Source organism: Rhodococcus sp. HM1 (assembly GCF_023218075.1).
Lineage (GTDB): Bacteria > Actinomycetota > Actinomycetes > Mycobacteriales > Mycobacteriaceae > Rhodococcus.
The window spans coordinates 1-115343 of the sequence record NZ_JALPTB010000001.1; the positions used below are offsets into that span (position 1 = coordinate 1).

Sequence of the window (115343 nt, forward strand, 5' to 3'; positions counted from 1 at the left end):
GTTGCGGGCCGGACCTGCACGGTCGAGCCGGGCGTTGCCGGGGTCGCGGCGGTCGCGGCGGGGTGGGTTCTTTCCGCGGGTGCGCTCACCGGCGTGGTGGTCGGCTGGTCCGGCGTGGTGGGCGCGCCGGTCGCGACCTCGGTCGGCGCGGACTCGGCGCCGGCCTCGCCGGTGCTTGCCGTCAGCGTGCCGACCGCGAGTCCGCCGCCGGTGATGACCACGATTGCGGCGGCGGCGGCGCCGATCAGCGCGAACCTGCGGGCCTTGGATCGCAGCGGTTGGACGGGCTCCCGCGGTGCGACCGCCGGGCGGGTGAACGCGGCGGGCGGGACCACCACGGACAGTTCTGTCGTGGACGCATCGTCGGCCGGGCGGATCGGCTCCGGTGTGGCGGCAGCCGGGTCCGCCAGCCTGTGCGCCGCGTCGAGCGCCGCACCGGTCGCCGCGGTGTCGGCGGGCTGGGGCGCGACCGTGACCGGCAGGCCGAGTTCGAACGAAATCGATTCGGCGACAAGGGGTATGGAGGATCCGCCACCGACGAGCAGAACGCGGCTCACATCGGACGGGTCGATGTCGGCGCCGCGCAGCGCCTCGGAGATCAGCGGCAGCGAATCTCGCACCGGACCCCGCGCGAGTTCCTCGACCTCGTCACGTACCAGCCGCACATCGCGTCGGACACCCGGCAGATCGACCGCGACGACGGCGTCGGTATCCGCCGACAACTCCTCCTTCGCCGCGCGGCACCGGGCCCGCAGCTCGGTGAGCGCCTCCACGGTGGCCGGCTCGAACAGGTCGAGGTCGACGTCGCCGACGGCGTCGAGCACATGGGTGGTCACGAGGTGATCGAGCACGTCGCCGCTCACCTCGTCGGTCGACAGCGGGCGGCCCAGCACCTCGGGTTCGGCGCCGGTGCGGAGCACCGCGACGTCGAGGGTGTGCGCACCCAGGTCGTAGACCACGACGACCTCGTCGCCGAGCGGACCGTGCGCCGACCGGAGCCAGTGCACCGCAGCCACCGGTTCGGGCATCAGCGTCGCCCAGTGCAGACCCGCGCGGTCGAGTGCCCCGCGCAGCGCGTCGACGGTGTGCTCGGGCCACGTGGCCGGGTAGGTCACCGTCGCAGCCCCGTGCGGCGGAGACGCGTGGAGCAGGCAGGACACCGCGGTCGCGGTGAGGTCCTCGCCGGTGACCGAGGTGCCGTCCTCGGACAGGATGCCGACAGGGTCTCCGACTCTGTGCACGAAGTCGGTGAAGACCCGCGTGCCCGTCTCGTGGCCCAGTTCGGCGGTGCCGTCGTCGTGCAAGCGCACGACGGTGGGCCGCCGCAGGACCGTCGGATCGTCCGGTCGTTCGGGCACGATGGCGGCAGCCACCGCGTTCGCCCATCCGATCGTGACGCCCAGTCCTGCTGTCATCGGTCGCTCCTGACGAAATTCGTGGCGGGACGGCTCCGCCGGGTCGACCGGATATGTCGTTTCGCGGCTGCCTTTCGTTAGCGGGGCGTCCGAATGGTGGGGCCCGGCCCCTATTGCCGCTCGAGCCCCTAATGTACCGACGCAGGCAGGTGGGGGTGCCGACCCCCTTGGGTGCGGGGGCCGGGGGTTCCTACGTTCGAAATCAGCCCCGAACGCTCAAGGAGATCGCGATGTCCAACGCTGTGCTCGACTTCATCCTCGCCCTGTTCCGCGACGAGGACGCCCTGGCCCGTTACTGCGAGAACCCCGACCTGGTGCTCGCCGAGGCCGGGCTGACCGACGTGTGCCACGCCGACATCGTCGCGGTCGCGCCGCTGGTCGCCGACACCGGTCTGTTCGTGGGATCGGCCGCCGACCTGACCGCCGCCCTGAGCGGAGCCGGCACGATCGCCGGCACTGCCGCCGCCGGTCTCGTGGGTGGCGCCGGGCTGGGCGCCGCTGCCGGTGCCGGGCTCGGTCTGGGTGCCGGTCTCGGTGGCGGCCTGGGTGGTGGTCTCGGCCTCGGTCTCGGGGCGGAGGCCGAATCCGAGGCGGACGGCGATCTGCACCTCGACACCGGTCTCGACATCGGTGCGGTGAGTGAGCTGGCTACCGCTCTGGGAGCGGTCCTGCAGGTGGGTGGGCAGGCCGGCGTCGAGCTGGGTGCGGCCGTCGGATCCGTCCTCGACGCCACGCTGGGCCTCGGCGGAGGAGCTGCCACCGACCTCGGCGGCGCGGTCTCGGGCGCACTCGCCGGTGGTCTCGGACTCGACGGAAGCGTCGCCGCGGACCTGGGTGCCGCGCTGGACGCCGCTCTCGGTGCGGCCGGGGGCGTGGCTGCCGGTGCCGATCTCGGCGCCACCCTCGAGGCGGCCTTCGGGGTCGGTGGCGACCTCGGCGGCCAGGTGGGCCTTGCCCTCGGGGGCCTGCTCGACACGGCACTGTCCGCCGGTGGCGACTTCTCCACCGCGGTCGACGCCGCGGTGGGCGGCGGCGCGGACCTCGGCGTCGCGGTCGGTACCGCGCTGGCAGGCGCGCTCGGGGCCGGAGCGGAACTGGGTGGCTCGCTCGGCGGTGCCGTCGGCTCCGCCCTCGACCTCGGCGCCGATCTGTCCGGCGGTGTGGACGTGTCCGCCGATGTGGGGGCAGCTGCCGACCTGTCGGCTGCGGTTGACTCGGTGCTGCAGGTCGGTGGCGAGGCCGGGGCCGGGCTGGGCGGTGACCTGGCGACCGGTGTGTCCGTCGGTGCCGACGTGGCCGCCGATCTCGGCGCGCAGCTCTCCACCACCCTCGGCGGCGGCCTGGCGGCCGGTGCGGATGTGACGGGCGGGCTCGTCGCCGACAGCCTGGTTGCGGTCGACACCGCGGCAGAGGCCGGTGGTCAGCTCACCGGTGCGGTGTCCGGTGCGGTCGACGGTGCCGTGTCCGGGGCGGCCGACGCCGCGGCCGGTCTGGCCGGTGGAGTGTCCGGAGCCGTCGACGGCGCAGTGACGGGTGCCGCGGACCTCGGTGCCGGAGTTTCGGGTGCCGTCGGGGGAGCAGCGGACCTCGGCGTCGATCTCGGCGCCGGCCTGGGAGCGGGACTGCAGGGTGCCGCGGACCTCGGGACTTCGCTGTCCGGCGGGGTCCAGGGCGCGGCGGACGTGTGGTCGTCGCTCGACCCGGGCGACGTGTTCGGCAACGCCGCAGGCACCGGCGGTCTATTCGACTCCTCGCTCGGCGGCAACGGCCTGATCGTCGGCGGATCGAGCCAGGTCGGCCCGGATTCCGTCGACATCGACGACCTCCTGAACTGAGCCGGGCCGTCATAATCACCCTCGATCGACAACAGAAGGCGAGCCGACGCAGCATCATGCAGAACACACCGGTCGACCCCGCGAGCCGTCGCGCCACACTCGCCAAACTCGTCGACGAGGCAACCGAACACACCTGCGCCGCGGGCCGCGCCGACCTCGCCGCCAGGCTCGCCGCGACCCGCACGCGGGTGGTCGATCCGCGGCTGCGGGTCGTCGTGGTGGGGTCGCTCGGCCAGGGCAAGAGCCGCTTCGTGAACGCGCTGCTCGGGCTCGACGTGTGCGCGGTGGGTGACGACGAGACGACCGCGGTCCCGACCCTCGTCCAGCACGCGGCCGAGGCATCGGCCGCACTGGTGGTCGCCGAACCGGGCGCGGACCCGGAGCGGGTTCCGATCCCGCTCACCGAACTGCACAGCGCCCACGCGGACGGACGCGAGATCCGGCGGCTCGAGGTGAACGTGCCGAGCCCGCTGCTCGCCGACGGACTCGTCTTCGTCGACACCCCGGGCGTCGGCGGGCACACCAACCCGCACACGTCGGCGACCCTCACGCTGCTCTCGTCCGCCGACGCGGTGTTCGTGGTCTCGGACGCGAGCCAGGAGTTCACCGCTCCGGAAGTGAGCTTCCTGCGGCAGGTCCGGACGCTGTGCCCCGCGGTCGCGGTGCTCGTCACCAAGACAGACCTGTATCCGCACTGGCGGGCGATCGTCGACGCCGACCGCACCCACCTGCAGCGCGCCGACCTCGACGTCCCACTGCTGCCGGTGTCGTCGCTGCTGCGCGAGCACGCGCTACGCCTCGACGACGAATCGCTGCACAGGGAGTCGGGGTTCGCGGCCGTCTACGACCACCTGCGCGACCGGGTCCTCGCCCGCGGTGCCGACGCCGACCGGCGCGCGGTCGCGCAGGACGTCGCGGGCGTCGTCGACCACGTCGCACTGGGGGTAGCCGGGGAACTCGCGGCGCTGCGCGACCCGGACGCCGGGGCCGCCGCCGTCGAGGACCTCGTCCGCGCGAAAACGGCGGCCGAGGCCCTGCGCGCCCGCGCGGCCCGTTGGCAGCAGACCCTCGCCGACGGCATCACCGATCTGGCCGCCGACATCGACCACGATCTGCGGGACCGGTTGCGGCACGTCACCCGCCTCGCCGAGGCCGCGGTCGACGAATGCGACCCCGGAAAGGAGTGGCCGCGGCTCGGGCAATGGCTCGCCGAACAGGTCGCGGAATCCGTCGGAGACAACTTCGTGTGGGCGCACGAACGGTCGACCGCCCTCGCCGCGACGGTCGCCGACCTGTTCGCCGCCGACGGGGCGACCCGGTTGCCGAACCTGCATCTCGCCGACCTGGATTCGTTGTTCGAGCCGGTCGATCCTCTCGAGGATCTCGACCCCGGACGGATCGGACCGGGCCAGAAGATGCTGGTCGGAATGAAGGGCTCCTACGGCGGCGTCCTCATGTTCGGCCTCGTCACCACGTTCATGGGTATGGCACTGATCAATCCGGTGTCGATCGGCGCCGGAGTCGTGCTCGGCACCAAGGCATATCGCGACGACAAGCAGGCCCGCATCGCGAAACGACGCCTCGACGCGAAGACCGCGATCCGGCGATTCACCGACGACGTCGGCTTCCAGGTCGGCAAGGAATCGAAGGATCGGTTGCGGTCGATCCAGCGGCAACTGCGCGACCACTTCACCGAACTCGCTGACCAGACACTGCGATCGGTGTCGGAGTCGCTGCGGGCGGCGCAGGAGGCCGCGACGGTGGAACAACAACAGCGGCAGCAACGCATCACCGAACTCGAGGAAACCCTGAAGACACTTGTCGCCCTGAGGGATCGGGCACGCGAACTGGCGGGAGCGCAAGCATGAGTGCAGTACCGGGCGCAGCCGCGTATTTGATCGCCGAGGCACGGGCGGTCTACGGCCGGGACCCGCGGGTCGCATCGCAACTGGCAGAATGCGAAGCGCGGCTGGCGCAACCGCTGCGGGTGGCACTGGCAGGCTCCCTCAAGGCGGGAAAGTCCACTCTCCTCAACGCCCTGGTCGGCCAGGACATCGCCCCCACCGACGCGACCGAGTGCACCCGCGTGGTCACCTGGTACCGCAACGGGGCCACGCCCTCGGTGACCGCCCGCTACGACGGAGACCGGTCGCGGCCCGTGCCGCTCCAGCGCCGGGACGGCCGGCTCACGTTCGACCTGGGGGATCTGACCGCCGACCGCATCGACGGAATCGACGTCGAGTGGCCCGCGCGGGCGCTGCAGCAGACCACCATCATCGACACACCCGGCACCTCGTCGCTCTCGCAGGACGTCTCGGCCCGCACGCTGGACCTGCTCACCCCGGACGACGCGGCGTCCGGCGCCGACGCCGTCGTCTACCTGATGCGCACCCTCGGTGCCGCCGACGTGCAGTTCCTCGACCGCATCGGCCGCCACGTCGGTGGGGAGTCCGGGCCGCTCGGGGTGATCGGCGTCGTCTCCCGGGCCGACGAGATCGGTGCCGGCCGTGCCGACGCGATGATGTCGGCGAAGGACGTCGCGTCCCGCTTCGCCGGGGAACTCGAACGCACCGGGCTGTGTCAGGCGGTTGTTCCGGTCGTGGGCCTGCTCGCGCTCGGTGCGCGAACCCTGCGCCAACGCGAATTCGCCGCATTCGAGGCGCTCGCCGGCGTCCCGGCCGCCGATCTGCAGGCGGCGATGCTGTCCGTCGACCGCTTCTCGCGTCCGGACATGCCACTGCCCGTCGACCCCGAGTTGCGCGCGCAGCTCGCGGACCGGTTCGGGCTCTTCGGTATCCGGATGGCCGTCGCGCTCGTGCAGCTGGGGGTCCGTGACTCCCCGACGCTCGCCGCGGAACTGCTCGCGCGCAGCGGGCTCGACGAGCTGCGGCAGGTGATCGACGTCCAGTTCGGGCAGCGCGCCGATCAGCTCAAGACCCATTCGGCGCTGCTGTCGCTCGGGCGGGTGCTGCGTGCGTGCGGCGACCGGCACCTGCTCGCGTCGGTGCAACGTGAACTCGCCGACGGACACGGGTTCGTCGAACTTCGCCTGCTCGGCCGGTTGCGCTCGCGTCCCGTCGCGCTCGACGACGAGGATCTGTTCGAGCTGCAGCGCCTCGTCGGGGGTTTCGGGATCGGGCCGCGGCAACGGCTGGGATTGCCCGACGACGCCCCCGCCCCACAGGTCCGTGCCGCGGGCGTCGCGGCGGTTCGTGCGTGGCGTGCGCGGGCCGAACACCCGCTTCTGGACCCGTTCACCGCACGGGCCGCATCGGTCGCGGTGCGCAGTGCGGAAGGTGTGCTCGCCGGCGTCTGATGCACCCGCGCGCCTGGTTCCGGTTTCAGCCGCGCGCCGGGTAGACGGTGGCGCGCGGCATGCACCGCGCCGGTGTCTTCGCCGTCGGCGGGAGTGAGTGGCGGGCGCGTTCGGCGGCTCGCGCGAAGCGATCCGCGACGACGTCGAAGCGGAACAACTCCGCCCACGTCCACCGCACGACCTCGAATCCCAGGCCGCGAATTGCGTCCTCGCGCAGCTTCTCCCGGTGGACGGACTCTGCCGTCGACTCGGGATCCCCGGCGCCGTACTTACCCATACCGTCGAATTCGCCGACGATGCCGAGTTCTTCCCAGAAGAAGTCGACGCGGGCGACGAAGGTGCCGTCGGGTGTGAACAACTCGCGTTGCAGGCTCGGTTCGGGGATCCCGGCCGAACGGAGCCGGAGGCGGCCGAGGGATTCGCCGGCGCTTTCGCTGCGTCCGTCGAGAAAGTCGACGACGCGTCGCGCCGACGCGACCCCGGCGCGCAGGGCAGCACCGTCGAGCGCGGCCGGAATTCCCACGAGAGCGGACGGATACCGCCGCAGCAGCGAATCCCCGGCGATCACCGCCTCGTCGACGGGCAGTGACCGGGCGAGGTCGACGATCGTGCGCGCGGGTGAGGTGACCGCCGCCGCGCCGACGACGAATATCTCCTCGCGCGCGATCGGCGCCGGATGGACGTGGAGGTTGTCCGTCCGTCGTCCACCCGACCTCCGGTCACGGGTGATGTGTATGCGGGACAGGTCGGGGTTCCACAGGTCGGCTCCGTGGAACAGTGCGGCGGTGACGTGGCTGAGCACCGCGTCCCAGCCGAGCGTGTGCTGCACGCATCGCCCTCGGACACGGTGCCTGGCGTCGTCGTCGAGTGCGTCGGCCTCGGCGCGGCGAAGGTACGCACCGGGCGCGACCGGAGTGAGAGCGCCACTGCGCAATGCCTGCCGCAGTTCGTCGGGGGTGATGCCGGAGGCGAGAAGGTCGGATCGGTATATCGGTGTCGGATCGGTCATGGCGGTCAGCGTGGCCGTGATTTCGGTGAATCGGGACGCTCCGATGGCGAATTGCCCAAATCTGTGGATCGAATAGGCGCCTGTGGATAACCCCGTCGCCGCAGCCGCCGACGGGGGAGACAGCGGCGCGGTGCATGCCGGGCGCGGGTGTCTGCCGGGCGCGGGGGGTAGCCCAGCGTCCACAGCGGCCGACGGGAAAGACAGCGGCGCGGTGCATGCCGCGCGCTGCTGTCTGGCGGTTGCGCGGCTGGCGGGGCTAGGGGTGATCCGCGTCACGCACTGGAACAAATACGTGACGGTTGCGGTTAAACCCCTCGACAAACCTGAGCGTGCCAGACTCAACTTGGGCTTGACTCCAGTCTCGGTGCGGGTGCAAGCTTGAGTCGGCTTCGCTCACTTGAGTCGAACAGGCTCAGGGTTAGGGCATGAAGGTCCGCGATGCAACGAGGTGTCGCGGCGAGACATTGGAGGAGAATTATGGCTCGTGCGGTCGGCATCGACCTCGGAACCACCAACTCGGTCGTTTCCGTTCTGGAAGGCGGCGAGCCCGTGGTGGTCGCGAACTCCGAGGGCTCCCGTACCACTCCGTCGGTCGTCGCGTTTGCGAAGAACGGCGAAGTTCTGGTGGGTCAGCCCGCCAAGAACCAGGCGGTCACCAACGTCGACCGCACCATCCGTTCCGTCAAGCGCCACATCGGCACCGACTGGACCGTCACCATCGACGACAAGAAGTACACGCCGCAGGAGATCAGCGCGCGCATCCTGATGAAGCTGAAGCGCGACGCCGAGGCGTACCTCGGTGAGGACATCACCGACGCCGTCATCACCGTCCCCGCGTACTTCAACGACGCACAGCGTCAGGCCACCAAGGAAGCCGGCACCATCGCCGGTCTCAACGTGCTGCGCATCGTCAACGAGCCCACCGCCGCGGCCCTCGCATACGGCCTCGACAAGGGCGAGAAGGAACAGACCATCCTCGTCTTCGACCTCGGTGGCGGCACGTTCGACGTGTCCCTCCTGGAGATCGGCGACGGCGTCGTCGAGGTCCGCGCGACCTCCGGCGACAACCACCTCGGTGGCGACGACTGGGACGAGCGCATCGTCAATTGGCTCGTCGACAAGTTCAAGGCGCAGAACGGCATCGACCTGACCAAGGACAAGATGGCCCTGCAGCGTCTGCGTGAGGCTGCGGAGAAGGCGAAGATCGAGCTGTCCAGCTCGCAGAGCACCTCCATCAACCTGCCCTACATCACGGTCGACGCGGACAAGAACCCGCTGTTCCTCGACGAGCAGCTCACCCGCGCCGAGTTCCAGAAGATCACCAGCGATCTCCTCGAACGCACCCGCGCTCCGTTCCAGCAGGTCATCAAGGACGCAGGCATCTCGGTCAGCGACATCGACCATGTCGTCCTCGTCGGCGGCTCGACCCGTATGCCCGCCGTCACCGACCTGGTCCGCGAGCTGACCGGTGGCCGCGAGCCCAACAAGGGCGTGAACCCGGACGAGGTCGTCGCCGTCGGCGCCGCCCTGCAGGCCGGTGTCCTCAAGGGCGAGGTCAAGGACGTGCTGCTCCTCGACGTCACCCCGCTGTCCCTCGGCATCGAGACCAAGGGTGGCGTGATGACCAAGCTCATCGAGCGCAACACCACCATCCCGACCAAGCGGTCCGAGACCTTCACCACGGCCGACGACAACCAGCCGTCCGTGCAGATCCAGGTCTTCCAGGGCGAGCGCGAGATCGCCGCGCACAACAAGCTGCTCGGCTCCTTCGAGCTCGGCGGCATCGCCCCGGCTCCGCGCGGTGTCCCGCAGATCGAGGTGACCTTCGACATCGACGCCAACGGCATCGTGCACGTCACCGCCCGCGACAAGGGCACCGGCAAGGAGAACACGATCAAGATCCAGGAAGGCTCCGGCCTCTCCAAGGAAGAGATCGACCGCATGATCAAGGACGCCGAGGCGCACGCGGAGGAGGACCGGAAGCGTCGCGAGGAGGCCGAGGTCCGCAACCAGGCCGAGTCGCTCGTGCACCAGACCGAGAAGTTCATCAAGGACAACGAGGACAAGGTGCCGGCCGACGTCAAGACGAAGGTCGAGGCTGCCATCAAGGAAGCCAACGACGCTCTCGCCGGTTCCGACATCGCCGCGGTCAAGGCCGCGGTCGAGAAGCTTGCGACCGAGTCGCAGGCCCTCGGCCAGGCGATCTACGAGGCCCAGGGTGCCGATGGTGCCGCTGCCGGTGACGGTGCGGCCGCCGGTGCCGACGACGTCGTCGACGCCGAGGTCGTCGACGAGCCGAGCGATACGGACAAGAAGTGAGTGCCGACAAGCGCGAGCAGGAACCGGTGACCGTCACCGACAAGCGACGGATCGACCCGGAAACCTTCGAGGTGCGCGAAGCGGATGCCGAAGCGCAGGTCGTCGAAGTGGAATCCGAGTCGCCGGCTCCTGCCGCAGGAGACGAAGCCGCACTGACCGCCGAGCCGTCGCCGGAAACGGCCGAACTCGCCGAGCGCACTGCGGATCTGCAGCGCGTCACGGCCGAGTACGCCAACTACCGGCGTCGGATCGAGCGGGAGAAGGTAGCTGCGATCGAAGGCGCCAAGGCGTCGGTGGTCGGCCAGTTCCTCGACCTGGTCGACGACCTGGATCGGGCCCGCGCGCACGGCGACCTCGAGACCGGACCGATGAAGGCCCTGAGCGACAAGCTCGTCGGCATTCTCACAGGCCTCGGCCTCGAGTCGTTCGGTGCGGAGGGTGATCCGTTCGAGCCGGATCTGCACGAAGCGGTTCAGATGGAAGGCGACGGGAACAATCCCGTCCTCGGGGCGGTCCTCCGCAAGGGGTACCGGCTCGGCGACCGTGTGCTGCGGCACGCGATGGTGACCGTGGCCGACGGCGAGCCGACCGACACTCCGGCGCAAACGCCGCCGGAGGAGTCGGGCACCGAGTAAGAAACAACAAGTACTGCGAGAGGAGGAGGCGCCCGGTGAGCCAGCGGGAGTGGATCGAGAAGGACTTCTACAAGGACCTGGGCGTCTCCCCCGACGCGTCGCAGGACGACATCAAGAAGGCGTACCGGAAGCTGGCGCGGGATCTGCATCCCGACGCCAACCCGGGCGACGCTGCCGCCGAGGAACGTTTCAAGGCGGTCAGCGAAGCGAACGCCGTGCTGTCCGACCCCGCCAAGCGCAAGGAGTACGACGAGACGCGGCGGCTGTTCGCGTCCGGCGGCGGTGGGTTCGGCGGCTTCCATCCCGGTGCCGGTGGCGGCTTCACCAGCACCAACTTCGACATCGGCGACTTGTTCGGCGGTGGCGCGGCCGACAGCGGACTGGGCGACCTGTTCGGTGGCCTGTTCAACCGTGGCGGTGCCGGCGGCACGACCCGCACGCGTCCCCGCCGCGGCGGCGACGTCGAAACCGAGACGACTCTCGACTTCCGCGACGCGGTGCAGGGCGTCACCGTGCCGTTGCGCATGACCAGCCCCGCACCGTGCACCACCTGCCACGGCAGCGGCGCCGAGCCGGGCACGAGCCCGCGGGTGTGCCCGTACTGCAACGGCAGCGGGATCGTCTCGCGCAACCAGGGTGCGTTCGGCTTCTCGGAGCCGTGCGACGACTGCCGCGGCACCGGGTCGATCATCGACAGCCCGTGCAAGGACTGCCGTGGCACGGGCATCCAGAACCGGACCCGCACCATCACCGTGCGAGTGCCCCCGGGCATCAAGGACGGTTCCCGGATCCGGCTCGCCGGGCAGGGCGAGGCGGGACTGCGCGGCGCGCCGTCGGGCGACCTGTTCGTCACCGTGCACGTGCGTCCCGACAAGGTGTTCGGCCGTGACGGCGACGACCTGACCCTCGTATTGCCGGTCAGCTACGGCGAACTCGTTCTCGGGGCGACCGTGTCGGTGCCGACCCTCGACGGTCGCGTGGGTCTGAAGATCCCCCCGGGCACGGCCGACGGACGCGTGCTGCGCGTGCGCGGCCGCGGCGTACCCAAGCGCAGCGGTGGCGCCGGCGACCTGCTGGTCACCGTCAAGGTCGCGATCCCGCAGCATCTGGACGACCAGGCCATCGACGCCCTGCGTGTCTATCTGCATGCCGAAAAGAACAGCGGCTTCGATCCGCGTGAGGGATGGGCAGGTGCATGATGTCGGAACCGAGGCAGCCGCGTGGTCATTCCGGCGACCCGGACGCCCGCGTGTACGTGATCTCCGTGGCGGCGGAACTGGCCGGGATGCACGCGCAGACGTTGCGCAACTACGACCGGCTCGGCCTGGTCACGCCGCACCGCACCAGCGGTGGCGGTCGCCGGTACTCGCCGCGCGACGTCGAACTGCTGCGTGAGGTCCAGCGCCTGTCGCAGGACGAGGGCGTGAACCTGGCGGGCATCAAGCGCGTCATCGAACTGACCAACCAGGTCGAGGCTCTACAGCAGCGCGTCGCGGAACTGACCGCCGAGGTCGAGCAGCTGCGCAGCGCGCGCCGCGACCTCGTCCCGATTCCGCGCAGCAACGCCCTCGTGGTGTGGAAGCCGCGCCACCAGCGCGACTCCTGACCTCCGGGACACTACCGAATCCGATTGACGGGAACCGACACTCGGCTCGACCGGGGGACGGTTCCCGTCTGCGTCGGAGAGGGTTACACCGCCCGGACTGCGTCCTCGAGCACATCGAGCGCCTCGACGAGCAGTTCGTCGGGGATCACCAGCGGCGGCAGCAGTCGGATCACGTTGCTGTAGGTGCCGCACGTGAGCAGCACGACGCCCTGGGCGAGCGCGGCCGCGGCGACCGCAGCGGTCGCGACCGGGTTGGGTTCGCGACTTCCGGGCATCACGAACTCGATCGCGAGCATCGCCCCGCGCCCGCGCACCTCCCCGACGATGTCGCATTCGTCGGCCAGCGCCTGCAATCGCGGCACCGCGATGTCGGCGATGTGCCGGGCGCGGGCAGGCAGGTCGAGATCACGCATCCGGGCCAGTGTCGCGAGCGCCGCCGCGCACGCGATCGGATTGCCGCCGTAGGTACCGCCGAGTCCGCCGGGGTGCACGGCGTCGAGCAGGTCGGCGCGCCCGGTGACCGCCGCGAGCGGCAGGCCGCCCGCGATGCCCTTGGCGAGGGTCATCAGGTCGGGCACCACCTGTTCGTGCTCGCAGGCGAACCAGCTACCGGTGCGGGCGAAGCCGGTCTGCACCTCGTCGGCCACGAACACGACACCGTGGTCGCGTGCCCAATCGGCCAGTGCCGGAAGGAAACCGGGTGCGGGCACGATGAATCCGCCCTCTCCTTGGATCGGTTCGATCACGATCGCCGCGACGTTCTCCGCGCCCACCTGCTTCTCGATCAGCGTGACGGCGCGGCGCGCGGCCTGCTCACCTGTGACCGGGGTGCCGTCGTATCCGAGGCCTTCCCGGAAGGGATAGGACATCGGCACCCGGTACACCTCGGGCGCGAACGGACCGAAACCGTGCTTGTACGGCATGTTCTTCGCAGTCATCGCCATCGTCAGGTTCGTGCGGCCGTGGTAGGCGTGATCGAACACCACGACGGCGTCGCGCCCGGTGGCGATGCGGGCGATCTTCACCGCGTTCTCGACCGCTTCGGCGCCGCTGTTGAACAGCACCGTGCGCTTGGGATGGTCACCGGGGGTCAGTTCCGCGAGCCGCTCGGCGACCTCGATGTACCCCTCGTACGGGGTGACCATGAAACAGGTGTGGGTGAATCGCCCGGCCTGTTCCCGAACTGCCTCCACGACAGCCGGATCGGACGCACCGACGCTGGTGACGGCGATTCCGGCACCGAGGTCGATCAGGGAGTTCCCGTCGACGTCGACGATGACGCCGCCGTCCGCGTCGGCGACGTAGACCGGGACGGACGATCCCACCCCGGCACCGACCGCCTGCCGGCGCCGTTCGGTCAGTTCCGTCGAGCGGGGCCCCGGAAGGGGAGTGCGGAGGCTTCGCCGCTGGGGAAGTCGGTATGCGAGGTTCATGACGGGCGTTCCTCGGTCGGTGCTGCGGGTGTGTCGTGCGTGTTCGGGTTGGGGCCGCTGTGCCGCGGCTACCGCCGGCGACAGTTCGTAGCCGGCGTGGGCCGCAGCGATACCGGTGACCTCGACGATATCGGCGCCGGCCGGGTTGAGCCGGAGAATGCGCAACATGCGACGTCGACCGGATCGGCGCCTCCGCCAGGGCGACCGCTGGCCGGGAGGATCGGTTTCGGCCCCGATACAGGCGCTCCTAGTGTCTCGGCACGAGCACGGTCCCCTACCGGCGTGTATCGGCCGGATTCGAAAGAGGTGTCCCATCGTGAACAGCAAGAGCGCCGCGGTCGACGTGGTGATTGTCGGTGCAGGTGTCGCCGGAATGTATGCCGCGCACACGTTGTGCCGGCACGGATTGACCGTCCAGGGGTTCGAGTCGGCGGGAGGAGTCGGGGGCACGTGGTACCACAACCGGTATCCGGGCGCGCGCTGCGACGTGGAGAGCGTCGACTACTCGTTCTCGTTCGACGACGACCTCCAGCAGGAGTGGACGTGGTCGGAACGGTTTGCGACGCAGCCGGAAATCCTCGCCTATCTCGAGCACGTCGCCGACAGGTTCGATCTGCGGCGTCACTTCCGGTTCTCGACGCGGGTGGTCTCGGCGGAATTCGACGAGGCCGACTCGGTGTGGCGGATCCGTACCGACGACGGTGAGGTCACCACCGGCCGGTACTGCATCTTCGCCACCGGATGTCTTTCTGCCACCAACCTTCCCGACATTCCGGGACGTGACGACTTCCGGGGCGAGGCGTACCACACCGGTAGCTGGCCGCACGACGCGGTCGACTTCGCCGGTAAGCGTGTCGGGGTCATCGGGACGGGATCATCCGGGATGCAGTCGATTCCGCTCATCGCGGAGGAAGCCGATCATCTGTACGTCTTCCAGCGCACAGCCAACTATTCGATCCCGGCGGGCAACCGTCCCTTCGATGCCGAGACCATGCGCGAAATCAAGGCGACCTACGCGGAGCGACGCCGCCTGTCCAGACTCAGCGGAGGCGGGTCACCGTTCACCCCGTACCCCCACAGCGCGCTCGATGTCACCGACGAGGAACGCACCAGGATCTACGACGAGTGGTGGAACCGTGGCGGAGTCCTGTTCAGCAAGGCGTTCCCCGATCAGCTGACCGATCTCGAGGCCAACGACACCGCCCGTGTGTACTGGGAGAACAAGATTAGGCAGATCGTGACCGATCCGGAGCTGGCCGCGACGCTGATTCCCGACGATCATCCGATCGGGACGAAGAGGATCGTCACGGATTCCGGCTATTTCGCAACCTTCAACCGCGACAACGTGACCCTCGTCGATCTCGAGCGCACCCCGATCGACCACATCACCGAATCCGGCATCGCGACCACCGAGGGCCAGTACGATCTCGACATCATCGTCTACGCAACCGGTTTCGATGCCATGACCGGCGCGTTGAGCCGCATCGACATCCGCGGTCGCGACGACCGGCGTCTGGTCGACGAATGGGCGGCCGGCCCTCGTACCTACCTCGGGCTGGGGGTGAACGGATTCCCGAACATGTTCCTGGTCAACGGTCCCGGTAGCCCGGGACCGCTGGCGAACATGGTGCTCACCTCGGAGCAGCACCTCGACTGGATCGTCGATTGCATCGAGTACATCGACGAGCGGGGAGCCGCGACCATCGAAGCCGACTCGGATGCGGTCGACGCGTGGGTCGCCGAATTGAACGAGCGGGCATCGACAACGCTGTTCCCTTCGGCGAACTCGTGGTACCTGGGGGCCAACATCCCCGGCAAGCCGAGGGTGTTCATGCCGTTCATCGGCGGATTCGCAGCGTACGGCCAGATCCTCGACGAGGTTGCCGAGGCGGGCTACAAGGGATTCGCCCTCGGCGGTCCGGCCCGAAAGGTGTTGTAGTGCGGAAGATGACAGGATCGCGTGTTCTGGTCACCGGCGCGGCAGGGGGCATGGGCAGAAGTCATTGCGTGACCCTGGCGCAGGCGGGGGCCGACGTGCTCGCGCTCGACCTCGAGGACACGCGCCACGAACTCGACGCCACCGCAGACGCGGTCCGTGCTACCGGACGAACCTGCGTCGCGGAGACCGCCGACATCCGGGACACGGCGGCGTTGCGGGCGGCCGTCGACCGGGGAGCGAGCGTGCTCGGGGGTCTCGACGTGGTGGTCGCGAACGCGGGTGTGTACGACGTCCCCGGCCCGTCGTGGACGATCGATCCGCAGACGTGGCGTCGGTCGCTGGACGTGAACCTCACCGGCACGTGGAACACGGTCCGGGCGGGAGTCGCGCATTTCGCGGGTGGCGGGTCGGTGATTCTCGTCAGTTCCACGGCGGGTATCAAGGCGATTCCGTCCGCGGCGCACTATTCGGCGGCCAAGCATGCCGTGATCGGCCTTGCGCGCACGCTGGCGAACGAGCTCGGTTCCCGGTCGATCCGGGTCAACACGGTGCACCCCGGGTCGGTGCGCACTCCGATGATCATCAACAGCCGGGTGTTCGCGAGATTGTGCCCGGACGTGGACAACCCGACCGAGGCCGATGCGGCCGCTGTGCTCGCGTCCCGCAATCTGCTGCCGGTTCCGTGGGTGGACCCGGTGGACGTGAGCAATGCGGTGCTCTTCCTGGCGAGCGAGGACTCCCGTTACATCACCGGCACGCAACTCGTCGTCGATGCCGGTCTGACCCAGAAGGTTTGAGATGAGTGGACGTTTGGACGGAAAGGTCGCGCTGATCACGGGCGCGGCCCGGGGCATCGGACGTGCACAGGCCGTGCGCTTCGCACAGGAAGGCGCCGACATCGTTGCCGTCGATCTGTGTGGACCGACCGAGACGGTGTCGACTCCACCGTCGACGCGGGAAGATCTCGAGGAAACCGTGTCGCAGGTGCGGGCTCTCGGTCGCAAGGCCGATCCGTACATCGCGGACGTGCGCGACCTCGAGGCGCTGCGGGAGGTGGCAGATCGCGGCGTGGAGGCGTTCGGGGGAATCGATATCGTCTGTGCGACAGCGGGAATCACGTCGTCGGCACCCTCCCTCGAGCTCGACGACACGGCATGGCAGACGATGCTCGACGTGAACCTGACCGGGGTGTGGCACACCTGCACCGCGACGGTGGAGCACCTGATCGCACGTGGGGGAGGATCGATCGTCATCACCAGTTCCATTGCGGGACTGAGGGGTTTGGTCGGAGTGTCCCACTACACCGCGGCCAAGCACGGCGTGGTCGGCCTGATGCGGGCCCTGTCGGGGGAGGTCGCGCAGTACGGGATCCGTGTGAACACGGTGCATCCGACCAACGTGAACACGACGATGATCCAGAATCCCTCGGTGCGCAAGGTGTTCCGGCCCGACAGGGACGAGCCCACGCTCGACGAGTTCGCCGAGGCCGCCAGGACGATGAACATGCTGCCGATCCCGTGGGTCGAACCCGTGGACGTCGCCAACGCGTCGCTGTTCCTGGCCTCGGACGAAGCCCGGTACATCACGTCGGTGGCGCTTCCGGTGGATGCGGGCAGCACGCAGCGCTGACCCGACGAATCGTCTGCAGGGGTGAACCGTCAGACGCGGCGGGGACGCCACCCTTCGATCAGCGGTGTCAAGGCATGGATGTGGAGGGCGCGCAGGTCCTCGATGCGAGGCTGCTCGGCACCGAAGAGCCACTCCATGTATGCCGCGCGGGAGGCGGTGAAGATCATCTGGGCGACGAGGCGGCGAAGGAAGCGGTCGTCGGCGTAGATCGAGGAGCGGGCGAGCAGGTCGGCGAGACTGTCGATGAGCCGGTCCTCGGTGTATTCCCAGCGGAGGCGGTACTCGGGTGAGGCCATGAGGAGCTGGAGCAGTTGACGCCAGCCGCCGGCGTCGTCGGCGAGTTCGGCGGTGAGCGCACCCACGATCACGGCGACGACGTCGTTGCCGCCGGGGCGGGCATCGAACTGCTCGACCAGGCTCTCGGCGGACCGTTCGAACAAGGGGGACACGACGTCTTCCTTCGCTGCGAAGTGGCGGTGGAAGGTCCGTACCGACACCCCCGCCTGCTGTGCGATGGCGTCGACGGTCACGGAGGTCGAGTTGTTCTCGAGGAACAAGTCCCGAGCAGCCGTCGCTATCGCAAACCGCACGTCGGCATACCGGCGCTCGGCCAGAGTGCTCGCTCGTCTCTTCGGCATGGCGCGCCTTTCTCGTGATCGTCGACGACAGGATCGGGGTGATCGATGTGAATTCTCCCGTGTCCTCGCCGGCGGTAGGCGGTCCGGGCTTCGCGACGGGTGCGCCGGAGTGATCTCGACTGCACTGTTGTGAGTGTAGTCACATGGTGGCATAATCTGCCAATCAAGGCAGTTTGTGCCACGTTGGAGGTTGTCTTGCAGTCGTCGAATCGTGCCGAGTCACCCATTGCCATGGTCGATCGCATCATGTCCGTACTCGAGGCCTTCTCGGGTGGTGAATCCTTGACGCTGGCGCAGGTCTCGCGTCGAACCGGTGTGCCGCGATCGTCCGTGCATCGGTTGCTCACGCGTCTGTCGGAGTTGGGCGCGCTCGACCGAACCGGCTTCGAGTACCGCGTCGGAATGCGGCTGTTCGACATCGGCAGTCATGCGCTCGACAAGGACGCCGTGCACCGGGTCGCGTTGCCGTACATGAACCGGCTCGGCAGAGCCACCGGTGCCAGCGTGTACCTCGCGACGCTTTCCGGCTCCGACATCGTCTACACCGAGGGAATCTGGACGGATTGGGCGGCGCCTCGCCGTCCCGGCATCACCCAGCCCGCCCACCTGACGGCGGCGGGCAGGATGCTCCTCGCGTGCCTTCCCGAGGACGAGCTCCTCGATCACCTTCCCGGCAACCCGGGTTCGCCGCGGCCGAACTCCGGTTCGGCGGCGGACCTGCGCAGGGAACTGCGTGAGATCCGTGAACGCGGAGTGTGTGTCAGCCGCGGCAGCATCGTGCGGGATTCCGTCGCCTACGCGGTCCAGATCGGTCCGCCCGGCTACGCGACGACCGCGCTGAGCGTATGGGGCCCCACCGAACAGATGCGCTCGACCGAGATCGTCTCCCTGCTCCGGCAGACCGGACGCGCGATCTGGGATGCGGCGCAGCGCGGAGCCGGGCGTCCGCCGCAAGAGTGGCGGGGCGGCGCGCACCCGACGGGCGAGAAAGGCGATCGCCGGGTTTCCCCGGCCTACGCTGCCGTCGGGCTCTGACCGGCGGCCCGACGGTGAGGAGCAGGTTTGTCCGACCGAGCGACGGAGACCTTCACTCCGGCCGGTCGTCGCCCGGGGATGGGGCGGCGTGGCGATGGGCGGCCACCAGTTCGGTGCCGGCCTCCCGGAGTGTGTCGGTCGGTTCGATGCCCAGGATGCGCAGCGCGCTGTCGGCGACGAGTCCCGCCGACGCCGGCAGCGGGCCGTCGGCGGGGGCCGCGATCGTCGGGTCGTCCGCGCGGATCGCGATCACCGATTCGGTGACCCGCACCGGCAGGGCGCACCGCGGATCCTTCGGGTCCGCGACGACCTGCGCTGCGAGAGTCCGGTAGATGCCGTGCAATTCGCGGCGTTTGGCGTGGAATGCGGACAGTCCCGGCGCATCCGCCTCCGGAATCAGGTACAGCCGGCCCAGATTGGACCGGTCCGTCAGTAGATTCCACGAGTCGCCCGCCGTCAGGGCCCACAGCAGCAGCGCGGGATCGCCGCCCAGCTCGGCGAGGGTGCGCGCGTACCGCAGCGACGGCTCGACCGTCGAATCGAGCAGCGCCGCGAGAATCGATTCCTTGGTGGGGAAGTGGTGGTAGAGCGACGCCTGCCGAATTCCCACCGAGTCGGCGATCGCGCGGGTCGAGGTCGCGGCGAAACCCCGCGTGACGAACAATTCGCCTGCGGCATCGAGGATTTCCTCGCGGCCCGACGCGCCGGGGCGTCGGCTCTCCACGAGGCGCGGTCGTCCGGGTCCGGTCACGCTGACTCACTCTGCCACATCCCGACCACTCGTTCGACGATCGGCACGAACGGTGCGGCGGGGACCCGGTGATCGCTGTCCGCGGCGGCCATTGCCGCCCGCGAGGCATCCATCCACGCGGTGCGGTCGATGCGGCGCAGGTCGAACGGCAGCCCGGCGCGGCGGGCGAGGACGGCGAGCAGCGTCGTCGCGGTGCGGCCGTTCCCCTCCCGGAACGGATGCACCGCAACGAGATCCGCAACGATGGCGGCTGCGGCCGAGGTGAATTCGGTGGGGCAGAGGGTGGCGGCGCCGGCCTCGAGTGCCGCCGTGCGCGCTGCGAGATGCGGAACCGGCAGGAACCTCGCGTCGGCCTTGCGCAGGTCGACGATGCGCTGCTGCCCGGCCCACGGATAGACGTCGCCGAACAGGTGCTGGTGGATCGACGCGACGAGCGGAACGTCCGGCACGATCGCCCCCAGGTGGATCTCGGCGATCCGCGCCGCGCACACGCGATGCTCGGCCTCCGCCAGCGCGGCCGGATTGGCGAGTCCGATTCCGTTGCGCAGCACGGATGTTCCGCGCACGTAGTAGGGGCGGTAGCGGCGCAGCAGTCGGGGTCGCTGCTCGCTCGGGTCGAGCGCGCGTGCCGCCGCGACCGCGGCGGCGATGTACTCGCCGCGCCCCAGCATCCCGGTCGCGAACGCGGTGAGGGCGGCGCGGGCGTCGTCGTCGGGTCGCCACCCTTCGAGTTCCTGCGCGTGTATCGCCTGCGCGACGGCGTACTCGGCGTTCACGGCCCGTCCGGGCGGGTGAACGACGACGCGGACAGTCGATAGTCGAGGACGCGCTGGATGCCGGCGACCGTGCGCGAGACCCACCGGATGGTGGCGCGCTCGGAGGGACGGAACCCGGTCAGGGGCTCGGGGCCGTCGATGCCGGGGCCGGAGAGGGCGCGGCGCGTGACGATGTCGAGGATCTCGTGGTGGCAGCGCTGCAGGTCGGCGATCTCGTCGACCTCGAGGTATTCGCCGGGCCGGGCCGCGGCCAGGCGCTCCCCGGTGGCGTGCCCGCCGGTCCCGCCGGCGAGTGCCGCCCAACGCGCGATCTTGCGCACGGGGGTCAGCAGATCCTGCTTGAGGTCGACGTTCGGGGCGGAGACCAGCGGAAACGCCGGCCGCACGTGCGGCCGGTGGGCGAGCGCGTCGGACAGGACGGCGTTCAGGCAACGCGGATGGGCGCGGATCGCAGCGGCGAGCACCTCGCTCAGATCGGGGTCGGGACGGTCACCGACCGGGCGTGCGTCGGCGAGCAGTCCGATCATGACGATGCCACGGTCCTCGAGCGGGTCCGCGGCCCAACGGGTGATCGCGGCGCGCCATTCGTCCGGGGTGCGGCGCAGTCGTCGCTGCAGCGGGGTGGCTCCGTTCGGGTCGACGATGACCCCGGGTACGCGCAGGGCGGCGGCGTCGAAGCCGTCGTGGGGGGTCCCTGTGACGGCCAGGGCATCGAGGTCGGATCCCGGCAGTGCCTCGCCGCGGCCGAGACTGCCGGTGACCCACACCTGGGTGTCGGTGCGCCCGTCGAGGGCGGTGCGCAGTTCGTCGACGCACAGCCGCGACCATTCGGCCGCGATGTGCTCAGACGTTGCCCCGCGGGCGAATTCGGAGCGCAGGCGCGCGTGGTCGGTGGTGGTCGGCATGCAGCGATAGTGACACACCGACGCCGTGTCACACGTTCGCAACACAGGTAGCCCATTCGAAACATTGCCGTCACCGCGCAGGAATGAGCGCACCTAAAACTGTCACCCGACAGGTTTTGACGGTTGCGCGAATCGAGGACACCATGGCATTGACGACGCCCGCCGCGGCGCCCCCCGAAAAAGGCGGCGACGCAGTAGATCTCGCCGAATTCGGCTACGAACAGCAGCTCCACCGCTCCCTCGGGAAGTTCGCCTCGTTCGCGGCGGGATTCTCGTTCGTCTCGATCCTCACCACGATCTTCCAGCTGTTCGGCCTGGGCTTCGGGTTCGCCGGACCGGCCTTCTTCTGGACCTGGCCCGTCGTGTTCGCCGGCCAGTTCCTCGTCGCCCTGTGCTTCGCCGAACTCGCCGCCCGCTACCCGCTCTCCGGTGCGATCTACCAGTGGTCCCGCCGCCTCGGCGGCGAGGTGCTCGGCTGGTTCGGCGGCTGGTTCATGATCCTCGCGCAGATCGTCACCGCCTCCGCCGCCGCGATCGCCCTGCAGGTCGTGCTGCCGACCGTGTGGTCCGGCTTCCAGATCATCGGCGACGACACCTCGCTCACCTCGCCCAGCGGCGCCGCCAACGCCGTCCTGCTCGGCACCGTCCTGCTCGTCGTCACCACCACGATCAACTGCGTCGGGGTGCGCTGGATGGCGCGGGTCAACACCATCGGCGTCATCTGCGAGATCGTCGGTGTCATCGCAGTCATCGGCGTCTTCTTCACCCACGCACAGCGCGGCCCCCAGGTCGTCTTCGACACGGGCATCCACGCAGGTCAGAGCGGCTACGGATGGGCGTGGATCGCCTCCGGCCTGATGGCCGCCTACGTCATGGTCGGGTTCGGCTCCGCCGGCGAGCTCGCCGAGGAGACCCGCGACCCCCGCCGCGTCGCCCCGCGCACCATCCGCATGGCGCTGAGCGTGTCCGCACTCGGCGGCGGCCTCATGATCCTCGGCGCGCTCATGGCCGCACCCAGCCTCACCGACGGCCGCCTCGCCGCCGAAGGCCTGCCGTACGTGCTCGACACCGTGCTGTCCTCGCCGTGGGGCACCGTGCTGCTCGTCGACGTCGCCATCGCGATCCTCATCTGCACCCTCGCGATCCAGACCGCCGCCTCCCGCCTGATGTTCTCGATGGCCCGCGACGAACGCCTCCCGTTCTCCAAGACCCTCGCGACCGTCAACCGCCGCACCGGCACCCCCATCGCCCCGTCCATCGTCGTCGGCCTCGCCTGCGTCGCGGTGCTGCTGCTCAACGTCGGTAACTCGGCGATCTTCTCGACCCTGGCCAGCGTGTGCATCATCGCGATCTACCTCGCCTACCTGCTGGTGACCGCCCCGATGCTGTACCGGCGGCTGACCGGCGGCTGGGTCTCCGGCGACGGCGGCACCGACGCCGAGGGCCGCCCGCTGTTCTCCCTGGGCCGCTGGGGTGTGCTCGTCAACGCCCTGGCCGTGCTCTACGGGCTGGTGATGGTCGTGAACCTGTCGTGGCCGCGCGCCGAGATCTTCGACCCGGCGGGCGACACCCCGATCCTGCGCTGGGCCGGACCGATCTCCATCGTCGCGATCGTCGCCCTCGGCATCCTGTGCTTCCCCCGCGGCCGGACCCACCCGCGCCCCGTCCGCTCGCTCTGACCGCCCGCTTTCTCCAGGAGTCACCATGACCGCCACCACCACCGCAGCCCGCGACCACGCCCGCTCCCAGGCCGGGCAGCACGACGGCCCCATGCCCGTCGTCCCCGCCTCCGCCTGGCCGAACCCGCCCGCCGGAGTCGACGCCGACGCACTGGTGTGGGCCGAGACCGTGCCCGGCGGCCGCTACACCTCCAAGGTGCTCGCCCGCGGCACCCGGCTGCGACTGACCGACCTCGACGGCCGCGGCTGCGCCCACCTGATGCTCTGGCGCGCCGACGCCCCCTGGGAGCGGCTCAACGTCGCTGACACCGTCAAGGTGCCGTGGCAGGCGTACCTCGGCGTCGACCACCCCCTCCTCGACGACCAGGGCCGCGTCCTCGCGACGATCGTCGCCGACACCTCCGGCCGGCACGACGCGCTGTGCGGCACCACCACCGCCGCCGCCAACACCGCCCGCTACGGCGACGGCTCGGTGCACTCCGGCTCCCCGGCCGGACGGGAACTGCTCACCCTCGCCGCCCTCAAGCACGGCCTCGGTCCCCGCGACGTCGCCCCGACCGTCTCGTTCTTCCACGGGGTGCGGGCCGACGAGGACGGCACCCTGGTTCCCACCGGCAACGCCGGACCGGGTGCGAGTGTCGAACTGCTGCTGCACCTTCCGCTGATCGTCGCGGTCGCGAACACCGCACACCCCCTCGACGAATCGCCCACCTTCGACACCACCACGATCGAACTGCTCGCCTGGCGCGCGCCCGCCGACCTCGCCGCGCTCGCCGCCCGCGCCGCCGAGATCGGGCCCGAATACGACCGCGCGCACCGCAACACCGAAGACGTCCACGCCGCCGCCCTGCCGACCGAAGGGAACCTCGCATGACCGCCACCACCGCCCTCGCCCCCCTCGTCCCCGGCACCGTGATCCTCGACGAGACGGTCGCGCCCCGCGGCCCGTGGTCGGCGATCGTCGCCGCCGGTGACGTGCTCACCATCGTCGACCTGTACGGCAACCAGGCCGTCGACACCCTGTTCTACGGCGCCGCGGACACCACGATCCGCTACAGCGCACAGGCCACCATCACCGCGCAGCGCTCGCTGTTCCTGACCACCGGATCGGTGATCCGCGACCAGGAGGGCAACCCGATGATGACGATCGTTGCCGACGAGGTCGGCAACCACGACACCATCGGCGGGGCCTGCTCGCAGGAATCGAACACCCTGCGCTACGGCCACCACACCCGCCACCAGCACGCGTGCGTCGAGAACTTCCTCGCCGAGGGCGCGAAATACGGCCTGGGCAAACGGGATCTGGTCGGCAACGTCAACTTCTTCATGAACGTGCCGGTCGACCCGGACGGCACCCTCGGCATCGTCGACGGACTGTCCGCACCCGGTCGCCGGCTCGCGCTGCGCGCCGAGATCGACACGCTCGTGCTCGTGTCCAACTGCCCGCAGATCAACAACCCCTGCAACGGATTCGACCCCACCGCCGTGCAGATGATCGTCACCCGACCGGAGGCCTGACCCATGAGCGTGACCTGCACCGTCCTGCGTCCCGGACCGCTCACCACCGTCCAGGACTGGCCCGGACGCGTCGGCTACTGGAAGATCGGCGTCCCGCCGTCCGGCCCGATGGACGACCTGTCGTTCCGGCTAGCGAACCTCGCGGTCGGCAACGCCGAGGGCACCGCCGGACTCGAGGCCACCATGGCCGGCCCGCGCCTGCGCTTCGACGCCGAGACCACGGTCGCGGTCACCGGCGCGGCCGCCACGGTCACCGTCGACGGCCGTCCCGTCCCGCAGTGGACACCGGTCACCGTCCCGGCGGGCGGGGTTCTCGACGTCGGCGCCGTCACCGGTGCAGGTCTGCGCATCTACATCGCCGTCGCCGGCGGCATCGACGTCGACCCCTACCTCGGGTCCGGGGCGACGTTCACCCTCGGCAAGTTCGGCGGCGTCTCCGGGCGGGTGCTCGCCGACGGCGACGCGCTGCCGCTCGGCACGTCCACCGGAACGCCGCGGCGCCTCACCGCCGAGGAGATCCCCGCGATCGGCCACGACTGGACCATCGCGGTCACCGAGGGGCCGCACGGCGCGCCGGAGTTCTTCACCCGCAAGGACATCGACACCCTCTACGGCACCGCGTACACCGTGCACCACAACTCCGACCGCACCGGCGTCCGCCTCATCGGACCCAAGCCGACCTGGGCGCGACCCGACGGCGGGGAAGCGGGCCTGCACCCGTCGAACATCCACGACACCCCCTACACGGTCGGTGCCCTCGACTTCACCGGCGACACCCCGATCCTGCTCGGCCCCGACGGACCGAGCCTCGGCGGCTTCGTCTGTCCGGTCACCGTCGTCACCGCCGACCGCTGGAAGATGGGGCAGCTCGCCCCCGGCGACCGGTTGCGCTTCGTCCCGGTGCGCGCCGCGAACGTCGCCTCGCCCAAGGTGTTCGGGCCCGCCCGCCGTGCGGCGGTGCCCGTCGTCGGCGGTATCGGCGACGGCGACGACGGTGTGCTGCACCGCGGCGCGACCGCGGACGGCACCACCTCGGTGACGGTGCGGCGCAGCGGCGACGACAACATCCTCGTCGAGTACGGCACCATGTCGCTGGACCTGGTGCTGCGTGCCCGCGTGCACGCGCTGCAGACCGCCCTCGAGCAGGCCGGGCTGCGCGGCCTCGTCGATCTGACCCCCGGAATCCGTTCCCTGCAAGTGAAATTCGATCCGACGGTGACGAACACCCGCTCGGTGCTCGGTGCCGTGCTCGAGACGGAGGCGGCGCTGCCCGCCGCGGACCGGCTCGTCGTCCCCAGTCGCACCGTGCGGCTGCCGCTGAGCTGGGACGACCCGTCCACGCGACTGGCCACCGAACGCTACATGCACGGTGTGCGCGCCGATGCCCCGTGGTGCCCGTGGAACATCGAGTTCATCCGCCGCATGAACGGCCTGGATTCGGTCGACGACGTGTACAAGACCGTGTACGACGCGTCCTACCTCGTGCTCGGTCTCGGCGACGTGTATCTCGGTGCGCCCGTGGCGACCCCGCTCGATCCACGGCACCGGCTCGTCACCACCAAATACAACCCGGCCCGCACCTGGACCCCGGAGAACGCGGTCGGCATCGGCGGCGCCTACCTGTGCATCTACGGGATGGAAGGCCCCGGCGGCTACCAGTTCGTGGGCCGCACCACCCAGGTGTGGAACCACCGCTTCCCGGAGGGCGCAGGCGGATTCGAACCCGAACACCCGTGGCTGCTGCGGTTCTTCGACCGCATCTCCTGGTACCCGGTCTCCGCCGAGGAACTGCTCGACCTGCGCGCCGACACCGCCGCCGGACGCGGTCACGTCGACATCACCGAGGGCGAATTCTCCCTCGCCGAGCACCTCGCGTTCCTCAAGCGCGAAGCCGATTCGATCGGTGCGGTTCGCGCGACAATGGAAGCGGCCCGCGACGAGGAACGCGCCCGCTGGGAAGCCGACGGCGAACTCTCCCGCGGCACCCGACTCGGAAAGGCGGCAGCATGACCGACCGTGTGACACAGGCCTACGCGCGACTGCGCGAGGCGGATCGCCCCGAGGTGTTCGTGCACCTGCGCGACGAAGCCGACGTCGCCGCCGAATACGCCGAATCGTTGCGTCGCGGTGGGGAACTCGCGGGCGTCCTGCTGGCCGTGAAGGACAACGTCGACGTCGCGGGGCTGCCCACGACCGCCGCCTGCCCCGGCTACAGCTACGTCCCCGACGCCGATGCCGCCGCGGTCGCGGCACTGCGGGCGGCAGGCGCCGTCGTGGTCGGCAAGACCAACCTGGACCAGTTCGCGACCGGGCTCGTGGGAACCCGCAGCCCGTACGGCGCGGTCCGTGACGCGCGGCGGCCCGAGTACGTGTCCGGCGGGTCGTCGTCCGGGTCCGCGGTCGCGGTGGCGCTCGGGATCGTGGACATCGCGATCGGCACCGACACCGCCGGTTCCGGCCGGGTCCCGGCCGCGTTCCAGGGGATCGTCGGGATCAAACCGACGGTCGGGACGGTCGCGACCACGGGGGTGGTGCCGGCCTGCGCCGAGTACGACTGCGTGACGATCTTCGCCCGCGACCTTCCGTCCGCCGAACGCGCGGTCGCGATCATGGCGACTGCCCCCGGCGGCCGGTCGTGGCCGGCGGACGTGCCGCTGGCCGCGGCGCCCGGTGCCGCGCTCGCGGTGCCCCGCGATCTTCCGGAACTCGACGAACGGTGGCGCGCCGCGTTCGCCGCAGCCGTCGAGCAGGCACGAGCGGCCGGGTTCACGATCGTCGAGATCGACCTCGACGACTTCCTCGCCGCAGCCCGGCTGCTGTACGACGGGGCGCTCGTCGCGCAGCGGTGGGATGCGGTCGGTGAGTTCGTCGAGGCCGCCGATTACGGCGACCAGGAGACGGGGCTCGATCCGGTGGTCGCCGGGATCGTGCGGGGTGCGGCCCGGTTCTCCGCCGTCGACCTGCTGCGTGACCGCGCGAAACTCGCCGCGCTGCGAGACCGGGCGATGACCGTGTGGGGTGACTGCGCGGCGCTGCTGGTGCCGACCGCGCCGTTCCACCCGACGATCGCCGAGGTTGCGGCGGACCCGGTCGGGGTCAACTCGCGGCTGGGGACCTACACGAACTTCTGCAATCTGTTCGACCTGTGCGGGGTCGCGGTCCCGGCCGGTGAGGTCGTCGAAAGCGACGGCAGCACAGCACAGTTCGGCGTGACGGTGCTCGCGCCGGCCGGGCACGACGCGGTCGCGGCCGACGTGGCGGCACGCCTGACCGGGACGCCGCGCGACCCGTCATCGCCGTCGTGGCCGGAACAGGCCGGGGCGCAGGCGTTTCCGTTGATCGTGTTCGGTGCGCACCTGCACGACCAGCCGCTCGCCGGTCAGCTCACCGCGCTCGGTGCCCGCTGGGCCGGACCGGTCTCGACGGCACCGGAGTACCGGATGACCGCGTTGCCCACGCAGCCGCCGAAGCCTGCGGTGGTGCGCTGCGCCGACGGCGGGGCGTCGCTGGAAGGGGAGCGGTGGGTGTGCTCACCCGCGGCGCTCGGCCGCTTCCTGGCGGCGCTGCCCGCCCCGATGGGGCTCGGGTCGGTGCAGCTGGCCGACGGCACGTGGGAGACCGGGTTCGTCTGCGGCGACGACGCCGCGTCCGCGGCTCCCGACATCACCGCCGCTGGGTCCTGGCGCACCCACCTCGCCGCGGCCCTCGTGTAGCCGAAAAGAGACGAGGGTCAGGCGGGGACGAGCCCGCTGACCTCGGCGAGCAGCTCGAGGGAGCGCAGCCAGGCGGTGCGGCCCGGCGCCGACGACACCACGATCAGTTCGTCGGCCCGGGCGCGCTCGGTGAACGCGTCCAGGTATTCGCGGACCTCGGTGGGGTTGCCGACGGCGGTGTAGTGCAGCATCTGCGTCACCTGCCGGCCGGCGGGGGAGTCGAGTAGCAGCTCGATCTCCTCGTCGGTGAAGCTGCGACCCCGGCCGACCATCTGCACGACGCGGTTGCGTTTGGTGGCCTCGAACAGTTGCCGGGCCTCCTCGGTGGTGTCGGCGGCGATCACCCCGACACCGGCGATGACATAGGGCTCGGCGAGCTGTTCGGACGGCTGGAACTCGCGCCGGTACAGCGCGACCGCGTCCTCGAGCGCCTGCGGCGCGAAGTGGGACGCGAAGCCGTACGGAAGACCCAGCAGCGCGGCGAGTTTCGCGCCGAACAGGGACGACCCGAGAATGTAGAGCGGCACATCGGTGCCCTTGCCGGGGATCGCGTCGACACCCGGAATGCGGCTCTGCCCCCGCAGATAACCCTGCAGTTCGAGCACGTCCTGCGGGAAGCTGTCCGCCGACGACGGATCACGCCGCAGCGCGCGCATGGTGTTCTGATCGCTGCCCGGCGCGCGGCCCAGACCCAGATCGATGCGGCCGGGATGCAGCGACTCGAGGGTGCCGAACTGCTCGGCGATGGTCAGCGGCGAATGGTTCGGCAGCATGACGCCACCGGCGCCGAGCCGGATCGACGACGTGTGCGCCGCGATGTGCGCGATCAGCACGCTCGTCGCCGACGACGCGATCGACGGCATGTTGTGATGCTCGGCGTACCAGATGCGCCGGTAGCCCCACTTCTCGGCGAGCTGCGCCATCCGCACGCTCGCGGCGAAGCTGTCCCGCGCGGTCTCGCCCTTGCCGATGTGCGCCAGGTCGAGGATGGAGAGGGGAACGGTCACCGGTGATCCTTCGCGTCAGGGCCCGGGATCGGCAGCCGGGCACACCTTCAGCGACAACACGGCGGCGCCGGCGGCTATTCCTGCCGGGCCGCCGACCGGGTCACATCTCGTCGAAGTGACCGTAGGTGCCGCGGTAGAACAGCAGCGGTCCGCCGCTGTGGAGCGAGGTCAGGCCGGTTACGCGGGCCACGACGATCGTGTGGTCACCGGCGTCGTGCTCGGCCTCGATGGTCGCCTCCACCCGCGCGATCGCACCCTCGAGGGCGGGTGCGCCGTTGTCGCCCGGAGTCCACTCCACGCCGCGGAACTTGTTGCCGCCGCTGACGGCGAACGCCGCGCACAGGGTGCGCTGGCTGGCGGACAGGACGTTGATCGAGAACGTGCCGATCTCGCGGATCTTCGGCCATGTCGTCGACGTGCGGGCCGGGCAGAACGACACCAGCGGCGGGTCCAGCGACACGGACGTGAACGACTGGCACGCGAAGCCGAGCGGCTCGTCGCCGTCGAGGGCGGTGATGACGGTGACTCCCGTGCAGAAGTTGCCCATCACGTCGCGCATCCGGCGTGGATCCAGCACTGCGTGTTCTGCGGTCATGTTGCTCCAATCGGGTGTCGGCTTCGGGACCAGTGTCCGCTATCGCGGATCCGGACGGCCAGGGTGCTCCCGGACAGCGGGCATGTGGGCGGGTCTCGGATCTGCACGCTCGGTGACCGGAAGGACCCCGGAAACGGCAAGGGCATCGACGGTGTCGTGCAGGTCGGGACAGGTGCGGCGCGGTGCGTCGGAGCCGATCCGGGCACACCGCCGCGACGTGTCGTCGGTGAGCCACTGGATGTTGGTGTGGAACGTGCCGTTCTTCTCGGCCAGGACACGATTGCCGCACGTGCGGCAGGTGACGGACTGCATGGAGGCTGCTCCCGTTCAGGTCGGTGGTCGCAGTGTTCCTCGGACGCTAGCCCGGGAACCGTTCCGTGGACACGGCGATGTCCCGCGTGGCGGGACATCGGTGCAGGTGGGAGCAAGCCTTGGCAGCGGGATCAGGCCGTCACGAGGTGATGCTGGGTGCGCAGCCTCAGGCCGCGACCGAGGTGCGGTGCGGCGCCGCGTCCCCGTTCCGCGCGCGTGACAGCGCGTACAACACCCATCCCACGACCGGGAGGATGATGTCGAACCACAGAGGCGGGCCGATGTTGCCGGGCTTGGTGTTGCCCTCGGCAATCCAGTAGTAGAAGTGACCGGCGGCGTCGCCGAGGTACTGGACGGACATGACGGTGAGGGTCGCCAGCCAGAAGTAGCCGCGGAACCAGATGCACATGATGCCTGCGATGCCGATCGCCAGATCACCCATCGCGTTCTCGAACTGGAACCCGCCGTCACCGCGTGTGTATCCGATCAGTTCCGCAGTCGCAGGGCCGTCTAGCAGGTGGTATCCGGCGCCGACGACCGAGCTGACGCCGACGGCGACGGCGAGCCACCATACGAGGAAGATGTCGATCGTCGTCGCCGGACCGGCATCGTGGCGGCGCCGTCGGGAATGGATGAACGCCCCGATCAGCGCGATGATCACCAGAACAATTGTCGGCATCAGGTCCTCCCCGCGTCCGCCGGCTCATTTTACGGAGGGTTCCGGTCGTCGAAGGGGGAAAGCACCTGAACAGATCATCGTGTATGTCGAGCGGTCGCGGGTATCCGAGAGCATGAGCACCGCCATGAACGGGCCGTCCAACGACGGATACGGATCCGAATCGCGTCGATCCCCGGATCCCGAGCTGCCTGCGACGCCCGCGCCCGTCGAACCCGATCCGGGATTGATCGAGGACGTCGCCCGCCGCAAAGGCATCAAAGGCACCCGTACCGGCACGATCTGGACCGGGTTGGTCGTCGGCATCGTCGTTCTGCTGTTGCTGCTGGTGTTCATCCTGCAGAACCTCGACGAGGCCACCCTCGAGCTGTTCGCATGGGACTTCACCCTCCCCCTCGGCGTGGCACTACTCTTCGCCGCGCTCGCCGGAGCCGCGATCATCGCCCTCGCCGGTGCCGTGCGCATCCTTCAGATCCGGCGAGCCGCCAACCGGCAACGTCAGCTCATCGAATAGAACCCTGCCCTGTATAGAACCCGGCCCTGTTTGGGTTCGCCCGCACCGGGCATCTCTGTCATGGGGTCGAGGTGAGGAGGAATCATGGGCACCGAACCGGGACAGCACTTGCAGGAAGAACCGCAATCCGAGCGCGGCCCGAAGGGGTCGCGTGACACCGGAGCGGACGCAGCAGGCGGTGGACCGGCCGATCGGCCTGCCGGGTCGTTCGACCAGGAGGAAATGCAGACCGGCGGAGCCGACGACGCGTCCGCAGGCACGGGCGGTGGGGAATCGGTCCCTCCCGGCGACGCCGAACCGGCCGTCCCGCCGTACGAAGGGCGCACCGCCTCGACCGCGGAAGGCCGGCCGGAACACGACGAACATGTCGACACGTCGCAACCGTTGGCCCCGAATCCGGAAGAGACTCCCCGCGGCGCGACCGCGTCGCCTGCCGACGAGCAACCGGCCGATACGGCCCCGCAGACGGAGGAATCCGCTCGGGGCACGGGTCCGGCGCACCAGAGCGGTGTGACCAGAGCCGAAGATCAGCAATAGGCCATTCACCGGGCCGGCGAGTGCCCGCACTCCGGTCGGACGGACTGCAGTCGTCGCTGTGCCGGACCGCTCAGGCGGTCCGCTGGACGCGGCTGCCCAGGGACATACCCACTCCGTTCCGGGAAGCCGATCATGAAGACGGCGCCGCTCCGCACGAGGTCGTGCGGAGCGGCGCCGGATCGAGTGTCAGGACATCACGCCGAGCGGTTCGCTCCCGGACCAGTCGTGACCCCAGTAACTGTCGGCGGTGATCTCCTCGGCGGTGTAGAACCGCTCGTCGACACGCATCCCGTCGGTGCCGAACTCGATGTCCCAGCCGCCGGGGGCCCGCACGTAGAACGAGACCATCTTGTCGTTGGTGTGCCGGCCCAGCGTCGACGACACCGAGTAGCCGTCACGCATCACCCGGTCGAGAGCCTGGCCGACCGCGTCGAGGGTGTCCACCTCCACCATGATGTGGATGAGACCGGGATCCTTGCCGGCGGGCACGGGCATGAGCGCGAGGCTGTGGTGCCGTTCGTTCACGCCGAGGAACCGGATGCGCATCGGGCCGAACTCCGGGGGCGCCGGCAGCCGGAACGCGCCACGCGGCAGGAACCCGAGCACCTCGGTGTAGAACTCGAACGTCGCGTCCGGTGCCGTCACGGGAAGCACCACGTGACCGAGACCCATTGCGCCGGTGACGAATCGGGCACCGTGCGGGGTGACCACCGGGCTGTGGTCGAGCACCGCGCCGTGGAACACCTCGACGGACACACCCGACGGATCCTGGAACGCGATGACCTCCTCCACGCTGCGGGCGTCCGCCTCCTCCACCGACAGCGGCTTCACCGCGATACCGGCGGCCTCGACAGCGCTCTGCACCCGCAGCAGCGCCGCGTGATCGCGGACCTCCCAGCCGATGTCGACGATCCGATCGGTCTCACCCGGCACCACGACGAGCCGCGCCCGGCGTTCGTCGGTGCGCAGATACAGCGCCTCCGGGTCGGGGCCGCTGCCCTCGGCGAACCCCAGGACGTCGAAGGCGAACGTGCGCCAGCGGTCCATGTCGTTCGTCCGGATCTTGACGTAGCCCAGCGCTCTGATATCGCTCATGTTCTCTCCGAATGCTTCTCGTGTGGTCAGATCATCGCCCGCAGCGGGCCCTCGGGCTCGACCCCGAGACGGCTCAGCGAGGCGGCGTGGAACACGGTGCCGGGCACGTGAATCGCGTGGTGCAGGCCGGCGTGTGCGTCGCGCCAGAACCGCTGCATCGGCTTGTCCATGCGCAACGCATTGCCGCCGCACCGCGGGTAGATGCGGTCGATCGCGTTCACGGCCCGCCATGCCGCCTGCACCTGCGTCTGCCGTCCCGCGGCACGCTGCTCGAACGTCGGGGTCTTCCCCGAGTCGACGAGATCCCACATGCGATCGACGTTGGCCAGCAAGGTGTCCCGTGCGGCGCGCAGGTCGGCGACGGCCTCGCCGATCGCGAACAGTGTGTACGGGTCGTCCTTGACGGCCGTGCCCTGCGGGTTGATCCGGGCCGACTGGTATTCGTCGGCGTGCAGCACCAGGCCCTCGCAGATGCCGATGGTGGCGGACGTGATGCCGAGCGGGAACATGTTCGACCACGGCATCAGGTACAGCGTCTCGGTGCGGCCGTAGTTGCGGGCCGCGGTGCCGTCGATGACCTCGTCGCAGTCCATCACCCGGTAGTCGGGGACGAACGCGTCCTGCACCACCACGTCCTTCGAGCCGGTTCCGCGCAGGCCCACCACGTCCCACGAGTCCTCGACGATCTCGTAGTCGCTGCGGGGGATGATCACGTGCAGCATGCGGGGCGGCATCTCCACGCTGCCGTCCGCGTTGCATGCCATCGCGCCGAGGAACGCCCAGTCGCAGTGGTCGGTGCCGGAGGAGAACTGCCAGCGGCCGGAGAACTTGTACCCTCCGTCGACCGGGATGCACATGCCGGCCGGCATGTACGGCGAGGCCATCCACGTGTCCTGGTCCTCGCCCCAGACCTCCTGCTGCACGCGGGGATCCGCGAACGCCAGCTGCCACGGATGCACACCGACGATGCCGTGGATCCATCCCGCGGACGGATTGAGCGCCGCGGTGCGCATGACGGTCTCGGCGAACTCGCGCGGGTGGGATTCGAAGCCGCCGTGCTCCTTCGGTTGCAGCATGCGAATCGAGCCGGCCTCCTTCATCCGCTTCGCGGTGCCGTCGGCCAGACGCCCGATACGATCGGCTTCGATGCCCTCGGTGAACAGCTCGTCCGCCATCGCGTCGATCTGCTTGCGTACTTCGTAACTCATGGTCGTATTCCTCGGGTTCGGGTATCGGGGCCGGCCGTTCAGGCGACCGGCTCGTTGAGGGAATCGGATCGGGCAGAGATGTTCTCGGCCATCTCCTTCTCCCAGTGGACTGCCGACCTGGTGGTGTCGATGACGAATTCGAACCGGTTGGTCATGTCCTCGGTGACATCGGCGACGTCGACGTAGAACTGCTGGTACCAGCGGCGCAGCTGGTAGACCGGGCCGTCCTCGTCGCACAGCAGCGGGTTGTCGATCTTGGCCTTGTTCTTCCAGATCTCGACGTCCTGCTCGAACGTCTTCTCCGTGCCGCTGCCGAAGTACGCGGCCATGCCGTTCGCCTCCTCGGCGGACATGCCGGGCAGGCGCTTGACCATGACGCCGTACTGCAGCACGAACGAGTTCGGGGTGACCGGGTAGTGGCAGTTGATCAGCACCGTCTCGACGGTTCCTGCCTCGGTCTCGCTCCACAGCTTGTCGATCATGTAGGACGGGCCGTAGTACGACGCCTCCGACCGCGACACATTGTCGGAAGCACCGAAGTCGAGGTCGAGCTCGACGTCGTGGCGCTGCGTGAACGACATGTTCTGCGTGGCGATGTGGCCTTCGAAGATGTTCTCGAACGAGCGCGGCACACTCAGGTGGACGTAGAAGAAGTGCGCCATGTCCACGACGTTGTCGATGATCTCGCGGCAGTGCGAGCCCTCGATGAGTACCGAGTTCCACGACCAGTCCGACCATTCGTCGGTGCCGGCGCCCTCGATCTCGGGGATGGTGACGTGCTCCGGCGGCGGGTTGCCCTCGGGGTCGTGCCACACGAACAGCTGCTGATTGCGCTCGAGCGTGATCCACGCGCGGGTCTTGGCGAGCGGCGGGACGCGGCGCGCGTACGGAATCCCGGTACAGCGACCGTTCCCGCCCCAGCGCCAGTCGTGGAACGGACACGCGATGGAATCGCCCTTGATCTCGCCCTGTGCGAGATTGCCGCCCATGTGCCGGCAGTAGGCGTCGAGGACCTTCAATTCGCCCGCGCTGTCGGCGAACACGACGAGGCTGGTACCGAACGCGTCGACCTGGTGCGGCTTGCCGTCGCGGTAGGTGCGTGCCAGGCCGAGGCAGTGCCAGCCGCGGGCGTAGCGGTCGGGCGCGGCGTCGGCCTCGATCGAGCGGATCTCGTCGTCGGGGGTGGTGCTGGTCTGCGTCATGGTGACCTCCGGACCGGATGGGAGTGATGCCGGTCATGGTGGGTGACCGCGGGAACGGCGAAACAGGGATCGTCCCGCCACGCGGAACACTTTCTGCCGGACCGGTCTCGCGTCCCGCTACGCGGGAGGTCGCCTTCACCGGCGGTGGAGCGCTGTGCCACCGTCGGCTTGCGCAGCACTTCCGCACCCACATCCTCGTATTCCCGAACGCCTCATCACCTGCCTGCACTCGATGGTCTACGACCGTTCGCTCATCACCGACGAACTCGTCGAGGAACGGTGGCGGCAGGCCACCGACCCGGCGATGCTGGAGAGCGCTCGGCGGATGTACAGCCGAGCCGCATTCGTGGCCCCCATGAAACGGCACGGGGGTCACGACAGCACCCCGTGACGCAGTTCGGTCTTCCTCACCCGCGACGAACAGGGCTCTCGGTGACCGAGAGGTGTCATTGCATTGCGGGCGGCTGTGAAGCCGTCCGGGGCCGGAGATTCGAATTCTCCGGCCCCGAACGGGCTCGGGTCAGTGCACGGGTACGGACCCGTCCAGGACACACCGGGTACCGGTGAAGATGGTGGGCATGCACTTGTTGCAGTGGATGCAGAGTGATCGATGCTCCGGTTCGGCGGCGATCCGATTGACCAGGTCCGGTTCGCGGAGCAACGCCCGTGCCATCGCGACGAACTCGAAGCCTTCGGCCATGGCCGTGTCCATTCCGGCCCGGTCGGTGACCCCGCCGAGCAACACGAGCGGCAGTTTCACCGCTGCGCGGACCTGCCGTGCCTGTTCCAGCATGAACAGGTCCCGGTAGGGATAGGACTTGAGGAAGTGTTTGCCGACCAGCTTCATGCCGGTACGCACAGGCTCGCGCATCGCCGCCGCGAATTCGCGCAGGGGAACGTCACCCTTGAACAGATACATCGAGTTCAACAAGGAGCTGCCCACGGTGAGCTCGATGGCATCGAGCGAGCCGTCCTCCTCGAGCCACTGCGCCACCTGGACGGCTTCATCGAGCCAGAACCCGCCCGGAACACCGTCGTCCATGTTCAGCTTCGCCAGGATGGCGATCTTCCCGCCGACTGCGTCCCGCACAGTACGGGCCGTCTCCCGCACCAGGCGGGCGCGGTTCGCCAGCGACCCGCCGTACGCGTCGTCTCTCCGGTTGATCTTCGGACTCAGGAACGAACTTGCGAAATAGTTGTGGCCGAAGTGGATTTCGACTGCGTCGAAGCCGGATTCGACGGCGAGGCGGGCGGCATTCCCGTGGGCCAGACGGATCCGTTCGATGTCGCCGAGTGTCGCCGCGTGGACGGTGCGCATCCCGAGCGGATTGAACTGTCTCGACGGCCCGAGCGCGGGCAGTCCGTTGCTGGCCTCGTTGGCCACGGGACCGGCGTGGCCGATCTGGGCCGAGGCGGCAGCGCCCTCGGCATGGATTGCAGCGGTCAGGCGCCGCAGTCCGGGCACCGCGTCCGGACGCATCCAGATCTGGTTCGCCTCCGTTCGGCCTTCCGGTGCCACGGCGCAGTACGCAACCGTGGTCATACCGACGCCGCCCGCTGCGGGTCGGCGGTGGTACTCGATGAGATCGTCGGAGACGAGCGCACCGGGCGTGGCGGCTTCGAACGTGGCTGCCTTGATGATGCGATTGCGCAGCGTGATCGGACCCAACGTCGCGGGCGCGAGCACATCGGGGATGTCACGGGTGGTCATGGGGACTCCTGGTCGAGCGGTCGGCGGCGGGACAACTGCGCTGGCTCGTTGCAGATCAGCGCTGAACCATGTCGGTCGGCGCCCAGAAGGCGCGCATGCTGGTGATCCGACCGCGATCGTCGAATGTCATCACGTCGATCGGCTCGATTTCGTACGTCCGGGCGCTGGCCTTCGTGGTGACGCGGAAATGGAACGCGGCATTCGGTCCGCTGATCCGGAGGGTGAGCAGTTCGGTCGTGTTCTCGGTGCTCTCGAGGCCCTTGTAGAAGTCGGTGATCGCTGCACGTCCGACGCGCGGCTCGCTGCCTACCGGGTCCTCGAGGACGGCGTCGTCGGCGTACAGCGCGGCGACCTCGGCGGCGCGGCCGGAAGCCACCGCTGCGAGATAGGCATTCACGGTCGCACGAATGCGCTCCGTCAGGTCGGCTGCCTCGGAAGTTGTCATGATTGCTCCTGTGACGTCGCGAGGATGGGATGGATTTGCCGACGCTATCCGGGGCGGTCCTGGATGAACGGTCCCCTTCCCACGCAGCGGGAGATTGCGGCCCGACGTCGTCCATCGTCGTTGTTACGCTTTCGTGGTGTCCGATACCGATGCCGAGCGATATCCCGCATTACCCGCGACGAGCTGGGCGGTGCTCGGGATGCTCTCGTTCGGGGAGGAACTGACCGGCAATGATCTGAAGAAGTGGGCGGATTGGAGTATCGGCTTCTACTACTGGAGCCCTTCGGTCAGTCAGGTCTATGCGGAACTCAAGAAGCTCGAAACGCTCGGATTCGTGCAATCCCGTGTGGTGAGCGAACCCGGAACCCGAGGCCGGCGTGTCTACTCGATCACCGAGGCCGGCATCGGAGCGGTGCGGACGTGGTCGCGTGAGGCGCCGGTGGAGATTCCCGTGCTCAAGCACGGCGTCATGCTCCGGATGTACATGGGACATCTGAACGATCCGGAGCAGCTGAAGGCCATCGTGCGCGACCATATCGTGAATCTCGAAGACAAGTTGCGCCGAGCCGGTGAGCACGCGGATCACTCCGATCGTGAACCGGGCTGGGCATTCTCGCAGATGAGCCTGCGGTGGGCAGAGCGCTACTTCCGGGCCGAGATCGATCTGTCCCGACAGCTACTCGACGACATCGACGCCGCGGCAGCACGTTTCGCGAGCAGCGACGTCGACGGGTTCGGGATACCTCGCCCGCGGACTCCCGGTAGCTGGAGAGGGATGTCGGACGGCCTCGCCGCGGTCGAGCGCGGCGAGGCCGTCTCCGACGAAGAATAGGCGCGGTCAGGCGTACTGCGGTTGGCGCGCATCGGCAGTCGGATGCAGATGCCGGCGACGCTGAAGCGTCGGAGTGACGTGATTCCGGTCGAGCGTGCGCCAGATGGCGGTGGCCGTCATCCGGACGGGGGAGGTCAGCCGATGGTCGAAGCGCAGATGAGGCAACGGGCCACACACCGACACCGCGGCAACCGCGGAGCCGATCGGGCCGATCGGAACCGCGATGCACCCGAATCCCGTGAGGGATTCCTCTTTTTCGAAGGCGACCCCGTTCTCGCGAATGTCGTCGTAGTCGTGACCGGGGGTGCCTGTGTAGGCGAGTAGTGCCTTGCCGAGCGCTGTGCTGTGCGCCGGTCGTCGACCGCCGATGCGCGTGGGAACGGCGGACACCAGCCGTCCACCGAGCTTTTCGATGTAGACGACATCGTCGCCGTCGAGGACGGCGAGGTGTACGACGAAACCGGTGAGGCGTTGCAGTTCCTGCAGATGAGGTAGAGCGATGGCGTGCAGCCGGTCCTGGTGGACGGCCAGCGAGCCGAGTTCCATCAACCGCAATCCCAGGGTGTAGTCGCGTCCCTCGCGGTGGAGCCATCGCATCGAAACCAGCCGTTCGAGCATGCGATGGGCCGACGAGCGGGGTAGGCCCGTTCGATGCACGATCTGGGTGAGTGTGAGACGACCGGCACCGTCGAACGCGTCGAGCAAGAGGCCGACGCGGTCGAGTACTGCGCTGGGGGTCGTATGGTCGGCTCCGACCTGGATCGCCATGGATACTCCTACAGCCGAGGCGCTGCTGACGCTTCTACGTGGGTGTTTCGATTAGGAATAGTGCCACACGAAATCGGCGTTGTGAAGCAGGTCACTGATCTGGGTCGGGTGGAGTATCCGACGGCGGCCGCCACCTCTAGTCGCTCGGGCCGCCGTCGCTTCCCGGATCGAGGACGGCGCCGTCGAGGGCGCAGAACGTGTGACACACGCGATCGCGTACCACGACCTCCGTGCACTCGGGGTCGAACCAGCGGTCCACCACGCCCCAATGGATCGGATGGTCGAGATATTGGCCCATGAGAGAGGCGTGGTCGGAGAACTCCTGCTCCCATACATGGGTCCAGGCGGTGGGACCCACCGAATCCTCCACACGGCTGAGGCGCCAGGAGACTATCGACTCGATGTACCCGGGCATCTTCAGCAGGTCGCGCTCGAATCGCTCGATGGTCGCTTCCGGTGTGCCGGGAGCGACGCGCAGCAGTAGCGCGCGGTAGACGGTCCGAGATGCGTCCGGACGCGACTGGGCCCGACCCGGGTGGTACTGCACGCCGTCCAGTCGCGCGACGACGGGTGAGCCGAGGGTCGCGTCCAGGGTCTCGATCGCACCGGCCGCCTCGTCCGCCGACGCAAACCGGAGATGAACGAGCAGATCTCCGCCGTTGATCACACCCGGCAGGGTCGGGGACACAAGCCGGCGCAGTGCCCCGAGTTCCTTCACTGCGAGCCGGACGTTCTCGGTGTACTCGGCGCGATCCGAGAAATCGGCGGTGGCGTCGAAGTGGACGACGCGAGTCACGTTATACATCGTTCAATCCCTCGACGTCGTCGGCGTGGGCAGCCATGGTTCGGGAGCGCTCCACGATCAGTTCGTCCATGCCCGACCACCACTCGCCGAGGCCGGGGTCGCGGCGGCTCTGACGGGTCATCTCCCACCACGAGTGGACACCGTCGACGGTCCAGGTGATGGTGACGGTATTGGAATCGTCGTCGAACCACACCGGCGGGCTGACGAGAATCCGGTCGAGTGTCATACCGCGTCGGCGGCCACCCGGAACGTACTCTGCGACATACGCCTCCACAAATCGTCGCGCACATCCTGGTTTCGTGACCACTCGGTCGATCACGTATATCGTCTCGTCTGCCATACCGCGGACGCTACGGCCGTCGAAAGCGCCGGGGAGGGCCTTCTCCCACTTCGCGGGAGAAGTTCCGTAGGCGGAGGGCGGGGCACGCATCGAATTCCGTGCGTGCCCCGCCCTCCGCGTGGAAGCCGCGTCCCCTTGTGACTTCGACTGCTGTGCAACATATTTACTCGAGCATCGAGATCCTCGGCCGTACGATCGTCAAGGTTCGGGGACGTGGGGGAGGTGCATCAAGCGGAAGTGGCCGAGGGCTCGGCGTTTTCGGGTGCAGTTTCCTCGGCACCACCCGTCTGCTCCGGCCGAGCGATGAACAGGCAGACGACGGCCACGACGAGCGAGCACGCGATGAACCACCCCACAGCCAGATCGAACGCCGACAGGGCGGGCGCGGTCGTTCCCGGCACGGTCCACAGGGAGAGCATGACCGACACGATGGCCACCCCCACGGCGGAGAACGCTTGCCGCGCAGTGGACAAGACTCCTGTCGTGACGCTCGTGACCTCCTCGGGGACGGATTCGATGACGATCTTCGGGTATCCGGTGTAGGCGAATGCCGTTGCGACGGCGGCGACGGCGAAAACACCCATCATCACCGGCAACGACTTGTGGCCGAAGTAGATCATCAGGTTGGCGACGGCGAACAGGACGGCGCCGATGAAGAAGGCGGTCCTACCGCCCCATCGACCGGCGACCACCCCGGCTATCGGAGAGGCACCGAATCCCACAATCGCGCCGATGCCGGCCACGAGCCCCGTCACGGTTGCCGACATGCCGAGTCCGACGGGCAGCGACGTCGGAGACTGCAGGATCATCGGCGTGACGATCTGCACCGCCCCGACGGGACCGAGAGCCAGCACCGAGAGTCCGATCAGGTTCAGCGACATCTGCCTGTTCGTCAGCACCCGCAGATCGACGAGGGGTTCGCGCCGACGCATCTCCCAGACGGTCCACACCGCGAGAACACCGATGCCGATGACGATCAGTCCGACGACCCCGATACTCGTCCAGCCCCACTTCGGTCCTTGCGTGATGCCGAAAAGGAGAGCGGTGAGACCCGGCGTCAGCAGAGCAGCGCCGATGTAGTCGAAGCGTGGTAGCTCGGCAGGAGTGTGGGAGCCCGGAAGCGCGAACGCAGCGACGATGGAGGCCACAACGGCGAGAACCGCCGCGAAGACGAAGATCATGTGCCAATCCGCCACGTCGAGCAGGAGCCCTGCGATCAGCGAACCCCCCGATCCCGCGAGAAGCGCGGCACCGCTGATGAATCCGACCGCGAGAGAGACCTTGCCGGCCGGCAGCGCTTCACGGGCGATGCCGTAGCAGAGCGGAAGAATCGCGCCGGCGGCACCCTGCACACCGCGGCCGACGATGATCGCTCCCATCGAGTCACCGAAGACGCTGATCACCGAACCGAGGGTGGACACCAGCATCACGAGGATGAGAACCTTCTTCCGCCCGTACATGTCTCCGAGCCGGCCACCGACGAGAGCGGCCGTTGCCGCCACGAGCATGTAGGCGGTCACGGCCCACCCGGTCGTGGACGCAGGCGCCTCGAAGATCTCGCTGAACCGTGGCAGTGCGATGAAGATCATGCCGGCCTCGAAGGCACTCAAGCATTCCGCGAGGACGAGCGCGGTGATGATCAGGGCCGTCGATCTCGATACTGCGGAACCGTCGATCGGACCGGTCGGCAACCGGAGTGAGGGATCTGACATCGATTGTTCTCCTGGGATGAGGTGAATACGGCTTCGCCGCCCGACACGGCGAAGCTGTTGTGATCGGTCACACACACGAGGTGCGAATCATGTGCCGGGGCGAGTGTCTGCGGTCGTTGCCTCGATCGCTGCCGGTTTGGACCACTCAGTGGGAGGAATGCTCCCGTCGGGTGTCGGGGCGGTGAGACCGTGCGGCCGCAGTGTCCGCGAGACCCGAGGAGATTCAGATGCTTGCCGAAACGGTTCGTCCCGTCCTCGAATCCGAGATCGCAGAGTGGGATCTCGAGGCCGACGTCGTCGTCGCAGGATACGGAATCGCGGGTGCCGCAGCCGCGATCGAGGCCGCCCGTGCGGGAGCCGAGGTGCTCGTGCTCGAACGGTCGGGAGGCTGGGGCGGTGCCGCCTCGATGGCAGGCGGATTCATCTATCTCGGTGGTGGGACACCGCTTCAGAAGGCGTGCGGGTTCGACGACACGGTCGAGAACATGAAGGCGTTCATGAAGGCCGCACTCGGTCCGGCCACCGATGACGAGAAGATCGATGCCTACTGCGAAGGCAGCGTCGAACACTACAACTGGCTGGTCGACGCGGGCGTTCCGTTCAAGGAGGAGTTCTGGGGCGAGCCCGGATGGGAGCCTGCGCACGACGAAGGGCTGATGTACTCCGGGGGAGAGAACGCGGCACCGTTCAGGGACCTGATTCCTCCGGCACCGCGCGGGCATCTTCCCCGGATGGACAACAAGAAGACCGGGGAACGTGGCGGTGGGTACATGCTGATGAAGCCGCTGGTCGAGACGGCCGAGAAGCTGGGTGTGAAAGCCGAATACGACGTCCGGGTCCAGACCGTGGTCGTGGACGAGGGTGGGGCGGTCACAGGTGTGGTCGCGCGACGGTACGGCCGGACGATCACCGTTCGTGCCCGTCGCGGCGTCGTCCTGGCCATGGGAAGTTTCGCTTTCGACGAGGCGATGGTGCGCGATCACGCACCTGTCCTCGTGGGGCGGCCGGGCTCTGCGATCGAGGCCCACGACGGTCGGGCCATCCGGATAGGGCAGGCATTGGGCGCCGCCACGGCACACATGGACGCTGCGGAGGTTGCTGTTCACGCCGCACCGCAGTTGATGGTCCGGGGGATCCTCGTCAACGCACACGGGCAGAGATTCATCGCGGAGGACACCTACCCGGGCAGGATCGGGCAGGCGATGCTGTTCCATCAGAACAACGAGGCCTTCCTGATCATCGATCAGCAGGCGTACGACGAAGTGCTGGGGCCGGACGCAACAGGTACTGCGAGGCGGCCGGAACCGACCTGGGTATGCGAATCCGCCGATGAGCTCGAGGAGGAAATGGGACTGCCGGCTGGTGCCTTGACCTCGACAGTGAACGTCTACAACGCCCATGCGGCGGACGGGTCCGATCCGTTGTTCTCCAAGGATGCGAAGTGGGTACGGCCCATCCGAACGCCGATTGCGGCATTCGATCTGCGTGGAATGACGTCGGGATTTCCCTTGGGAGGTTTGAAGACCGGTGTCGACTCGGAAGTACTCCATGTTTCGGGGGAGCCCATTCCCGGGCTCTTCGCCGCCGGACGATGCACCGCCGGCGTATGTGCCGGTGGTTACGCCAGTGGCGCCAGTCTGGGTGACGGTAGCTTCTTCGGGCGTCGCGCCGGGATGAGCGCTGCACGGAGATAGGAGAGCCGATCCAACGCGACTCCACCGAATCGCGGAGTTCTGCAACGTACGTCGTTGTGAGGCTCCGCGATTCGGTGCTGTCCACGGCAGTGGATTTCGCACACTCCCGGTGATGACAGCGATGGTCACCGCGAGATTCTTTATAAGGAAACATCTTTCGTGGTGCGATGGTGCTGGGGTCTCGAAAGGGTGCCCTCCGGGGTGTCCGCGAATATCGCGGTGTGCCTATCTCTCTCGGTCATCGGCGAAGCTCTCGGTCCCCTCTGATCGAGTATCCCGTTCAATGGGAGACCCCCCTCCGCCGGAGAGCTTCGCACTCACATAATTCAGCACCCGGATGCGACGTGATGTACCTCACTTTCAGCACTCGATATGCCCGGTACCACGCTCGCCTCCATAGTCATCCTCGGTGAAGGAGTCACATTATGAATCCACGCGGTCGGAATCGGCGGTTGCGGACCGTTGCCGGTGCGAGTGCTCTACTGCTTGCCGGAATGCTGGGCACTGCTGCATGTGCCGGCGACGAATCGGACGGAGGGAGCGCAGCGGCCGGTTCGACGTCCGCGCTGCCGAGCAATCCGGCGACCGGAGAGCCGGTGAAGATCGGGTTCGTCTCCACCGAGGGTGGTGCGGCGGTGTCGCTGCCGGAGATGCGCGAAGGTGCGGAGGCCGCGGTCGAATATCTCAACAACAACGGCGGTGGGCTCGCGGGTCGTCCGATCGAGCTCGTGGTGTGCAAGCAGCAGGAAGAGCCGACGTCGGCGACCGCTTGCGCGAACCAGTTCGTCGAGCAGAAGGTTGCCGCGGTCCTTTCTCCCGGAACCTCCCAGGGGCCGGCGATCGTTCCGATCGTCATCGGTGCGGGGATCCCGTACGTGACTCTCAACGGCGTCTCGGCCGTCGAACTTATGTCGCCGGAGGTCGCGGCACTGTCCGCAGGTCTGCCCGGAACGTTGACGGCGGCCGCGACCGCGGCGCAGCAGGAGGGCATGTCGAAGTTCACGATGTTCGCCAGTGACGGCGGTGGCATCGCAGGCATGATCGACCAGATGGGCAAGCCGATCTTCCAGGGGTTCGGGGTCGAACTCGAGGTGGTACCGGTACCGCTCGGTACACCGGATCCCACGCCTGTCGTCGCGGCCGGACTGACGAGCAACCCCGACGGCGTGAGCTTCATCGGCGATGCAGCCACCTGTACCTCGGTGCTCAAGGCAGTTCAGACGACCGCGCCGACGGTGAAGAAGGTGCTGATCCCGACCTGCCTCGACGAAAATGTCGTCAAGGCGATCGGTATCGACACGGTCGAAGGCAACATCGGCATCACCGCCACGGATGCGCTGTCCGACCGGCCCGATACGGTGCTGTTCCGGTCGATCTTCGCCGAGTACGCTCCCGACCTGTCGCCGACCGGCTACGGCTCGACCGGCTACCAGACGGTGATGGCCCTCGCCGGCGCAGCATCCAGCATCTCGGGTGAGGTGAACGCTGCGTCGATCCAGGAGGCTCTGCGTACCGCTGCGAACGTCGAGATGCCTGCCGGTGGCGGAATCACCTTCACGTGCAACGGAACTGCGTTCCCGATGATGCCGTCGATCTGCTCCGGACAGATGCTGATCGGTGAGATCAACGATCAGGGCATCCCCGTGAACCTCACGGTCACCGGCTGACGGATCCGTATCCCCAGAAGGAAATTTCATGACCGACCATCTCGCCTATCTCGTGCTGGGTCTCGGCAACGGAGCCGTGTACGCCGCAATCGGACTGGCACTCGTGATGACGTTCAAGAGTTCCGGCGTCGTCAACTTCGCCACCGGAGCCGTGGCCCTCTACACCGCCTATACGTACGCGCTGCTGCGCACGGGTGAGCTGATGGTCCCGATCCCGGGGCTGCCCCGAACGATCGACCTCGGTCGACCGCTCGGGGTGGCACCGGCCATGGCCGTGTCGTTGGCAGTCGCGGCTCTGCTGGGGGTTCTGTTCTACGCATTGATCTTCCGGCCGATGCGCACGGCACCGGTGATCGCCAAAGCGGTGGCATCCATCGGACTGATGATCGTGCTCCAGGCTGTGATCGCGCTTCGGGTGGGCACCGAGATCGTTGCCGTCGAACCGATATTCGCGCTCGACAGCATTACGATCGGTTCTCGTCAAGCTCCGACGGACCGGATCTGGCTTGCCGTCGCAGTCGTCGCGATCGCGGTTCTGGCTGCGCTGGTGTTCCGCTTCACCCGCTTCGGAATCGCGACGGAGGCGGCGGCCGAGTCGGAGAAGGGTGCCTACCTGACGGGGTTGTCGCCGGATCGGATCGCGTTCAGCAACTGGGCGCTGTCGTCGGTCGTCGCCGGCCTCGGCGGAATTCTCATAGCTCCGATCGTTGCACTGAATCCCGTTGCCTACTCGATGTTCATCGTCCCCGCACTCGCGGCGACGCTCGTCGGGAACTTCAGCTCGATCTGGCTGACCGTCGCAGCGGGCATCGCGATCGGCTCGTTGCAGGCGGAAATGACGAACCTGCAGGTCACCTTCGACTGGTTTCCGCATGCGGGTATGGCCGAGGCCATCCCGCTGCTGTTGATTCTCGTGTTCCTGGTCGTCAAGGGGCGGCCCCTACCCGACCGCGGCAGCGTCGTCCGGCAGCGACTCGGCCACGCCCCACGCCCCGATCGGATTCTCGCGCCGGCGATTCCGGCCGTCGCGGTCGCTGTGGTCGCGATGCTGGTCACCGGCGGCAGCTATCGCGCCGCGATCGTCAGCAGCATCATCTTCGCGGTGATCGCTCTGTCCCAGGTCGTCGTCACCGGGTACACGGGACAGGTTTCCCTGGCGCAATTGACACTCGCGGGCGTCGGCGCCTACTCGATCAGTGTTCTGAACACCCACCTCGGAATACCGTTCCCCTTCGCGCCGCTGATCGGCGCACTGTTCGCGACGGTGATCGGCATTGTGATCGGTCTGCCGGCCCTGCGGGTGCGGGGACTGCCGCTGACCGTCGTCACCCTGGCGCTGGCAGTGTTCCTCGAAGCATTCTGGTTCCGGAACCCGCAACTCAACGGCGGTGTCGCGGGTGCTCCGGTCGACACCCCCCGATTGTTCGGATTCGACCTCGGAATCGGTGCGGGAGAAGACTATCCGCGTCTCGCATTCGGTCTGATGTGCCTGTCCGTGCTCGTTGCGGCCGCCCTCGGCGTCGCGTGGGTTCGGCGCAGCAGGCTCGGGACCGACATGCTGGCGGTCCGGGCGAACGAGCGTTCCGCGGCGGCGTCGGGGATCAACGTTCCGCGCACCAAACTGGCGGCCTTCGCGATCGGTGCGTTCCTCGCCGGCCTCGCCGGTTCCCTCATGGCGTACCAGCAGACGTTGGCGACACCGGAACCGTTCACCGTCTTCCTCGGTATCACCTTGTTCGCCGTCATGTACATCGCGGGGATCACCTCCGTCACCGGTGCCGTCCTCGCCGGACTCATTGCGCCGGGCGGCGTTCTGTACCTTTTCGTCGACCGGTTCCTGAACCTCGGCGAGTACTACGCGGTGATCAGCGGCATCCTGCTCATCGTCACCATCATGTTCAATCCGGACGGGATCGCAGGCAAATTGCCCCGGCTCCCGCTGCCCACCCTGAGGAAGTCGTCCTCGGGCCCGGTCGCCGTAGAGGGAACAGCCACCGCAGCGGTGCGGTCGTCCTCGCCCGTCGTGGGCGAACCGATTCTCTCGGTACAGGGTCTGAGCGTGCACTACGGGGCGGTGCAAGCGGCATCGGATGTGACCTTCGACGTTCGTGCAGGGGAGATCGTCGGTCTCATAGGTCCGAACGGCGCGGGGAAAACCACCGTCGTCGACGCGATCACCGGTTTCGCGCCTGCGAGCGGCACGGTCGTCTTGGACGGCACGGACATCGGGGGCCTGCGGCCGCATCGGCGCAGCAGGCTGGGACTCGGCCGCAGTTTCCAGGACGTGGAACTGTACGACGACCTGTCCGTCGCCGAGAACGTGACGGTGGGCGCGGCCAGATCGGGATCCGAGCACGATACAGCGGACCGAGTACGGGCAGTCCTGGACACGGTCGGACTCGGAGACGTCGCAGACGCCGAGGTATCGACCCTCTCTCAGGGACAGCGTCAGCTCGTCTCGGTCGCGCGTGTCCTCGTCTCGTCGCCGAAGATCGCGTTGCTCGACGAACCGGCAGCGGGGCTCGACGGCGCGGAGAGCCGTCGGCTCGGTGAACGGCTTGTCGATGCCCGCAGTGCCGGAACGTCGATCCTGCTCGTCGAACACGACATGGAATTGGTGCTCACCATCTGTGACCGCGTCGTCGTCCTCGACCTGGGGAGGGTCGTGGCATGTGGGCCACCGGACGAGGTCCGGTCCGACGAGCGCGTGATCAGCGCATACCTCGGCGCCCCTGTCCGCGACGTGGATCCCGCTCTCGAAGCTGTCCCCGAGCTCGCTGTCGCACGCATCGACGAAACGCAGGAGGCGAACTCGTGAACGGATTGACGATCAGGAATCTGTCGACCGGTTACGTTTCCGGCCGTCCCTGCGTCCGGGACGTGAGCCTGGAGGTGGATCGTGGGCAGATCCTGAGCCTGCTCGGCCCGAACGGCGCAGGCAAGACCACGCTGTTGCTGTCCCTGGCCGGTCTGTTGCCCCGATTCGATGGCGAGGTCGTCGTCGACGACCTGACCGTCGGCGGCGGTCGCCCACGCGAGGCGGTGTTGTCGGGGCTGGTTCTGGTCTCCGACGACCGTGCGCTGTTCCGGGGATTGACGACAACCGACAACCTGCGTCTGGCGGTCCGCGATCGGCGACGTCGACGCCGAGCACTCGACGAGGTGCTCGAGTACTTCCCGGCCCTGGAGAAGCGGCTCGGAGTCGCTGCCGGCCGGCTGTCGGGCGGCGAGCAGCAGATGCTCGCAATCGGACGCGCGATCCTGCAGCGTCCGAAGGTGCTGCTCATCGACGAGCTGAGCATGGGGTTGGCGCCCGTCGTCGTCGACGAAATCCTGGTGGTGCTTCGCAGGCTGGCCACCGAGGAGGGGATGTCGGTGGTACTCGTCGAGCAGCACGTCCACCTTGCTCTCGGTGTCGCCGACCGTGCCGCTGTGCTGGTGCACGGCACCGTGGCACTGACCGATTCGGCGGAGGTGCTCCGAACCGAACCCGACCGGATCGAACGTGCCTATCTCGGGTCGTCGTCCCGCCCGCACGCCGGGATCTGAAAACACCGATCCCGTGGTTCGGCCTCGACCCGGAGTCGGTATCGAGGATGGTGACCATTCAGCGGGAGACCCTCATCCGCCGCACATTTCCAGACCCTATCGTCCGTGATGAAAGTTGATGTGACGCAGTTCACGGTCCGGGCCCGTATTCATCGGGCCGGCGTTACTGCTCGTGGACCCTGCGCCCGCACGCCCTTACCGGAAGGCCCGACATGACCGACGTAGTTGCCGATACCGCCGCCGCCGTCGCCGCGGCTGGTGCGCGTGTCATCGAACCCCGCAAGATCGCGGGCGGCTTCTCATGGCCGGAGTGCCCGCGCTGGCACGACGGCATCCTCTGGTTCTCCGACATGTACACCGCGACCCTGAAAACCGTTGATGCCGAGGGCAATGTGGCGGTGGTCGTGGATGCGACCGGTCGCCGCGCCGGAACCGAGGTGCCAATCGTCCTGGGCGGATTCGGTTGGCTCCCGGACGGCCGGCTGATCGTCACCTCGATGCACGAAAAGCTCGTCCTCGTCCACGGCGGGAACGGACCCGACGACCTCGAAGTCCTCGCCGACCTGTCCGCCTTCTCGCAGGCGGCGATCAACGACATGGTCGTCGACGCCGAGGGACGCGCATACGTGACGCAGCTCGGATTCGACCTGTTCGCCGGCGAGGAGCCGGTGCCCTCTCCGATCATCGTCGTCGAACCCGACGGTTCCGCGCACACCGCCGATGAAGTCGGACCGCTGCTGTGCGCCAACGGGATCGCAATCAGCTCGGACGGCACGAAGGTCTACACGGCCGAGGTGATGGCACAGAAGCTCACCGTGATCGATCGTGCCGCCGACGGATCGCTGTCGAATCCGCGGCTGTTCGCATCCTGCCCGTTCCTGCCGGACGGCATCGGGCTCGACGAGGAGGGCGGCGTGTGGGCGGCGATGCCCGGCAGCGGTTACGTGGCTCGTTTCACCGAGGAGGGGATGACGGATGCCATTCCCGTGCCGCTCGAGAACGGCGTCGCCTCGGCCTGCCTGCTCGGCGGTCCCGACCGCACGACCCTCTACATGACCGTCGGTGTCGAGGTTTTCGATTTCGACAAGTCTGCACGCGAGGCGCTGGGCACCATCTGGGTTGCCGACGTTTCGTCCCACGGCGGCGACACCCGCCCCTGACACCCACCGGCACGACACGATTCGAGGAACATTCATGACAGCACTGGATTTCACCGACCGCGTGGTCGTCGTCACCGGCGCGGGCCGCGGAATAGGCCGGGCACACGCCGAACTGCTCGCGTCACGTGGTGCCGCGGTCGTGGTCGGCGACCTCGGGTCTGCCATCGACGGTTCCGGAGTCGACGGCGACGATCCTGCCCGCGAGGTCGTGGACGCGATCACCGCTGCCGGCGGCAAAGCCGTCGCCTGCTCGGCCGACATCTCCACCGAGGACGGTGCCGTCGAACTCGTCGACACCGCACTGTCTGCGTTCGGGCAGCTCGATGCTGTGATCAACAACGCGGGCATCGTGCGCACCGCGCCGTTCGACGAGGTTCCGTACGAGGAGTACCAGCGACATCTGGACGTGCACTACTTCGGTGCACTCCGCGTCTGCCGGGCCGCCTGGCCGCACCTGCTGAAGTCGCCGGCCGGGCGGGTGGTGAACACCATTTCCCAAGCGATGCTGGGTAATCCGGACATGTCGCACTACGGAGGGTCGAAGGGCGCACTGTTCGGTCTGACCCGCAATCTGGCGCTGGAAGGCCTGAAGTCGGGCGTGAAGGTCAACGCCATCGCCCCGGGTGCGGGCACCCGTATGGCAGAGGCGGCCGCGGACACCCTGTCCCCCGAGGTGATGGAGTACATGCGTACCCAGCTGCGGCCCGAGCACGTCGCCCCCGTCGCTGCGTACCTCGTGCATCCGACGTGCACCGTTTCCGGTGAGGTCTTCAACGTCGCCGGCGGTATCGTCAACCGCCTCGCCATCCTCAACACCGTGGGGATCCACGATCCCGCTCTGACGATCGAGACCGTCGCCGAGCGGTTCGACGACATCATGGCGATCACCCCCGATGCCATCCCCCAGATCGTGGCGCCGGCACAGGTTCCGGCGACGTCCTGACCGGAACTTCCACGACATCGGCTCAGCCCCAGGAGAAGCACAGTGAGCTCTACCGAAGCCCCCACGACCACCACCGAGACCGAGGATACGGCCTACCCCTTCGGTCCGGTGAGTGTGAACGAAGCATCGCGAAGGTACGCCGCCATCGCCGCCGATCGGCCGATGACCAAGATGACGATGCCGTTCGGCGGTGACGTCTGGGTCATCCACCGAAACGCTGCCGCGCGACAGATGCTCGGCGATCCCCGCTTCGTACGCGAACCGTTCCGCACCGGCGAGCGGGTAGTGCCCTACTTCGTCGAGTTTCCCGAGTTCCTGAAGACCACACTGCAATTCGAGGATCCGCCGCAGCACACGAAGCTGCGCAAGCTCGTCCAGAAGTCCATCTCGCCGAAACGCGTACGCGCCATGCGGGAATCGGCAGTGGAGTTCGCGAACCACCTGATCGACGAGATGGTCGCCAAGGGGTCCCCGGCGAACCTGGTGCACGACTACGCTGTGGCTCTGCCGATCCAGATGCTGGCCAACCTTCTCGGGGTGCCGCCGGAGGACCGTCCGAAGTTCCAGAAGTGGAGCTCGGCGACCCTCGCGGTGGCGAACATGCCCGAGGAGGAGGTCGTCGCCAACATGACCGAACTCGTCGGTTACATGATGGCCCTGATCGACGAGCGGCGGAAGAATCCCCGGGAGGATCTGCTCAGCGACCTGACGAACGCCCAGCACAAGGACGACACCCTCACCGACGCCGAGATTCTGCCGATCGCCCTGGTGTTGATCATCGGCGGCTTCGACAACACGGCGAACTTCATCTGCTTCGGTGTGCTCTCGTTGCTGAAGAACCCGGAACAGCTGAAGATCCTGCTCGAGGACGTCGAAGGCGTCGCCCCGACCGCGGTCGAGGAGATCCTGCGGCACGGGCGAATGGCGTTCGGTGACACCGTCACCGGAGGCGGCGGTCTGGTCCCGTTCGTCGCCACCGAGGACGTCGAGATCGACGGGCACGTCATCGCCGCGGGTGAGGCCGTGCTGGTGGACCCGGCGTCGGCGAACCACGACGGGGTCGCGGTCACGGACGGTGAGAAGTTCGACGTGCGACGCGAGGGAAATCCGCACCTGACCCTGAGCTACGGGCTCCACCACTGCCTGGGTGCGCCGCTCGCACGGATGGAGATGCAGGTGGCCATCACGGAGCTGTTCAAGCGACTGCCGGGCCTCGCCTTGGTCGGCGAGCCGAAGGTGGACAAGAACAACCTCACCGAGCCGGTCGTCGACGTTCCGGTGTCGTGGTAGGGACCTCGACATGCCGAAGGTCTTCTATACCCAACCCGACGGCTCGGAGCGTGTGATCGACGCAGCTGCAGGTGATTCCGTCATGTCGACGGCTGTGACCAACGGTGTGACGGGCATCGTGGGTCAGTGCGGTGGCACGCTCTCGTGCGCGACCTGCCACGTCTACCTCGCCGAGGACGACCTGAAGTACTTCGATCCTCCGACGGAGGACGAGGACGACATGCTGGACTGCACGGCGAGCGATCGCGAGGACACCTCGCGGTTGTCGTGTCAGCTGATCCTCCGCGAGGGTGTCGACGTCCACGTGACGGTGCCCGATGAGCAGGCGTGACGACAACGGTCGGGGCACCGGCGACCCGCCACTCGGCGTGGCGGTCGTCGGCGCCTCGCACGCGGCTGTGCACCTCGCCGACCGGTTGCGCGCCGGCGGTTACACGGGCCCGCTGACCCTGATCGGCGGCGAGCCTCACCTGCCGTATCAACGGCCACCGTTGTCGAAGGCGTGGCTGAAGGGCGACGGATCGGCCACCTCGCTGGTGCTACGGGCCGAGAACCACTACGCGGACAACGGGATCGAGCTCCTGTCTGGCACCGTTGCGGAGAGGGCGGATCGGGACGGCGACGGCGTGACCCTGCAATTGCGCCGCGCCGACGGGTCCCGGGAGACACGCAGCTTCGACCGTCTGGTCCTCGCCACCGGCGCCCGCGCGCGCCGGTTGGAGATACCCGGTTCCGACCACCGTGACGTATTGGTCCTTCGCGAGCTCGACGACGCTCGGCGGCTGGCGGAGCGGATCGGCTGTGGACCGGTCGTGGTGATCGGCGGAGGCTTCATCGGTCTCGAGGTCGCGGCGACCCTCCGCGGCCTCGGCGCGGAGGTCACCGTGGTCGAGGCCGGACCTCGCCCGATGGGGCGGGCAGTCGGTTCGGGGACAGCCGAGTTCCTGCTCGCCGCTCACGCGGAGATGGGTGTCGACATCGTCCTCGCTGCGGAACCGACGGAGATCGTCGTCGCCGGCGACCGCATCCGGGGTGTGCGGCTCGCCGACGGTCGTGAAATTCCTGCTGCGACCGTGCTGGTCGGTGTCGGGGCGGAGCCGCGTACCGAGCTGGCGGAACAATTGGGGCTCGAGTGCGACCGCGGTGTCATCGTTGACGAACGGTGTCTGGCATCGGACGGTCGCACGCTCGCGATCGGTGACTGCACGGTCCAGGTGTCCCGCAGCGGTGGCAGGGTCAGGCTCGAATCGGTCGACAACGCGATCGAGCAGGCGAATGCGGCCGCGGCGACGATACTCGGCGACGACGTTCCCCAGCGGCCGGCACCGTGGTTCTGGTCCGATCAGGGATCGTGGAAGCTCCAGATCGTCGGGCTCGTCGACGAGAACGCCGACGTCGTGATCCGCAGCGACATCGGCAAACCCCAGCGACGCGTCACACTGTATTTCGCGGAGGACGCGCTGATCGCCGCGGAATGTGTCAATGCACCAGCAGATTTCGTGGCGGTGCGGTCGGCACTCGCGCGGGGGGTCCGCCCCTCACGGGACGAACTCGCGGACAACGGTGTTGCCCTGAAGAAGCTGCTTGCGGCTCTCGGCTAGGCAGGTGACACCGCGCAATCGGGGGAGGGGGGCAAAAGATGAGGCGGTGCGACCCGCAACCGGGTCGCACCGCCTCATCCGTTTGCGTCGACCCTCAGCGGTGGACCGCGAATCGTGCAGCCACCAGGGCGCCCACCTCGGCCATGGCCGCCCGCGCCCGCGCGACCGTCGCGGTCTGCATCGCGAAACCGTGCCCCACGCCGGGATACCGCAGCTGCGCCGTCGGCACACCGGCGTCGCGGAGGCGGTTTCCGTAGTCTTCGACGCCGTCGCGCAGTGGGTCGGCGTGTCCGACCGCGATGATCGCCGGCGGTAGCCCGGCCAGCGACGAAGCGAGTGCGGGTGTCCCGTACTCGTCGTCGGTGGCCGGATCGTCGCCGAGATAGAGGTCCTTCATCCAATCGATGTCCGCCGCAGTCAGGAACGGGCTGTCTCCGAATTCCCGCATGGACGGCCGGTCGCAGCGGCGCTCCAGACCCGGGTAGAACATGACCTGCTGGGCGATCGCCGGCCCGTCTTCGTTGCGCGCGCGCAGTGCTGTCGCCGCGGCCAGGCCACCTCCGGCGCTGTCCCCGCCGACGCCGATGCGGCCGGCGTCGACCCCGAGGACGGACGCCTGTTCATGGAACCAACACAGCGCCGCGTACGCCTCGTCGTGGGCGACGGGGTACGTGTATTCGGGGGCAAGCCTGTAGTCGACGTTGGCGATCACCGCGCCGGTGGCTTCCGCGACGTCCCGGGCCAGGCGGTCGAAGGAATCCAGCGAGCCCATGATCATGCCACCGCCGTGGAACCACAGCAGCGCGGGTGCGTCGGCTGCGGGCGCGACCACGGGACGGTAGACGCGGACCGCCACCGTCCCGTGGGGGCCTTCGAATCCCGTGTCGGCGATCGAGCGCATTTCCGGACCTGCGGGACGGACGATCGACTCGAGGTTGCGTCTCGCACCCTCGACTCCGATCTCTCGCATGGGCCGTGCGCCGGAGGCGGCCATGCGCTGCACGATCACCTCCACATCGTCGTCCCAGACGGATTCGTGCCGGACGTCGGGTTCGGTGGCAGGCAAGTCGGGTTCTCCTCGGTCGGCCGGACCTCGGCCCGGGTGGGGGAACGTGACGGGGTCGTATCAGGACTCGGTGCGGGTCGTGTTGCGCAACAACATCCCGGTGCCGGCCTCTCCGCCACGTCGGTGCTCGTTCATCAGTGCGATCAGGCGCTCGTTGTCGTGGTCGGCGAGCGCGTCGATCATGGCTTCGTGTTCGGTCACGACCCGTCGGCGCACTTCGGCGTCGAAGAGGTAGGCCGCGTGATACGGCATGGCCAGGCGCCACAGTCTGCGGATCTCGGTCACCACCAGACCCAACGGTGATCGGTCGAACATTGCGAAGTGGAAATCCTGGTTCGCCAGTCGCATTTCCAGGAGGTCGTTGCGGTCCGCCGCGGCGGCGACGCGGTCGCCGAGGCCACGGACCTCGGCGAGTGCCGAGTCGTCGAAGGCGGGGAGGGAAGCCAGCACCTCGCGCTCCAGGGCGTGCCGCATCAGGTAGATCTGGTCGAACTCCGACTGCTCGAGTCTCACGACGGCATAGCCGACGTTCCTGCGGTGCTCGACGAGGCCCTGCGAGGCGAGTTCGCGCAGTCCCTCCCGGATCGGGAGGCGACTGACACCGAGCCGTTCGGCCATCATTTCCTGCCGGATGGGCTGACCGGGGAGCAGGTCGCCGGTGATGATCATGCGTTCGATCTCGGTGGCCACCCAGTCGGCGCCGCGAACGGACGCGCCTCCGCGCGAGCCGGTGGCATCCCCATCGGCCGCTGTAGCGTGTCGGCTCACCTCGGTCCCTCCTCGCGCCACTGTCGGACCGGTGGCTGTCGGTCATGCCCTGTCGAGCGCACCGTCGCTTCTCAGGGCGTCGACGTCGTCCACGCCGTACCCCATCGCACCGAGGATCGCCTCGGTGTCGGCTCCGCGCGGTACGGCTCGGCGCGGGGTTCGCGTCGAGCTGCGGCCGAGTTTGATCGGTACGCCCAGGCCACGATAGTCGACCGTGTCGAGGAACAATCCGCGGTGAACGGTTTGCGGGGCGGTGAGCGCCTGGTCCACCGTGTTGACCGGGCTGGCGGCGACACCGGCACGTTCGAGTTCGGCAGCGAGGTCGTCGCGGTTCCACCGGACGATCCGTTCGGCGAGCAGGGCGGAGAGTTCGTCGCGATGCCGGGAACGTGCGCCGTTGGAGAGGAAGCGCGGGTCGTCGGCGAGTTCCGGGACGCCGAGCACCGCGACCAACGAGCGGAACTGCCGGTCGTTGGCGGCGCTGACGAAGAAGTCGCCGTCGCGGGCCGCGAACACCTGGTACGGCACGACCGTGGGGTGATAGTCGCCCGTGCGCTGCGGCACCTTCCCGCTGGAGACCCAGTTGGAGGCGTGCGGGTGCAGGAGAGAGATCACCGAGTCGAGAAGCGTGATGTCGACGAGTTGTCCGCGGCCGCTGCGTTCGCGTTCGGTCAGGGCGAGCAGGATGCCGCTGACGGCCATGTGCGAGGCGACGATGTCGACGACGGGGACGCCGACACGCAGCGGGTTACCGTCCGGGTAGCCGTTGACGCTCATCAACCCGCCGAAGGACTGCAGCACCGCGTCGTATCCGGGCAGACCTGCCATCGGCCCGTCGACGCCGAACCCGGTGATCCGGCAGTACACCAGTCGCGGGTTGGTCTCGGTCAGCACGGTCTCGTAGTCGAAGCCCCACCGGGCCATGGTGCCGGCCTTGAAGTTCTCGATCACCACGTCGGCACCGTCCAGCAGGTGGCGCAGCACGTCGCGACCGGCGGTGGTGCGCAGGTCGAGGCAGATGTTCTCCTTGCTGTGGTTGAGCCCGGCGTAGTACGCGCTGCTCTGTCCGCCCTCGTCGAAAGGTGGTCCCCAGCCCCGTGTTTCGTCGCCGGTGGGTGCTTCCACCTTGATGACTTCCGCGCCGTGGTCGGCCAGTGTCTGGGCTGTGTACGGGCCGGCCAGGACCCGGCTGAGGTCGAGAACCCGCAGACCGGCCAGGACGCCGATCCCCGTGTTCTGCTCCGCTGCACGCCATGCAGCGCGGCCGTCGATGACGGGGCTGTCAGCAGCGGTCGGTTGTGCGGTTCCGCCCGCCGGTGGGGAAATGCTCACTGCCGGCTCCTGTTCGTGGTCGTCGGTGACTCGTCGTGCGCCGATCGGGTTCCGACGACGACATCCCAGACGTCCGCGCCGTCGTCGAGGATGCGGCGCGCCAGGGCATCGGCCCAGAACCCTTCCGAGCCGTGGCGGTCGCGCCAGCTCCACAGAGACGTGGTGAACCGGCCGAGCGGGTGTTCGGACGTGGTTCCGATGGCGCCGTGGATCTGGTGGCCCGCGGAAGCGACAGGCTGGGCGGACATCGCCGTCACCACCTTCGCGGCGGCCGTCGCCACGTACGGGTCCTCGGGGGTGTCGTCGGCCGCGGTCGCCGTGTCCACCGCGATCTCCATCATGGTGGTCAGAGCAGCGAGCTGTGCCAGTCGTTGCTGAACCGCCTGGAACTTTGCGAGGGGCCTCCCGAACTGGATGCGTTCGGAGGCATAGCGCAGCGTGTGGTCGTGTACGGCGGCGGCCGCCGCGGCCGTGGCGGCCGCATAGGCGAGCGCGCCCCGCCGGACGAACTCGTCGAGCGAGACCGGGGCAGCACCGTGGAACAGGACGGGCGTGTCCTCGAAGGTGACGTCCCCGATCGAGACGCCGATCGGATCCACTTCGGCTGTGACGGTGACGCCGGGTCCGGACATCGCCACTATCGCGACGGCCGATCCTTCGGCGCCGGGTTCGGGCGGGAGCAGCACGACGAGCGTGTCCGCGTCCCCGGCGTAGGCGACGTCGGTGACCGTGCCGTTCAGAACGGTGGCGCCGTCGAGGGAACGGACCGAGCACGAATGTCCCACTGCGGCAGACGCGGTTGCCGCGGTCGGTGTGTGACCCGCCGATGCGGCGAGCCAGTGGGCCAGGACCGTGTGTTCGATCAACGGGGTCAGCGCGCCGCGTCGCGCTGCGACCGCCACGATCGCGAGCACGTCGGCGAGTGTCGCCCCGTCGCCGCCCGCGGTTTCGGGGATACCGACGGTGGTGAAGCCGGCGGCACCGAGCTGTGCCCAGATCGCGCTGTCCATGCCCCGAGCGGGGGTCTGCAGATCGACGCCGATGCGATCGATCATCGACGTGGTGGCCGAGATCAGCTCGGCGGTGAACTCGCTCATCGAACCCCCAGACCGCGGGCGACGATCCCGCGCAGGATCTCGTTGGTGCCACCTCGAAGGGTGAACACCGGTGTGTGCAGGACACTTTGGGCCAGCATGCGGGCGAGTGGATCTGCACTGCCGCGGCGTGCTCCGACACGGCCGGACGATCGCACGGCCTCGACGAGGTCGCCTTCGAACGTCGAGCCGAGGTCCTTGACCATCGCTGCGAGTACGTCGGGCTTGCGTCCCGCGGTGAGTTCGGCGGCGACTCGCAGCGACATTCGCCGCAGGGCCCAAGCACGCGCCGTCAGTATGCCCAGGGTCTCCCTCTGGCCGGGCGTCGCGCCGGCCTCGGCGAGGTGCGCGGACCATGCGCGTAGGAGCGGCATCGTGCTGAGGTAGCGCTCGGGTCCCGAGCGTTCGAACGCGAGCTCGCTCATCACCTGGGTCCAGCCGCTGCCACGGACCCCGAGCAGTGCGGACGCGGGCACGCGCGCGTCGTGGAAGACGACCTCGTTGAAATGCTGCTGCCCGTCGATGCTACGCAGCGGACGGATCTCGATGTCGGGATGGGGGAGATCGACGATGAACTGGGACAAGCCGTTCTGCCGGTCGGCGGGTTGTCCGTCGGTGCGGGCGAGCACCACCATCGCGTGCGCGAGATGCGCGCCGGTGGTCCACACCTTGGTTCCGCTGATCGTCCACGAATCACCGTTGTCGACAGCGCGCGTGCGGACCGCTGCCAGGTCCGAGCCCGCGTCCGGTTCGCTCATCCCGATCGCGAAGAAGGTCGTGCCGGCGGAGATTCCGGGAAGATAGCGCTGCTTCTGTTCCTCGGAACCGTTCGCGAGGATGCTCGGGGCCATCTGCCGGTCGGCGATCCAGTGCGCCGCGACCGGGGCACCGTGAGCGAGCATCTCCTCGTTGACGACGAAGCGTTCGAGGGGGCTGCGTCCGCGTCCACCGTATCGGGTGGGCACCGTCAGGCCGAGCCAGCCTCGCTCGGCCACGCGGCCGCTGAAACCGGGGTCGAACCCGGTCATCCAGCTGTCGACGTCCGGAACGTAACTGCCGCGGTCGAGTTCGTCGGCGAGGAAGCCGCGCACGTCGGCGCGCAGGTCCTCGAGTCGGGTATCCGTGGGAGCGGGATGTTCGGTACGCACAGCGGTCATGAGCGATTCGGTCCTCGGGACGACCACGCGGCGTTGCCTTTCCGCGACATCGACCACATCTGCACGCCGCGCTCGATTTCGAGTGCAGACGCCCAGCCGACGGCCGGGGGACCGAGTTCCAGACGTGCGCTGGTCATGATGCGGCGGGTCAATTCGGGATCAGCAGCGGCTGTTCTCACCAGCTCGTCGACCGTTCGGGGAATGTCCTCGACCGCGACCGCGGTGTAGGCCAAACCCCGGGCGACGGCTTCGGTCCCCGTCAACGTTCGGCCGCAGGCGGCAAGAGCGATGGCTCCCGACCAGCCGAGGGCCCGCCCGAGCAGGGAGATGTGCCCGCCACCGGGGTGGATCCCGCGGGCGGAGAAGCCGCTGTCGAGCAGGGTGTCCGGGGTGACCACCATGATGTCGGCGGCCATCGCGAGATTCAGTCCGGCACCGACTGCGCCGCCGACCACGACCGCGATGGTCGGCACAGGAAGCGAACCGACGCGCACGAATGCGCCGTAGACGGCGGAAGTGCGGCGAACCGACTCGGGGGCAGCAGGATCGGAGGACGACGACGCGAGGTCGCGGGTGTCGGCGCCGCTGCAGAAGTAGCTGCCGTTGGCCTCGATCACGGCGACGCCGATCGTCGGGTCGGATTCGACGCGGTCGCAGAAGGCGACGATCTCTGCGGCCATCTCGAGGGTGATCGCGTTCTTGCGACGTGGATTGTTGAGGGTGAGGCGGGCGACGCCGTCTGCGAAAGAAGTGAGAACGGGCGGTTCCGTCGGGCCTGCACCCAGGTCCGCATCGGGAGAGGTCTGGGTCATGCGGCGACGGTAGCAGATTGGATCCACTTTTTGGATCCAATTTTGATTGACAAAAACTGCCGGGCTGCTGTGCACTGGCTGCACCACAAGTCGCCGCGCAGGCGGCGTCGGGAAGGAGTACCTGTGTTCAGCTTGGCGGGACGCATCGCGCTGGTCAGTGGAGGCGGACAGAGCGTCGGTGAAGGAATCTCGAAAGTGCTGGCGCGACAAGGCGCCGCGGTCATCGTCAACGATCTGCATGCGGAGCGCGCCGAAAAGGTCGCGGCTGCAATCGTGGAAGAGGGCAACGTCGCCGTCGCCTCGGCGTTCGACGTCACAGACTTCGACGCCACCCTGGAGCACGTGCGCGCCGCGGAAGCGGAACTGGGTGGGCACGTCGACATCGTCGTCAACAACGCTGGTGTCGCCGAAGGTCGCGTGATCAAACCGTTCCGGGAGCTGTCGCCCGAAGAATGGCGGGCGCCGATCGACCTGAACATCTTCGGGTCCATGAACTGCATCAAGGTCGCCCTCGACGGAATGTGCGACGCCGGCTGGGGGCGGGTCGTACAGATCTCGTCGGGATCCGCGCGGACGGGCCAGGACATAAACCAGACGATGTACGCGACCGGCAAGAGCGGCATCGAAGGCTTCATCCGTCATCTCGCCGCCGAGACCGGCAAGTACGGTGTGACCGCCAATATCGTGGCGCTCGGCCACCAGAAGAACCTCGAGGACAAGATGAGCCCCGAGATGATCGAGCAGATCCTGCGGACCATCCCGATCCGCCGATTGGGCGACCCGATCGAGGTCGGGGCGTTCTGCGCCTATCTCGCATCCGACGAGGCCGGTGGTATCACCGGACAGACGTTGGACTTCAACGGAGGGTCGCAGACGCGGTGACGCCGGACGCGAGCCCACAGACGACGATGTCGCTCACCGCGCTGCGGGTGGCCGATCTCGATCGCGCCGTCGAATTCTACATTCGGGGTTGCGGATTCGTGCACGACAAGGATCTCACCACCCCGGCGTTCCGTGCCGCGATCGTCCGGGCCGGTGTCGCCGGACTCGAACTGGTGCTTCCGACGGACGGGAGCGCGGACGCCGCGCCCGACCACGGCAACATGCTCGTCAAGATCGTCGTCAACACCACCGACACCGAAGCGCAGATGGCCGACGCCTGTGCGCACGGCGGTACCGAGGTGACCCCGGCGACCGGACTCGAGGCGTACGGCATGGTGATCGGATCCGTCCGCGATCCGGACGGCTATCTCGTCGAGTTCGTACAACGCGCGGTCTCCGAGCCTTCCGACCGTTGAGCGGGCGACCCGCTCGCTCCGAGGCGTAGGCGCCGTCAGGGTCCGTGACGGAGTTCCACGGACTCCGACGGAACGCGCGGTAAATACTGCTGCGAGGCAACACGTTCGACGTGGAAGTAGCCGGTTCGGGGTGACTGCTCTCTGTGGCGCCGTCGCCGCAACAGCCCGCGGCATGTCGGTGTCCGCCTGAGATCGGAGAACGTCCATCGGCCGCGGTGCCTGCAGGGGACACCGCGGCCGACGTGTTCGGTGACAGCGAGGTTCGACGAACCGGCTCGGTGTTCGACGAAGGGGCTCAGTGGGCCGCGAGGTCCGCGGCCACGCAGCGCTGCCAGATTTCTCCCGCGACCATACGCAGGGGAGCGACCATCTTCTGATGGTCGAACGTGCCCACGGGCGCGCAGACGGACAGCGCCGCCAGGTTGCCGTACATGTGATCCGGCGGGCCGATCGACACGCCGACGCACGCGATGCCGGGGAACGCCTCACCTCGATCGAACGCGGCGCCACGGTCTCGGACCAGGGCCATTTCCTCCTCGAAGCGGCTCGAGGCGGTAGGGGTGCCGTGCTTGCTCTCGGTGGCGCCGTGGAGCCCACGGGCCGAGGATGTCCCGGAGACCGCAGAGTGGGCCATGACGACCTTGCCGAGCGCGGTGAGGTGCGCCGGCACCCGCTGTCCGACAGCAGTCGGGGTGGAACCCGATGCGCGCCCGTTGATCTTGGTCAGGTAGACGGTGTCCCCGCGGTCGACGACGCCGAGCTGAATCGTGATCCCGGTGCGCTGCGCGAATGCGTGCATGACGGGACGCGCGTGCTGGAGGAGCCGGTTCTGATTGAGCGCGGCCTGCCCCATCTCGTAGGCCTTGACACCCAATTCGTAGGTCTGCTCGGGCGAGCGGGCAAGCCATCCGGCATTGGCGAGTTGTTCGAGCAGGCGGTGCGCCGACGACCTGGGTAATCCGGTACGTGCCGTGACCTTGGCCAATGTCATCGGGCCCGCGCTGAGGGCATCGAGGACCAGTGACACCCGGTCCACCACGGAAACCGGAACTCCATCGGTGCGTGACGTACTCAACCCATCCTCCTGACACCCGAACTCGGTGTGATGCCCATCACGGTACCTGCGGTGTGCTTCGGACATCAATGCACTCGAGACCGTTCTCCCGACGCGCGCCGCGTCGGGGGGCCGGCGTGTACGAATCCACGCCGTCGTCCCGGCGGAGACGCCGCCGGAACTGCTCTCCCGTTGTACGGGAGACCCGCGTCACAGAGCAAGCCCCGCTTGCCAAGCTGACCACATACCACGGGCGAGTTGTCGCGATCAGCCGATCAGGAGGCGAGGCACAGTGAGTTCCACCGATTCCGAGGATCAGATTCGCATCATCGACACCGGCATGCCACCGGCACGGTATGCGCGCGGTTGGCACTGCCTTGGGCTGGTGCGCGACTTCGCCGACGGTGAACCGCATCAGGTGGACGCATTCGGGACCTCCCTCGTCGTGTTCGCCGGCGAGGACGGGCAGCTCAATGTCCTCGACGCGTACTGCCGGCACATGGGTGGCAACCTGGCTCAGGGCACCGTCAAGGGCAACTCGATCGCATGCCCGTTCCACGACTGGCGCTGGCGCGGTGACGGGAAATGTTCCGGAATCCCCTACGCGCGCAGGGTTCCTCCCCTCGCCCGGACGCGTGCGTGGACTACGACGGTGGTCAGCGGCCAGCTCTTCGTGTGGCACGACCCCGAAGGGGCCCGGCCGTCCGGCGAAGTGGCGATCCCCGCGATCCCCACCTACGGCGATCCCGGCTGGACGGACTGGGTGTGGAACTCGATCGAGGTCACCGGTTCGCACTGCCGCGAGATCGTGGACAACATCGTCGACATGGCGCACTTCTTCTACGTGCACTACGGGATGCCCACCTACTTCCGCAACGTGTTCGAGGGACACACGGCGACACAGGTGATGCGCTCGCGGCCGCGGGCCGATGCCGTCGGAGTGAGTCAGTCCACCAACTACAGTGTCGAGAGCCGATCGGATGCAACGTATTACGGTCCGTCCTACATGATCGACAAGCTGTGGAGCGGCGGCCGGGATCCCGAATCCGAGCCGAACATCTACTTGATCAACTGCCACTACCCGATAACGCCGACGTCGTTCCGCCTGCAATACGGGGTGATGGTGGAGAAGCCCGCCGGAGTCCCGGACGAGCAGGCCGAGCAGATCGCTCAGGCGGTCGCGAAGGGCGTCGCGATCGGTTTCGAGCAGGACGTGCACATCTGGAAGAACAAGTCCCGCATCGACAATCCGTTGCTGTGCGAGGAGGACGGTCCCGTCTACCAATTGCGCCGCTGGTACGAGCAGTTCTACGTCGATGCCGCCGATGTCCGACCGGAGATGGTCAACCGGTTCGAGTACGAGATCGACACGGAACGTGCCCTCGCGAGCTGGCAGGCCGAGGTGGACGAGAACCTCGCAGCCGGGCGCAGTGCCTTCGCGCCGAACCTGACGGCAACCCGTGCGGCATCCGGGACGACCGGATCCTAGCGCGCGTCCCCCACTCGACGATTTCATCCGATTCCTCACAGGAGTACGACCATGAGCTACGAAGTGCTCGACAACATCGTCGCGATCGCGGACGACCTGCGTGCCGCCGCAGACGAATCCGACGCACTCGGCCGGCTGACCGACGACATGGCCAAGAGCCTCAAGCGAGCCGGGATCATCCGGCTGCTGCAGCGCAAGAAGTACGACGGCTACGAGGCGCACCCGCGAGAGTTCGCCGAGACCGTCATGAAGACGGCGAGCATCTACGGTTCTGCGGGTTGGGTCGGGGGCATCGTCGGCGTCCATCCCTGGCAGCTGGCGTTCGCCGACCCCAAGGTTCAAGAGGAGGTGCTCGGCTGGAACTCGGACACCTGGCAGGCGTCGCCGTACATGCCGGGCGGTATTGCGATCCCGGTCGAGGGTGGATACCGCATGACCGGACGGTGGCAGTTCTCGTCGGGAACCGACCACTGCGACTGGATCTTCCTCGGCGCGATGGTCGGCGGGCAGGACGGAGCTCCGATCATGCCGCCCAGTGGATTGCACGTGATCCTGCCGCGATCCGACTACGAAATCGTCGACGACTCGTGGGATGTGATCGGACTGCGTGGAACGGGCAGCAAGGACATCGTCGTGAAGGATGCCTTCATCCCGGACTATCGGGTGATGAAGTCGCAGGACGTGATCGACGGAACCGCGGCCAAGGAGTACGGAGTCACCGAGACCCTGTACCGGATGCCGTGGTCGACGATGTTCCCCCTCGGCATCACCTCCGCCACGATCGGCATCTGCGAAGGTGTCCTGGCCGCCGGAATCGCGTACCAGCGTGAACGGGTCGGCGCCGCCGGAACGGCGATCAAGGACGACCCGTACGTCCTCCATGCGCTGGGAGAGGCAGCCGCGGAGCTGGACGCGGCGCGGCAGCAGTTGCTCGCGAACGTCGACCGTATCTGGGATCTGGTCGACGCGGGTAAGGAAGTCGACTTCGAGACTCGGGCCTCCTCCCGGCGCAATCAGGTGCGCTCGGCATGGCGAGCGGTCCGTGCGGCCGACGAAGTCTTCGACCGCACGGGCGGCAACGCGCTGCGCGTCGACAACCCTCTGCAGCGGTTCTGGCGGGACGCGCATGCCGGCCTGCACCACGCCATCCACGTGACCAGCACGACCTACCACGCCTCGGCCATGGCCTCGTTGGGTATCGACGTCCCGAACGGCCCTCTGCGCGTGATGATCTGACGCTGTTTCCGGTGAACAGGAAGGGAACACTGTGACCGAGATCAAGGGCCTGGGATATGTGCGCGTGCTGGCCACCGACATGGATCGCTGGCGCGAGCTGGGATTCGACGTACTCGGATTCGCACCGGGTAGCGGTGTCGAAGAGGACGCGCTGCACTTCCGGATGGACGAGCGACCGTCCCGGATCACCGTAGAACGCAGCGATGTCGATCGCGTCAGCGCAGTGGGCTGGGAGGTCCGGGACGGCGCGTCTCTGCGCCGGCTCGCTGAGCGGCTCGACAGTGCCGGCTGCGAGTACAGCGAGATGCCGTTCGAGATGTGCGAGGCACGTCGCGTCGAAGGTGGGATCCTCATGAAGGATCCGGGCGGTACTCCGTTGGAGTTCTTCTTCGGCCCGGCGCTCGATCACAGCCCGGTGATCACCCGCTACGGCCAGAAGTTCGTCACCGGAGTGCAGGGGCTGGGGCACGTGGTGATGCCCACAACGATGTTCGACGCGTCGTTCCGCTTCTATACCGAGGTACTGGAGTTCCTGCCGCGCGGCGCATTCCGCATGCCCTCCCCGCCCGGCACTCCACCTCAGCGGATCCGTTTCCTCGGCGTCAACCAGCGGCACCACAGTCTTGCCATCATGCCGAGCCTCGAGGGACGAGACCCCGGGCTGATCCACGTCATGGTGGAGGTGGATTCCCTCGACGCGGTGGGGCGTGCCCTCGATCAGGTCGAGGCGCACGAGTTCCCGGTCTCGTCGACGCTCGGCAGGCACACCAACGACAAGATGATCTCGTTCTACGTCCGGGTACCCGGCGGATGGGACATCGAGTACGGCACCGGCGGAAAACTCGTCGACGAGACCTACTACACGGCGGAAGAGATCACCGCGGACAGCTATTGGGGCCACGAGTGGATGTGGGCCCGGCAGGCGGAGGCCGCGAGCGCATGACCCCGTCGACCGATTCGCAACTGGGTGAGCCCGGACCCACGGACTCCCGGACAAGGATGTGACCAGAATGGACATGCAGAGAACAGATTTCGATGCAGTTGTCGTCGGAGCCGGCATCTCGGGACTGTACGCGGTGCACAAGCTTCGTGCACGGGGAATGACCGTGCGCGGCTTCGAATCCGCGGCAGGCGTGGGGGGTACGTGGTTCCACAATCGCTATCCCGGAGCGCGGTGCGACGTGGAGAGCGTCGACTACTCCTACTCGTTCGACGAGGAGCTCCAGCAGGAGTGGACCTGGACGGAACGGTTCGCCACCCAGGCGGAGATCCTCGCCTACCTCGAGCACGTGGCAGACCGATACGACCTCCGCTCTGCATACGAGTTCCTCACCCGGGTCACCTCCACCGTGTACGACGAGGAGACGGCGCGATGGACGGTCACCACGGACACGGGTCACTCGGTGACTGCGAGGTTCTGCATCATGGCCACCGGTGTGCTGTCGGCGACCAACCGCCCCGACATCCCGGGCCGGGACTCGTTCACCGGCGAGTCCTACCACACCGGCGAATGGCCGCACAGCCCTGTCGATTTCGCCGGCAAGCGAGTCGGGGTGATCGGAACCGGCTCGTCGGGAATGCAGTCCATCCCGCTGATCGCCCAGGAAGCGGCACACGTGTTCGTGTACCAGCGCAGCCCGAACTATTCGATTCCCGCCGGAAACCGGCCGTTGACCGCCGAGCAGATCGAGGAAGTCAAGGCCACCTACTCGGAGCGTCGCCGGCTCGCGCGTCTGAGCGGCGGTGGAACCCCCTTCACGCCGTACCCGAAAGGGGCGATGGAAGTCGACGAGGCCGAGCGCCGACGCGTGTACGACGAGTGGTGGCAGCGCGGTGGATACCTGTTCGCGAAGGCATTTCCCGATCAGACCGTGAACCTGGCCTCGAACGACACCGCACGCGAATACGTCGAGGCGAAGATTCGCGAGATGGTGAACGATCCGGAGATCGCGGACCAGCTCATTCCCACCGACCATCCGATCGGGACCAAGAGAATCGTCACGGACAGCGGGTATTTCGAGACCTACAACCGGGACAACGTGACCCTGGTCAATCTGCGACGCACTCCGATTGTCGAGGTTACCGAGACCGGCGTGCGAACGAGCGAGGAACACCACGAGCTGGACATGCTCGTGTTCGCGACCGGCTTCGATGCGATGACCGGTGCGCTCTCGCGGATCGACATTCGCGGGCGCGGCGGCCGCGCTCTGCGTGACGAATGGGCAGCGGGGCCGCGTACCTACCTGGGACTGGCATCCCACGGCTTCCCCAACATGTTCTTCATGGTCGGTCCGGGCAGCCCGAGCGTACTGGCAAACATGGTGCTGATGGCGGAACAGCAGGTGGACTGGATTTCCGACTGCCTCGATCACCTCGACGAACACAATGCACGGTCGATCGAGGCCGGTGAACAGGCCGTCGACGAGTGGATCACCGAATGCAACGAGAAGGCCGCGGGCACTCTGTTCCCGACCGCGAACTCGTGGTACATGGGTGCCAACATTCCCGGCAAGCCGCGAGTCTTCATGCCTTACATCGGCGGTTTCGCCAACTACTGCAACATCTGTGCCGAGGTCGCGGCCGCGGGCTACAAGGGATTCGACATCGTCGGATCGGAGAGGGCCTGACATGACTACGGCACATCCATCGACGAGGGGACAATGATGACCGAGACGGTGCCCGTCGACTCCGGTGCGGACGTCGACGCCGAGAGCCACGAATCACAGTTGCGCGCAGCGATCGACGTATGTGATCCGGCGCCGCTGCTCATGTCGCTCGTACACGTGACCGGTGATACCGGCCTCCTCGACGAGTTCGGGTCCCGGCTGACGATCGGCGAACCCGGCAACCACTACCGCACCGGCACCCGTCCGACCACTCCGCCGGGGCAGTACCCCGCCGAGGTCGTCGCCGACATCCGGACCCGTGCGCACGAACTGCTCACCGTCGAAATGATCGATCGCCTCGGTGTTCCCGATCGCGAGACATTTCTCCGCATGGCGACGATCGCGACGTCGGAGCGCGTCGACGACGAGTTCGTCCCGATCCTGCTCGAACAGGCCGGATTCGTCCTGGGGGAGCGCCGCGTGCCGGTGACCGTCACGCCGCCCGCCGACTTCTCCGTCATCGTCATCGGTGCCGGGATCGTCGGCATCAACGCCGCGATCAAACTGCAGGACGCCGGATTCCGGTACCGCGTCTTCGAGGCGCGACACGAGATCGGTGGAACCTGGTCGCGCAACACGTATCCGGGCGCTGCTGTCGACACTCCCAGCCACTACTACTCGTACTCCTTCGAGCTGAACCCCGGTTGGTCGAAGTACTACCCGTCGGGCGTCGAATACCAGCAGTATCTGAAGGGCGTCGTCGACACCTACGGGATCGCCGAGAACATCTCGTTCCGGACCCGGGTGCTGTCGGCACGTTGGCTCGACGACCAGCACGTGTGGGAGGTGACCACCGAGTCCGCCGACGGATCACGGGAGGTACACCGTGCGAACGCGGTCGTGACAGCGCTGGGCATGCTCAACTCGCCGAACATCCCCGACGTCGAGGGCTTGGATTCGTTCGGCGGCACGGTCGTCCACACCGCCGACTGGGACGAGGGTCTCGACCTGACCGGCAAGCGCGTCGTGGTCCTGGGCACCGGATGCACTTCCGTGCAGGTGGTCGCCGACATCGTCGATCGGGTGAAGACACTCGACGTCGTGGTCCGCTCACCACACTGGATCGTGCCGGAGAAGGCCGTCGTGAACGACGTTCCGGAGGAGGAGAAGTGGGCCCTCGCCCACATTCCCCGTTACCACGAGTGGTTCCGGTTGCGTTCGTACTGGTTCGCGTCCGACAATCTGTACACACTGCCGCGAATCGATCCCGAATGGGCGCAGACCCATTTCTCGGCCTCGCCGGCCAACGAGATGGTGCTCAACACTGCGCGGAACTACTTGCAGGACAGCTTCCCGGACCGTCCGGATCTGATCGAGAAGCTGACCCCGGACTTCCGTCCGTACGGTAAGCGGATCGTCAAGGACCCCGGCTTCTTCAAGGCACTCACCCGTGATCACGTGGCATTGCACCGAGCATCGTTCGAGCGTGTGACACCGGACGGCGTCGTCACAACCGAGGGCCGGTTCGTGCCCGCCGACGTCATCATCCTGGCGACCGGATTCGCGCTGGAGTTCACCACGTCTATCGAGATCACCGGACAGGACGGGCGCACTCTTGCGGAGCGGTGGAAGGGCGGTGACGATCCGCGTGCCTACCTCGGCATCCAGGTCTCCGGATTCCCGAACCTGTTCGTCACGGCAGGACCCAACTCTGCGCCGAATCATGGTGCGGGACACAATATTCTGAGCGAAGAACACGTCCACTACATCGTCGAGTGCCTGCAGTACCTCCTCGAGAACGGGCACGACGCGATGGACGTGCGTCAGGACGTACTCGACGAGTACAACCGCAAGGTGGACGAAGCGCTCGACAAGACTGTGTGGGTGCATCCCGGCGCGGAGATCAACGGCTACTACCGCAACAGTCAGGGACGGGCGGTGGTGCCGTGTCCGTGGCGCCTGGTCGACTACTGGACCATGCTGAGAGAGCCGAACCCGGACGCTCTGGAATTCATCGACCCGGTGGTCCCGGGATGACGATGCAGCCGCTGAACTGCGAGACGTGCGGACGTGGTGTGCTCGTCGAGAAGTTCAGCGCCGCGCACACCTCGATCCAGTGGACCTCCGACGCGTCGGAATGCCCGATGATCAGGGACGCAGTGCAATCGGTCGGTGACCACCGGCGCGGCTGCAGTGCGCTGCGTCGCTCCATCGACCGTGCGGTGGAGCGTCACGAACTGAGCGAATCACGGATCGATCTGCCGACCGGACCGGATCTGCCGCGGCTGCATTGACCAGCAGCAGCACGGCCCGCTGCGGAATCCCGCAGCGAGCCGTGCTGTCCGATCGGCGTCAGGCCGGAGTATCGAGTATCGGCCACCTGGGACGGTGGACGGTGGCCTTCGAGCGCGCAAAGGGCGGTGCTGTGGGTATCTATGCGGTGACAGGATCGGCGTCGGGAATGGGCCGTGCGGTTGCGGATCGGCTCCGGTCCGCCGGGCACACCGTCATCGGTGTCGACATCCAGGAAGCCGACGTCGTCGCCGATCTGTCGACCGTCGGCGGACGGCAGAAGGCGGTGCGGGGGGTGCTCGCGGCCGCGGGCGATCGGCTGGACGGTGCCGTGCTCGCCGCCGGTCTCGGCCCGGCGCCCGGGCCGGAGCGTCCGAGGCTGATCGCAGAGGTCAACTATTTCGGTGTCGTCGATCTCCTGGAGGGGTGGCGAGACGCGCTCGCGTCGACCGGCAACGCCAAGGTCGTCGTCTTCTCCAGCAATTCCACGACCACCACCCCGGCCGTGCCCCGTCGCACGATCAACGCCTTCCTCAACGGCGACTCGGACCGTGCGGTGCGTTCGGTCCGGATCTTCGGAAGAGGAGCTCCGGGAATCATCTACGCAGGATCGAAAATCGCCGTCAGCCGATGGTTGCGACGCGCCGCTGTACGTCCCGAGTGGGTGGGTGCCGGAATTCGGCTCAACGCACTCGCGCCCGGCGCGATCATGACGCCGTTGCTGGAGAAGCAGCTCGCCACACCGTCCGAGGCCAAGGTCATCCGTTCTTTCCCGGTGCCCGTCGGCCGATTCGGCGACGCCGGGCAGCTCGGCGACTGGGTGGTGTTCATGCTGTCGGATGCCGCCGAATTCCTCTGCGGAAGTGTAGTCTTCGTCGACGGCGGCTCCGATGCGTACTTCCGGTCCGACGACTGGCCTCGGTCCGTCCCGGTCGGTCGCATCGTTCCCTACCTGCGCAGGTTCCGCGCATTCGGCCGGTAGTCACCGGCCGCTCCGGAATACACACGGGAATGGAAGGGAACCGACCGATGGGGCGATTCGGGCGCAGATCCGTGAAGCTCGCAAACTGGCGCTTGTCGTACAAACTGACCGCGATTCTCGTAGTTCCCCTGCTCGCGGCTGTCGCTCTCGGCGCGCTGCGTATCTCCACGCAGCTGGATGAGGCCCGTCGCTTCGAATCACTCTCCGAACAACTCGCTACTATCCCCGCGCTGTTCGACTTTTCCTACGACGTTGTCAGCGTGACGACTGCGGCGAGCCTCGGCATGCCGGCCACCGTTCAGCCGGAGCAGTTCAGGCAATCCACCGCGGACGTCCAGGCACTCGCCACTGCCGGAATCCTGGAGCCTCGAATCGTCGAGGGCCTTGCCCGCCTGATCCAAGACGGACAAACACTCCACGACACCGCGTACACCGGTGGTATGTCGGCCGAGGAACTCGATCGGCGCACGATCGACTTTCTGATCCGCTGCGAGGCGACTTTCCGTGAGTTGCTCGATCTTGCCGAGGGCACAGAGGTGCTGACCGACGGTGCCAACATGCTCAATGCCTGGAAAGCGCAACGGACGATGCTCGACCAGGCGAACGCACTCGGCTTGTTCGCCGTCGATCCCGAGACAGCACGGCTCACTGCTCAGAACGCCATGCACATCGAGGAGGCAACTCTCGGGCTGCTGCGCGGAAGTTCGCTCGATCACGGCCGGCTCGACGGCCTGCTCGAGAATCTCGTCGTCCGCCGGGCGCTGGTTGCCGATTTCGATCCTCGACGGGATTCGGGGGCGGAGTTGAGCAACGCGATGTTGGCGGCCTTTCCTCCGTACCAGGAGATGAACAGCAAGGCGATCGCGCAGATCACCGAGACTCTGGATCGGCTCACCGCCGATGCGCGGACCTCCGCGACGCGCGACAGTATCCTCGTCGCCGCGATACTTGTGATCGCCCTCGGCGTCGCCCTTCTCGTGGCGCGTGCTCTGTCCGTTCCGATCCGGCGACTTCGCGACGGCACCCTCGCCGCCGCCCACCACGAACTGCCCGCCGCGATCGCCGCGGTCAACGACGGAACCGACATCGCCACGGTCGAACTCACTCCCATCGAGGTGCACACCGACGAGGAAATCGGCGAACTCGCCCGCGCCGTCGACACCGTGAACTCCGAAGCCCTCCGTCTCGCCGGCGAACAGGCACACCTGCGCCGACAGATTTCGACGATGCTCGAGACCCTCGCTCGCCGCAACAAGACCCTCGTGGAACAGCAACTGTCGCTCATCGACTCCCTCGAATACGAAGAGAAGGACCCCACCCGACTCCGGAGCCTGTTCTCCCTCGACCACCTCGCCACGCGAATGCGCCGCACCGGCGACTCGCTCCTGGTCCTGTCCGGCACCCGGCCCCGTACCCGCACCGCGGCCACCCCGCTGGGCGACGTTCTCCGGGCCTCCGTGTCCCAGGTCGAGAACTACGACCGTGTGCGGATCGGAAGAACACCTCACGGCTACCTCGTAGGCACCGCCGTCACGGACGTCGTGCACCTGCTCGCCGAACTCGTCGACAATGCGCTGCGGGCCTCGCCGCCGAACAGCACCGTCACGTTCGAATTCTCATCGGCCGTCGGTGGAGGACTGCTACTCGAAATTGCAGACTGTGGCATCGGTGCACCGGCCGAAATTCTCGGCGAGATCAACACACGTCTCGCTGCCGGCGACAGCGCCGAAATTCATGCACCCCGGCAGATGGGCTTGTTCGTCGTCGGCCGCCTCGCTGCCCGAAACGGCATCAGCGTCCGGCTGCGGCCCACGTTCGATTCGGAGACCAACGCCGGCATCACTGCGTCCGTCTACTTCCCGGCCACGCTCCTCGCCGAGGTCCACTACGCGGAACCCGAGCAGATGAAGGAGCGTCCCCCTCGCCTACGCCGGTCCGACGATTCCGCCAGGCACGATGACGACCCCATCGCGTGGGCACCCTTCCAAGGGTGAGTTCTCCCGGCACGGACGAGCGGTCGGGGATCTCACGGCCGCTCGTCCGCGAACTGCTCGATTTCGTGGTCGGAACGGAAGATCAGCTCTGCGAGGTGGGTTCCCTGCACTCGTAGAATCGTGGAGTCGTGTCCACGCGGAGCCGGGTCAGTGCGCGCCGGCTGATCAGCCACCTGCCGTTCTCCAGGCGGTATTCCTCGTGATAGTGACCGTATCCGTGGAGGTGCTCCTCCTGATCCCCGTTCGTCCACCACAGTTTGTCTTCCATCGCCCAGATGCCGCGGGCTGTCGTGGCGGAGGTCAGCTCGATTTCGGGTGTGTGGCCGTGATGCACGGACGTGATCGGGACGCGGCCGTCCAGGACGCGCTTGATGGATGCGGTCACGGCGTCGGCGCCTACGACATCGTGGTCGCCGAACGTCGAACTCACGACGTCGTCCGTGTGGAGAGTCGGATAGACGTCCCATTCCTTGTTGTCCATGCACCGTAGCCGCGCCGCGAAGGTGCGCTTGATCTGTTCGATGGCCAGACACTGCTCGGCTGCGCTGAGAGTCGGTTCGATTGTCATGGTGGCACTGTCGGTCGTGGACTCCGGAGAATGCAACGGCTGATTCCGCTGAGCGGGTGAGTAGGTCGACCACCGTCGGCCCCGTGCCGATCGGTCTCCGATACGACTGCCACTCTTCGTGTTTCGGTGGATCTCCCGGAGAACGGGAGACGGTCGTGTGCGAGTGTGTCCGGCCCCATAGCGTGAGCGGATGACGACTGGGGGATTCACTTCCGATCAGAAGGAGAAAGGCGTGCGCCGATCCGACCTGCACCCCGATGTCGAGGCGATGCTCTCCACCTTGGAGGCAGGATTCCCCGACGTGACACAGTATCCTGCCGCCGAGCTGCGGCAGATCATCGTTTCGCGGCGAGCGCCGCTGACGCGGACCCCGGATATGCGGATGGCGCGGGACGTGGTGATCGACGGGCCGGGCGGTGATCTGTCTCTGCGTGTGTACGTCCCGCACGGCGACGGGACGGCGCCGCGTCCCGTGATCGTCTTCGCGCACGGCGGCGGATTCGTCTTCTGTGACCTCGACAGCCACGACGAGTTCTGCCGATCGATGGCGGAGGCTGTGGATGTCGTCGTGGTGGCGGTCGATTACCGGTTGGCCCCGGAGAATCCGGCACCTGCGGCGATGGAAGACGTGTACGCGGCGGTGTGCTGGACGGTGGAGAACGCTAACTCCTACGGGGGTGATCCGGCACGGGTGGCGGTTGCCGGAGACAGCGCCGGCGGCAATCTTGCGGCGGCAGTCTCGGTCGCGGCGCGGGAGCGTGGCGGCCCCTCGATCGCGGCGCAGATCCTGCTGTATCCCGTGATCGGGGACGATTTCGAGACGGAGTCGTACCGGAAGTACGGCGTCGGCTACTACAACACAACGAAGGCGATGCGCTGGTACTGGGAGCAGTACGCGCCGAACGGCCGCGACAGCGCCCTCGTCGTCCCCTCTCGCGCCTCGACGTTGACGGGGCTGCCCCCCGCGCTGGTGGCCACCGCGGAACTGGACCCGCCGTGCTCGGAGGGCGAAGCCTATGCGGAGAGACTCGCCGCGGAGGGGGTGCCTGTCATCGCGCACCGCTTCGACGGGTTGTTCCATGGATTCCTCACGTTCCCGCAGCTGTCGCTGACCGGTCCTGCGCGGGAAGAGTTGTGGCAGTTGATTATCCGGATTCTCGCCCCTGCCGCTCGAGGAGCAGGCTCCGCGAGCCGATCCGGCACCAGCTGACAGGACACGACCACGACAACTCGGGATGCAATGCTCGGACAACCAGGCATACGGGGATGGAAATGACACAACGACTGACAGGCCGCACCGCTCTGGTGACCGGGAGCAGCCGGGGGATCGGGCGGGCAGTCGCACAGCGATTGGCCGCAGAAGGTGCCGCGGTGGTGGTCACGGCACGCTCGAGGACACCGTCGCGATCGATTCGGGACGGACGTGAGCACGTGCTCGAGGGCACGCTGGACGAGACCGTGCAGTTGATCGAGAGCGCAGGCGGCCGAGCCGTGCCGATTGCGGCGGATCTGGAGGATCCCGCGCAGCGATCCGGGCTCGTCGATGCCGCGGTGGAGGCCGTCGGCGGAATCGACATCCTCGTCAACAACGCCGGGTTCGCCGATTACTCCTCCATCGAGGACATGGGTGAGGACACCTTCGACCGCACTCTCGAGCACTATCTCAAGGTTCCTTTTCTGTTGTCGCAGGCGGTGATTCCCCGCATGCGCAAGGCCGGCGGCGGGTGGATCGTGAACATCGGCTCGTCCACCGGGCTTCCGCCGATACGTCCCTTCCGGGAGTACAACAAGACCTCCGGCGATGTCATCTACGCGTCGGCGAAGGCCGCGTTGCATCGGTTCACCCAGGGCCTGGCCGCAGAGGTGGTCGACGACAACATCGCCGTCAATGTGGTCGGACCGTCGACGGCGATCATGACTCCGGGTGCGGCGGCGTTGCTGCCGGAGGGTTACGAGACGGAACCGGTGGAGTACCTGGCGCAGACAGTTCTGGAGATGTGCACGCTGCCGGCAGCCGAGCGCACCGGCCTCGTGGCGTTCAGCCTGCACTTTCCGTGGTCGCAGGGAATCCCGGTGATGGACCTGGACGGCCGGATCGAATTGCCGCGGCGGCAGCCTCCGGAATGGGCGAATCCGAACATCGCCGCGGACGGGCTGGTGGTGTGACCATGCCGGCAGGTAAGGCGAGCGAACGGTTCTCCCACGGCGTCGCGGTGGTGACGGGTGCGGCTGCCGGAATCGGGGAGGGTCTGGCACGTCATCTCGCATCCCTCGGAATGACGGTGGTGGTCGCGGACGTCGACTACGAGCGTGCCGTGAAGGTGGGCGACGACATCGTGGCGGCCGGCGGTCGGGCGGAACCGTACGCTGTCGACGTCGCCGATCCCGAGTCGGTGGAGGCGATGGCTGCCGAGGTGTTCGAGCGCCACGGCAGCGTGGAGCTGCTCGTGAACAACGCGGGGGTGGAGTCGGCGGGGCTCCTGTGGGAGATCGACAGAGACCGCTGGCGCCGGGTGATGCAGATCAACGTCGACGGCGTGTTCTTCTGTCTGCGGTCGTTCGTTCCGCGGATGATCGAAGCGGGTACGCCGTCGTGCATTGCGAATCTCTCTTCGGTGGGTGGGCTCAATTCCGTTGCCGTCCAGTCTCCTTACATCGTCAGCAAGCATGCCGTGTTGGCGATGACCGAATGCCTGCATCAGGATCTGTCGATTGTCGGCGCACCGATTCAGGTCAGTGCCGTCATTCCGCACTCGATTCGCAGCGAGATCTTCCTGTCGGCGCAGCGCGACGCACCAACGGAGAATGCCACCGCGAACGCGGTGTTCGAGGCGATGCAACGTGACAATGTGGAGAAGGGACTCGACCCGCTCGTCGCGGCAGAGCACATGATCGAGCAGATCGCCCGCGGCGAATTCTGGATCCATTCCGACGACGACTTGTGCGTCGCCGCTGCACATCGACGCGGGAAGCAACTTCTCGACCTCGACCCGCCCGCAGATCCGCGGAACATGCTCACCCGGATGGGAATACCGATCGAATGACCGTCGTGAACCGATGGAGACAGGAGCAGCGGAGCTTCCCACGCCGGCAGGCGTGACTGTCGAAAGAAGGTCTCTCGTGAAGTGCAATTGCTCGAGCTTCACGAGAGACCTTCGCTGCGTTCGGTAGAGCTTGGTCAGGCATCGTCCTTGCGGAGCAGGAACGCGAGCACGGCGGAGGTCCATGCCTCCTTTGCTTCGATCATCGTCCAGTGGCCGCAGTTCGGGAACACGTGCAGTTCCGCATTCGGGATGTCGCGCATCGGCAGCATCGCCATGTCGACCGGGCTGACCCGATCGTCACGGCCCCAGGTCAGCAGCGTGGGTGCCGTGATCTTGCTCAGTTGCGCCCAGTACGGAGTCGCGCCGGAGGCTTTCGCGGCGGCCGTGTTGGCGGCAAACGCTGCGCTGCTGTACATCCGGGAAGCAATCGCGAGGGTCGTCGGGTCGGTCGCGAGGGCCCAGCGCTCCTCGATCAGTTCCTCGGTGACAACGGACGGGTCGTACACCATCGAGTGCAACCAGCGGACCAGTCCCTCGCGGGTCGGATTGTCGGTGAACTCCATCAGCAGCCGAATTCCCTCGCCTGGGCTGGGTGCGAAAGTGTTCTTCCCGATTCCGCCGATGGTGACGAGCTTGTTCACTCGCTGTGGCGCGTTGATGGCCACGGTGGCAGCGACGATGCCACCCATCGAGTTGCCGATCATGTCGACCGGACCGTCGACACCGATCGCGTCGAGGAACACGCCCACCGACCGGCCGGCCATCGCCATCGGATGGCCGTCGCCGGGATCGCTGACACCGAAGCCCGGAAACTCCAGCACGAGGCAGCGGAAGTGCTCGGCGAAGTCCGCCAGGACACCGCGATAGTTGCGCCAGCCCGTGACTCCCGGCCCGGAACCGTGGAGCAACAGCAGCGGTGGCCCGTCACCCGCTTCGTGGTAGCGCAGTACCCCGAGGTCGGTGGCGATCTCGCGTCGTGTGGATTCGTGGGTGAGTGCTTGTGTCATGGTCAGTACGGTCTCAATTCGACGAGCGTCGAGACAGAGTGTTTCCCGGCCAGCGAGAGGGTAGTTCGGGTAGGTACGGAACGCGGGTTTCCCGTTGAGCGGGAGATGGTGGAGGGTGGGTCGGTACGCCGGTGCATAGCATGCGGTATGAGCGAAACCAACTGGAGCAGAGAAGAACTCGAGAATGCGTTTCAGAACTGGCATGCAACCGTGAACCGAGCCGGTTCGGGCGAGGGGAGCTGGCGGGACTTCCTCGAACTGTTCACCGACGATGTCGTCTATGTCGAGCAGATGGCGGGTGTCCTCAACGGCAAGGACGGTGTCTGGGCGTGGGCCGAGCCGAGCCTCGCCCAGTTCCCCGGTTCGCACACCGTCGCGTTCCCCGAGCATTTCCACGTCATCGACGAAACGAACGGCACGATCGTGGCCAAACTGGACGACGTGATGAGCGATCCGGGCGACGGATCCGTGTGGTCGGCACCCCACGTGAGCATCCTGACGTACGCCGGGAACGGCAAGTTCTCCAGGCAGGAGGACATCTACGACGTCACCGGTTTCCTCGACCTCATCAAGGGGTGGGGCCGCCGCGCGATGGAACTGGGCACCTTCGATGAAGCTCAGCGCGGATGGTTCGAGCAGGTCTATCCGGAGACGGTCCCGCAAACCGTGTCCGACTGAGGTCGAGGAAGCGTCGAGCCTGCGACAGTAGCGGGCTCGACGCTCGAGAGACGGGGTGCCGGCGCTGTCACGGCTGCAGGCCCGAGCGGATCGCGAACACCACCAGTTGTGCTCGGTCGCGCGCGCCGAGTTTGATCATCGCGCGCGACACGTGTGTGCGGACGGTGTCGGGACTGACCACCAGCTCGTCGGCGATCTCCTTGTTCGACCGCCCTGTCGCAACCCACGCGACGACCTCGCGTTCCCGTGCCGTGAGGTCCGCCATGCGGGGGTGGGGTTGCACAGTGTCCTGCGTGTGGACGAAGTGCTCGATCACGCGTCGGGTGACCGACGGCGCGAGCAGTGATCCTCCGTCGGCGACGACCCGGACGGCATCGAGCAGGGCCGTCGGTTCGGCATCTTTGAGCAGGAACCCGCTCGCGCCGGCGTGCAAGGCCTCGAAGACGTATTCGTCGAGTTCGAACGTCGTGAGCATCACGACGCGGACGTCCCTCAACACGGGATCGGCGGTGATCCGACGCAGCACTTCGAGGCCGTCGGGGGCAGGCATGCGGATATCGCACAGGACGACGTCGGGGTGGGTGCGCGCGATGACCGCGAGTGCTTCACCACCGTCGCCGGCTTCGCCCACGACCTCGATTTCGGGTTCGGCGGCGAACAGCGTTCGTAGGCCCACCCGGACGAGCGTCTGATCGTCGACGAGCACCACCCGCACGGTCATGCCCGGTCCTCCGTGCTCTCGGCGGCACCGACCGGAAGCACGGCCCGCACGACGAAGCCGCGTTCCGGTCCCGGTGCGGCGACGAGCGTTCCACCGAGCTCGGCTGCACGATCTGCCATCGCGCGGAGGCCGAGGCCACCGGTCGGCGCGTCGGTGGTGCGGCCACGCCCGTCGTCGGCGACCCGCACTGTCACCGCCTGTCCTTCGCGCATGATCTCGACAGTCACCCTGGTGGCCTGCGCGTGCCGGAGAACGTTGGTCGTCGCCTCCGCGACGATCGAATACGCGACATGATCGACGTCGGCCGGTAGTGGGAGGGCCGGTACCCGCACGTCGACGTCGAGGCCGGCGGCCCGGACGCGGTCGACGAGAACCGGCAGGTCGGCCAGACCACGTCGCGGTCGGCGCTCGGCGGCGTCACCCGTGAGGGTCGTCAGCTCGGTCCGCAGGTCGTTGAGGGCGTCGCGGCTCGTGTCGCGGATGGCGACCAGTGCGTCCCGCACCGCCTCCGGGTTGCGCTCGAGCACGTGCAGCGCCACCCCGGCCTGCATCGCGATCACTGCGAGCCCGTGCCCGACCCCGTCGTGCAGGTCGCGGGCGATGCGTAGTTGTTCCTCGGTCGCGGCACGGCGGATCCGCTCGGCGTTCGCATCCCGCCGAGCCGACCGCCACCACCCCACGGCCGCGGCGGCGAGGGCGAGGGCGGCGGTGCCGAGTGTCTGCCAGAGTGTGACCCACGCGGGATATCCGGCGACGAGGACCCGGGCCGTCATCCCAGCGACGAGAACCAGGACGGCGAGGGCAGCGGGAACAGCGAGGTCGCGGGCGGGACGCACGCTCGCCGCCCCGAACGCTGCGAGCGCGGGCAGGAGGAAGATCGGTCCGTCGGCTCCACCGGTCGCAAAGTAGATCCCGACCAGCGCAGGCACCGCGATCAAGGCGGTTCGTGGCCATCGCGGGGCGGTCAGTGCGACCCCCGCGCAGGCCGCGGCGAGGGCACCCGCACCGACCATCGCGGCCGGCGGGCGCATGTTGTTCGCCCCGAGTGTCGCCACGGTGACCAGGGCAACGAGCGCGAGCGTGAACCCGACGCGGAGCATCACCGGTTCGGTGACGGCACGGCCCTGATCGGTACCCACATCGTCGACGCTAGCCGTGCACGCCGGTCGATGGTGTACGCAATATCGCGTAGGTCGATGACGCCCGTGGGCGGACGACGTCGGCGTGTGTGCGGCCGACGATCGAGGCATGACCGACAACACGACACTCACTACTGCAACCGACCGGCCCGGCCGGGCGGGATCGGCCGATATCGATGCCGACGTCGTGGTCGAGACGTCGGCGCTGACCAAACGCTATGGCGACCGCGCCGCGGTCGACTCCGTAGACATGACCGTTCGACGCGGCGAGATCTACGGATTCCTCGGCCCCAACGGCGCAGGGAAGACCACGACGCTGCGCATGATCCTCGGCCTGATCCGCCCGACCTCCGGGTCCGTCCGCGTTCTCGGCAGGCCTGCCGGCTCGCGCGAATCGTCCTCGTGTACCGGTGCTCTCATCGAGGGACCTGGTTTCTTTCCCTATCTGTCGGGACGAGCGAACCTGCGCACCCTGGCCCGTCACCGCGGGTTGAGTGATCGGTGCGTGGAGGAGGTGCTGGCCCGGGTCGGTCTTGTCGACCGCGGCAACGATGCGTACAAGTCGTATTCGCTGGGGATGAAGCAGCGGCTCGGGGTCGCCGCGGCCCTGCTCGGTGACCCGGACCTGATCGTGCTCGACGAGCCGACCAACGGCCTCGACCCGAGCGGCATGGCCGACATGCGGGCCCTGATCGTCGACCTCGCCACGGCCGGGCACACCGTGATTCTGTCGAGTCACCTGCTCGGCGAGGTCCAGGAGATCTGCGACCGCGTCGGCGTGATCGCGAACGGGCGCCTGGTGCGCGAATCGGCCGTGTCCACCCTGCTCGGCGACGCGATCCTGAAGGTGCGCGGCACGCCCCAGGACCGGGTGGTGTCGATCGCCTCGGATCTCGCCGGTGAGAACGGCTTCGAGATCGACGGCGACGCTGTGCTGCTGGACCTGCCACCCGACCGTGCACCCGATGTTGTCCGGGCGCTCGTCGCCGCCGATGTGGCGGTGTCGTCGATCGGACCGACCGAACGCACCCTCGAGGACGTGTTCTTCGAGATGACCACCACTTCCACACCGATGAAAGGGGTGTGACATGTCCGCCTCGACACTCCGCTCACCCACCAGCTCGGTCCCCGATGTCGCGGGGCGCAACACCGTGGCGCGCAGTGTGCGCGCCGAACTGTTCCGGTTGCGTGCGTGGCCGGCGATGTGGGCGACCCTCGGCACATGGTTCCTGCTCGCGACCGTATTCGGTTACGTGTTCCCGTACATCTCCTATACGACCGGATCGGCCGGTTTCTCCACCGAGGGACAATCTGCCGAAGTCCTGTTGCAGGGCGTCCTGCCCGAGTCGGTACCCGATGTCCTGGTACAGGGCACGCCGTTGTTCGGGGGTGCCCTCGTGCTCGTCCTCGGCGCCCTCGTTGCAGGGAACGGTTACACCTGGGGAACCTGGAAGACGGTGTTCACCCACGGCCGGCTGCGTCCGACGAGCGGGGCGCTGCTCGCGCTCGCGGTGATCGTGGCCGCGATGGTGATCGTCACCGCGGTGCTGTGCACGGCCATTTCCGTCGTACTCGCCAGGGTCGAATCGCAACCGCTCACCTGGCCGTCGGCTGCCGACCTTCTCCGCTCGGCGGGTACGGCGTATCTGGTGTTCCTGATGTGGGCGACGATCGGTTTCGCGCTGGGCACCTACGCCCGCAGTGCGGCGTTGTCGGTCGGCCTGGGTTTGGTGTGGACCCTCGTCGTGGAGAATCTGCTGCGCGGTGTCGGTTCCGCGCTGCCGCTCGTCCAGGACGTGACGGCATTCCTGCCGGGCACCGCCGCCGGATCGCTCGTCGGTGCGGTGACCGGGGCGGGACAGGGCACGCCCGGGGTGGTGGACGTGATCTCCGGACCCAGGGCGGTCGTCACCGTCACCGCCTACATCGTGGTCGCGGTGGTGACCACCGGGATTCTGGTGCGGCGTCGGGACGTGGACTGACCGCGATGCTCCTGTCGGGTAACGAGTTTCGCAGTCTTCCCGGCATCCGCACCACCACCGGAAACAGTGGAGACTAAACTCTTCTCAACCGTTTGCTTTCCGAATGCCGGGATCGTCCTGCTCTCGGGCGCCGTCGACAAAAGCGGATGTCCAGGCCGGTCGCGGTGTACCCGGAAGGAACAGGGGAGAGGCATGCAGATCGCGATCGGCCAGTTCGCGTCCGGCGATGACACGGCCGCCAACCTCGCACGTGTCGGTGACCTGGTGAAACAGGCGGCATCGGCAGGTGCCCGTCTGCTCGTACTGCCCGAGTACTCCATGTTCACGGCGCCGGTGATGGACGATCGATTCGTGGAGACGGCGGAACCGCTGGACGGACGATTCGTCACGGAGCTGGGGCATCTGGCGCAGACCCACGACATCCACATCGTCGCGGGGATGAACGAGACCATCACGGGCGAGGACCGCATCTACAACACTGTTGTCGCGATGGCTCCCCACCGCAGCATCGTGGCGACCTACCGAAAAATCCATCTCTACGACGCATTCGGCTACCGCGAATCGGACATGGTGCAGGCCGGACCCCTCGCCGCCCCGGAGACCTTCCGGATAGACGGAATCACCTTCGGAATCCAGACCTGCTACGACCTCCGCTTTCCCGAGGTGACGAGGACGATCGTCGATGCCGGTGCCGATGTCCTGATCCTGCCGGCGGCGTGGATGGCCGGACCGCTCAAGGAAGACCACTGGACCACTCTGGTCCGGGCTCGCGCCATCGAAAACACGATCTATGTCGCTGCAGCCGACCAGAATGCTCCGGTGGGATCCGGCGCGAGCATCGTCGTCGATCCCATGGGTGTGGTGATTGCGGGGCTGGGTGAGCGTGAAGGTATCGCCGTGGCCGAGGTCGATCCGGCTCGCCTGTCTGCCGTTCGTGCCAAGAATCCCGCTCTGGCACTGCGCCGGTACACGGTCGTTCCGCGATAGTCGCCGTTCCGGTTTCCCGGCGCGGACCGGTTCGTCCGGTTCCCGACCGCGTGTCCCGGTGGTAGGGAACGTCCGTGCCGTCGGGGTCGATACCGGTCTACCGTCGTCCCTCGTTGCGGAACAACCAGGCGAAGGAGAGTGGCATGGCGAAGAAGCCCGTACCGGCCCCCGTCCAGGCACAGGACACCACCGTGGACCTGCTCGTGATCGGCTCGGGCACCGGCCTGGCCGCCGCGCTCACGGCGCACGAGGAGGGACTGTCTGCGCTCGTCGTCGAGAAGACGCAGTACGTCGGCGGCTCGACGGCACGGTCGGGCGGCGCGTTCTGGATGCCCGCCAATCCCGTTCTGCAGGAAGCGCGTTCCGGGGACACCCGTGAGCGTGGCCGCACCTACGTCCGCGCGGTGGTCGACGGCAGCGCCCCCGCCGAGCGCGGTGACGCGTTCGTCGACAACGGCGCCGAGACGGTGGCGATGCTCAGCCGCACCACGCCGATGAAGTTCTTCTGGGCCAAGGGCTACGCCGACTACCACCCGGAGCGTCCCGGCGGCGCAGCGATCGGACGCACGTGCGAATGCCGCCCGTTCGACCTGTCGCAGCTCGGCGACGAGCGGGGCCGGTTGCGGCCGGGGCTGATGGAGGCGAGTCTGCCGATGCCCACCACCGGCGCCGACTACAAGTGGATGAACCTCATGGCACGGGTGCCGGTCAAGGGATTCGCGACGATCTTCCGCCGCCTCGCGCAGGGCGTGGCAGGGCTGGCGATCAAGCGCGAGTACGTCGCCGGTGGCCAGGCCATCGCCGCGGGTCTGTTCGCGGGTGTGCTGCGCGCAGGGATCCCGGTGTGGACGGAGACCTCGCTGGTGCGCCTGGTGACCGACGGCGATCGCGTAACCGGCGCGGTCGTCGAGCAGAACGGCCGGGAGGTGACCGTCACGGCCCGTCGCGGTGTGGTCCTCGCAGCCGGTGGTTTCGACCACGACATGCAGTGGCGGCACAAGTTCCAGTCGGAATCGCTCGTCGACGGCGAGAGCCTCGGCGCGGAGGGCAACACCGGCGACGCCATCAAGATCGCGCAGGAGATCGGCGCCGATGTCGACCTGATGGATCAGGCGTGGTGGTTCCCGGCGGTCGCACCGTCGCGCGAAGGCAATTCGCCGCTGGTGATGCTCGCCGAGCGGTCGCTGCCCGGCTCGTTCATCGTGGACCAGAAGGGTTCCCGGTTCATCAACGAGTCCTGCGACTACATGACGTTCGGCCAGACCGTCCTCGAGCGTGAACGCTCGGGTGATTCGGTCGAGTCGATGTGGATCGTGTTCGACCAGAAGTACCGCAACAGCTACGTGTTCGCCGCGGGACTGTTCCCGCGCCAGCCGATTCCGGGATCCTGGTTCAAGGCCGGTATCGCGCACAGCGGTGCCACCCCCGAGGAACTCGCGGCATCGATGGGAATCCCGGTGGAGGCCTTCGCCGAGACCTTCCGCCGGTTCAACGACGACGCGGTGGCGGGAACGGACTCCGAATTCGCGCGCGGCGCAAGCGCATACGACCGGTACTACGGCGACCCGACGGTCGAGCCGAACCCGAACCTGCGTCCGCTCGACCACGGTCCGTACTTCGCGGTGAAGATGACTCTGTCCGATCTCGGCACGTGCGGCGGCCTGCGCGCCGACGAACGTGCTCGCGTGCTGCGCGAGGACGGCAGCGTCATCGAGGGTCTGTACGCGATCGGCAACACCGCGGCCAACGCGTTCGGCAATCGCTACCCGGGTGCGGGCGCAACCATCGGCCAGGGTCTGGTCTTCGGATACATCGCGGCGCGCGACGCCGCGAACTCGAGCGTGTCCGTCTGACGCATTCTCGCCGAGCGAGAGGGAGAATCATCGTGAAAAGTGTTGTTCCGGAAACAGGTTCCGCACCCACCTTCCTGTCGCTCGGCGTCGCGGCGGGCCGGCTCGACGGCGCAGGTGCCGACGAGGCGGACATCGTGTTCTTCCTCCCACCTCGGGCGGACGAACCGCTCCGTGGCCGGACCCGCACGGTGCGCGACGCCGAGACCCACCGTGTGGACCGGACCGTCGAGTACTTCGACACGGTCGGCCGCAGGGTTGCCGAAGTGTTTCTGTCGGGGTGTGAGGACGCACCGGCGACATCGGAGCGGGCCGTGGGGGAACTCGCCCGCTGTGTCGTCGATCGGTTCGGCGTCGAGAACGTCCGGAGGTTCCGCGTCCGCATCACCGGTCCCACGGCCGGTGCCGAACCGGCGAAGTGCACTGTCGGTGTGCTGCAGCACTATCGCACCGATCACGAATTCGTGCAGGACGTCGCAGTAATGTGTGCGACCGATTCGGGGGCGGTGATCGCACGGGCGTGGGTCACGGTCGCGGTCCCGGCGCGGTCCGATGCTGCCGTGGAGGGTATGTCCGCATGAGCGCGAGTGCGTTCGGGGCGGACTTCTGCCGACGTCTCAGCTTCTGGTGACGAGTTCGAACACGCGGGCACTTGTCGAACGGCCGAGTGCCGCAATGTGATCGTCCATCCTCGACGCCATGTCCGACATGATCCGCAGGATGAACCGGTCACCGACGGCAGAGTTGAGCAGTGCCCGCGCCCAGCCTGCCGCACCCACCCATCCCGGGACGTACACACGGCGAGAGCGCTTGTCGAGTCCGCGCACGAACGCTGCGGCACACGTCTCGACCGGACGAACACGGCCCAGCGGACCAGGCATCTCCGTGAACGCCTGGTCGAATGCAGGTAGATCGGTCCGTGCTTCCTGCACCATCGGAGTGTCGATCCACGACATGTGGGCCGTTCCGACATCGACCCCGTACGGCCTCATCTCGAGGCGCAGTGCGTTGGCGAAGTGTTCCACACCGGCTTTCGCCGTGCTGTACGCGGCCAGGCCCGGGGCGGCCAGATAAGCCGCCAGCGACGAGACGACGAGGATGTACCCGCGGTGCGCGATCACCGACGGCAACGCCGCGCGTACCGTATGGAACACCCCGACGATGTCGACCTCGATGACCTCGCGGAACGCATCGGGGTCGACCCGCAGGATCGAACCGTACGATGTGATGCCCGCATTGGCGACAACGAAATCGATGCTGCCGAAGCGGTCGATCCCGGCATCGACGGCAGCCTGAACCGCACCGAGATCCCTTACATCGGCGACGCTTCCGACGGCCCTGTCCTCGCCGATCTCGGCGACCAGTGCTTCGAGTGGCTGCGCGTCCACGTCGAACAGGACCAGTCGGGCGCCCTCCTCGGACAGGGCACGCGCTGTGGCGGCGCCGATGCCGCGCGCTGCGCCGGAAATCAGGACGGTCTTACCTGTCAGCGCGCTCATCGGCGCTCACCTCGATTCGGGACGGGTTATCTCATGGTGGCGCAGATGGATTCGACGAACCGGCCGACCTGTTCCTCGGGCAGGTGTGTGGCCAGATCCGCTTCGCTGATCATTCCGATCAGCCGGTGGTCGGAGATCACCGGCAGTCGCCGGATCCGGTGTTCCTCCATGATCGTGAGTACGTCGTCGATGTCGGCGTCGGCATCGACCGTGCACGGCTTGCCCTGGGCGAGGTCGCCGGCGGTCATCATCGTCGGATCCAACCCGCGCGCAACGCATTTCAGAACGATGTCGCGGTCGGTGATGATGCCGTGCAGCCGGTTGTCGTCGCCGCAGATCGGAAGTGAGCCGACGTCGAGCTCACGCATCTGCTGTGCCGCGTACTCCAGGGTTTCGTGTTCGCCGATGCACGTCGCACCGGCATGCATGATCTCTCGAGCGGTCGTCATGACGACCCTCCTCGGTGGACGAGAATGTTTGCCCATCCATCGTCCTGCCGAGGCGGGAAGCAGGCAAGCCCCGCACCCGGGCGATCAGTACGGGTCGAAGCGGATGTTCTCGACGGGGGTACCCGTCTCGATCAGCTTGTGCAGGGTCGCCCGGACCATCGCCGCGGACCCGCACAACAGGACCTGGTGGTCGCCGAACGCGCCGTAGGACGTGACGACCTCGTCGAGGCTGCCCTCGATCAGATCGTCCGGGTCGGCGCCGATGTCGCCGAGCTGGGCGACGATCCGGTTGTACCAAGGGTCCGGGAAGTCCGGATCCTCGACCGATTCGACGACCGGAACCACCGTCAGCCACGGCAACGCCTCGGACAGCAGCGACAGCATGTCCGACGCGTAGAGGTCGCGGGGAGAACCGCCGCCCACGAACAGGAACGTGCGCGGCGGTTCGGGGCGGCGAGCCATGTCGAGCAGCAGTGCGCGCAGTGGGGCCAGACCGGTCCCGCCCGCGATCATGATGACGATGCGGCCGCTGTCGTCGACGTGCAGATCGCCGCCCTTCGGTTCACCGATCGTCCACACGTCGCCCGGCCGGGTGTCGGCGACGATGCTGCCGCTGACCCAGCCGCCGGGAACGGACCGCACGTGGAACTCGAGTTTGCCGTCCAGGGACGGGGGCAGCGCGGGTGAGAGGCGTCGCGGCAGACCGGGCCGCTGCGGGACGGTGACGTCGACGTACTGGCCGGCGCGGAACGGCACGACCTCGTTGTCGCACTGGAGACGGATGACCGAGAGGTTGTTGCGAAGGCGATGGTGTTCGACGACGGTCGCGGTCACCGTCGTGCCTGTTTCGGCAGGTGAGGTCGAGGCAGGCTGCATTGTGTTGTATCCCCCGGGGTGCGCGGTGTTGCCCCGACTGTAATAGCCCGCCCGCGCGTCGTCCCGGTGGGTGTCGTGCGTGCGCTCATTCCCATCTGCGGACGCGGCGATACTGCGGATTCCACCAGAACCGGTGGAGGAGCCGCACCGGCAGCGGAAGTTGGCGCAGCAGCCGGCGGGTCCGGTCCTCGGGTGCTCCCTCGAACAGGTACGGGGTCGCCTCCCGGAGCTCGGAACGGGACACCGAACGTATTGCGTCCTTGGTGAGGGTTTGCACTTCCCGGGCCGTGATGGTGCGCGCCATCAGCGGTAGGGCGTCTTTCTCCTCGTGCGCGAGATGGGACCGCAGCGTGTGCACCACCGTGTCGAGGCGCTCGGCCAGGACGTCGGGTCCGTGCTCGCGGTCGTCGAACGCTTCCTCGACCGCTGCGAGTGACGGATCGAGAAGGGCGTGTTCGGCTTCCATCGCGTCGAGCACCTCGAGGTCATCGGGTTCGTCCTGGAGCCGGGTCCGCATCAGCGGCCAGAACATCTCGTCTTCGATCGTGTGGTGATGGTGCAGTGTCGTGCTGAAGCCGTGCCAGCCGAGCAGCACGGCGTCGTGGGTGGCCGGGTCCTCGGGGACGCCGTGTTCGGCGACCCGTGTCAGACGTTCGCTGTCGCGCCGGAACGCGTCATGGATGAGGTACAGCATCTCGAGGTCCGTCTCGGACAGCGGAGTGGATTTCGTGGTGGCCATCGGTCCTTCCTCCTGACTCGCCCCCTGTATTCAGATTCCGACCTCCTGCACCTGTTCTCAATCCCTCATTGGTGGGGAATGCTGGGCTTCATGGATGCGGCGCGCTCTGCCGCCCGGCTGAAATCGACGGTCCGTCGCGCAGTACGGACTGCAACCGACTCCGCGGATTTTCGGACACGGATTCTCGACGCGCTTCGCGAACAGGTCCCGTTCGACTGCGCGTACTTGGCATCCATGGATCCCGCGGTGCGCGTTCCGACGGCTGGGATGAACGTCGGATTCGATGACGCGGTCCGGGCCGCGCATATCGTTTTCCAGTTCGAATACGGGCCCGGTCAGGATCCCATCGAGTACGACGCGTTGATGCACGGGCAGACCTGAATCTTCGCTGTGCGGCAGAGGAGCGGTGAGGACTACCGGGCCTCGCGGCTCCAGCGCGAAGTGCTCGAACCGCTCGGTATTGACGACGTCGTGCGCATGGTGTTCCGCGGTCGCGACGGAAGATGTTGGGGTGCGGCAGATCTCGGGAGAAGGGAGATGGCTGCATTCACCGAGGCGGAGACCGATGCGCTCACCGCGGTCCTCCGCGACATCGGCGACGGTTTCCGAACCAGTTTGCTCCGCGAAGCCGCGTACACCGTGCCGGAGTCGGGTGACGGCCCCGCGGTCGTGATCGGGGACGACCACGACGAGCTGGCGATGACGACACCTGCTGCGCACGAGTATTTCGAGAGGCTCGGCTGGACGGAACCCGCCCGGCCGATCGGCGAACAGTTGGTGCACATCATCGCGATGCGGGTTCGTTCCTCCGGCGACAAGCCGGTCGTTATGCGGGCGCGGACACGCGACGGTGAATGGGTCGTGCTGCGGGCCGTGGGCACCGCGGAGGGTACCGGGCCGTCCGGCGTGGTGGTCAACATCGAACGAGCACACCTGCCCGAGATCGTCGCATTCGTCGCCGCTGCCTACGGCCTGTCCGCGCGGGAAACCGACGTTGTCCGCCAACTACTGGCCGGAGGCACCCGCGAGGAGATCGGCCGGGCCCTGTTCATCAGCCCGTACACGGTGCAGGACCACCTCGAGAGCATCTACGCAAGATCGGGGTGCACAGCCGGCGCGACCTGGTGGCGCGGCTGGCGTGGTCGCAGTATGTGCCGCGACTCGGTGATCCGGTGGCTCCCGACGGTTCCTTCGCGGCCGCATCGAGCGTGTGACGTCCACCCTCCGGTCGTTCCGGGTAGGTGTCGAGGTGCGCCTATTCCCATCTGCGGGCGCGGCGGTACCGCGGTTCCCACCAAAACCGGTGGACGAGCTGCAACGGCAGCGGCAGTTCCCGGATCACCAGATGCACCCGGTCCTCCGGTGCTCCCTCGAACAGGTAGGGGGTCATCGCCGCGATGTCGGAGTAGGACAGCTTGCGCAGCGCATCCTTGGAGATCCGGTGCCATTCCGGGGACGTGATGGTGCGTGTCACCAGGGGCAGCGCGTCCCGTTCCTCGTGGGCGAGATGGGACCGCAGCAGGTGCACCACCGCGTCCAGACGTTCCGCCAGGACGTCGGGTCCGTGCTCATGGTCGTCGAACGCTTCCTCGACGGCCGCGAGCGCCGGATCGATGAGTGCGTGTTCGGATTCCATCGCGTCGAGCACTTCGAGGGCGTCCGGCTCCTGGTCGAGCCGGGTTCGCATCAGCGGCCAGAGGTACTCGTCCTCGATCGTGTGATGCTGATGCAGTTCCCGACTGAATCCGTGCCAGCCGAGCAGCACCGCGTCGTGGGTGGCCGGGTCCTCGGGGGCACCCTTCTCGGCGACCCGGGCAAGGCGTTCGGTGTCGCGCCGGAAGGCGTCGTGGATGAGGTACATGACCTCGAGATCGGCATCGGACATCGGAGTGGATTTCGTAGTGGTCATCGGTCCTTACCTCCTGGGCTGGCCCCGTCTACAGCTTCTGATCGCCCATGTCCGTTCTCAATCCCACATTCGTGGGGAATACTGGCTCCATGGACGCGGCGCGCTCTGCCGCCCGGTTGAAGTCGACGGTCCGTCGCGCAGTACGGACTGCGACCGACTCCGCGGATTTTCGGACACAGATTCTCGATGCGCTCCGCGAACAGGTCCCGTTCGACGGCGGGGTTGTGGCTCTCCTGGATCCCGCAGTTCGCGTTCCGACGGCGGCGACGAACATCGGTTTCGACGACTACGCCGGGAAACTCTGCGCCGAACTCGAATACGGACCGGACCCGGATACCTTCAGTTTCGACGAATTGTTTCGCCGACCGGGTGCAATCTGCAGTGTGCGGCAGGTGACCGGTGGGCGATTCAGGACCTCCCGGCCGTACCGCGAGTTCCTCGAACCGATCGGCGTCGACGACGACGTGCGCATGTTGTTCCGTGGCCGTGACGGAACATGTTGGGGTGTAGCCGAATTGTCGAGATCCGAGATGCATGCGTTCACCGACGCCGAGATCGGTACCCTCACCGCGGTCCTTCGCGACATCGGTGACGGTCTCCGGACGAGCCTGCTCCGCCAGGCCGCGTACACGAATTCGGAGTCGGATGACGGTCCTGCGGTCGTGATCGTGGACGACCACGACGAACCGGCGATGACGACACCTGCGGCGCGGGCCTATTTCGACCGGCTCGGCTGGACGGCATCCGCCCGGCCGGCGGGGGAACTGCTGGTGCGCTTCATCGCGATGCGGGTTCGTTCCTCCGGCGGCGGGCCGGTCGTGGTGCGGGCCAGGACACTCGACGGCGAATGGGTCGTGCTGCGGGCCGTGGGCACCGCGGACAGGACCGGGCCACCCGGGGTGGTGGTCAACATCGAGCGAGCGCACCTGCCCGAGGTCGTCACCTTCATCGCCGCGGCTCACGGCCTGTCCGCGCGGGAAACCGACGTGGTGCGTCAGGTGCTGGCCGGACGCACCCGCGAGGAGATCGGACGAGCCCTGTTCATCAGCCCGTACACGGTGCAGGACCACCTCAAGAGCATCTTCGCCAAGACCGGGGTGCACAGCCGGCGCGACCTGGTGGCGCGGCTGGCATGGTCGCACTACGTGCCGCGGCTCGGTGATCCGGTGGCGTCCGACGGTTCCTTCGCGGCCGCGGCGGGCGGGTGACTTCTCCGGTGCCTGCGGGCAGCGAAATGCAACATGTTTCAGTTTTCGGCGTCCGGCGGTTATCGTGACGGACAGCAGGTGACGGAGCCCACACCGGCGGAGCTGCCGTCACCCCACGCCGTCACCACGAGCGGAAGGACGACCATGACCGAGGAGTACGCCGACCTGCACCGGCCCGTGTTCACCGGGGACCTGCTGATCACCGCACTCGACCGAAGCGCCGACAAGCCCGCGCTGTACCTCGGCGACGTGGTGCTCACCGGTGGTGAAATGCGCGACGAGATAAGCCGGTTCGGGCAGGCGCTCGCGTCCGTTGGCGTCGGGCAGGGCTCGTCGGTGGCCATGCTGTCGAAGAACCGCCCCGAGGTGCTCATCTCCATGGGCGCGACGATGATCGCCGGTTGCCGCAACAGCGCCCTGAACCCGATGGGGTCGCTGACGGATCACCTGTACATCGTCGAGGACGCCGCGATCGAGACCCTCATCTTCGATCCCAACCACTTCGAGGAACGCGCCGCGGAACTGAAGGCGCAGGTCCCCACTTTGAAGAACGTGTTCTCGCTCGGTCCGTCGGAGGTCGGCACCGACATCCTGGCACTCGCGGCGACGTTCACACCGCAGCGCCTCGTCGCCGCACCGGTGGACGCCGAGGACACCTCGAGCATCGTCTACACCGGCGGCACCACCGGCAAGCCGAAGGGTGTGATGGGGGCGTTCCGGTCCGGTGTCGCGCTGACCCAGATCCAGATGGCCGAATGGGAATGGCCCGAGGAACCCCGGTTCCTGATCTGCACGCCGCTCTCGCACGCGGGCGCCGCGTTCTTCGTCCCCACCCTGCTGCGCGGCGGATCGCTGTACGTCCTGCCGTACTTCGACCCGGCCCTGGTGCTGGAAACCATCGAGAAGCATCGCATCAACGCCACGATGCTCGTGCCGACGATGATCTACATGCTGCTCGACCACCCCGACTTCGACAAGCGCGACCTGTCGAGCCTGCAGACGCTGTTCTACGGCGCCTCGGCGATGTCGCCGGCGCGGCTGCGTGAGGGCATCGAGCGGCTCGGCCAGGTGTTCTTCCAGTTCTACGGGCAGTCCGAGTGCGGCATGACCATCTCGGTGCTCCGCAAGAGCGAGCACATCGCCGACGACCCCGAGCGCCTCGCGACCTGCGGCCGGCCCGTGCCGTGGCTCGACGTGCGCCTGCTCGACGACGACCTCAACGAGGTGCCGCGCGGCGAGCTCGGCGAGATCTGCGTGCGCGGCCCCCTGGTGATGAAGGGCTACCTGAACAAGCCCGCCGAGACCGCCGAGGCGCTACGCGGCGGCTGGCTGCACACCGGCGACGTGGCCCGTGCCGACAAGGACGGGTTCCTCACCATCGTCGACCGCAAGAAGGACATGATCGTCACCGGCGGTTTCAACGTCTTCCCCCGGGAGATCGAGGACGTCATCTCGTCCCATCCCGCGGTCGCGTCGGTTGCGGTGGTCGGGGTGCCGGATGTCAAGTGGGGCGAGGCCGTGAAGGCGTGCGTCGTATTGCGGGACGGGCAGACGGTCACGGCCGAGGAGTTGATCGAGAGCGTGCGCGCTGCAAAGGGTTCGGTGCACGCGCCCAAGTCCGTCGACTTCCTCGACTCCCTGCCGCTGACTCCGCTGGGGAAGCTGGACAAGAAGACGTTGCGTGCCTCCTACCGGTAAGTGCGGCTGACGCCGCCGGTGTGCCTTTGTGGCGGTCAGGGCCGCCAAAAAGACACACCGGCAGCGCAGCTGCACTCGGACGGTGAGCGACGTCGCCACCCGAGGCGGACGAGGACCGCTTCGACCTCGGCCGCCACGCCGCACGGGTCGCGGACGACTTCGTCGTAGCCGTAGACCAATCGGGACCGGCCGGCCAGTTCGGCGGCGTTGTCCCGGCGACGGTCGCGGAAGGCGACCTCCGCCATCGCGTGGAACCGGCGCCCGTCGAGCCGGACCGTCAACGCGGCTCCGTGGGTGTCGTACGTGCAGTCCTCGTACAGAGTTCGCCCGTCGACGACCACCGGGGTCTGACGGTCCGCCGACGGCAGACCGTGGCGGCGCTCGACGTCGGTGGCGTACCGGAACTCGAGCATCGACTGGACGCCCGAGGCGAGCAACCCGACGGCATCCTCGAGTGTCCTGCGGTAGCGATACGGCTTGCGCTCGTGCATGCGACGTCGCACCTCCGACAGGGGAATCCGCCCGTTCGTCACGATGCACACCAGGGCGCTGTAACCGTCCTGCGCAGTGGGTTCGGCCGTCGCCAGATCGATGGCGGTGTCGGCGGTGCTCGTGCGCGGCGGCATCGTCGGCACCGCGATATGCGGATGCGCGCGGCTGCGGTGGACGATCACCCCCGGATGCAGCATCTCCCCGAAGTGCGGCAGCCGGACGTCGCGGGGTTGCGCGGTCGCGAAGGTCGCGGGCTGACCCCTCGTCGACAGACCGAACGGGACGGTGACGTGTACGGGTGCGAGCGGGTCGATCGGCAGCAACCCCCATTCCTCGGCGGCCGTGCGATGGCTGAGGACCGCGACGTCGCCGCAGAACGCCAAGGCGGCGGCGAGGATCGCCGGGCGAGGCAACGGGCCGGTGGTCACCGAATACACGCCGTGGAGGACCTGCTGCCAGCGACCTCGGTCGAGGTGGTGGCGTATCCCGTGCCACGTGAATCCGTGATGCATCAGCTGGGCGCGGGTGACGATGCCGTGCTGGAACGCGACGACCCGGTCGAGTTCGGGGATCTCCGGAAGGAACGACACGCCCTCATGATTGCCGTGTAGACCGCGCGGAGACGTCCGCGAACGGCGGATCGGCGAAATCTGTGGATGAACAGGGCGGGTGGGGATAACCCCGCGGTGTGCACATGTGGCGGCGCCAACCGCCACAAAGGCACACGGGCGGCGTCAGCCGCACTACAGAGGATCGAAACTGATGTTCTGCCTGGGGGTTCCGGCCGCGGACAGGGCGTACAGCGTCGTCTTGATCATCGACGGGGAGCCGGCGATCTGGATCTGCCGGTCCGCCCACGACCCGAACTGGGCCACGACCTTACCGAGCTTGCCGTACATCGTGCGGTGCAGGCCGGTCGGCGGTTCCAGCACGGGAACCGGGTGCCACCAAGGGTTTTCCTTCTCCTCGACGACCGGGACGACGGTGAGCCAGGGGTTGGTCATCGCCAGGTGCCACAGCGTCTCGATGTCGTACAGGTCGCACGGGTACTTGCCGCCGTAGAACAGGTGGACGCGCGGATTGTCCCCGCGCATCGCCATTTCCATGAGCTGCGCGCGCAGCGGGGCCAGGCCGGTGCCGCTGGCGATCATCAGCACGTCGCCGCGCGACCGGTCGACGTGCAGACCGCCGAGTGGCGGGCCGATGACCCACCGGTCGCCGACCGCGGTCTCGCCGACGAGTGCCGGGCTCACCCAGCCGCTGGACACGCGCCGGACGTGGAACTCGATCTGCCCCTGGGGGTTCGGCGGGATCGCCGCGGACAGGTACCGCCACATCTGCGGGCGGTGCGGGGTCTGCACGCTCATGTACTGACCCGCGTGGTAAGGGATGGGGGAGTCGGTCTCGAGCCGGATGATCGCCAGGTCCGGCATCACCCGTTCGTGCCCGACGACGGTCGCGCCCCACACGGCGGGCAGGTCGTCCTCCGCGGACGCGATGGCCATGGCGGCGACCAGGCGGCTGATGATCTCGCGCCAGGTGTGTTCGAGGGCGGCCGTCCACAGGATCAGCGGTGTGCACTCGCGGACCGCGACGAGCATCGCCGCCCCGGCCGCCCGGAAGTGCTCGGGTCGCACCCCGTACTTGCGGTGGTCGCGGGCGAGCTGAGAGAGGAACGCCTCGACGACGGTGAAATCGCCGAGCCGGTTGACGGCCCACCCGACCGCGGTCGCGAACCGGTGCCGCATCGATTCCATGCCTGCCGGGAACAGCTCGCGCAGGGACGGGTTGTCCGCCCACAGTGCGGTGTAGAACGCGGACGCGAACCGTTCGGGGCCGGTGGGGGTGGCGACGATCGACGCGAAACTGAGCTGGACACGGGCGATGGCGAAGGCCTCCACGCCACCCTCCCACGTGCTGTTCCTGCTGGTCGGCCGCCACTGTAGCTGTTCCTTGATCAATTGCGCCACCAACAGGTGACGTCCGACCGCGGCGGATAGCGCACACTGGAAGCGGGAGGGTGACGCAGATCACCGAAATTCCCAAACTTGAGTGGAACAAACTCAACTTTGGACCCGTTGATCACATCGAGTTCCCGCGGACGGTACTGCGGGCGTAAGAATTGATACGGACACACTCGAGAATGGAAGGGGCCCGTAGTGGACTCGTTCAATCCGACCACGAAGACCCAGGCTGCACTGACCGCTGCGCTCCAGTCGGCGTCCGCTGCGGGCAACCCGGAGATCCGACCTGCCCACCTGCTGGTGGCGCTGCTCGATCAGACCGACGGCATTGCCGCGCCGCTGCTCAAGGCCGTCGGCGTCGATCCCCTCGTCGTCCGGCGGGAGGCCGAGAACCTCGTCGACCGGCTGCCCAAGGCCAGTGGCGCGACCACCACACCGCAACTCGGCCGCGAGGCCGTCGCGGCGATGACCGCTGCCCAGCATCTGGCGACCGAGCTCTCCGACGAATACGTCTCCACCGAGCACGTCCTCGTCGGGCTCGCGAGCGGCGACTCGGACGTCGCCAAGCTCCTCGCCGGCCACGGTGCCACCCCGGCCGCGCTGCGCGAGGCGTTCACCGCCGTGCGCGGCACCGGCCGCGTCACCACCGCCGACCCGGAAGCGACCTACCAGGCGCTGGAGAAGTACTCGACGGACCTCACGGCCCGTGCCCGCGAAGGCAAGCTCGACCCGGTCATCGGGCGCGACAACGAGATCCGGCGCGTCGTGCAGGTGCTCTCGCGCCGCACGAAGAACAACCCGGTCCTCATCGGTGAGCCGGGCGTCGGCAAGACCGCCATCGTCGAAGGGCTCGCGCAGCGCATCGTCGCCGGCGACGTCCCCGAGTCATTGCGCGGCAAGACCGTCATCGCCCTGGACCTGGGGTCGATGGTCGCCGGCGCCAAGTACCGCGGCGAGTTCGAGGAACGCCTCAAGGCCGTCCTCGACGAGATCAAGCAGTCCGCCGGTCAGATCATCACGTTCATCGACGAGCTGCACACCATCGTCGGCGCGGGCGCCACCGGTGAATCCGCGATGGACGCCGGCAACATGATCAAGCCGATGTTGGCCCGCGGTGAGCTGCGGCTCGTCGGCGCGACCACCCTCGAGGAATATCGCAAGTACATCGAGAAGGACGCCGCCCTCGAACGTCGATTCCAGCAGGTGCTGGTCGGCGAGCCCAGCGTCGAGGACACCATCGGCATCCTGCGCGGGCTCAAGGAGCGGTACGAGGTGCACCACGGCGTGCGCATCACCGACTCCGCGCTCGTCGCCGCCGCGACCCTCTCGGACCGGTACATCACCTCCCGGTTCCTGCCGGACAAGGCCATCGACCTCGTCGACGAGGCCGCGTCCCGGCTGCGGATGGAGATCGACTCGCGTCCCGAGGAGATCGACACGGTCGAACGCATCGTCCGCCGCCTCGAGATCGAGGAGATGGCGCTGCAGAAGGAAACCGACGAGGCCTCGAAGGAGCGGCTCGAGAAGCTGCGCAGCGAACTCGCCGACGAACGCGAACGCCTCAACCAGCTCACCACCCGCTGGCAGAACGAGAAGGCCGCGATCGACTCCGTCCGCCAGATCAAGGAACAGCTCGAAGCCCTGCGCGGTGAGGAGGAACGAGCCGAACGCGACGGCGACCTCGGCAAGGCCGCCGAGTTGCGGTACGGCCGAATCCCTCAGCTGGAGAAGCAACTCCAGGCCGCCGCGGAAGCCTCCGGTGCCGCAGCCGACGGCGACGTGATGCTCAAGGAGGAGGTCGGACCGGACGACGTCGCCGACGTCGTCGCCGCCTGGACCGGCATCCCCGCGGGCCGCATGCTCGAGGGCGAGACCGCCAAGCTGCTGCGCATGGAGGACGAACTCGGCAAGCGTGTCGTCGGGCAGACCGAGGCCGTGCAGGCCGTCTCGGACGCGGTGCGCCGCGCCCGCGCCGGCGTCGCGGACCCCAACCGGCCGACCGGCTCGTTCCTGTTCCTCGGCCCGACCGGTGTCGGCAAGACCGAGCTCGCCAAGGCGCTCGCGGACTTCCTGTTCGACGACGAACGCGCCATGGTTCGGATCGACATGTCCGAATACAGCGAGAAGCACTCGGTCGCGCGGCTCGTCGGTGCCCCTCCGGGCTACGTCGGCTACGAGGCCGGCGGTCAGCTCACCGAGGCGGTGCGTCGCCGGCCCTACTCGGTGGTGCTGTTCGACGAGGTGGAGAAGGCGCACCCGGACGTGTTCGACACGCTGCTGCAGGTGCTCGACGACGGCCGGCTCACCGACGGTCAGGGCCGCACGGTGGACTTCCGCAACACCATCCTCATCCTCACCTCGAACCTCGGTGCCGGTGGCGACAGGGACCACGTGATGGCCGCGGTGCGGGCTGCGTTCAAGCCCGAGTTCATCAACCGGCTCGACGACGTCGTCATCTTCAACTCCCTGTCGGAGGAGCAGCTCGAGCAGATCGTCGAGATCCAGCTCGGTCAGCTCGCCGAGCGGCTCGCGGCGCGCCGGCTCACGCTGGACGTCAACGGTGCCGCCCGGATGTGGCTCGCGGTGCGCGGGTACGACCCGCAGTACGGTGCCCGACCGCTGCGTCGCCTCATTCAGCAGGCCATCGGTGACCCGCTCGCCAAGAAGTTGCTCGCCGGTGAGATCCGCGACGGCGACACCGTGCACGTGGGTGTCACCGACGACGGGGATCGCCTGACGATCGGGGCCTGACCTACCCTCGTGCGCGTTTCCGGTAGCAGCCGCTACCGGAAACGCGCACGGGTACCTTGGGAGAGACCATGACGAATCCGCAGGATCCGCGCACACCGCAGGAGCGCGCGTACTCGCTCGACGAGTCGCACGACGAGACGCGGGTGCTGCACACGTCCGACCCGACCGAGGCATACGGTCGCCCCCAGCCCACGCAGGCGCTGCCGCCCTACGGCCAGGCGCCGGGCCAGGGCTATCAGCAGGGTTACCAGCCGACCCAGCAGTTCTCACCCACCGAGCAGTACCGGCAGTACCAGCCCGAACAGCAGTACCAGCCGACACAGCAGTACGGCTACGGGCCGGGCGTACCGCCGGGACCGTCGCCGACACCGGAACCCCGGGAACCGCGCCGACGCCGCTGGCTGCTGCCGGCACTGGCGGCTCTCGTCGTCATCGCCCTGGCAGCTGTCGTCGGATACCTGCTCAGCGGCGGCAGCGGCAACGACGCCCCGACCGCGTCGGCTCCCACGACCGCCGTCGCGCCGCCACCCGCGGCGACGAGGACGCAGCCGCCGACCCTCGAACCGTCGCTGCCTCCGACCCTTCCGCTCGATCGGTTGCCCGGTGGGCTCGGCGACGCCATCGGATCCAACGGCACGACCATCGGCACCATCACGGCGAACGACGGATCGAGCATCACGATCAGCGGGATCGGAGGCACGATCGTCACCGTCCGGGTGACGCCCGAGACCCAGATCATCGCCCTCGCGGGTTCCTCGCCGTCGGCGCTGCGGGTGGGGGATACCGTCCTCGCGCAGGGCACACCCGTCCGGGACGGCGAGATGACGGCGGACACAATCGTCAGCGCGACCGTGCCCGGCTTCAACCGTTCCGGCAACTGAACACGCTACGCTGGGCCCGATGACGGTTATGTGGTTCGGTCTTGCAGCGGTCGCGCTCCTCGGCGCGCTCGTCCTGCTCTACATCGACCGCACACGCCGGGAGCAGTCCGGGCGGGTGCGGGAGATCTGGGCGCGTGCACAGGGCTACAAGTACACCGCGTCCGACGGTTCGTTGCCGTCGAACTGGCATCGTGCCGCTCTCGCGAAGCAGGAGTACCTGGGCGCGATCGATGTCGTGCACGGCGTGCGCCGGGGCGACGAGTTCCTGCTCTTCGACATCGAGGAGACCGCCACCATCGTCGCGGTGCGCCGCAAGGTCGGGTCCGACGTGGACATCGACCTGCGCCTGAAGTCGACCCCGCCGCCGAAGGATCCCGACATGAATCTGCTCGGGTCCATCGGGCCGCGGGTGGTGTTCACGACCGATCTCGAGATCGCGCGGCGCGTCTGCGACCAGCGGATGGTCGCGTTCACCGAGTCGATCCCGCCGCACGTGCAGATGCTGTGGAGCGAGAACGAGTGGACCCTCGGTTCGATCCCGCTGAACAGCAACGGTCGCGAGTGGGACGCCGCGATCGACACCGTCGCGCGGCTCTCGGGGATTCTGCACGTGCTGCCCCCGGTCGTGGAACCGGCCGAGATGGACCGCGGCATGCACGACCCCGGCCGGCCGTCGGCGCACCACTGACACCGCGCACCCGGTATTACTTGCGGGTAAGGACCCGCTAGTGTGACCGGCATGACACCGGATCGTTCTGCTCGACCCGTCGCTCTCGTCACCGGCCCCACCTCGGGCATCGGCGCCGGATTCGCCCGTGCGCTCGCCGCTCAGGGCTACGACCTCGTGTTGGTGGCCCGCAACGAGACGAAACTGGCCGACCTCGCGGCCGACCTGAAGGGCCGCCTCGGCGCCGAATCGGAGATCCTGGCCGCCGACCTCGCGACCGAGCCGGGACGGACCCGCGTCGCCGAACGGCTCGCTCGCGGTGTGGACATGCTCGTCAACAACGCCGGCTTCGGAACGACCGGCGAGTTCTGGACGGCGGCACCGGAACTGCTGCAGGCGCAGCTGGACGTGAACGTCACAGCGGTGATGCAGCTGACGCGCGCGGCGCTGCCGCCGATGATCGCGGCCGGTTCCGGCCGCATCGTCAACGTCGCCAGCGTGGCGGGCCTGTTGCCCGGCCGGGGCTCCACCTACTCGGGCAGCAAGGCCTACGTCGTCTCCTTCACCGAGGGGCTCGCCGGCGGTCTCGCGGGGACGGGCGTGCAGGTGCAGGCGCTGTGCCCCGGTTTCGTGCACACCGAGTTCCATCGCCGCGCGGGCATCGAGATGGACTCGATCCCGGAGTGGATGTGGCTCGATGTCGACACGGTGGTGCGTACGTCCCTCGCCGACCTCGAAGCGGGGAAGGTGCGCAGCATTCCCGGCCTGCAGTACAAGGTCCTCACCACCGCGGGCCGGCTCGTCCCGGTCAACCTCGTGCGGCGCCTGACGAACCTCTTCGGCCGGGGCCGCGGCCGCACCTGACAGCGTGCGCCAGGTCACGGTCCGGACACACCCTGCGGACACGCGGGACCGGTGATGCGCACGCATGGACCACCTCGGTACATTTCTGCGCGTGACCGTTGTGGCTGTTGTGATCGCTGTGATTGTGCTGCTCGTGCTGTCGACCCGCACGGCGATGCGCCGCGCGCAGAAGCTCAGAGCCCGACACCGCGACAGTCTGCGCCTGCTCGCCAACGAACTCGACGATCGCTACGATCTCGTGCCCGCGCTGATCGCGGCGTCGGCCGGTGCCGGCGTCGAACGCAGCCGCATCAGCCCGGTCGTCGGCGCCCGCACCCTCGCGATCGCGATGCGCGACCAGCGTCTCGGCCTCGGCGAGCGCGCGGCCGCCGAGAACACGCTGTCCGCGACGCTGCACGAACTCATCGGGGACCCGGACGATGGCACCCACTGGCCGTTCATCCGCGTCGCCCGGGAACTGCGGAAACGAGAGGTGCGCATCGCCGGGGCGGCGCGCGTGCACAACGATCTCGCCCGCGAGATCAACAGGACGGTGAGCCGCTTCCCGTCCTCGATCTTCGCGAAGCTCGCCGGGGTGGAGGCCGTCCCCCTGTTCGAGGTCACCCTGCTGCCCGAGGAGACGGTGCAGGCGGAGGACACGGTCCGGGTCGAGGTCGCGCAGCCGGTCGCGACCGAGGGCGGGGAAGCGTCGAGCACCGTCGCGGCCTGACCGTACGTCGTCGAACCGACTAGGCTTCTTGCCGCCGGTCCCGCGGGCCGGCGGCACGAACAATCGACGGTGAGGACGAGCGATGAGTGATCGCGAAGAGCTGGCTGCGCTGGTGCGTGAGCTGGCAGTGGTGCACGGCAAGGTGACGTTGTCATCCGGTAAGGAAGCCGACTACTACGTGGACCTGCGCCGCGCGACCCTGCATCACCGGGCGGGCCCGCTGATCGGCAGCCTGCTGCGCGAACTCGTCGCCGACTGGGACTTCGACGCCGTCGGCGGGCTCACCATGGGCGCCGATCCGGTCGCGCTGGCCGTGATGCACGCCCCGGGCCGGCCCATCGACGCGTTCGTCGTCCGCAAGGCCGCGAAGGCCCACGGCATGCAGCGTCAGATCGAGGGACCCGACGTCGTCGGCAAGCGCGTGCTGGTCGTCGAGGACACCACCACCACCGGCAACTCGCCGCTCACCGCCGTCAAGGCGCTGCGTGAGGTCGGCGCGATCGTCGTCGGTGTCGCGACGGTCGTCGACCGGGCCACCGGTGCCGACGCCGTCATCGCCGCCGAGGGTCTCGAGTACCGCTCGCTGCTGGGCCTGGCGGACCTGGGCCTCGAGTAGCAGCCGGTGACCCCGCGGGTGCGCCGCACCGTCACGCACCTCGCGGACGGTCGCGAACTGATCTGCTTCGACGACACCGAACCGTATGTCTCCGGTGGTGCCGCGCGGGATCTGCACGACACCCGCGACCTTCCGCCGGTGACCGCGACGTCGGAACTGCGTCTGGATCCGCTCACCGGTGAATGGGTGACGTTCGCGGCGCATCGGATGGACCGCACGTTCCTGCCGAGCGCCGCGGACTGCCCGCTGTGCCCGACCCGTCCGGGCGGTCCGCCGACGGAGATTCCGGCCGCCGACTACGACGTGGTGGTGTTCGAGAACCGATTCCCGTCGCTGACCCCCGGCGGGGATGCCGCCCCGGCCGTCGACGACGAATCGATGTGGCCCCGGCGACCGGCCGGCGGACGCTGCGAGGTGGTGGCGTTCACCTCCGATCACGACGCACGGTTCGCGGATCTACCGGTGTCGCGGGCCCGCACCGTCGTCGACGTTCTCGCCGACCGCACCGCCGAACTCTCCGCGTTGCCCGGTGTGCGGCAGGTGTTCTGCTTCGAGAACCGCGGCACGGAAATCGGTGTGACACTGGAACATCCGCACGGGCAGATCTACGCGTACCCGTTCCTGCCGCCGCGGTCGCAGGTGCTGCTCGACCGTGCCCGCGCCCACCGGGCGGCGACCGGACGGTCGCTGCAACGCGACGTGCTCGACGCCGAACGCCGCGCCGGCACCCGCGTCGTCGCGGCCGGTGCGCACTGGACCGCGTATGTGCCCGCGGCGGCCCGCTGGCCCGTCGAGGTGCACGTGGCCCCGCACCGCGACGTTCCGGATCTGGCGGCGCTCACCGACGACGAACGCGACGAGCTGGCGCTGATGTACCGGGACGTGCTCGGCCGCGTCGACCGGTTCTTCGACGGGCGGGACCGGGTGCCGTACGTCGCGGCGTGGCACCAGGCCCCGGTGGGGGACGGTCGCGAACACGGGCGGCTGTTCGCGCAGGTGTTCTCGGTGCGCCGCACCGTCGACAAGCTCAAATATCTCGCCGGATCGGAATCGGCGATGGGGGCATGGATCAGCGACACGACGCCCGAGCGCATCGCGGCACGTCTGCGGAAGGTCGCGGAATGAGCGTGTGCAGCGACGCCCGCGCGCGGTTCGTCGACGACTTCGGCGGAACCCCGGACGGGGTGTGGTGCGCGCCCGGGCGGGTCAACCTGATCGGCGAACACGTCGACTACGCGGACGGGCTGTGCCTGCCGATGGCACTCGACCACCGCACGGCCGTCGCGATGCGCCGCCGCGTCGACGGGATCCTGCGACTGCGCAGCGCCGGATTCCCCGAGGTCGACGTCACCGTCACCGACCTCGCGTCCCGCGCGGTCCCAGGCTGGGCGGCCTATGTCGCCGGGGTCGTGTGGGCCCTCGGACCGGCCGGTTTCGCAGGAGCCGACGTCGCGGTGGCCTCGGACGTCCCGGTCGGTGCGGGGTTGTCGAGTTCCGCGGCGCTCGAATGCGCGGTCGCGCTGGCGCTGGCCGAACTGTACGGACGGGCCACGGACGACACCGGCCGCGCGGCGCTCGCGTCCGCCTGCATGCGCGCCGAGAACGACTTCGTCGGCGTCCCCACCGGTGGTATGGATCAGCAGGTCTCGCTGCGCGGGCGGGCCGGGCACGCGATGCTGCTGGACTGCCGCACCGGTCAGGTCCGGCACGTCCCGTTCGACCCGGCCGCCGACGGCCTGACGTTGCTCGTCGTCGACACCGCCGCACCGCACCGCCTCGTCGACGGGCAGTACGCGCAGCGTCGCCGCGCGGTCGAGGACGCGGCGCGGCAACTCGGGGTCGCGATCCTGCGTGACGTGGAAGATGTTTCGGTTCTGCAGGATTCGCTGACGGACGAGGCGCTGCTGCGTCGGGCGCGGCACGTCGTCACCGAGGTCGGCCGGGTCCGTGCCGCGGTGGACGCGCTCGACGCCGGTGACGTGCGGGCGCTCGGCCCCTTGCTCGACGCCTCGCACCGCTCCCTGCGCGACGACTTCGAGGTCAGCTCCGTCGAACTGGATTCGGCCGTAGACGCCGCGCGCGACGCCGGGGCGCTCGGCGCCCGCATGGTCGGGGGAGGTTTCGGTGGTTCGGCGCTCGCGCTGTGCGAGGCGGACGCGGTCGAGGTGATCTCGCGTGCCGTGCTGGTTGCGGCCGAGCGGCGCGGACTGCCGCAGCCGAGATTCTGGGAGGTGGCACCGGCCGCCGGGGCCCACCGCTGCGACACGGCGTGAGCGGCGGAATGCGAACGGTACTGTGCCCTCCATGGGTGGGTTCAGCACAGCCGGGTTCAGCACAGCCGGGTTCAGCACAGCCGGGTTCAGCACAGGTTGGTTCGGCAGGAGGAAGTGGGGCGCCGAACATGCGGTGTTCGCCGCCGCGACCGCGGCGACGGTACTCGGTGGGGTGCTCGGCAACGAGAAGCTGCAGCAGGTCGCCAAACCACTGATCGCTCCGGCACTCGCGGTGCGGGTGCTGCGCCGCAGCCGGGACACCGACCGCGTCGACACCGCGCTGCTGCTGACCGGACTGGCGGCCGCGACCGTCGGCGACGTGTTCATGATCGACCCGGACGACGATCGGCGGCTGCTGCGCGGCGCCGCGTCGTTCGCGGTGATGCAGACGAGCTATTCGACGCTGCTGGCGCGGCGCGGTGCCCGTCCGCACGCGATCGCCGCGGTGCCGCGCGCGGCGGCCGCGCTCGGTGCCGGCAGCCTGCTGGCGGCGAAGTCCCGCAACGTCGCCGCGCCCCTGACCGGGTACGGGACGCTGCTCGCCACCACCGCGACCCTCGCGGCCGATCCGGTGCTCGCCCCGGGTTCGGAGCAGGTGGCGGGGATGCCGCGGCCGTCCACGGACCGGCGCAGCTGGCTCGGGCTGGGTGGTCTGGTGTTCACGATCTCCGACGGCACGATCGTGGTGCGTCGCGTACTGCTGAAGAACAGGAAGGCGCGGGCTGCGGCCGAAGGGTTCATCCTCGCGACCTACACGGCGGCGCAGTTGCTGCTGGTGGAGGGCATGCTCGCCGGTCGCCGCAAGTGACCTCGGACGAACGTTCAGGGGACTACCGGGCAGCGGTGATCAGGCGGAACCTGTCGAGACGATGCTCGCCAGGCAGGTGAGCGCCGTCAGGTGCAGGTACGGCGTGTGATGGGTGCACCACGGGGTGGCGATGTTCGTGGGAGCGACCGGAGGCGACAGGGCGACGGCCGTGCCGGCGGATCCCACCGCAATTCCGGTCGCGATCGTCAGGACGCACATCGTTTTGCGCATGGAAACACCATTCCAAGCCGGTGCACGCCCGGGAAGACTTCGTCCGGACTACATGCCGCGGCCTGTGTCGCCCGGCCGGTGACGCGAGCCGCTCACGGGCACAACACGATCCGATCGCGGTTCTTCGGATCGACCCGGATGGTGATCACCCGCCCCGGCTCGAAGGCCTCGGCGAATTCCGGGGTCACCTCGTAGACCACCCGGCCGCGGTAGGACTCGGAACCGGGCACCGTCAGGTCGAGGTCGAGTTCGGTGATCTCGCCGTTGTCGACGGTGTGTGCGATCGGGGTCGCCGAGCGGATCGTCGCCCACCCTTCGAGCCCGCGCCGGAGCAGGCGGCGGTCGCGGCGGGGCGGGCGTCCGGCGGCGATCATGGCCAGGCCCAGCGCGGAACCGTACGCGCAGACCAGGAAGATCACCTGGAATCCGATCGTGCCCTCGGGAGAGCCGCCCACGAAGTACGTGAGCCACAGGGCGAGTACGAGTACGTACCCGCCGGTGACGACGGCCACGGCACGCGCGACACGCTGGTGGTTCATGACTCCTCCGACACCAGGATAGTCCGCACGTGCGGTCGCGTCGGGGTCGCTAGGCTGGCGTTCATGCCTGCCACCAGCGTGTTCGTCACCGGCGCCGCCGCCGGTATCGGTCGTGCCACCGCCCTGCTCTTCGCGCGCCGCGGCTATCGGGTCGGCGCGTTCGACGTCGACGCCGAGGGCCTGGAGATCCTCGCGGCGGACCAGCCCGGGATCGTCACCGGGGTCCTCGACGTCACCGACCCCGAGCAGTGGGCACGGTCGCTGAAGGCGTTCTGCCCGGACGGTCGCCTCGACATCCTCGTCAACAACGCGGGGGTGTTGTCGTCGGGCCCGTTCGCCGACACTCCGATCGAACGGCACCGCCGGATCGTCGACGTCAACGTGACCGGCACCGTCAACGGTTGCCATGCGGCATTCGAGTATCTGCGTGTCACACCGGGCTCGCACGTGGTGAACCTGTGCTCGGCGTCGGCGCTCTACGGCCAGCCGGAACTCGCGACCTACAGCGCCACCAAGTTCGCGGTGCGCGGCCTGACCGAGGCGCTCGAGATCGAGTGGGCCGAGCACGACATCCGGGTGCTGGCGATATGGCCGCTGTTCGTCGACACCGCGATGACGACCGGCATGGACACCGGCGCGACTCGGTCTCTCGGGATCCACCTCACCGCCGAGGACGTGGCGCGCGCCCTGTACGAGGCGACCCGGGCCGGGCAGCCGCGCTGGAAGGTGCACCGGCCGGTGGGATGGCAGGCGAAGCTGTTCGCCGCGACCGCGCAGGTGTCGCCGGCGCCGGTCAACCGTCTGGTGAACCGGTGGCTCACGGGCCACAGGTGACCGGCCGATAGAGTGACACCCGGGTCTTCGGAGGGAGTTGCGTGAACGTGCGTCGGGTGACGTCGATCGGTGTGGTGACGGTGGCGGGTCTGCTGCTCGCGGGATGTGGGAGCACGGACGAGAGCACGCAGACGGAATCCGTTGCGGCGGCACCGACTACCACCACGAGCACTCCGGCGCCGACCACCACGACCGTCGCGCCGGTGACCACGACGACGGAACCGGTCACCACGACCGTCGCGACGACCGAGCCGGAAGCACCGACCTCGCTCGTCGACGTGCCCTACGAGCGCAACGAGTCGTACTACTTCACCAGCCCGGACGGGCAGTTCCACTGCGGCATCGTCAAGCTGCCCACCCGCACCGAAGCCGGATGTGAAGGCACCACCGATCCGGTTCCGCCGCGACCCGACGACTGTGTCGTCAACTGGGGCAACGGTATTCGGGTTGCCAACGAGGGCGAGGGTGCGTTCATGTGCTCCGGCGGCCCGGTCTACCTGTCCGACGGCGACACCGCCGTACTGCCCGCCGGTGCGACGCTGTCGAAGCTCGGGTACTCGTGCACCACGACCGAGACGGACGTCACCTGCGTCAACGACGGCACCGGACACGGCTTCACGGTCGCGGCCGGTTCGAACGAGACGTTCTGACCGTGACCCCCGACGACGAGGCTGCCGGACCGACCGAGTGGGGTGAGCACCCGCACGGCGTCGGCCCCTGGATCGACGAGTTCGGTACCGAACCCCCGCAGGATCCGCGCTACGACCCGGAACTGCTCGCGCACGGCGACCGCCGCAACGTGGTCGACGCGTACCGCTACTGGACGCGGGAGGCGATCGTCGCGGACATCGACACGCGCCGGCATCCGCTGCACGTGGCGATCGAGAACTTCGGGCACGACGCGAACATCGGCACGGTCGTGCGTACCGCGAACGCGTTCGCCGCGGCCACCGTGCACATCGTGGGTCGCCGACGCTGGAATCGCCGGGGCGCCATGGTAACCGACCGTTATCAGCATCTGATGCACCATCCGGATGTGGACGCGTTGATCGATTGGGCGGCGGACCGCAACATCGAGATCGTCGCGGTCGACAACACCCCGGGTTCGGTGCCGTTGGAGACGACGACGCTGCCGTACCACTGCCTGCTGCTGTTCGGGCAGGAGGGCCCCGGCGTCACCGAGCGGGCGCGGGAGGTCGCGTCGACGACGGTGTCCATCGCCCAGTTCGGTTCGACCCGCAGCATCAACGCCGGGGTCGCCGCGGGAATCGCGATGCACGCCTGGATACGTCAACATGCGGACCTGACGCGTGCGTGGTGACGTACGTCGCCTGGTGGTAGCACACCCATCGTGAAGTGAGGATGATCGACGTCATGTCGGAACTGTGGACCGAGCGGGCCGATGCCGCCGAGGCTGCCGTCGACTCCCGGCACATACGCCGGTTGTGGGCTCTGCCCGGTACCGCCATGGGGGTCGTCGGATGGCCCCCGGTTCGCCGCGAACGGCTGTTCCTCACGTGGCACTACTGGTGGCAGGCGCACCTGATCGATCTCGCCGTCGACGCCGCCGAACGCGATGCGACACCGCGACGCCGGCGACGCGTCGTCCGGCTCACGCGCACCCACCGCATCCGCAACCTCACCGGGTGGACCAACAACTACTACGACGACATGGCGTGGCTCGGTCTCGCGCTCGAACGCGCACAGCGGCACCTGTTGGTGGATCACCGCAAGGGCATCGCGGATCTCGAGGATGCGCTGTTCGCGGCGTGGCAGCCCGAGCGCGGCGGCGGATTGCCGTGGCGTCGACGCGACAACTTCTTCAACACCCCCGCCAACGGGCCCGCCGGTCTCCTGCTGTCCCGCACCGGCAAGGTGTGGCGCGCCCAGGAGATCGCGGACTGGATCGACGAGACCCTCAAGGATCCCGAGACCGGCCTGATCTTCGACGGCATCCGCAACGGGAAGATCGAACGCGCGATCTACAGCTACTGCCAGGGCGTGGTGCTCGGACTCGAAACCGACCTGGCGATCCGCATCGGCGACGACCGGCACCGCAAGCGGGTGCACGCCCTCGTCGACGCCGTCGACCTCGAACTCGCCGACGCCAGCGTCATCACCGGCGGAGGCGGGGGAGACGGCGGACTGTTCAACGGCATCCTCGCCCGGTACCTCGCGATGGTCGCGACGAGTCTGCCGGTCCACGACGTCGACGACGAACGCGCCCGCAACACCGCCGCCCGCCTGGTGCTGATGTCGGCGGACGCGGCCTGGGACAACCGCCTGCAGATCGAGGAACTCCCGCTGTTCGGCCGGGACTGGTCGGTGCAGGCCCGGCTGCCCGGCTCCGGTCACGCCATCGCCCGGTTCTCCGGCGGTACCGTCCACGAGTCCGAGATCGCCGAACGGGACCTGTCGGTGCAGCTCGGCGGATGGATGCTGATGGAAGCGGCACACGCGGTCGCGACCGAGCGGGCTTTACGATCGTCGCAACCTTAACCCTGTTCGCGACGCGGGCCCGGGTCTACTTGTAGGAACATGACCGAACAACGACGTCAGCTCAGCCTCAACGCCTTCATCTATCCGACCGGCCACCACGAGGCATCGTGGCGGCATCCGGGCAGCACCCCGGAGCGGCTCTACGACGTCACGTACTACCAGGACATCGGACGGACCGCGGAGGCGGCGAAGCTCGACGCGGTGTTCCTCGCCGACGGTCCGGCGCTGCGCACCGACGTGCGGTTCAACGCGACCTACGGCTTCGAGCCGATCACGCTGCTCACCGCGATCGCGTCGGCCACCACCCACCTGGGTCTGATCGCGACCGCGTCGACCACCTACTACGAGCCCTACAACCTGGCTCGCCTGTTCTCCTCGCTCGACCACATCTCCGGGGGTCGCGCGGGCTGGAACATCGTCACCACCGGGACCGACAAGGCCGCCGCGAACTTCGGGCTCGACGCGCACCCCGACCACGCCACCCGGTACGAACGGGCCCGCGAGTTCGTCGATGCCGTCGTCAAGCTGTGGGACAGCTGGGAGGACGATGCGCTCGTCATCGACAAGGACCGCGGCATCTACGCGGACACCGGGAAGATCCACCCGGTCAATTTCGAGGGCAAGCACCTGAAGGTCGCCGGGCCGTTCGGTGCGGCACGCTCGCCGCAGGGACATCCGGTGCTCGTGCAGGCCGGGTCGTCCAACGACGGCCGTGACTTCGCCGGCCGGTACGCGGAGGCGATCTTCACCGCCCACCAGCGGTTGTCCGACGCGCAGGCGTTCTACGCCGACATCAAGAAGCGGGCGGTCGAATTCGGCCGCAACCCCGATCACGTGAAGATCCTGCCCGGCATCAGCCCGTTCATCGGCGACACCGAGGCCGAGGCCCACGCGCTCGAACGCGAGTTCAACGAGCTGACGGTCGTCGAGTACGGGCTGACCCAGCTCGAGAACATCGCGCAGGTGTCGCTGCGTCACCTCCGGCTCGACGAGACGGTCCCGCTCGACGTGTTCGGCGACGCGGGCACCGTCACCGACAACACCGCCAGCCGCAAGCAGGTCGTCGCGAACATCGTCGAACGCGACCGGCCGACGCTGCGCGGCCTGCTGCACCGGCTCGCGGGCGCGCGTGGACACCGCGTGTTCGCCGGCACCGCCGAGCAGGTCGCCGACACCATCGAGGAATGGTTCACGCAGGGCGGCGCGGACGGCTTCAACGTGATGCCGCCGCAGTACCCGCAGGGACTCGAGGCGTTCACCTCGCAGGTCGTGCCGATCCTGCAGGAACGCGGCCTGTTCCGCACCGAGTACAGCGGCCGCACGCTGCGCGACCACTTCGGGTTGCCGCGCCCGGCCAGCCAGTTCGCGGCCGTCGCGGTCTAGAGGCGGAGCCCGGAAACGCACGAGGCCCCTTCCGTAGCGGAAGGGGCCTCGTCGTCGCTTGTGGTCAGTTGTTCGGCTGACCCGGAGTCCGGATCGGCGTGGTGTCGACGGCCGAGTCGTCGGTGCGCCGCGGCTGGTCGGTGAACGCCGAGGTGTCGATGACGAGGGTCTTCTCGTTGTCGGCGACCCGGTCCGCGGAGGCGGGGGTGGACGTGCCCTCGTGGGCGCTGCCGGACTCGGCGCTGTCGCTCTTCCCGAGGACGCGCTTGCCGACTTCGATCATGATCGGCACGACGGAGACGAACACGATGAGCAGGAAGATCAGGTCGACGTTGTCGCGGATGAACCCGATCTGCCCGAGCAGGTAACCGAGCAGCGTGATGCCCGCGCCCCACAGCACACCACCGATGATGTTGTAGGTGATGAACACGCGGTAGGGCATCTTCGCGGCACCGGCCACGAGCGGCGCGAACGTGCGGACGATCGGGACGAACCGGGCCAGCACGATGGTGATCGGCCCGTGCCGCAGGAAGAAGGCGTGCGACTCGTCGATGTACTTTTTCTTGAAGAACTTCGCGTCGTTGCTCTTGAACAGGGCGGTGCCGCCCTTCGTGCCGATGAGATAGCCCACCTGGTCGCCGAGGATCGCAGCGATCGGGATCGCCACCAGCAGCACCCACAGCGGCGCGAACGGCTCGACCTCCGCGGACTTGCCTGCGACGATGAGACCGGCGGTGAACAGCAGCGAGTCGCCCGGCAGCAGCGGGAACAGCAGACCCGACTCGATGAACACGACCACCAGCAGGCCGATCAGGATCCACGTGCCGAACGAATTGAGCAGATTGACCGGATCCAGGAAACCCGGTAACAGGGCCAGATTGGTCACAGATTCCGAGGTTTCCAAGAAAGTCACGGACCCCAGGGTACCGGCGGCACACGGACCGACGAGGCTCGGTGTCTCCGCGACGGGGCCGCGCAACGGTCCGGAGCTCGACCCAACTGTGCAGTACCGGGGACTGTTGACATACTGCAAGGACAACCCGTGCGCCTACCGGCACCGCAGGTAGGCGACAACATCTCATCTGGAGGACAGCCGCTGTGCCTATCGCGACTCCCGAGGTTTACGCCGAGATGATCGCCCGCGCCAAGGAGCATTCCTTTGCGTTCCCCGCGATCAACTGCACGTCGTCCGAAACCATCAACGCCGCCATCAAGGGCTTCGCGGACGCCGGTAGCGACGGCATCATCCAGTTCTCGACCGGTGGTGCCGAGTTCGGTTCCGGTCTGGGCGTGAAGGACATGGTGACCGGCGCGGTCGCGCTCGCCGAGTTCGCGCACGTCGTCGCCGAGAAGTACGACGTCACCATCGCCCTGCACACCGACCACTGCCCGAAGGACAAGCTCGACACCTTCGTGCGCCCGCTCATCGCGATCTCCCAGGAGCGCGTGAACGCCGGCCGCAACCCGCTGTTCCAGTCGCACATGTGGGACGGCTCGGCCGTTCCGATCGACGAGAACCTCGAGATCGCCCAGGAGCTCCTCTCGGCCGCGCAGGCCGCGAAGATCATCCTCGAGATCGAGATCGGCGTCGTCGGCGGTGAAGAGGACGGCGTCGAGAACGCCATCAACGAGAAGCTCTACACCACGATCGAGGACTTCGAGAAGACCGTCGATGCGCTCGGCGCCGGCGACAAGGGCCAGTACCTGCTGGCCGCGACGTTCGGCAACGTCCACGGCGTCTACAAGCCGGGCAACGTCAAGCTCAAGCCGTCCGTCCTCGCCGAGGGCCAGGCCGCCGCCTCGAAGAAGCTGGGTCTGCCGGCCGGTTCCAAGCCGTTCGACCTGGTCTTCCACGGTGGCTCCGGCTCGCTGAAGTCCGAGATCGACGAGGCGCTGAGCTACGGCGTCGTGAAGATGAACGTCGACACCGACACCCAGTACGCGTTCACCCGTCCCATCGCGGCCCACATGTTCCAGAACTACGACGGGGTCCTCAAGGTGGACGGCGAGGTCGGCAACAAGAAGACCTACGATCCGCGCAGCTACCTCAAGAAGGCCGAGGCGTCGATGACCGCCCGCGTCATCGAGGCCTGCAACGACCTGAAGTCGGCCGGCCGTTCGGTCTCCGCAGGCTAGAACACCCCTCGTGCGTGTTTCCGGTAGCTCCGGCTACCGGAAACACGCACGAGCGCTATTCGCCCCAGGTTTTCATTCGCCGCAGACCTTCCATTCCCCGCCCACCTCGGACAGGTCGAAGGTCCGCTCGGTGACATCGGTCGGTGTCCCTGTCGGATGCGCGGTGACCTGCACGATCGCGTGCGAGTCCGTGATCTGGACCTTGTCGATGCTCGTCACCACCGGCACCGAGCCCTGCTGCTCCGCCAATTCGTGGATCTCCGCGAACTTCGCCGGATCCACCGTCGCGTAGAAATCGGCCAGCCCCCCGCACGTCGACGTGCGCAGCGTCGCGAGGTCGCCGGCTGCGAGCGCCGTCACGAACGTGTCCACGCTCGCGCGTATCCGTGCCTCGGGGGAGTTTTCGGCCCGATGATCGAGATACACCAGCAGCGCCGACACGACGATCGCCGCGATCACCAGCACTCCCGCGACGGTCGCGGCGACGGCCCAGCGCTTGCCGCTGCGGCCCGAGGACGCCGGTTCGATGCGCTGCGGGGTCGGCTGCGGCTGGAAACGCTGCGGTTCGGGGCGGGCAGGTTCGGCCGAACGCGGCTCGATGCGCTGCGGCTGCCTCCTGTGGGGCACGTGCGCCCGCACCGGGATCTGCACGGTCTCGGCGTCGGCAGCCTCCGGTGCCGTCGCATCGGACTGCTCGGTCTTCTCGGTTTTCGCGCTCGCCTCGTCGGCCGAGGTTTCGGTGGCGTCGGGCTCGGCGGCGTCGGATTTGCGGGTCTCGGACGCGCGGGCGACGGGGATCGCCACGGTCTCGGCATCGGCGGCGGGGATTGCGACGGTCGGCGCGGTATCCGCCGGGCTCTCTGCGGTCGTCCGGGTCCCGGCGCTCTTCGCAGCTCCGGCGTCCTCGGGCGTCCCGGTGTCCTCGGTGTCTCCACCTTCGGCACCGTCGGTCTTCTCGTCGGACTCGGCCTCGGGCGCTGCGGGCGGGGAAGTCTCGGATGCGCGGGCACCGGCGGCAGGGATCCCCACGGTCTCGGTGTCGGCGTCTTCCGGTGTTTCGGAACCTGCGGGCTCGGCACTCTCGCCTGCGTCGGCACTCTCGCCTGCGTCGGCACTGTCGCCCGACGACGCGGACGCTTCGGGCTCACCTGCCGCGCCGGACCCGGTGCCGGCGTCCACGGGGTTGTCCGATCCGGCGTCGTCGGATCCGGCCTGCTGCTGCGGCGCTGTCGCCGCGTCCGGGGGAGTGGAAGCGTCTTCGTTCTTCGGATCCGGCACGAATGCACCTCGTTCGACGGCCTACGGTTTCCCGGGCAGCCTATCCAGCCTCGAGCGCCGCCGGGCAGAATGGTCGCCATGACCTCTTTCGGTGATCTCCTCGGACCTCAGCCCACCCTGCTTCCCGGCGACGACGACGCGGAATCGGCACTGCTCAACCACGAGGACCCCGCGAAGGTCGCGGCGGACCATCCGACGGCGTCCATCGCGTGGGCGTACCTGGCGGAGGCCGCGCTCGAGCGTGGCGAGACGATCACCGCCTACGCATACGCCCGCACCGGCTACCACCGCGGCCTCGACCAGCTGCGGCGCAACGGGTGGAAGGGCTTCGGCCCGGTGCCGTTCGAGCACGAACCGAACCGCGGATTCCTGCGGTGCGTCGCCGCTCTCGCCCGGGCCGCGCAGGCGATCGGCGAGACCGACGAGCACGCCCGCTGCCTCGACCTGCTCGAGGACTGCGATCCGCGGGCCGCTCGTGAGCTCGGCGTCGAATAGGCGCCTGCTCGACCGAACCGAGATCCGCCGCCGCCTGCGGGGACCGGCGGCGAGACTGCGCAGGTCGGCTCTGCCGATCGTCCAGTGCGCGCTCGCGGCCGGTTTGGCCTGGTGGGTGGCGACCGGTCCGGTCGGGCACGAGCGTCCCTTCTTCGCACCGATCGCCGCGGTCGTGTCCCTCGGGTTGTCCCTGGGCGCGCGGCTGCGGCGATCGGTGGAGCTGGTCTGCGGCGTCACGATCGGCATCGGGGTCGGCGACCTGATCATCTCGATGATCGGCAGCGGTCCCTGGCAGATCGCGCTGGTCGTGGTGATGGCCATGTCCACGGCGGTACTGATCAACGGTGGCGTGATCTTCGCGATGCAGGCCGGCAATTCCGCGGTGCTGGTCGCCACCCTGATCCCGCCCGGAGGCACCGGGGGCATCGACCGGATGGTCGACGCCCTGGTCGGCGGCCTCGTCGGGATCGCGGTGGTCGCGATGGTGCCGACCCACCCGGTTCGCCGCGCGCGGCGCGACGCGGCGGGGATCCTGGCGACTGCCAGGGACGTGCTGTGGAAGGTCGAGGCCGGGT

109 protein-coding genes and 1 pseudogene (1 of these 110 running past the window's edge) are annotated in these 115343 nt (G+C 68.1%); 67 read left to right on the top strand and 43 right to left on the bottom strand.

The window, feature by feature from the left end; translation table 11 throughout:
* Positions 1-1415 (bottom strand): Hsp70 family protein (locus M1M07_RS00005; RefSeq protein ID WP_248672877.1); only part of this gene is annotated, 1415 nt, incomplete at its 3' end.
* A gap of 230 nt (positions 1416-1645) precedes the next feature.
* On the opposite strand from M1M07_RS00005, the gene M1M07_RS00010 reads away from it, so the two are divergent.
* The 3 genes from M1M07_RS00010 to M1M07_RS00020 are packed head-to-tail and all read left to right on the top strand — an operon-like array spanning position 1646 to position 6566.
* A complete protein-coding gene (locus M1M07_RS00010) occupies positions 1646-3250 on the top strand; it encodes an IniB N-terminal domain-containing protein (protein ID WP_248672878.1) in 1605 nt (534 codons plus the stop codon).
* A 56-nt stretch (positions 3251-3306) separates the two neighbouring features.
* A complete protein-coding gene (locus M1M07_RS00015; RefSeq protein WP_248672879.1) occupies positions 3307-5118 on the top strand; it encodes a dynamin family protein in 1812 nt (603 codons plus the stop codon).
* Positions 5115-6566 carry a dynamin family protein gene (locus M1M07_RS00020; RefSeq protein ID WP_248672880.1) on the top strand — a complete coding sequence of 484 codons (1452 nt, stop codon included), beginning with the start codon at positions 5115-5117 and terminating at the stop codon, positions 6564-6566. Before M1M07_RS00015 ends, M1M07_RS00020 begins: the two co-directional genes overlap by 4 nt.
* 25 nt (positions 6567-6591) lie before the next feature.
* Here M1M07_RS00020 and M1M07_RS00025 read toward each other — a convergent pair whose 3' ends face one another.
* A complete protein-coding gene (locus M1M07_RS00025) occupies positions 6592-7575 on the bottom strand; it encodes a hypothetical protein (protein ID WP_248672881.1) in 984 nt (327 codons plus the stop codon).
* A 477-nt stretch (positions 7576-8052) separates the two neighbouring features.
* Here M1M07_RS00025 and dnaK point away from each other — a divergent pair, with 477 nt between their 5' ends.
* Genes dnaK through M1M07_RS00045 form a run of 4 tightly spaced genes read left to right on the top strand, consistent with a single transcriptional unit; the run spans position 8053 to position 12135 of the window.
* A complete protein-coding gene (gene dnaK, locus M1M07_RS00030) occupies positions 8053-9894 on the top strand; it encodes a molecular chaperone DnaK (RefSeq protein WP_197250938.1) in 1842 nt (613 codons plus the stop codon).
* Positions 9891-10529 carry a nucleotide exchange factor GrpE gene (grpE, locus tag M1M07_RS00035; protein ID WP_197250939.1) on the top strand — a complete coding sequence of 213 codons (639 nt, stop codon included), beginning with the start codon at positions 9891-9893 and terminating at the stop codon, positions 10527-10529. The genes dnaK and grpE overlap by 4 nt, the downstream gene beginning before the upstream one ends.
* A 35-nt stretch (positions 10530-10564) precedes the next feature.
* A complete protein-coding gene (gene dnaJ, locus M1M07_RS00040) occupies positions 10565-11728 on the top strand; it encodes a molecular chaperone DnaJ (protein WP_248672882.1) in 1164 nt (387 codons plus the stop codon).
* On the top strand, positions 11728-12135 hold the full coding sequence (locus tag M1M07_RS00045; RefSeq protein WP_197252087.1) for a heat shock protein transcriptional repressor HspR: 408 nt from the start codon (positions 11728-11730) through the stop codon (positions 12133-12135). The genes dnaJ and M1M07_RS00045 overlap by 1 nt, the downstream gene beginning before the upstream one ends.
* Positions 12136-12218: 83 nt before the next feature.
* Here M1M07_RS00045 and gabT read toward each other — a convergent pair whose 3' ends face one another.
* Positions 12219-13568: a 4-aminobutyrate--2-oxoglutarate transaminase gene (gabT, locus tag M1M07_RS00050; protein WP_248673008.1), complete on the bottom strand. Its 1350-nt coding sequence runs from the start codon at positions 13566-13568 to the stop codon at positions 12219-12221.
* A 316-nt stretch (positions 13569-13884) separates the two neighbouring features.
* Between gabT and M1M07_RS00055 the strand changes: the two genes are divergently transcribed.
* From M1M07_RS00055 to M1M07_RS00065, 3 genes are read left to right on the top strand one after another with little or no spacing between them, the layout of a single operon-like run.
* Entirely contained in the window at positions 13885-15507 is a 1623-nt protein-coding gene (locus tag M1M07_RS00055; protein ID WP_308200751.1) for an NAD(P)/FAD-dependent oxidoreductase, read from the top strand.
* Positions 15508-15515: 8 nt separating this feature from the next.
* Positions 15516-16304 (top strand): mycofactocin-coupled SDR family oxidoreductase, encoded by a 789-nt coding sequence (locus M1M07_RS00060; protein WP_248672883.1) that lies wholly within the window; start codon positions 15516-15518, stop codon positions 16302-16304.
* A gap of 1 nt (position 16305) precedes the next feature.
* Complete coding sequence (locus M1M07_RS00065) at positions 16306-17136, top strand: mycofactocin-coupled SDR family oxidoreductase (RefSeq protein WP_248672884.1); 831 nt, start codon at positions 16306-16308, stop codon at positions 17134-17136.
* Between the two features lie 29 nt (positions 17137-17165).
* Here the strand turns inward: M1M07_RS00065 and M1M07_RS00070 are convergent, their stop codons facing one another.
* Positions 17166-17774 (bottom strand): TetR/AcrR family transcriptional regulator, encoded by a 609-nt coding sequence (locus tag M1M07_RS00070; RefSeq protein ID WP_248672885.1) that lies wholly within the window; start codon positions 17772-17774, stop codon positions 17166-17168.
* A gap of 246 nt (positions 17775-18020) precedes the next feature.
* On the opposite strand from M1M07_RS00070, the gene M1M07_RS00075 reads away from it, so the two are divergent.
* Positions 18021-18809: an IclR family transcriptional regulator gene (locus tag M1M07_RS00075; RefSeq protein ID WP_248672886.1), complete on the top strand. Its 789-nt coding sequence runs from the start codon at positions 18021-18023 to the stop codon at positions 18807-18809.
* A 52-nt stretch (positions 18810-18861) separates the two neighbouring features.
* On the opposite strand, the gene M1M07_RS00080 is transcribed toward M1M07_RS00075, so the two are convergent.
* The 3 genes from M1M07_RS00080 to M1M07_RS00090 are packed head-to-tail and all read right to left on the bottom strand — an operon-like array spanning position 18862 to position 21241.
* A complete protein-coding gene (locus tag M1M07_RS00080; RefSeq protein WP_248672887.1) occupies positions 18862-19560 on the bottom strand; it encodes a TetR/AcrR family transcriptional regulator in 699 nt (232 codons plus the stop codon).
* A complete protein-coding gene (locus tag M1M07_RS00085) occupies positions 19557-20336 on the bottom strand; it encodes a Fic family protein (RefSeq protein ID WP_248672888.1) in 780 nt (259 codons plus the stop codon). The genes M1M07_RS00080 and M1M07_RS00085 overlap by 4 nt, the downstream gene beginning before the upstream one ends.
* On the bottom strand, positions 20333-21241 hold the full coding sequence (locus M1M07_RS00090; RefSeq protein WP_248672889.1) for a putative nucleotidyltransferase substrate binding domain-containing protein: 909 nt from the start codon (positions 21239-21241) through the stop codon (positions 20333-20335). Before M1M07_RS00090 ends, M1M07_RS00085 begins: the two co-directional genes overlap by 4 nt.
* A 143-nt stretch (positions 21242-21384) precedes the next feature.
* Between M1M07_RS00090 and M1M07_RS00095 the strand changes: the two genes are divergently transcribed.
* Genes M1M07_RS00095 through atzF form a run of 5 tightly spaced genes read left to right on the top strand, consistent with a single transcriptional unit; the run spans position 21385 to position 28151 of the window.
* Positions 21385-22920: an amino acid permease gene (locus tag M1M07_RS00095; protein WP_248672890.1), complete on the top strand. Its 1536-nt coding sequence runs from the start codon at positions 21385-21387 to the stop codon at positions 22918-22920.
* 25 nt (positions 22921-22945) lie between these two features.
* The gene (locus M1M07_RS00100; RefSeq protein WP_248672891.1) at positions 22946-23794 is read left to right on the top strand and encodes an urea amidolyase associated protein UAAP1; all 849 of its coding nucleotides are present in this window, start codon (positions 22946-22948) and stop codon (positions 23792-23794) included.
* A complete protein-coding gene (locus M1M07_RS00105; protein WP_248672892.1) occupies positions 23791-24438 on the top strand; it encodes an urea amidolyase associated protein UAAP2 in 648 nt (215 codons plus the stop codon). The genes M1M07_RS00100 and M1M07_RS00105 overlap by 4 nt, the downstream gene beginning before the upstream one ends.
* A 3-nt stretch (positions 24439-24441) precedes the next feature.
* Entirely contained in the window at positions 24442-26448 is a 2007-nt protein-coding gene (locus M1M07_RS00110) for a 5-oxoprolinase/urea amidolyase family protein (protein WP_248672893.1), read from the top strand.
* Entirely contained in the window at positions 26445-28151 is a 1707-nt protein-coding gene (gene atzF / locus M1M07_RS00115; RefSeq protein ID WP_248672894.1) for an allophanate hydrolase, read from the top strand. The genes M1M07_RS00110 and atzF overlap by 4 nt, the downstream gene beginning before the upstream one ends.
* Before the next feature lie 17 nt (positions 28152-28168).
* On the opposite strand, the gene M1M07_RS00120 is transcribed toward atzF, so the two are convergent.
* The 4 genes from M1M07_RS00120 to M1M07_RS00135 all read right to left on the bottom strand — a co-directional run bounded on the left by M1M07_RS00120 (position 28169) and on the right by M1M07_RS00135 (position 30744).
* Positions 28169-29158 carry an LLM class flavin-dependent oxidoreductase gene (locus tag M1M07_RS00120; protein ID WP_248672895.1) on the bottom strand — a complete coding sequence of 330 codons (990 nt, stop codon included), beginning with the start codon at positions 29156-29158 and terminating at the stop codon, positions 28169-28171.
* A gap of 100 nt (positions 29159-29258) precedes the next feature.
* The gene (locus M1M07_RS00125; RefSeq protein WP_197252083.1) at positions 29259-29753 is read right to left on the bottom strand and encodes a flavin reductase family protein; all 495 of its coding nucleotides are present in this window, start codon (positions 29751-29753) and stop codon (positions 29259-29261) included.
* A 39-nt stretch (positions 29754-29792) separates the two neighbouring features.
* Positions 29793-30065, bottom strand: a complete 273-nt coding sequence (locus M1M07_RS00130; RefSeq protein ID WP_248672896.1) for a hypothetical protein — start codon at positions 30063-30065, stop codon at positions 29793-29795.
* Between the two features lie 166 nt (positions 30066-30231).
* Positions 30232-30744, bottom strand: a complete 513-nt coding sequence (locus M1M07_RS00135) for a DUF6790 family protein (protein ID WP_248672897.1) — start codon at positions 30742-30744, stop codon at positions 30232-30234.
* A 112-nt stretch (positions 30745-30856) separates the two neighbouring features.
* On the opposite strand from M1M07_RS00135, the gene M1M07_RS00140 reads away from it, so the two are divergent.
* Together M1M07_RS00140 and M1M07_RS00145 are read left to right on the top strand one after the other, a co-directional pair.
* Complete coding sequence (locus tag M1M07_RS00140; protein ID WP_248672898.1) at positions 30857-31255, top strand: lipopolysaccharide assembly protein LapA domain-containing protein; 399 nt, start codon at positions 30857-30859, stop codon at positions 31253-31255.
* An 84-nt stretch (positions 31256-31339) separates the two neighbouring features.
* Positions 31340-31792 carry a hypothetical protein gene (locus M1M07_RS00145; protein ID WP_248672899.1) on the top strand — a complete coding sequence of 151 codons (453 nt, stop codon included), beginning with the start codon at positions 31340-31342 and terminating at the stop codon, positions 31790-31792.
* 186 nt (positions 31793-31978) lie between these two features.
* Here the strand turns inward: M1M07_RS00145 and bphC are convergent, their stop codons facing one another.
* The 3 genes from bphC to M1M07_RS00160 are packed head-to-tail and all read right to left on the bottom strand — an operon-like array spanning position 31979 to position 35297.
* A complete protein-coding gene (gene bphC, locus M1M07_RS00150) occupies positions 31979-32887 on the bottom strand; it encodes a biphenyl-2,3-diol 1,2-dioxygenase (protein WP_248672900.1) in 909 nt (302 codons plus the stop codon).
* Between the two features lie 26 nt (positions 32888-32913).
* Positions 32914-34095, bottom strand: a complete 1182-nt coding sequence (locus M1M07_RS00155; protein WP_248672901.1) for a hydroxylase — start codon at positions 34093-34095, stop codon at positions 32914-32916.
* Positions 34096-34133: 38 nt separating this feature from the next.
* On the bottom strand, positions 34134-35297 hold the full coding sequence (locus M1M07_RS00160) for a Rieske 2Fe-2S domain-containing protein (protein WP_248672902.1): 1164 nt from the start codon (positions 35295-35297) through the stop codon (positions 34134-34136).
* Between the two features lie 205 nt (positions 35298-35502).
* On the opposite strand from M1M07_RS00160, the pseudogene M1M07_RS00165 reads away from it, so the two are divergent.
* A pseudogene (locus tag M1M07_RS00165) lies at positions 35503-35649 on the top strand (alpha/beta hydrolase); the annotation flags it as partial.
* A gap of 168 nt (positions 35650-35817) precedes the next feature.
* Here the strand turns inward: M1M07_RS00165 and M1M07_RS00170 are convergent.
* Together M1M07_RS00170 and M1M07_RS00175 are read right to left on the bottom strand one after the other, a co-directional pair.
* Positions 35818-37008 carry an NADH:flavin oxidoreductase gene (locus M1M07_RS00170; RefSeq protein WP_197252061.1) on the bottom strand — a complete coding sequence of 397 codons (1191 nt, stop codon included), beginning with the start codon at positions 37006-37008 and terminating at the stop codon, positions 35818-35820.
* Positions 37009-37063: 55 nt separating this feature from the next.
* A complete protein-coding gene (locus M1M07_RS00175) occupies positions 37064-37453 on the bottom strand; it encodes a nuclear transport factor 2 family protein (protein ID WP_248672903.1) in 390 nt (129 codons plus the stop codon).
* A gap of 199 nt (positions 37454-37652) precedes the next feature.
* Here M1M07_RS00175 and M1M07_RS00180 point away from each other — a divergent pair, with 199 nt between their 5' ends.
* Positions 37653-38285 (top strand): PadR family transcriptional regulator, encoded by a 633-nt coding sequence (locus M1M07_RS00180; protein ID WP_197252081.1) that lies wholly within the window; start codon positions 37653-37655, stop codon positions 38283-38285.
* A 6-nt stretch (positions 38286-38291) separates the two neighbouring features.
* Here the strand turns inward: M1M07_RS00180 and M1M07_RS00185 are convergent, their stop codons facing one another.
* The 4 genes from M1M07_RS00185 to M1M07_RS00200 form a co-directional block, all read right to left on the bottom strand.
* Entirely contained in the window at positions 38292-39053 is a 762-nt protein-coding gene (locus M1M07_RS00185) for an IclR family transcriptional regulator (protein WP_197252059.1), read from the bottom strand.
* 136 nt (positions 39054-39189) lie between these two features.
* Positions 39190-39858: a Dabb family protein gene (locus M1M07_RS00190; protein WP_197252058.1), complete on the bottom strand. Its 669-nt coding sequence runs from the start codon at positions 39856-39858 to the stop codon at positions 39190-39192.
* Positions 39851-40198: a hypothetical protein gene (locus M1M07_RS00195; protein WP_197252057.1), complete on the bottom strand. Its 348-nt coding sequence runs from the start codon at positions 40196-40198 to the stop codon at positions 39851-39853. Before M1M07_RS00195 ends, M1M07_RS00190 begins: the two co-directional genes overlap by 8 nt.
* 227 nt (positions 40199-40425) lie before the next feature.
* Positions 40426-41910: an MFS transporter gene (locus M1M07_RS00200; RefSeq protein ID WP_231610465.1), complete on the bottom strand. Its 1485-nt coding sequence runs from the start codon at positions 41908-41910 to the stop codon at positions 40426-40428.
* A 227-nt stretch (positions 41911-42137) separates the two neighbouring features.
* Between M1M07_RS00200 and M1M07_RS00205 the strand changes: the two genes are divergently transcribed.
* From M1M07_RS00205 to M1M07_RS00245, 9 genes are all read left to right on the top strand, one after another.
* Positions 42138-43604, top strand: coding sequence for an FAD-dependent oxidoreductase (locus tag M1M07_RS00205; protein ID WP_248672904.1), 1467 nt, complete (start codon positions 42138-42140; stop codon positions 43602-43604).
* Between the two features lie 425 nt (positions 43605-44029).
* Positions 44030-45271, top strand: coding sequence for an ABC transporter substrate-binding protein (locus M1M07_RS00210; protein WP_248672905.1), 1242 nt, complete (start codon positions 44030-44032; stop codon positions 45269-45271).
* A 28-nt stretch (positions 45272-45299) separates the two neighbouring features.
* Positions 45300-48089, top strand: coding sequence for a branched-chain amino acid ABC transporter permease/ATP-binding protein (locus tag M1M07_RS00215; RefSeq protein ID WP_248672906.1), 2790 nt, complete (start codon positions 45300-45302; stop codon positions 48087-48089).
* Positions 48086-48820, top strand: a complete 735-nt coding sequence (locus M1M07_RS00220) for an ABC transporter ATP-binding protein (protein ID WP_248672907.1) — start codon at positions 48086-48088, stop codon at positions 48818-48820. Before M1M07_RS00215 ends, M1M07_RS00220 begins: the two co-directional genes overlap by 4 nt.
* 212 nt (positions 48821-49032) lie before the next feature.
* Positions 49033-49980 carry an SMP-30/gluconolactonase/LRE family protein gene (locus M1M07_RS00225; protein WP_248672908.1) on the top strand — a complete coding sequence of 316 codons (948 nt, stop codon included), beginning with the start codon at positions 49033-49035 and terminating at the stop codon, positions 49978-49980.
* 34 nt (positions 49981-50014) lie between these two features.
* Complete coding sequence (locus M1M07_RS00230) at positions 50015-50923, top strand: SDR family NAD(P)-dependent oxidoreductase (RefSeq protein ID WP_248672909.1); 909 nt, start codon at positions 50015-50017, stop codon at positions 50921-50923.
* Between the two features lie 42 nt (positions 50924-50965).
* Entirely contained in the window at positions 50966-52213 is a 1248-nt protein-coding gene (locus tag M1M07_RS32960) for a cytochrome P450 (protein WP_248672910.1), read from the top strand.
* Positions 52214-52223: 10 nt separating this feature from the next.
* Entirely contained in the window at positions 52224-52544 is a 321-nt protein-coding gene (locus M1M07_RS00240; RefSeq protein ID WP_248672911.1) for a 2Fe-2S iron-sulfur cluster-binding protein, read from the top strand.
* Positions 52531-53814: an NAD(P)/FAD-dependent oxidoreductase gene (locus M1M07_RS00245; protein WP_248672912.1), complete on the top strand. Its 1284-nt coding sequence runs from the start codon at positions 52531-52533 to the stop codon at positions 53812-53814. Before M1M07_RS00240 ends, M1M07_RS00245 begins: the two co-directional genes overlap by 14 nt.
* Before the next feature lie 94 nt (positions 53815-53908).
* Here the strand turns inward: M1M07_RS00245 and M1M07_RS00250 are convergent, their stop codons facing one another.
* The 6 genes from M1M07_RS00250 to M1M07_RS00275 form a co-directional block, all read right to left on the bottom strand.
* Complete coding sequence (locus tag M1M07_RS00250) at positions 53909-54808, bottom strand: alpha/beta hydrolase (RefSeq protein WP_248673010.1); 900 nt, start codon at positions 54806-54808, stop codon at positions 53909-53911.
* A gap of 132 nt (positions 54809-54940) precedes the next feature.
* Positions 54941-55570: a GntR family transcriptional regulator gene (locus M1M07_RS00255; RefSeq protein ID WP_308200753.1), complete on the bottom strand. Its 630-nt coding sequence runs from the start codon at positions 55568-55570 to the stop codon at positions 54941-54943.
* 120 nt (positions 55571-55690) lie between these two features.
* Positions 55691-56980, bottom strand: a complete 1290-nt coding sequence (locus M1M07_RS00260; RefSeq protein ID WP_248672913.1) for a CoA transferase — start codon at positions 56978-56980, stop codon at positions 55691-55693.
* Entirely contained in the window at positions 56977-58077 is a 1101-nt protein-coding gene (locus M1M07_RS00265) for an acyl-CoA dehydrogenase family protein (RefSeq protein ID WP_248672914.1), read from the bottom strand. The genes M1M07_RS00260 and M1M07_RS00265 overlap by 4 nt, the downstream gene beginning before the upstream one ends.
* Positions 58074-59231, bottom strand: a complete 1158-nt coding sequence (locus tag M1M07_RS00270) for an acyl-CoA dehydrogenase family protein (RefSeq protein ID WP_248672915.1) — start codon at positions 59229-59231, stop codon at positions 58074-58076. The genes M1M07_RS00265 and M1M07_RS00270 overlap by 4 nt, the downstream gene beginning before the upstream one ends.
* A complete protein-coding gene (locus M1M07_RS00275; protein WP_248672916.1) occupies positions 59228-60043 on the bottom strand; it encodes an enoyl-CoA hydratase-related protein in 816 nt (271 codons plus the stop codon). Before M1M07_RS00275 ends, M1M07_RS00270 begins: the two co-directional genes overlap by 4 nt.
* A 123-nt stretch (positions 60044-60166) precedes the next feature.
* Here M1M07_RS00275 and M1M07_RS00280 point away from each other — a divergent pair, with 123 nt between their 5' ends.
* Together M1M07_RS00280 and M1M07_RS00285 are read left to right on the top strand one after the other, a co-directional pair.
* Entirely contained in the window at positions 60167-60925 is a 759-nt protein-coding gene (locus M1M07_RS00280; RefSeq protein WP_248672917.1) for an SDR family oxidoreductase, read from the top strand.
* The gene (locus tag M1M07_RS00285; RefSeq protein WP_248672918.1) at positions 60922-61341 is read left to right on the top strand and encodes a VOC family protein; all 420 of its coding nucleotides are present in this window, start codon (positions 60922-60924) and stop codon (positions 61339-61341) included. The genes M1M07_RS00280 and M1M07_RS00285 overlap by 4 nt, the downstream gene beginning before the upstream one ends.
* 295 nt (positions 61342-61636) lie before the next feature.
* On the opposite strand, the gene M1M07_RS00290 is transcribed toward M1M07_RS00285, so the two are convergent.
* Entirely contained in the window at positions 61637-62416 is a 780-nt protein-coding gene (locus M1M07_RS00290) for an IclR family transcriptional regulator (protein WP_231611213.1), read from the bottom strand.
* A 319-nt stretch (positions 62417-62735) separates the two neighbouring features.
* Here M1M07_RS00290 and M1M07_RS00295 point away from each other — a divergent pair, with 319 nt between their 5' ends.
* The 8 genes from M1M07_RS00295 (at position 62736) to M1M07_RS00330 (ending at position 72994) form a co-directional block, all read left to right on the top strand.
* Entirely contained in the window at positions 62736-63884 is a 1149-nt protein-coding gene (locus M1M07_RS00295; protein WP_248673012.1) for a Rieske 2Fe-2S domain-containing protein, read from the top strand.
* 51 nt (positions 63885-63935) lie between these two features.
* Positions 63936-65120 (top strand): acyl-CoA dehydrogenase family protein, encoded by a 1185-nt coding sequence (locus M1M07_RS00300; protein WP_197254770.1) that lies wholly within the window; start codon positions 63936-63938, stop codon positions 65118-65120.
* 31 nt (positions 65121-65151) lie between these two features.
* Positions 65152-66063, top strand: coding sequence for a VOC family protein (locus tag M1M07_RS00305; protein ID WP_248672919.1), 912 nt, complete (start codon positions 65152-65154; stop codon positions 66061-66063).
* A gap of 67 nt (positions 66064-66130) precedes the next feature.
* The gene (locus M1M07_RS00310) at positions 66131-67747 is read left to right on the top strand and encodes an NAD(P)/FAD-dependent oxidoreductase (RefSeq protein WP_248672920.1); all 1617 of its coding nucleotides are present in this window, start codon (positions 66131-66133) and stop codon (positions 67745-67747) included.
* A 36-nt stretch (positions 67748-67783) separates the two neighbouring features.
* Complete coding sequence (locus M1M07_RS00315; protein WP_248673013.1) at positions 67784-69763, top strand: NAD(P)/FAD-dependent oxidoreductase; 1980 nt, start codon at positions 67784-67786, stop codon at positions 69761-69763.
* Positions 69764-69765: 2 nt separating this feature from the next.
* Complete coding sequence (locus M1M07_RS00320) at positions 69766-70020, top strand: hypothetical protein (RefSeq protein ID WP_248673014.1); 255 nt, start codon at positions 69766-69768, stop codon at positions 70018-70020.
* Positions 70021-70151: 131 nt separating this feature from the next.
* Entirely contained in the window at positions 70152-71000 is an 849-nt protein-coding gene (locus M1M07_RS00325) for an SDR family oxidoreductase (RefSeq protein ID WP_248673015.1), read from the top strand.
* Between the two features lie 71 nt (positions 71001-71071).
* Complete coding sequence (locus tag M1M07_RS00330) at positions 71072-72994, top strand: ATP-binding protein (RefSeq protein ID WP_248672921.1); 1923 nt, start codon at positions 71072-71074, stop codon at positions 72992-72994.
* A gap of 82 nt (positions 72995-73076) precedes the next feature.
* Here the strand turns inward: M1M07_RS00330 and M1M07_RS00335 are convergent, their stop codons facing one another.
* Positions 73077-73562, bottom strand: coding sequence for a nuclear transport factor 2 family protein (locus tag M1M07_RS00335; protein WP_248672922.1), 486 nt, complete (start codon positions 73560-73562; stop codon positions 73077-73079).
* 190 nt (positions 73563-73752) lie between these two features.
* Between M1M07_RS00335 and M1M07_RS00340 the strand changes: the two genes are divergently transcribed.
* From M1M07_RS00340 to M1M07_RS00350, 3 genes are all read left to right on the top strand, one after another.
* A complete protein-coding gene (locus tag M1M07_RS00340; protein ID WP_248672923.1) occupies positions 73753-74772 on the top strand; it encodes an alpha/beta hydrolase in 1020 nt (339 codons plus the stop codon).
* A gap of 62 nt (positions 74773-74834) precedes the next feature.
* Entirely contained in the window at positions 74835-75728 is an 894-nt protein-coding gene (locus M1M07_RS00345) for an SDR family NAD(P)-dependent oxidoreductase (RefSeq protein ID WP_248672924.1), read from the top strand.
* A 2-nt stretch (positions 75729-75730) separates the two neighbouring features.
* Positions 75731-76606: an SDR family NAD(P)-dependent oxidoreductase gene (locus M1M07_RS00350; protein WP_248672925.1), complete on the top strand. Its 876-nt coding sequence runs from the start codon at positions 75731-75733 to the stop codon at positions 76604-76606.
* A gap of 134 nt (positions 76607-76740) precedes the next feature.
* Here M1M07_RS00350 and M1M07_RS00355 read toward each other — a convergent pair whose 3' ends face one another.
* Positions 76741-77613 (bottom strand): alpha/beta fold hydrolase, encoded by an 873-nt coding sequence (locus M1M07_RS00355; RefSeq protein ID WP_248672926.1) that lies wholly within the window; start codon positions 77611-77613, stop codon positions 76741-76743.
* 147 nt (positions 77614-77760) lie between these two features.
* On the opposite strand from M1M07_RS00355, the gene M1M07_RS00360 reads away from it, so the two are divergent.
* On the top strand, positions 77761-78291 hold the full coding sequence (locus tag M1M07_RS00360; protein WP_248672927.1) for a nuclear transport factor 2 family protein: 531 nt from the start codon (positions 77761-77763) through the stop codon (positions 78289-78291).
* Positions 78292-78358: 67 nt separating this feature from the next.
* Here the strand turns inward: M1M07_RS00360 and M1M07_RS00365 are convergent, their stop codons facing one another.
* Positions 78359-79012, bottom strand: coding sequence for a response regulator transcription factor (locus tag M1M07_RS00365; protein ID WP_248672928.1), 654 nt, complete (start codon positions 79010-79012; stop codon positions 78359-78361).
* Positions 79009-80151, bottom strand: coding sequence for a sensor histidine kinase (locus M1M07_RS00370; protein ID WP_248672929.1), 1143 nt, complete (start codon positions 80149-80151; stop codon positions 79009-79011). The genes M1M07_RS00365 and M1M07_RS00370 overlap by 4 nt, the downstream gene beginning before the upstream one ends.
* Positions 80152-80260: 109 nt before the next feature.
* Between M1M07_RS00370 and M1M07_RS00375 the strand changes: the two genes are divergently transcribed.
* From M1M07_RS00375 to M1M07_RS00395, 5 genes are all read left to right on the top strand, one after another.
* On the top strand, positions 80261-81238 hold the full coding sequence (locus M1M07_RS00375; protein WP_248672930.1) for an ABC transporter ATP-binding protein: 978 nt from the start codon (positions 80261-80263) through the stop codon (positions 81236-81238).
* A 1-nt stretch (position 81239) separates the two neighbouring features.
* A complete protein-coding gene (locus M1M07_RS00380) occupies positions 81240-82133 on the top strand; it encodes an ABC transporter permease (protein WP_248672931.1) in 894 nt (297 codons plus the stop codon).
* Positions 82134-82325: 192 nt separating this feature from the next.
* Entirely contained in the window at positions 82326-83120 is a 795-nt protein-coding gene (locus tag M1M07_RS00385) for a carbon-nitrogen hydrolase family protein (RefSeq protein ID WP_197254799.1), read from the top strand.
* Between the two features lie 143 nt (positions 83121-83263).
* Positions 83264-84973: a 3-ketosteroid-delta-1-dehydrogenase gene (locus M1M07_RS00390; RefSeq protein WP_248672932.1), complete on the top strand. Its 1710-nt coding sequence runs from the start codon at positions 83264-83266 to the stop codon at positions 84971-84973.
* A 32-nt stretch (positions 84974-85005) separates the two neighbouring features.
* Positions 85006-85551, top strand: coding sequence for a hypothetical protein (locus M1M07_RS00395; protein WP_248672933.1), 546 nt, complete (start codon positions 85006-85008; stop codon positions 85549-85551).
* A 36-nt stretch (positions 85552-85587) separates the two neighbouring features.
* On the opposite strand, the gene M1M07_RS00400 is transcribed toward M1M07_RS00395, so the two are convergent.
* The 6 genes from M1M07_RS00400 to M1M07_RS00425 form a co-directional block, all read right to left on the bottom strand.
* Entirely contained in the window at positions 85588-86469 is an 882-nt protein-coding gene (locus M1M07_RS00400) for an SDR family oxidoreductase (protein ID WP_248672934.1), read from the bottom strand.
* 26 nt (positions 86470-86495) lie between these two features.
* Positions 86496-86918, bottom strand: coding sequence for a CBS domain-containing protein (locus M1M07_RS00405; RefSeq protein ID WP_248672935.1), 423 nt, complete (start codon positions 86916-86918; stop codon positions 86496-86498).
* A gap of 84 nt (positions 86919-87002) precedes the next feature.
* On the bottom strand, positions 87003-87794 hold the full coding sequence (locus M1M07_RS00410; RefSeq protein WP_197254821.1) for an FAD-binding oxidoreductase: 792 nt from the start codon (positions 87792-87794) through the stop codon (positions 87003-87005).
* A gap of 85 nt (positions 87795-87879) precedes the next feature.
* Positions 87880-88533, bottom strand: coding sequence for a hemerythrin domain-containing protein (locus tag M1M07_RS00415; RefSeq protein ID WP_248672936.1), 654 nt, complete (start codon positions 88531-88533; stop codon positions 87880-87882).
* A gap of 57 nt (positions 88534-88590) precedes the next feature.
* The gene (locus tag M1M07_RS00420; protein ID WP_248672937.1) at positions 88591-89538 is read right to left on the bottom strand and encodes a hypothetical protein; all 948 of its coding nucleotides are present in this window, start codon (positions 89536-89538) and stop codon (positions 88591-88593) included.
* A gap of 250 nt (positions 89539-89788) precedes the next feature.
* On the bottom strand, positions 89789-90442 hold the full coding sequence (locus M1M07_RS00425; protein ID WP_248672938.1) for a hemerythrin domain-containing protein: 654 nt from the start codon (positions 90440-90442) through the stop codon (positions 89789-89791).
* A gap of 89 nt (positions 90443-90531) precedes the next feature.
* Between M1M07_RS00425 and M1M07_RS00430 the strand changes: the two genes are divergently transcribed.
* Together M1M07_RS00430 and M1M07_RS00435 are read left to right on the top strand one after the other, a co-directional pair.
* Positions 90532-91650, top strand: a complete 1119-nt coding sequence (locus M1M07_RS00430; RefSeq protein ID WP_248672939.1) for a response regulator transcription factor — start codon at positions 90532-90534, stop codon at positions 91648-91650.
* Positions 91651-91794: 144 nt separating this feature from the next.
* Positions 91795-93348, top strand: a complete 1554-nt coding sequence (locus tag M1M07_RS00435; protein ID WP_248673016.1) for an AMP-binding protein — start codon at positions 91795-91797, stop codon at positions 93346-93348.
* Positions 93349-93383: 35 nt separating this feature from the next.
* Here M1M07_RS00435 and M1M07_RS00440 read toward each other — a convergent pair whose 3' ends face one another.
* On the bottom strand, positions 93384-94430 hold the full coding sequence (locus M1M07_RS00440; RefSeq protein ID WP_248672940.1) for a type IV toxin-antitoxin system AbiEi family antitoxin domain-containing protein: 1047 nt from the start codon (positions 94428-94430) through the stop codon (positions 93384-93386).
* Between the two features lie 153 nt (positions 94431-94583).
* Positions 94584-95741: a globin domain-containing protein gene (locus M1M07_RS00445; protein ID WP_248672941.1), complete on the bottom strand. Its 1158-nt coding sequence runs from the start codon at positions 95739-95741 to the stop codon at positions 94584-94586.
* A gap of 258 nt (positions 95742-95999) precedes the next feature.
* Between M1M07_RS00445 and clpB the strand changes: the two genes are divergently transcribed.
* The 9 genes from clpB (at position 96000) to M1M07_RS00490 (ending at position 105373) form a co-directional block, all read left to right on the top strand.
* Positions 96000-98555 (top strand): ATP-dependent chaperone ClpB, encoded by a 2556-nt coding sequence (clpB, locus tag M1M07_RS00450; protein WP_248672942.1) that lies wholly within the window; start codon positions 96000-96002, stop codon positions 98553-98555.
* 68 nt (positions 98556-98623) lie between these two features.
* Positions 98624-99436, top strand: coding sequence for a DUF5666 domain-containing protein (locus tag M1M07_RS00455; protein ID WP_248672943.1), 813 nt, complete (start codon positions 98624-98626; stop codon positions 99434-99436).
* Positions 99437-99464: 28 nt separating this feature from the next.
* Positions 99465-100124 (top strand): hypothetical protein, encoded by a 660-nt coding sequence (locus M1M07_RS00460; RefSeq protein WP_197254940.1) that lies wholly within the window; start codon positions 99465-99467, stop codon positions 100122-100124.
* 51 nt (positions 100125-100175) lie between these two features.
* Complete coding sequence (locus tag M1M07_RS00465; protein WP_197254860.1) at positions 100176-100967, top strand: SDR family oxidoreductase; 792 nt, start codon at positions 100176-100178, stop codon at positions 100965-100967.
* Positions 100968-101058: 91 nt separating this feature from the next.
* Positions 101059-101676 carry a LemA family protein gene (locus M1M07_RS00470; RefSeq protein WP_248672944.1) on the top strand — a complete coding sequence of 206 codons (618 nt, stop codon included), beginning with the start codon at positions 101059-101061 and terminating at the stop codon, positions 101674-101676.
* Between the two features lie 82 nt (positions 101677-101758).
* Positions 101759-102292, top strand: a complete 534-nt coding sequence (gene pyrE, locus M1M07_RS00475) for an orotate phosphoribosyltransferase (RefSeq protein ID WP_197254864.1) — start codon at positions 101759-101761, stop codon at positions 102290-102292.
* 18 nt (positions 102293-102310) lie between these two features.
* Positions 102311-103417, top strand: a complete 1107-nt coding sequence (galT, locus tag M1M07_RS00480; RefSeq protein WP_248673017.1) for a galactose-1-phosphate uridylyltransferase — start codon at positions 102311-102313, stop codon at positions 103415-103417.
* Complete coding sequence (gene galK / locus M1M07_RS00485) at positions 103414-104565, top strand: galactokinase (protein ID WP_248672945.1); 1152 nt, start codon at positions 103414-103416, stop codon at positions 104563-104565. Before galT ends, galK begins: the two co-directional genes overlap by 4 nt.
* 31 nt (positions 104566-104596) lie before the next feature.
* Complete coding sequence (locus M1M07_RS00490; RefSeq protein ID WP_248672946.1) at positions 104597-105373, top strand: lysoplasmalogenase family protein; 777 nt, start codon at positions 104597-104599, stop codon at positions 105371-105373.
* A 39-nt stretch (positions 105374-105412) separates the two neighbouring features.
* On the opposite strand, the gene M1M07_RS00495 is transcribed toward M1M07_RS00490, so the two are convergent.
* Together M1M07_RS00495 and M1M07_RS00500 are read right to left on the bottom strand one after the other, a co-directional pair.
* Positions 105413-105604 carry a hypothetical protein gene (locus tag M1M07_RS00495; protein ID WP_248672947.1) on the bottom strand — a complete coding sequence of 64 codons (192 nt, stop codon included), beginning with the start codon at positions 105602-105604 and terminating at the stop codon, positions 105413-105415.
* 92 nt (positions 105605-105696) lie between these two features.
* Complete coding sequence (locus tag M1M07_RS00500) at positions 105697-106143, bottom strand: hypothetical protein (protein ID WP_197254870.1); 447 nt, start codon at positions 106141-106143, stop codon at positions 105697-105699.
* A gap of 63 nt (positions 106144-106206) precedes the next feature.
* Here M1M07_RS00500 and M1M07_RS00505 point away from each other — a divergent pair, with 63 nt between their 5' ends.
* The 5 genes from M1M07_RS00505 to M1M07_RS00525 are packed head-to-tail and all read left to right on the top strand — an operon-like array spanning position 106207 to position 110859.
* Positions 106207-106977: an SDR family oxidoreductase gene (locus tag M1M07_RS00505; RefSeq protein ID WP_248672948.1), complete on the top strand. Its 771-nt coding sequence runs from the start codon at positions 106207-106209 to the stop codon at positions 106975-106977.
* A 41-nt stretch (positions 106978-107018) separates the two neighbouring features.
* Positions 107019-107627, top strand: a complete 609-nt coding sequence (locus M1M07_RS00510; protein WP_248672949.1) for a DUF6636 domain-containing protein — start codon at positions 107019-107021, stop codon at positions 107625-107627.
* A 2-nt stretch (positions 107628-107629) separates the two neighbouring features.
* Positions 107630-108298 carry an RNA methyltransferase gene (locus M1M07_RS00515; protein WP_248672950.1) on the top strand — a complete coding sequence of 223 codons (669 nt, stop codon included), beginning with the start codon at positions 107630-107632 and terminating at the stop codon, positions 108296-108298.
* Between the two features lie 53 nt (positions 108299-108351).
* The gene (locus tag M1M07_RS00520; RefSeq protein WP_248672951.1) at positions 108352-109476 is read left to right on the top strand and encodes a glycoside hydrolase family 76 protein; all 1125 of its coding nucleotides are present in this window, start codon (positions 108352-108354) and stop codon (positions 109474-109476) included.
* 39 nt (positions 109477-109515) lie between these two features.
* A complete protein-coding gene (locus M1M07_RS00525) occupies positions 109516-110859 on the top strand; it encodes an LLM class flavin-dependent oxidoreductase (RefSeq protein WP_197254874.1) in 1344 nt (447 codons plus the stop codon).
* Between the two features lie 64 nt (positions 110860-110923).
* Here the strand turns inward: M1M07_RS00525 and M1M07_RS00530 are convergent, their stop codons facing one another.
* The gene (locus M1M07_RS00530; protein ID WP_308200752.1) at positions 110924-111772 is read right to left on the bottom strand and encodes a VTT domain-containing protein; all 849 of its coding nucleotides are present in this window, start codon (positions 111770-111772) and stop codon (positions 110924-110926) included.
* Between the two features lie 185 nt (positions 111773-111957).
* Between M1M07_RS00530 and fbaA the strand changes: the two genes are divergently transcribed.
* Complete coding sequence (fbaA, locus tag M1M07_RS00535; RefSeq protein WP_248672952.1) at positions 111958-112995, top strand: class II fructose-bisphosphate aldolase; 1038 nt, start codon at positions 111958-111960, stop codon at positions 112993-112995.
* Positions 112996-113067: 72 nt separating this feature from the next.
* On the opposite strand, the gene M1M07_RS00540 is transcribed toward fbaA, so the two are convergent.
* Positions 113068-114273 (bottom strand): hypothetical protein, encoded by a 1206-nt coding sequence (locus tag M1M07_RS00540; RefSeq protein ID WP_248672953.1) that lies wholly within the window; start codon positions 114271-114273, stop codon positions 113068-113070.
* 78 nt (positions 114274-114351) lie between these two features.
* On the opposite strand from M1M07_RS00540, the gene M1M07_RS00545 reads away from it, so the two are divergent.
* Together M1M07_RS00545 and M1M07_RS00550 are read left to right on the top strand one after the other, a co-directional pair.
* Positions 114352-114768 carry a DUF3151 domain-containing protein gene (locus tag M1M07_RS00545; protein ID WP_248672954.1) on the top strand — a complete coding sequence of 139 codons (417 nt, stop codon included), beginning with the start codon at positions 114352-114354 and terminating at the stop codon, positions 114766-114768.
* A 4-nt stretch (positions 114769-114772) separates the two neighbouring features.
* Positions 114773-115343, top strand: partial view of an aromatic acid exporter family protein gene (locus tag M1M07_RS00550; RefSeq protein ID WP_197254946.1) — the start only. It continues 614 nt past the right edge of the window; the window shows 571 of its 1185 coding nt (coding positions 1-571); it begins with the start codon at positions 114773-114775; the stop codon falls past the right edge of the window.

Coding starts and splice junctions, on each gene's coding strand:
- M1M07_RS00275 (WP_248672916.1), bottom strand. CDS start 60,043: ATGACCCAGACCTCTCCCGATGCGGACCTGGGTGCAGGCCCGACGGAA.
- pyrE (WP_197254864.1), top strand. CDS start 101,759: ATGAGTGATCGCGAAGAGCTGGCTGCGCTGGTGCGTGAGCTGGCAGTG.
- M1M07_RS00090 (WP_248672889.1), bottom strand. CDS start 21,241: ATGCCGACCACCACCGACCACGCGCGCCTGCGCTCCGAATTCGCCCGC.
- M1M07_RS00520 (WP_248672951.1), top strand. CDS start 108,352: ATGTCGGAACTGTGGACCGAGCGGGCCGATGCCGCCGAGGCTGCCGTC.
- M1M07_RS00465 (WP_197254860.1), top strand. CDS start 100,176: ATGACACCGGATCGTTCTGCTCGACCCGTCGCTCTCGTCACCGGCCCC.
- M1M07_RS00385 (WP_197254799.1), top strand. CDS start 82,326: ATGCAGATCGCGATCGGCCAGTTCGCGTCCGGCGATGACACGGCCGCC.
- M1M07_RS00410 (WP_197254821.1), bottom strand. CDS start 87,794: ATGCAGCCTGCCTCGACCTCACCTGCCGAAACAGGCACGACGGTGACC.
- M1M07_RS00230 (WP_248672909.1), top strand. CDS start 50,015: ATGACAGCACTGGATTTCACCGACCGCGTGGTCGTCGTCACCGGCGCG.
- M1M07_RS00495 (WP_248672947.1), bottom strand. CDS start 105,604: ATGCGCAAAACGATGTGCGTCCTGACGATCGCGACCGGAATTGCGGTG.
- M1M07_RS00460 (WP_197254940.1), top strand. CDS start 99,465: ATGTGGTTCGGTCTTGCAGCGGTCGCGCTCCTCGGCGCGCTCGTCCTG.
- M1M07_RS00060 (WP_248672883.1), top strand. CDS start 15,516: ATGACAGGATCGCGTGTTCTGGTCACCGGCGCGGCAGGGGGCATGGGC.
- M1M07_RS00250 (WP_248673010.1), bottom strand. CDS start 54,808: ATGGCCGCCTCCGGCGCACGGCCCATGCGAGAGATCGGAGTCGAGGGT.
- M1M07_RS00215 (WP_248672906.1), top strand. CDS start 45,300: ATGACCGACCATCTCGCCTATCTCGTGCTGGGTCTCGGCAACGGAGCC.
- M1M07_RS00010 (WP_248672878.1), top strand. CDS start 1,646: ATGTCCAACGCTGTGCTCGACTTCATCCTCGCCCTGTTCCGCGACGAG.
- M1M07_RS00405 (WP_248672935.1), bottom strand. CDS start 86,918: ATGACGACCGCTCGAGAGATCATGCATGCCGGTGCGACGTGCATCGGC.
- M1M07_RS00105 (WP_248672892.1), top strand. CDS start 23,791: ATGACCGCCACCACCGCCCTCGCCCCCCTCGTCCCCGGCACCGTGATC.
- M1M07_RS00525 (WP_197254874.1), top strand. CDS start 109,516: ATGACCGAACAACGACGTCAGCTCAGCCTCAACGCCTTCATCTATCCG.
- M1M07_RS00205 (WP_248672904.1), top strand. CDS start 42,138: ATGCTTGCCGAAACGGTTCGTCCCGTCCTCGAATCCGAGATCGCAGAG.
- M1M07_RS00350 (WP_248672925.1), top strand. CDS start 75,731: ATGCCGGCAGGTAAGGCGAGCGAACGGTTCTCCCACGGCGTCGCGGTG.
- M1M07_RS00045 (WP_197252087.1), top strand. CDS start 11,728: ATGTCGGAACCGAGGCAGCCGCGTGGTCATTCCGGCGACCCGGACGCC.
- M1M07_RS00135 (WP_248672897.1), bottom strand. CDS start 30,744: ATGCCGACAATTGTTCTGGTGATCATCGCGCTGATCGGGGCGTTCATC.
- M1M07_RS00190 (WP_197252058.1), bottom strand. CDS start 39,858: ATGTATAACGTGACTCGCGTCGTCCACTTCGACGCCACCGCCGATTTC.
- M1M07_RS00160 (WP_248672902.1), bottom strand. CDS start 35,297: ATGACGCAGACCAGCACCACCCCCGACGACGAGATCCGCTCGATCGAG.
- M1M07_RS00270 (WP_248672915.1), bottom strand. CDS start 59,231: ATGACCGCTGTGCGTACCGAACATCCCGCTCCCACGGATACCCGACTC.
- M1M07_RS00245 (WP_248672912.1), top strand. CDS start 52,531: ATGAGCAGGCGTGACGACAACGGTCGGGGCACCGGCGACCCGCCACTC.
- M1M07_RS00415 (WP_248672936.1), bottom strand. CDS start 88,533: ATGGCCACCACGAAATCCACTCCGCTGTCCGAGACGGACCTCGAGATG.
- M1M07_RS00110 (WP_248672893.1), top strand. CDS start 24,442: ATGAGCGTGACCTGCACCGTCCTGCGTCCCGGACCGCTCACCACCGTC.
- M1M07_RS00185 (WP_197252059.1), bottom strand. CDS start 39,053: ATGGCGATCCAGGTCGGAGCCGACCATACGACCCCCAGCGCAGTACTC.
- M1M07_RS00380 (WP_248672931.1), top strand. CDS start 81,240: ATGTCCGCCTCGACACTCCGCTCACCCACCAGCTCGGTCCCCGATGTC.
- M1M07_RS00025 (WP_248672881.1), bottom strand. CDS start 7,575: ATGACCGATCCGACACCGATATACCGATCCGACCTTCTCGCCTCCGGC.
- M1M07_RS00170 (WP_197252061.1), bottom strand. CDS start 37,008: ATGACCACCCGTGACATCCCCGATGTGCTCGCGCCCGCGACGTTGGGT.
- M1M07_RS00430 (WP_248672939.1), top strand. CDS start 90,532: ATGGACGCGGCGCGCTCTGCCGCCCGGTTGAAGTCGACGGTCCGTCGC.
- M1M07_RS00295 (WP_248673012.1), top strand. CDS start 62,736: ATGCCACCGGCACGGTATGCGCGCGGTTGGCACTGCCTTGGGCTGGTG.
- M1M07_RS00265 (WP_248672914.1), bottom strand. CDS start 58,077: ATGAGCGAGTTCACCGCCGAGCTGATCTCGGCCACCACGTCGATGATC.
- M1M07_RS00195 (WP_197252057.1), bottom strand. CDS start 40,198: ATGGCAGACGAGACGATATACGTGATCGACCGAGTGGTCACGAAACCA.
- M1M07_RS00345 (WP_248672924.1), top strand. CDS start 74,835: ATGACACAACGACTGACAGGCCGCACCGCTCTGGTGACCGGGAGCAGC.
- M1M07_RS00125 (WP_197252083.1), bottom strand. CDS start 29,753: ATGACCGCAGAACACGCAGTGCTGGATCCACGCCGGATGCGCGACGTG.
- M1M07_RS00315 (WP_248673013.1), top strand. CDS start 67,784: ATGACCGAGACGGTGCCCGTCGACTCCGGTGCGGACGTCGACGCCGAG.
- M1M07_RS00100 (WP_248672891.1), top strand. CDS start 22,946: ATGACCGCCACCACCACCGCAGCCCGCGACCACGCCCGCTCCCAGGCC.
- M1M07_RS00075 (WP_248672886.1), top strand. CDS start 18,021: ATGTCCGTACTCGAGGCCTTCTCGGGTGGTGAATCCTTGACGCTGGCG.
- M1M07_RS00225 (WP_248672908.1), top strand. CDS start 49,033: ATGACCGACGTAGTTGCCGATACCGCCGCCGCCGTCGCCGCGGCTGGT.
- M1M07_RS00065 (WP_248672884.1), top strand. CDS start 16,306: ATGAGTGGACGTTTGGACGGAAAGGTCGCGCTGATCACGGGCGCGGCC.
- M1M07_RS00545 (WP_248672954.1), top strand. CDS start 114,352: ATGACCTCTTTCGGTGATCTCCTCGGACCTCAGCCCACCCTGCTTCCC.
- M1M07_RS00070 (WP_248672885.1), bottom strand. CDS start 17,774: ATGCCGAAGAGACGAGCGAGCACTCTGGCCGAGCGCCGGTATGCCGAC.
- M1M07_RS00310 (WP_248672920.1), top strand. CDS start 66,131: ATGGACATGCAGAGAACAGATTTCGATGCAGTTGTCGTCGGAGCCGGC.
- M1M07_RS00155 (WP_248672901.1), bottom strand. CDS start 34,095: ATGAGTTACGAAGTACGCAAGCAGATCGACGCGATGGCGGACGAGCTG.
- M1M07_RS00175 (WP_248672903.1), bottom strand. CDS start 37,453: ATGACAACTTCCGAGGCAGCCGACCTGACGGAGCGCATTCGTGCGACC.
- gabT (WP_248673008.1), bottom strand. CDS start 13,568: ATGAACCTCGCATACCGACTTCCCCAGCGGCGAAGCCTCCGCACTCCC.
- M1M07_RS00140 (WP_248672898.1), top strand. CDS start 30,857: ATGAGCACCGCCATGAACGGGCCGTCCAACGACGGATACGGATCCGAA.
- M1M07_RS00425 (WP_248672938.1), bottom strand. CDS start 90,442: ATGACCACTACGAAATCCACTCCGATGTCCGATGCCGATCTCGAGGTC.
- M1M07_RS00210 (WP_248672905.1), top strand. CDS start 44,030: ATGAATCCACGCGGTCGGAATCGGCGGTTGCGGACCGTTGCCGGTGCG.
- M1M07_RS00455 (WP_248672943.1), top strand. CDS start 98,624: ATGACGAATCCGCAGGATCCGCGCACACCGCAGGAGCGCGCGTACTCG.
- M1M07_RS00180 (WP_197252081.1), top strand. CDS start 37,653: ATGCTCTCGTTCGGGGAGGAACTGACCGGCAATGATCTGAAGAAGTGG.
- M1M07_RS00490 (WP_248672946.1), top strand. CDS start 104,597: ATGGGTGGGTTCAGCACAGCCGGGTTCAGCACAGCCGGGTTCAGCACA.
- M1M07_RS00435 (WP_248673016.1), top strand. CDS start 91,795: ATGACCGAGGAGTACGCCGACCTGCACCGGCCCGTGTTCACCGGGGAC.
- M1M07_RS00390 (WP_248672932.1), top strand. CDS start 83,264: ATGGCGAAGAAGCCCGTACCGGCCCCCGTCCAGGCACAGGACACCACC.
- M1M07_RS00130 (WP_248672896.1), bottom strand. CDS start 30,065: ATGCAGTCCGTCACCTGCCGCACGTGCGGCAATCGTGTCCTGGCCGAG.
- bphC (WP_248672900.1), bottom strand. CDS start 32,887: ATGAGCGATATCAGAGCGCTGGGCTACGTCAAGATCCGGACGAACGAC.
- M1M07_RS00375 (WP_248672930.1), top strand. CDS start 80,261: ATGACCGACAACACGACACTCACTACTGCAACCGACCGGCCCGGCCGG.
- M1M07_RS00335 (WP_248672922.1), bottom strand. CDS start 73,562: ATGACAATCGAACCGACTCTCAGCGCAGCCGAGCAGTGTCTGGCCATC.
- M1M07_RS00095 (WP_248672890.1), top strand. CDS start 21,385: ATGGCATTGACGACGCCCGCCGCGGCGCCCCCCGAAAAAGGCGGCGAC.
- M1M07_RS00365 (WP_248672928.1), bottom strand. CDS start 79,012: ATGACCGTGCGGGTGGTGCTCGTCGACGATCAGACGCTCGTCCGGGTG.
- M1M07_RS00500 (WP_197254870.1), bottom strand. CDS start 106,143: ATGAACCACCAGCGTGTCGCGCGTGCCGTGGCCGTCGTCACCGGCGGG.
- M1M07_RS00320 (WP_248673014.1), top strand. CDS start 69,766: ATGCAGCCGCTGAACTGCGAGACGTGCGGACGTGGTGTGCTCGTCGAG.
- dnaK (WP_197250938.1), top strand. CDS start 8,053: ATGGCTCGTGCGGTCGGCATCGACCTCGGAACCACCAACTCGGTCGTT.
- M1M07_RS00015 (WP_248672879.1), top strand. CDS start 3,307: ATGCAGAACACACCGGTCGACCCCGCGAGCCGTCGCGCCACACTCGCC.
- M1M07_RS00020 (WP_248672880.1), top strand. CDS start 5,115: ATGAGTGCAGTACCGGGCGCAGCCGCGTATTTGATCGCCGAGGCACGG.
- M1M07_RS00200 (WP_231610465.1), bottom strand. CDS start 41,910: ATGTCAGATCCCTCACTCCGGTTGCCGACCGGTCCGATCGACGGTTCC.
- M1M07_RS00340 (WP_248672923.1), top strand. CDS start 73,753: ATGACGACTGGGGGATTCACTTCCGATCAGAAGGAGAAAGGCGTGCGC.
- galK (WP_248672945.1), top strand. CDS start 103,414: ATGAGCGTGTGCAGCGACGCCCGCGCGCGGTTCGTCGACGACTTCGGC.
- M1M07_RS00300 (WP_197254770.1), top strand. CDS start 63,936: ATGAGCTACGAAGTGCTCGACAACATCGTCGCGATCGCGGACGACCTG.
- M1M07_RS00360 (WP_248672927.1), top strand. CDS start 77,761: ATGAGCGAAACCAACTGGAGCAGAGAAGAACTCGAGAATGCGTTTCAG.
- atzF (WP_248672894.1), top strand. CDS start 26,445: ATGACCGACCGTGTGACACAGGCCTACGCGCGACTGCGCGAGGCGGAT.
- M1M07_RS00505 (WP_248672948.1), top strand. CDS start 106,207: ATGCCTGCCACCAGCGTGTTCGTCACCGGCGCCGCCGCCGGTATCGGT.
- M1M07_RS00400 (WP_248672934.1), bottom strand. CDS start 86,469: ATGAGCGCGCTGACAGGTAAGACCGTCCTGATTTCCGGCGCAGCGCGC.
- M1M07_RS00145 (WP_248672899.1), top strand. CDS start 31,340: ATGGGCACCGAACCGGGACAGCACTTGCAGGAAGAACCGCAATCCGAG.
- M1M07_RS00355 (WP_248672926.1), bottom strand. CDS start 77,613: ATGACACAAGCACTCACCCACGAATCCACACGACGCGAGATCGCCACC.
- M1M07_RS00240 (WP_248672911.1), top strand. CDS start 52,224: ATGCCGAAGGTCTTCTATACCCAACCCGACGGCTCGGAGCGTGTGATC.